Raw genomic sequence first — 114,776 nt, forward strand, 5'->3', positions numbered from 1 at the left:
GCCGACAGCCGGACGGCCTGCCGCAGCGACTGGCGCCAGAAGCCCTCCCGGGACCAGTTGGGCGTGAAGCCCTCGCTGGGTCGCTGAGGTGACGCGGTCCAGGAAGTGGTGAACATGACGCATCCTCCAGACGAGAACACAAACGGAACCAGAGCCCCTTTTAACTAATGGAACCGTAGCACCGTTTGGGGAAAGTTGAGTATGCGTACTCAGGCGGCGAGCCGAACCCCCGGCCGACGATGGAAGGCATGCTGTGGTCCGACCCCGAGAACGAGCCCCCCAAGGAACTGCGCGACACGCAGGAGATGTTGCGGCGGCTGGGCGTTCTCATGGCGCTGGCCGTGGTGCTCGCGATGGTCGTGCTCGGGCTCCTCGGGCGGGGATGAGCCCGGCCGGACGCGCCGATACGCTGACCGCATGACTGATCAGCCCCGCCGCCGACTCGTCCTCGCCTCCGCCTCCCCCGCCCGGCTCGGGCTGCTGCGGCAGGCGGGCCTGGACCCCGAGGTCGTCGTGAGCGGCGTCGACGAGGACGCCGTCCACGCACCCACCCCCGCCGAGCTGGCCCTGGCCCTGGCCGAGGCGAAGGCCTCCGTCGTGGCGGCGAAGCCGGAGGTCAAGGGCTCGATCGTGATCGGCTGCGACTCGGTCCTCGACCTCGACGGCCAGGCTCTCGGCAAGCCGGCCGACGCCGAGGAGGCCACGGCCCGCTGGAAGTCGATGCGCGGGCGCGCGGGCACCCTGCAGACCGGCCACTGCGTCTACGACACGCTCAGCGGCCGGTACGCCTCCGCCACCGCCTCCACGATCGTCCGCTTCGGCGAGCCGACCGACGAGGAGATCGCCGCGTACGTCGCCTCCGGCGAACCCCTCTATGTCGCCGGGGCGTTCACCCTGGACGGCCGCTCGGCCCCGTTCATCGACGGGATCGACGGCGACCACGGCAATGTGATCGGCATCAGCCTGCCGCTGGTGCGCCGGCTGCTGCGCCAACTGGGCATCGGCATCACCCAGTTGTGGGCGCCGGCGGAGGACTGACCGGAGCGCCGCCGACCGGGGAGCCGTCGCCGTCGCCCTCGTCCGGAGCGGCGTCCACCGGCTCCGCGGGCGCGGCCGGGGCGTCGTAGGTCATCAGCAGCAGCACGATCAGGCCGAGCACGACGACCATGAACACGAACGCCGTCCAGCCCACCAGGCCCCAGACGAACGCGGCCAGCAGCCCGTGCACCACGGCCGCGCTGATCAGCAGGATGCGGCCGAGCCCGGCCGGGGCCCGGTTGCGCACGGCCACGAGCAGGGCGACCAGGCCGCACAGCGCGAAGTAGGCACCGAAGACCACGCCGCCGATCTTCGAGGACATCGACATCATGTCCGGGTCCAGGCCCGCCAGGGACATGTCCTGACGGTCGACGACGATCCCGAGGAACCAGTTCAGCGCCGCGACGCCGAACGCCTCGACCAAGAGCACGACCGCCACGACCCACGCCACCGGCCTGCGCACCACCGGCCCCCACCCACTTCCGAGTGCAACAAGAGTTACCCCAAGTACCTTCGAGACATCGCGAACGCTACTAACGGGTAAACCCCGGGACAAGGGTTCGGGGGATGGCAAAGATGCATTGGGCCATTCGTAGGGATTCCACAAAGAAACCGAGTGGCCCGCAGCACGTGATGACAGAGACCTTGACCACAGGGGAGAGCTAGGGTTTTCCGGGAGAGACCTGCGTACCGTGGCGCGACAAGGGATTTCGCAGGTTGGGCGAGCCTGGCATCACGCTCCGTGTGGGCAAGCTCACCACTGGGGACGGGTCGAAGTGTCGTGTCGGCAGTCCCTAAACTCGGCTTGTTTCAAGGAGGGAGCCTCAATCGTGCGCAAGGTGCTCATCGCCAACCGTGGCGAAATCGCTGTCCGCGTGGCCCGGGCCTGCCGGGACGCCGGGATCGCGAGCGTGGCCGTCTACGCGGATCCGGACCGCGACGCTCTGCATGTCCGCGCCGCGGATGAGGCGTTCGCCCTGGGCGGTGACACCCCGGCCACCAGCTATCTGGACATCGACAAGGTACTGAAGGCCGCACGCGAGTCAGGCGCGGACGCGATCCACCCCGGCTACGGCTTCCTGTCGGAGAACGCCGACTTCGCCCAGGCCGTCCTCGATGCCGGTCTGATCTGGATCGGCCCCCCGCCGCAGGCCATTCGCGACCTCGGCGACAAGGTCGCCGCCCGTCACATCGCCCAGCGCGCGGGCGCCCCGCTGGTCGCGGGCACCCCCGACCCGGTCTCCGGCGCCGACGAGGTCGTCGCCTTCGCCGAGCAGCACGGCCTGCCCATCGCCATCAAGGCCGCCTTCGGCGGTGGCGGACGCGGCCTGAAGGTCGCCCGCACCCTCGAAGAGGTCCCGGAGCTGTACGACTCCGCCGTCCGCGAGGCGGTGGCCGCGTTCGGCCGCGGCGAGTGCTTCGTCGAGCGCTACCTCGACAAGCCCCGCCACGTCGAGACCCAGTGCCTGGCCGACCAGCACGGCAATGTGGTCGTGGTCTCCACCCGTGACTGCTCCCTGCAGCGCCGCCACCAGAAACTGGTCGAGGAGGCCCCCGCGCCCTTCCTGTCCGAGGCGCAGATCGCCGAGCTGTACAGCGCCTCCAAGGCCATCCTCAAGGAGGCCGGCTACGTCGGCGCGGGCACCGTGGAGTTCCTGGTCGGCCTCGACGGCACGATCTCCTTCCTGGAGGTCAACACCCGGCTGCAGGTGGAGCACCCGGTCACCGAGGAGGTCACCGGCATCGACCTGGTCCGCGAGATGTTCCGCATCGCCGACGGCGAGGAACTCGGCTACGACGACCCGGCGTTGCGCGGCCATTCCTTCGAGTTCCGCATCAACGGCGAGGACCCCGGCCGCAACTTCCTCCCGGCCCCGGGCACGGTGACCACGTTCACCCCGCCCACCGGCCCCGGTGTCCGCCTGGACGCCGGCGTGGAGTCCGGATCGGTGATCGGCCCGGCCTGGGACTCGCTGCTGGCCAAGCTGATCGTCACCGGCGCCACCCGCGAGCAGGCGCTCCAGCGCGCCGCCCGTGCGCTGGCCGAGTTCCAGGTCGAGGGCATGGCCACCGCCATCCCCTTCCACCGCGCGGTCGTCGTGGACCCGGCGTTCGCGCCGGAACTGACCGGCTCCATCGACCCCTTCACGGTCCACACCCGTTGGATCGAGACGGAGTTCGTCAACGACATCAAGCCCTTCGCCGCCCCGGCCGACACCGAGGCGGACGAGGACAGCGGCCGCGAGACGGTCGTGGTCGAGGTCGGCGGCAAGCGCCTGGAGGTCTCCCTCCCGGCCTCCCTCGGCATGACGCTTGCCCGCACCGGCCTGGCCGCCGGTGCCAAGCCCAAGCGCCGCGCGGCCAAGAAGTCCGGCCCCGCGGCCTCCGGCGACACCCTCGCCTCCCCCATGCAGGGCACCATCGTCAAGGTCGCCGTCGAGGAAGGCCAGGAGGTCAAGGAAGGCGACCTGATCGTCGTCCTCGAGGCCATGAAGATGGAACAGCCGCTGAACGCCCACAAGTCCGGCACCATCAAGGGCCTGTCCGCCGAGATCGGCGCCTCCCTCACCTCCGGCGCGGCCATCTGCGAGATCAAGGACTGAGCCGTACGACGTCCTGAGGCGCCCGGCGGACTGAGCGATCAGCCCACCGGGCGTTTCCTTTGGCATGCTGAACCCACGGAACAAGTGAAGGAAGGGCAGGTGAGCCCCATGGCCCGGCCGCCGGCAGGCATGCGCGCGGATGCCCGCCGCAACCACGAGCGGCTGCTCACCGAGGCCCGCTCCGCCTTCGCCGAGCACGGCACGGACGCGTCCCTGGAGGACGTGGCCCGTCGGGCGGGCGTGGGCATCGGCACCCTCTACCGTCACTTCCCCAACCGCGACGCCCTGTTGAGCGCCGTCTTCGAGGACGCGGTCGGCGACCTGCTGACCCGCTCCCGTGAACTCCTCAACGCCCCGGAACCGTGCGCGGCCCTCGTGACCTGGCTACGCGAGATGGTCACCCACGCCGGCGAGTACCGGGGCCTGGCCCACGCCCTGATGTCCGCCACCGACAACAACTCCTCGGCGCTGGCGCGGTGCAGCGGCCCGATCCGCGAGGCGGGCGGCGCGCTGCTGGAACGGGCGCAGAAGGCGGGCTCGGTCCGCCCGGACGTGGCAATCGGCGACCTCCTCCAACTGACGCATGCCATTGCACTGGCGGCGGAGGAGACACCGGGGGATCCGGGGTTGGCGGACAGGCTGCTGCACTTGACACTCCGAGGGCTGCGGGCAACCCAGGGGCGCGGGGAACTGCGCGAGCAACCCCACACACACCTGCACCCGCCCGATAACCCAGACCCCTACGGCGAATAGGCGAACCGCGCCGAACCTACCGTCGCCGCAGATCCGCAACCCGGGCCCGCTCCCGCTCGGCCCCTTGCTCACCGAGCACCGACGCGGCGGCCGGCCGCAACCCCGCCCCACCCCCCGGCGTCTGCCCGCGCCGCGGCCCGGGCAGAGCCCGCTGACGTCGGGCCGGGACCTCGTCACCCCCCGACGCCCCGGTCGCCCCCGTCGCTCCGGCCACGGCGATCTGCACCCCCTGATCGGCAAGGGCCTGCAACTCGGTGTGGGCGCGGTCGTCGTGGGCGGGCGGTTCATCGGTGACCAGCCGTGTGATGACGTCCGTGGGCACCGTCTGGAACATGGTGTCCGTGCCGAGCTTCGTGTGGTCGGCGAGGACGACGACCTCCGAGGCCGCCTGCACCAGCGCCCGGTCGACGGACGCGGAGAGCATGTTGGACGTGGACAGGCCGCGCTCGGCGGTGAGCCCGCTACCGGACAGGAAGGCCCGGGACACCCGCAGTCCCTGCAGGGACTGCTCGGCGCCGCTGCCCACCAGGGCGTAGTTCGACCCGCGGAGCGTCCCGCCGGTCATCACGACCTCGACCCGGTTGGCATGGGCCAACGCCTGTGCGACCAGGAGGGAGTTGGTGACGACGGTCAGCCCGGGCACCCGGGCGAGCCGGCGGGCCAGCTCCTGCGTGGTGGTTCCCGCCCCGACGACGATCGCCTCGCCCTCCTCCACGAAGTTCGCGGCGAGGTCGGCGATGGCCGTCTTCTCGGCGGTCGCGAGATGTGATTTCTGCGGAAAGCCGGACTCCCGCGTGAACCCGCCCGGCAATACCGCACCGCCATGCCGGCGGTCGAGGAGTCCTTCTGCCTCCAGTGCGCGCACGTCCCGCCGTACGGTCACTTCGGAGGTCTGGACGACGCGGGCGAGCTCACGGAGCGATACGGCCCCGTTCGCTCGCACCATTTCGAGGATCAATTGACGACGTTCTGCAGCGAACACGAAACTGACAGTAACCCCAACGACCGTCTGGTTTCAGCAGTTTGCGCCGAATAACAGAAGTTGTTCGCACGCCAGGGCAAGAAGTGGTATAGAGCCTAGGCCCGCCGCCTATGCCGCACGCATGCTCGACAACTCCCCGTGACCAGCGAGGAGTCGTATCCGGCCGTCAGAGTTCGCCGCCGGACTTCCGGGTGTGCAGCTGCCGTGCCACCTCGGCGATCGAGCCCGAAAGGGAGGGGTACACGGTGAAGGCGTTCGCGATCTGTTCGACCGTCAGATTGTTGTCGACCGCGATCGAGATCGGGTGGATCAGTTCCGAGGCGCGCGGCGAGACGACCACGCCGCCGACCACGATGCCCGTACCCGGCCGACAGAAGATCTTGACGAAGCCGTCCCGGATGCCCTGCATCTTCGCGCGCGGGTTGCGCAGCAGCGGCAGCTTGACGACCCGGGCGTCGATCTTGCCCCCGTCCACGTCCGCCTGGGTGTAGCCGACGGTGGCGATCTCGGGGTCGGTGAACACATTCGACGAAACGGTCTTCAGGTTCAGCGGGGCCACCGCGTCGCCCAGGAAGTGGTACATGGCGATACGTCCCTGCATGGCGGCCACGGACGCGAGCGCGAAGACGCCGGTCACGTCACCGGCGGCGTACACGCCCGGCGCGGTCGTCCTGGAGACCTTGTCGGTCCAGATGTGCCCGGACTCGCGGAGCTTGACGCCGGCCTCCTCCAGGCCCATGCCCTCGGAGTTCGGGATGGCGCCGACGGCCATGAGGCAGTGGCTGCCGCTGATGACACGCCCGTCGGCGAGGGTGACCTCGACCCGGTCGCCGACGCGCTTGGCGGCGGCGGCGCGCGAGCGGGCCATGACGTTCATGCCGCGCCGCCGGAAGACGTCCTCCAGGACGGCAGCGGCGTCCGGGTCCTCACCGGGCAGCACGCGGTCCCGCGACGAGACGAGGGTGACCCGCGACCCGAGCGCCTGGTAGGCGCCGGCGAACTCGGCACCGGTGACACCGGAGCCGACCACGATGAGTTCCTCGGGCAGCTCGGTGAGGTCGTAGACCTGGGTCCAGTTCAGGATGCGCTCGCCGTCGGGCTGGGCGTCGGGCAGCTCACGGGGATGCCCGCCGGTGGCGATCAGCACCGCATCCGCGACCAGCGTCTCCTCGGTCCCGTCCGCGGCCCGCACCACGACCTTGCGGGACCCGTCGAGGCCCTGCATGCCCTCCAGCCGGCCACGCCCGCGCATCACGCGCGCACCGGCACGCGTGACGGAGGCGGTGATGTCGTGGGACTGCGCGAGCGCGAGCCGCTTGACACGCCGGTTGACCTTGCCCAGATCGACGCCCACGACGCGCGCGGGCGTGTCGATGTGCGGGGTGTCGTCGGCGACGATGATCCCCAGCTCCTCGTAGGAGGAGTCGAAGGTGGTCATCACCTCGGCCGTGGCGATGAGGGTCTTCGACGGCACGCAGTCGGTGAGCACCGACGCCCCGCCGAGGCCGTCGCAGTCGACGACGGTCACCTCCGCGCCGAGTTGCGCGGCGACCAGCGCCGCTTCGTATCCGCCGGGTCCGCCACCGATGATCACGATCCGAGTCACGTACTCCATTGTCCCGCACGCCGCACCATGCGACCGCCTGGGGGCCCGCCCGAGACACCACCGTTACGACAGGGGCACAGGATGCGCCTGCCGTACCCTCTCCCCATGTCGCTCTACGCCGCGTACGCCGGCAATCTCGACGCGCGGCTGATGACCCGCCGCGCCCCGCACTCGCCGCTGCGCGCCACCGGCTGGCTGAACGGATGGCGGCTGACGTTCGGGGGCGAGCAGCTCGGCTGGGACGGCGCGCTGGCGACGCTCGTCGAGGAGCCGGAGGAGCAGGTCTTCGTCGCCCTCTACGACATCGCGCCCATGGACGAGGACTCCATGGACCGCTGGGAGGGCGTGGGCCTGGGCATCTACCGCCGGCTCCGCATCCGCGTGCACACGCTGGAGGGCGAGGAGCCGGCGTGGACGTACGTCCTGAACGCCTACGAGGGCGGCCTGCCGGCGGCCCGCTACCTGGGCGAGATCGCGGACGCGGCGGAGTCCGCCGGGGCGCCACACGATTACGTGATGGAGCTGCGGAAGCGGCCGTGCTGAGGGACGGCGACTTCTAGACTTGGGGGATCGACGCACAACGGGAGATCGCATGGCCCCCACCACGTATGACGTCTACTACACGGTGCAGGCCGCCGAGGCCCGCGACCGGCTCGACGACAAGCAGCGCACCGCGTTCGACAAAGGCATCGCCCTGCTGGCACGCGACCCGTTCCTCTCGGTGTCCCGGCCCATAAGCTCCACCGGCGACGATCGTACGATCCGGCTCACGCAGAACGTCCTCGTGGAGTACACGGTCAGCCGGGGCCGTCTGCTGATCTTCATCGTCGAGGTCTTCAACGACAAGGACATCCTCGTCACGGACGAGTGAGCAGCCCGTCCGCACGGGGCCGCTTCGTTGGAAACGACAAGACAACGATCGCCATCCCGTGAGCTCCGTCATCTACGCGCGTAGGCCCAAACCGGCTACCCTCAGTCGCGTGAACGCATCTCTTCTTCCGGACGACATCCAGGGCGACCCCCACGCCGCCGCCGACGCCGCCGCCGCGCGCCTGCGCGAACTCACGGGCGCCGAGACCCACGACGTCGCCCTCGTGATGGGCTCCGGCTGGGCTCCGGCCGTGGACGCCCTCGGCACCCCCGAGGCCGAGTTCCAGGTCACCGAGCTGCCCGGGTTCCCCCCGCCGGCGGTGGAAGGGCACGGCGGCAAGATCCGCTCCTACCGGATCGGCAACAGGCGCGCCCTGGTCTTCCTCGGCCGCACCCACTACTACGAGGGCCGTGGCGTCGCCGCCGTGGCGCACGGTGTGCGCACCGCCGTGGCGGCGGGCTGCAAGACCGTCGTGCTCACCAACGGCTGCGGCGGTCTGCGCGAGGGCATGCGCCCCGGCCAGCCGGTCCTGATCAGCGACCACATCAACCTCACGGCGACGTCCCCGATCGTCGGCGCGAACTTCGTCGACCTGACGGACCTGTACTCGCCGCGGCTGCGGGCCCTGTGCAAGGAGATCGACGCCACGCTGGAGGAGGGCGTCTACGCCCAGTTCCCCGGCCCGCACTACGAGACGCCGGCCGAGATCCGCATGGCCCGGGTGATCGGCGCGGACCTGGTGGGCATGTCGACGGTCCTCGAGGCGATCGCCGCGCGCGAGGCCGGCGCGGAGGTGCTGGGCATCTCCCTGGTCACGAACCTGGCGGCGGGCATGACGGGCGAGCCGCTGAACCACGAGGAGGTTCTGCAGGCGGGGCGCGACAGCGCGACGCGGATGGGTTCACTGCTGGCACAGGTGCTGGGTCGGCTGTAGGCCGTTTCCCGCCCCCGCGGCCCCTACCCGTTCCCCTCCCCAGGGAGCTGATCTTTCAGCCCGTCCGGCGTTCGAGGACAAGGCCCGTTCAGGGCCGAAGCGGGGGTCTGGGGGCGGCAGCCCCCAAGGGACGGGAATGGGTAGGGGCGGCGGGGGCGATAACCCTTCCCCCCTCCCACCAACACGAACGAGAGGCTGACCCGACGTGCACGACGACCTCATCGCCCGGGCCCAGGCATGGCTCGCCGAGGACCCCGACCCGGACACCCGCGACGAGCTCGCCAAGCTCATCGACGCCGCGGACGTCGAAGAGCTCGCCGCACGCTTCAGCGGCACCCTCCAGTTCGGCACCGCCGGCCTGCGAGGCGAACTCGGCGCCGGCCCGATGCGCATGAACCGCACGGTCGTCATCCGCGCCGCGGCCGGCCTCGCCGCCTACCTCAAGAAGCAGGGGCACGACAACGGCCTGGTCGTCGTCGGCTACGACGCCCGCCACAAGTCGGAGGACTTCGCCCGCGACACCGCCGCCGTCATGACCGGCGCCGGCCTGCGCGCCGCCGTACTCCCGCGCCCCCTGCCCACCCCGGTCCTGGCGTACGCCATAAGGCACCTCGGCGCGGTGGCCGGCGTAGAGGTCACCGCCAGCCACAACCCGCCCCGCGACAACGGCTACAAGGTGTACCTGGGCGACGGCTCCCAGATCGTCCCGCCCGCCGACACCGACATCGCGCGGGAGATCGCCGCGGTCCCGTCCCTCACGGTCGTCCCCCGCCCCACCGAGGGCTGGGAGACCCTGGACGACAGCGTCCTGGAGGCCTACCTCGCCCGCACGGACGCGGTCCTCGCCCCCGACTCGCCCCGCACCGCCCGCACGGTCTACACGGCGATGCACGGCGTGGGCAAGGACGTCCTCCTCGCCGCCTTCGCCCGCGCGGGCTTCCCGGCTCCCGCCCTGGTCACCGAGCAGGCCGACCCCGACCCGGAGTTCCCCACCGTCGCCTTCCCCAACCCGGAAGAGCCCGGCGCGATGGACCTGGCCTTCGCCAAGGCCCGCGAGACCGACCCCGACCTGGTGATCGCCAACGACCCCGACGCCGACCGCTGCGCCGTGGCCGTCAAGGACGACGGCGCATGGCGGATGCTGCGCGGCGACGAGGTGGGCGCGCTGCTCGCCGCGCACCTGGTCGACCGCGGAGCACAGGGCACGTTCGCCGAGTCGATCGTCTCCTCCTCCCTCCTCGGCCGGATCGCCGAGAAGGCGAACCTGCCGTACGAGGAGACCCTCACCGGCTTCAAGTGGATCGCCCGCGTCGAGGGCCTGCGCTACGGCTACGAGGAGGCCCTCGGCTACTGCGTCGACCCCGAGGGCGTGCGCGACAAGGACGGCATCACGGCGGCGCTGCTGATCACGGAACTGGCCTCCGTCCTCAAGGCCGAGGGCCGCACGCTCCTCGACCTCCTCGACGACCTCGCCGTGGAGCACGGCCTGCACGCCACGGACCAGCTCTCGGTCCGCGTCCAGGACCTGTCGGTCATCGCCGACGCCATGCGCCGGCTGCGCGAGCAGCCGCCGACCGAGCTCGCCGGCCTGGCCATCACCCGCGCCGAGGACCTCACCCGGGGCACGGCCACCCTCCCGCCCACGGACGGCCTGCGCTACACCCTGGACGGCGCCCGTGTGATCGTCCGCCCCAGCGGCACGGAGCCCAAGCTGAAGTGCTACCTGGAGGTCGTCGTCCCGGTCGCGACGCACGCCGCCCTGCCGGCCGCCCGCGCCCAGGCCGCCGACCTGCTGGCGACGATCAAGCGGGACCTGTCGACGGCGGCGGGCATCTGAGCCGTACGACGACTCCTTGGTCGTTCGGAAAGGGGTGCCCCCGTCCGGGGGCACCCCTTCCGGCGTTTCGGCGCGGCGCTCGACGTGCGGGCCGCTCAGCCCATCGCCAGCAGGATCGCCAGCAGCACGGCGCCCGCGACGATCGGCCCCGCCACCTCGTAGGCCCAGCGCACGGTCACCTCGCCCTGCGCGGACTCCGCCTGTTCCCGGTGCTCCAGCAGTTCCCGCAGATCGTCCATGACCTTGTCGGTCTCGGCCCGCACCGGCCCGTCCGCGTCGACGTCCCCGCGCGGGGCGCCGAACCCGAGCCCGCCGAACGCCGGCCCGCCGACCCCGCGACGCTCACCTCCCGCGGCGGCCCGGGCCGTGCGCCGCGCGGCCTTCTTGCGGGCCCGCAGCGAGACCGGGACGGCCCAGAGCTGGAACTTGGTGCCGGACTTGGTGAGGACCTCGTTGGAGTAGCTGGACCGCAGTGCGGCGATCTGCCCCCAGGGCAGCACGATCACGCGGAGCGGGTTGCGGATGCGGAGCCGCTCTTCGTTGGCGTACACCGCCGGGCGCACGGTGAAGGCGGACACCAGCGGCACGATGAGGATCATCGCCGCGAGGGCGAGCCACTGGGTGCGGCCCTCGCCGCGTACGAGTGCGTCGATGCCCAGCCAGAGCACGATGCCGAGCAGTGCGACGCCGCCGACGATGCCCATGGGTGAGCGGTAGACCCGGTCCTTCGTCGCGGGGTCGGGGGTCGGGGGCTGATGCGGCGTCGTCATGAGCCCGATTCTGCCGTATGCCTGCGGCGCTTGGCCGGGCGCCTGATCGCCGTGGGGCACTTGTTCGTGGGCGAGCGCGGGCCGTCTGTGGCTGGTCGCGCAGTTCCCCGCGCCCTGGCGGCATACGGCCACCCGGCGTTTCACAGATCCGTCGCTCCGGGGTGTACAGCCGCTACGCGCGTAGATATGCTCGTCTGGTGACCATGCCCACCAATGCATCTGCCGCAGCTCACGCACTCCCGGACGTCACCGCGTCCGACAGCACGCTGCGCCGTTTCCTCCACGGGCTGCCCGGCGTCGACGCGGTCGGTCTGGAGGCGCGCGCCGCGTCCCTCGGCACCCGTTCCATCAAGACGACCGCCAAGGCGTACGCCATCGACCTCGCCATCTCGATGGTCGACCTGACGACGCTGGAAGGCGCGGACACCCCGGGCAAGGTCCGGGCGCTCGGCGCCAAGGCGGTCCACCCCGACCCCACCGACCGTACGACTCCGGCGACCGCGGCCGTCTGTGTCTACCCCGACATGGTGGCCACCGCCAAGGAGGCCGTCGCCGGGTCGACCGTGAAGGTCGCCTCGGTCGCCACCGCCTTCCCCGCGGGCCGCGCGCCCCTGGGGGTGAAGCTGGCGGACGTCCGCGAGGCCGTCGCCGCCGGTGCCGACGAGATCGACATGGTCATCGACCGGGGCGCGTTCCTGGCCGGGAACTACATGAAGGTGTACGACGAGATCGTCGCCGTGAAGGAGGCCTGCGGGGCGGCCCGCCTCAAGGTCATCTTCGAGACCGGCGAGCTGTCGACGTACGACAACATCCGGCGGGCGAGCTGGCTCGGCATGCTGGGCGGCGCCGACTTCATCAAGACGTCCACCGGCAAGGTCGCCGTGAACGCCACCCCGGCGAACACCCTTCTTATGCTGGAAGCGGTGCGGGACTTCCGTACCCAGACCGGCATCCAGGTCGGTGTGAAGCCGGCCGGCGGGATCCGTACCTCCAAGGACGCGATCAAGTTCCTCGTTCTGGTCAACGAGACTGCCGGCGAGGACTGGCTCGACAACCACTGGTTCCGCTTCGGCGCCTCCTCGCTCCTGAACGATCTGCTGATGCAGCGTCAGAAGCTGGCCACCGGCCGCTACTCCGGCCCCGACTACGTGACGGTGGACTGATCACGATGACAGCCTTTGAATACGCCCCCGCTCCCGAGTCCCGGTCGATCGTCGACATCGCCCCGTCCTACGGCCTGTTCGTCGACGGCGAGTTCACCGAGGCCGCCGACGGCAAGGTCTTCAAGACGGTCAGCCCCAGCACGGAAGAGGTCCTCTCCGAGGTCGCCCAGGCCGGCGAGGCCGACGTGGACCGCGCGGTGAAGGCCGCCCGCAAGGCCTTCGAGAAGTGGTCGGCACTGCCCGGCTCCGAGCGCGCGAAGTACCTGTTCCGCATCGCCCGGATCATCCAGGAGCGGGCCCGTGAGCTCGCGGTCCTGGAGACCCTGGACAACGGCAAGCCGATCAAGGAGACCCGCGACGCCGACCTGCCCCTGGTCGCCGCGCACTTCTTCTACTACGCGGGCTGGGCCGACAAGCTCGACCACGCCGGTTTCGGGCCGGACCCGAGGCCGCTGGGCGTCGCGGGCCAGGTCATCCCCTGGAACTTCCCGCTGCTGATGCTGGCGTGGAAGATCGCGCCCGCGCTCGCCACCGGCAACACCGTCGTCCTGAAGCCCGCCGAGACGACCCCGCTCTCCGCGCTCTTCTTCGCGGACATCTGCCGCCAGGCCGGCCTGCCCAAGGGCGTCGTCAACATCCTTCCCGGCTACGGCGACGCGGGCGCCGCGGTCGTCGCGCACCCGGACGTGAACAAGGTCGCCTTCACCGGCTCCACGGCCGTCGGCAAGGAGATCGCGCGCACCGTCGCCGGCACCCGCAAGAAGCTCACCCTGGAGCTCGGCGGCAAGGGAGCCAACATCGTCTTCGACGACGCCCCGATCGACCAGGCCGTCGAGGGCATCGTGAACGGCATCTTCTTCAACCAGGGCCAGGTCTGCTGCGCGGGCAGCCGCCTCCTCGTCCAGGAGTCGATCCAGGAAGAGCTGCTGGAGTCCCTCAAGCGCAGGCTCTCCACCCTCCGCCTCGGCGACCCGCTGGACAAGAACACCGACATCGGCGCGATCAACTCCGAGGAGCAGCTCTCCCGCATCACCTCGCTCGTCGAGCAGGGCGAGGCGGAGGGCGCCGAGCGCTGGTCGCCGGCCTGCGAGATCCCGACCGCCGGCTACTGGTTCGCCCCGACGCTCTTCACCAACGTCACCCAGGCGCACCGGATCGCCCGCGACGAGATCTTCGGCCCGGTGCTGTCGGTGCTGACCTTCCGTACGCCGGACGAGGCCGTCGCCAAGGCGAACAACACGCCGTACGGCCTGTCGGCGGGCATCTGGACGGAGAAGGGCTCGCGGATCCTGGCCGTCGCCAACAAGCTGCGGGCCGGCGTCGTCTGGTCCAACACGTTCAACAAGTTCGACCCGACCTCGCCGTTCGGCGGTTACAAGGAGTCGGGCTTCGGCCGCGAGGGCGGCCGCCACGGCCTGGAGGCGTACCTCGATGTCTGATGCGACCCGACTCTCCGTCTTCAAGACCTACAAGCTGTACGTGGGCGGGAAGTTCCCGCGTTCCGAAAGCGGCCGGGTGTACGAGGTGACCGACTCAAAGGGCAAGTGGCTGGCCAACGTGCCCCTCTCCTCCCGCAAGGACGCCCGTGACGCGGTGGTGGCCGCGCGCAAGGCGTTCGGCGCGTGGTCCGGCGCGACGGCGTACAACCGCGGTCAGATCCTCTACCGCATCGCCGAGATGCTTCAGGGCCGCCGCGAGCAGTACGTCCGCGAGGTCGCCGACGCCGAGGGCCTGTCGAAGTCGAAGGCCGCGGCGCAGGTGGACGCGGCGATCGACCGCTGGGTCTGGTACGCGGGCTGGACGGACAAGATCGCCCAGGTCGTGGGCGGCGGCAACCCGGTGGCGGGCCCGTACTTCAACCTCTCGTCCCCCGAACCGACGGGCGTGGTGGCCGTCCTGGCCCCGCGGGAGTCGTCGTTCCTGGGCCTGGTGTCGGTGGTGGCCCCCGTGATCGCGACCGGCAACACGGCGATCGTGGTGGCCTCCGAGAAGTCCCCGCTCCCGGCGCTGTCGCTGGGCGAGGTGCTCGCCACCTCCGACCTGCCCGGCGGTGTGGTCAACGTCCTCTCCGGCCGTACGGCGGAGATCGCGACGCCGCTGGCCGCGCACCAGGACGTCAACGCGATCGACCTCGCGGGCGCCGACGACGTACTGGCGAAGGAGCTGGAGATCGCCGCGGCGGACAACCTCAAGCGCGTCCTGCGTCCACAGCCTGTGGACGACTGGGCCGCCACCCCCGGCACCGACCGTATGACGGCGTTCCTGGAGACGAAGACGGTCTGGCACCCGACGGGGTCGCTGGGCGCGTCGGGCTCCTCGTACTAGCCCACCCCCGGTACCGAAGCCCCGGCCCTCCTCCGTCCGGGAGGGCCGGGGCTTCGCCGTGCGCGCGGTCGTTCCGGGTCAGATCCCGAGACGCTGCCCGATGCCGTCGAGCACGCAGTCGAGACCGAAGGTGAACTCCCAGGCCCGGTCGTCCTTGCGGGTCGCGGTGCCGGCGTACCGCTCGAAGACCGGGTAGCGGCCGGTGCTCATCAGGTAGCGCATCTGCGGGGCGAGCGCCTGGCGTGTCTCGTCGCCGCCGGTCCAGCCGTTGCGTTCCTGGTAGTCCCGTAGGGCGATCTCGGTCTGGGCCGAGCCGTGCACGAAGGAGGTGACGGCCCGCAGGGCGGCCATCACCGAGTCGGCATCCAGATCGTGGGCGTCGAGCGCGGACAGCCCCCGCTCGGCCACGGCCAGCCGGGACGGGGTGAGCAGGACGACCGTGGTGGGCATGGCCGCCATCCACGGGTGGGCGAGCATCAGCTCCCGCGTCTGCAGGGCGTAGGAGCGCAGTACCTCCCGCCAGTCCTCGGGGTCCTCCGGTACGGCCAGGTCCCGGGAGACCCGGTCGATCATGAGCGCCCAGAGGTCGTCCTTGCCGGAGACGTGCCGGTAGGCGGCCATGGGGGTGACGCCGAGCTTCGTGGCGAGGCGGCGCATGGTGACGGCGGCGCCGCCCTCCTCGTCGGCGAGCTCGACCGCGGCGGCGGCGATCCGCTCCAGGGTCAGGGAGGCGCGCGGGACGGGGGCGGGCCGGTCCATGCGCTCCCAGAGCGAGGGCGCCTCCGCCTCGCTCTCCTCGCCCTCCCCCTGCTTCGCGACCGCCATTGGCCCGCTCCTCCCGGTCGATGTCGTGTACAGCGTATCGCCAGTAGACGGCGTACACACTGATGTGTACGTTGTACGCACGGAATACGCCGTACACATCTCGTACTCCAGGGGAGACCCATGCCTGCCACCGCCGAACCGCTGCGCGTCGCCGTCCTCGTCGGCTCGACCCGGGAGGGACGCTTCGCACCCGTCGTGACGAAGTGGCTGACCGGGCATCTCGACCAGCGGGACGACCTGCGCGGCGATGTCGTCGACCTCGCCGAGACACCACTGCCGACGGTGTTCCCGGCCTTCGGTCAGCAGCCGCCGCCCGGCACCGAGGAACAACTGGCCCTCGTCTCGCCACGGCTCGCGGCGGCCGACGCCTTCGTCCTCGTCACGCCCGAGTACAACCACAGCTTCCCGGCGTCCCTGAAGAACGCGATCGACTGGCACAACGAGCAGTGGCACGGCAAGCCCGTCGCCTTCGTCTCGTACGGCGGCCTGTCCGGCGGTCTGCGCGCCGTGGAGCAGCTCCGGGTCGTCATGGCCGAGCTGAACGCCACGACCATCCGCAACACCGTCAGCTTCCACGACGTCTGGAGCCGCTTCGACCAGGACGGCAACTGCACGGACCCCGCCGCCGACACGGCCGCGAAGGCCCTGCTCGACCAGCTCGCCTGGTGGGGCCACGCGCTGCGGGACGCCAAGTCCGTCCGCCGCTACGTCGCCTGACCGCCGGCCTCGGACGAGGGGGAACCATGGACACACCCGGCACGGGCACACGGGAACCGCGCCCGCGGACCCGGCCGACCGCCCCGCCCTCCCGGGTGGTCATCCTCGGCCTGCTGCTCGGCATCGTGCTCGCCACGCTCGACGGCACCGTCGTCGGCACGGCACTGCCGACCATCGTCGGCGACCTGGGCGGCCTCGACCACCTGTCCTGGGTGCTCACCGCCTATCTGCTCACCACGGCCGTCTCCACCCCGATCTGGGGCAAGCTCGGCGACCTGTACGGCCACAAGGGCAGCTATCTCACCTCCATCACCGTCTTCCTGGCCGGCTCGGTGCTGTGCGGACTCGCCCAGGACATGGGGCAGTTGATCGCCTTCCGGGCGCTGCAGGGGATCGGCGCGGGCGGTCTGTTCGTGGGCGCGCTCTCGCTCATCGGCACCCTGCTCGCCCCCGCCGAGGCCGGCCGCGCCCAGTCGCTGATCGGGGTGCTGCTGCCGGCCGCGCTGATCGGCGGCCCGCTGGCCGGCGGCTTCCTCACGGACCAGCTGGACTGGCGCTGGGTGTTCTACGTCAACGTCCCCGTCGGCGCCGTGGCCCTCGCCCTCGTCGGATTCGGGGTGCGGCTGCGCACGCCACGTGTCCGGGCCCGGATCGACCTGGCCGGAGCCGGGCTGCTGACCGGTGCGATCCTCGCGCTGACGCTGCTCGCGAGCTGGGCCGGCACGACGTACGCCTGGTCGTCGCCGCAGATCCTCGGGCTCGCTCTGGGCTCCGCGGTCGCGCTGGCCGCCTTCGTGCGGGTCGAGCGGCGCGCTGCGGAGCCGGTGATCCCGCCCCGGCTGTTCCGCGACCGCAACTTCACGGTGGCGCAGGTCCTCAGCTTCGTGACGGGCGCGGCCATGCTGGCGGCGGCGAGCTATCTGCCGCAGTACATGCAGTTCGTACGGGGCATGTCGTCCACCGGGAGCGGTCTGCTGCTGCTCCCGCTGATGCTGGGGATGATGGGCGCCCAGCTCGTCATCGGCCGGCGGGTCGGCGACGGCGGGCGCTACCGCGGCTATCCCCTCGCGGGCGGCGCGCTGGCCGTGGCGGGGGCGCTGACCCTGCTGACGCTCGGCACGGGCACCTCGGCACCGGTGGCCTCCGGTCTGACGTTGCTGCTCGGCGTGGGCATCGGCTGTCTGACGCAGCCGGCGATGCTCATCACGATGAACAGCGCCGAGCCGCGCGACATGGGCGCGGCGAGCGGCACCCAGACGCTGCTGCGCACCATCGGCGGCTCGCTCGGTGTCGCCGTCCTCGGGTCCGTCTACACCCACCGTCTCGCGGCCACCGTCACGGACCGGCTCGGAGCCGACGGCACCCGGCTGACGGAGGGCGAGCTCACCCCCGGGCTGCTGCGGGACCTGCCGGAACCGGTCCGGGACGCCTTCCGGACGGGGGTCGTGGACGGCCTGCACGGTGTGGCGCTCGGCACGGCCGCCCTCTGCGCCGTGGCGTTCGCGGTGTCCTGGCTGGTCCGGGAGGTCCCGCTGCGCGGCCGCTGAGCCGCCTCGGCGGGCGTTTTGGGTGTGACGCGCGCATCAAAGGCGACCCGCGGGGTCGTTCAGTGGCCCGGCGATGCCTCACACTGGTGTCCCGTGAGTTCCCAACCGCCCATACCGACGCGAGTCGTGCTGCTCTGCGGCCCCTCCGGCTCCGGCAAGTCCCTGCTCGCCGCCCGCTCCGGTCTTCCGGTCCTGCGGCTCGACGACTTCTACAAGGAGGGCGACGACCCGACGCTGCCCCAGGTCCCCGGGAGCTCCGACATCGACTGGGACCACCCCGACTCGTGGGACGCCGACACGGCCGTCGCGGCGATCGCCGAGCTGTGCCGCACGGGCCGTACGAACGTGCCGCTGTACGACATCTCGCTGAGCGCCCGCACCGGCGAGGAGACCGTCGAGATCGGCCGTACGCCGCTGTTCATCGCGGAGGGCATCTTCGCGGCCGAGATCGTGAACCGCTGCCGTGAACTGGGTGTACTGGCCGACGCGCTCTGCCTGAACCGGGGCCCGGTGAAGACCTTCCGGCGACGCTTCCTGCGCGATCTGAAGGAGGGCCGCAAGTCGGTCCCCTTCCTGCTGCGCCGCGGCTGGCGCCTGATGCGCCTGGAACGCTCGATCATCGCCCACCAGACGTCCCTCGGCGCCCACGCCTGCGACCGCGACGAGGCCCTGGGCCGCCTCACGGCAGCCGCGGCGGGCCGCTGCCCGGCGGCGAACGCGGCGCCGACGGCCCCCTAGCCGCAAGCTCCGGAACACACGAAGAACGGGACTGGACGGACCCCCCGGCCCTCCAGCCCCGCTCTCGTCGTGCCCCACCCGATTCCCCCGTGGTGGAGCACTCCCCGTATCCCCCGTGTTCCCCCGGCGGGTCCCCCGTTGGCCCCCCGACCCCCGTGGGTCCCCCCACTTGTTACCGCTCCCCTTCGGTCCCCCCGGACCTTCAGGCGACAAGCTCCCCGAAGGCGTCCTCCTCGTCACGGCCGAAGCTGAGGACCTCGTCCTCGCGCAGCCGGCGGAGCGACCGCCAGATGCTGGACTTCACCGTGCCGACACTGATGTCGAGGATGTCCGCGATCTCCGGGTCGGTGCGGCCCTCGTAGTAGCGCAGGACCAGCATCGTCCGCTGGAGTTCGGGCAGCCGGGCCAGCGCCTGCCACAGGACCGCGCGCAGCTCGGTGCCGCGCATCGCGTCCGTGTCGCCGGGCGTCTCCGGCAGCTCCTCGGTCGGATACTCGTTCAGCTTGCGGCGGCGCCACGCGCTGATGTGCAGGTTGGTCATCGTCCGCCGCAGATAACCCCCGACGGCGGCCTTGTCACTGATCCGGTCCCACGCCCTGTACGTCGAGAACAGCGCGCTCTGCAGCAGGTCCTCGGCCTCGAAGCGGTCACCGGTCAGGTGGTAGGCGGTCGCGTACAGGGAGGAGCGACGCTCCTGGACGTAGGCGGTGAACTCCGCCTCCGACAGCGAGCGACGCCGCTCCCCCGAGTCCTCCCCGTACGCGGCTCCCCCGACCGCAGCCATAGCGGCTACCGCCGCGGGCTCCCCCGTGAAACCGTCAACCACCGTCATGTACGCGGTGTGCTGACGCCCGGCGCCGCGAGCGCACCCCCGCCCGCTCACGGCACCGGACTTCTCCGAACCCCGGCCCCCGTTCACGTCGTGCAGACGCGTGATCACTGCGCTGGTGCTGGTGCCGTGCAGCGTGTTCATCTCGCGCCCCCCGTCGTGGACTTACCGGTGTTCTGCTCGTCCGACCTTGCTGTCGGCTTGCTGTCTTGCCTGTGCCGAAAAGCTTGCCCCGGCACCTTCATGGCCGTGTCCGCCGACTGTCACAGACCTGTCACAGGGGCCTGTGTCACAGGCCCGCCCCGGCACCCGGACAGCGCGCGCACAGCGGGCAGCGCTACGCGCACGTATCCCTACAGCTCGTACAGGAGTCGAAACACCGCCCCCGCATGGGCCAGAATGAGGCCCGTGCCTTCCCTGTTGCTGATCGAGGACGACGACGCCATCCGCACGGCCCTGGAGCTCTCACTGACGCGCCAGGGACACCGTGTGGCCACCGCTGCCACCGGCGAGGACGGGCTGAAACTGCTGCGTGAGCAGCGGCCGGACCTGATCGTGCTGGACGTGATGCTGCCCGGCATCGACGGCTTCGAGGTGTGCCGCCGCATCCGGCGCACCGACCAGCTGCCGATCATCCTGCTGACCGCGCGCAGCGACGACATCGACGTCGTGGTCGGCCTGGAGTCCGGCGCGGACGACTACGTCGTCAAACCCGTCCAGGGCCGGGTCCTCGACGCCCGGATCCGGGCCGTGCTGCGGCGCGGGGAGCGGGAGTCGAACGACGCCGCGGCCTTCGGCAGCCTCGTCATCGACCGCGCGGCGATGACCGTGACCAAGAACGGCGAGGACCTCCAGCTCACCCCGACCGAGCTGCGGCTGCTGCTCGAACTGAGCCGCCGCCCCGGCCAGGCCCTGTCCCGCCAGCAGCTCCTGCGCCTGGTCTGGGAACACGACTACCTCGGCGACTCCCGCCTCGTGGACGCCTGTGTCCAGCGACTGCGCGCCAAGGTCGAGGACGTCCCCTCCTCCCCCACCCTGATCCGTACCGTCCGTGGTGTCGGCTACCGCCTGGACGCGCCTCAGTGACGGACGTGCAAGGGGGTTTCCGCGGCTGGGTCGCGGCTCGCAAGGGAGTGTGGTCGAGGCTGCGTTTCACCAGCCTGCGCCTTCGACTCGTCGTGGTCTTCGGTCTCGTGGCGCTCACGGCCGCCGTGTCGGCCTCCGGCATCGCCTACTGGCTCAACCGCGAGGCGGTGCTCAGGCGCACCCAGGACGCGGTGCTGCGCGACTTCGAGCGGGAGATGCAGACCCGTGCCGGCCTGCTCCCCCAGGAGCCGACCCAGGACGAACTGCAGCACACCGCGGGTCTGATGGCCAACAGCAGCCAGCGCTTCTCCGTGCTGCTGGTCGCCCAGGACGCCGACGGCGGTCCCGCCTACGGCAGTTCCGGCGGTCTGGATGGCTTCACGCTGGCGGACGTACCGAAGTCCCTGCGCACGGCGGTCAATGAGAAGCAGCAGGACGACTCCGGCAACGAGCCCGAGTACCACCTGTACTGGCAGCGCATCGTGGAGGACGACACCCCGTATCTGATAGCCGGCACGAAGGTGGGCGGCGGCGGTCCGACCGGCTACATGCTCAAGTCCCTGGAGCAGGAGGCCAAGGACCTCAACTCCCTCGCCTGGTCCCTCGGCATCGCCACGGGCCTCGCCCTGATCGGCTCCGCGCTGCTCGCGCAGGCCGCCGCGACGACCGTACTGAAGCCGGTGCAGCGCCTGGGCGTCGCCGCCCGCCGCCTCGGCGAGGGCAAGCTGGACACCCGCCTGCGGGTATCCGGCACGGATGAGCTGGCCGACCTGTCCCGCACGTTCAACAACGCCGCCGCCGCGCTGGAGAAGCGGGTCGCCGACATGGCCGGCCGCGACGAGGCCTCCCGCCGCTTCGTGGCCGACATGTCCCACGAACTGCGCACCCCGCTCACCGCGATCACCGCCGTCACCGAAGTCCTCGAAGAGGAACTCGAGGCGGAGTCCGGCTCGATGGACCCCATGATCGAGCCCGCCGTACGCCTGGTCGTGAGCGAGACCCGTCGACTGAACGACCTGGTCGAGAACCTCATGGAGGTCACCCGCTTCGACGCGGGCACGGCACGCCTGGTCCTCGACGACGTCGACCTCGCCGACCAGATCACCGCCTGCATCGACGCCCGCGCCTGGCTGGACGCCGTCGACCTGGACGCCGAGCGCGGCATCACCGCCCGCCTGGACCCCCGCCGCCTGGACGTCATCCTGGCCAACCTGATCGGCAACGCCCTCAAGCACGGCGGCTCCCCGGTCCGCGTCGCGGTCCGTGAGGCGGACGACGAGATCGTCATCGCCGTACGCGACCACGGCCCGGGCATCCCCGAGGACGTCCTCCCGCACGTCTTCGACCGCTTCTACAAGGCCAGCGCCTCCCGTCCCCGCTCCGAGGGCAGCGGCCTGGGCCTGTCCATCGCCCTGGAGAACGCCCACATCCACGGCGGCGAGATCACCGCCGCCAACTCCCCCGAGGGCGGCGCCGTCTTCACCCTGCGCCTGCCCCGGGACGCCTCCGACCTGGCCCGCGCGGCGGACGAGGCCAACGACAAGACGGAGAAGGGAGAGGCCGGATGAACACCCGCCGTGTCCTGGCCCTCTCCGCCCTGTCCGCCGCCCTCCTCTCCGGCTGCGGCATACGCCCCACCGAAGTCCCCACCGACTTCGGCCCCGCCCCCTCCCGGGTCCGCTGCTCCCTGTCCGAACCGAACGTCTCGACCCAGGCCGCGAGGGGCCTCCCGGTCCAGGTGTTCCTCCTGTGCGGCTCCCAACTGGTCGCGGTGGACAGGACCGTACGCGTACCGGACGGCACCGCGGACTCGGCACGACGCGTCCTGGTCGCCCAGGGCCTCCTGGACGAGCTGGAGGCGCCCCCGTCGACCGCCGAGAAGGAGGCCGGCTACACCACGGACGTCCGAGGCGCCATGAGCGTGATGGGCCCCCGCCGGAACGACCCCGACGAAACCCTCCGCCTGAGCACACCCCCCACCGACCTCACGTCCTTCGCCCTGGCCCAGATCGTCTGCACCTTCTCCGACTCCTCGGCCACGGAGGGCGACGGCTCGGTCATCCTGGGCGGCCCCACACCGGCCCCGCCACGCCGCTACGACTGCACGGACGAGGTCCGCACCCGACCGGGCAGCAACGAGCCCCCGTCGACGGAGATCACGGACGGCTGACCCCCACGGCCCGGCGGCCGCGTACGGCGGAAAGGGGCCGCGTCGGGGGGTGTCCGCCCGCAGCGGCGGGCGTCAAGAGACGCCACCTCCCTGCCCAACGGCAACCGCCCGACCGAGGACGGACACCCCCGGCGCGGCCCCGACCCACCCCTCAACCGTTGGCGCTACGCGCACCCCCACCGATCCCGCACAGGCCGCCGCAGGCATCCCGCCCCAACCGCCGGAGGCATGTGGCAGACACCTCACCCCACTCCCGCCCACCCCGGAACCGATCCCACCGGGCCACGCGTCTAGGGGGGCGTGCAGCGTCAAGGCTCCATCGGCGGCGGCAGCGCCGCAATCCGCATCCGTGCGACAGGAGGCGTCCTCCTGCTCGCACACCTCGCATTCGTCGCCTGGCTCACGCTGCGCCCCCTGGACGTCCCCTGGGTGACCCCGGCCAACCTGCAACCGTTCGCCGGCATCAGAGCCGACCTCGCCCTCGGCTGGCAGGAGGCGGCCCGCCGCATCACGGAGGGCCTCGCGCTCCTCGCCCCCCTCGGCGTACTGATCCCGATGACCCACGGCAGACTCACCGTCTCCCCCCTCGGCTCCCTGGTCCGCGCGGTCGCCGCCGGCGCCCTGATCTCCCTCGCGATAGAGCTGCTGCAGACCGGCGTCCCCGGTCAGATCGTCGACGTCGACTCCGTGCTCCTGAACACGCTCGGCGTGGCCCTGGCCCACGCGACGATCGTCCCGGCGGCCCGTCGGCACCTGCGCCGCAGGTCCGAGCGCACCCGGCGCCCCGCCTCCCCCCAGGAGCCGGCTCAGGGTCGGACCCCGACGATTCCCAGGGTCGGGATAGCTCCGTAGAGGGACGCTATGCCCGGTTCGTCCGCGTAGCGTGGATGTCAGATGAGGCACCCACTCGAAAGGCCCCACAAGGGAGGCCTTCGACCGACGCCCGCGAAGGAGCCGCACCATGACCGCGCTCGCCCGACCCACCAACGGCCGCATGATCGGCGGAGTGTGCGCCGCGCTGGCACGGCGCTTCGGCACCTCCGCGACGACCATGCGCGTGATCTTCCTGCTCTCCTGCCTGCTCCCGGGCCCGCAGTTCCTGCTCTACATAGCCCTGTGGATCCTGCTCCCCTCGGAGGACAAGGCGAACAGGACACGCACGGCCTGGTAACCGCCCTCCACCCCACCCCACCCCACCCCCACCACACCTCTGAGTCACCACCTCCACAAAAGCCGCTGGGACGCACCCCCTGAACCAAGGAGTGCGCCCCAGCGGCGCGTCGCATACGACCCGGACTCAGCCGAGCGGAACCCCGTTCACGGGCAGCCCCTGGGTGGGCAGCCCCTGCACCGGCAGCCCCTGGGCCGGCAGCCCCTCAGCAACCCCCTGCACCGGCAGCCCACCGAGCAGCCCGGCGACCACGCCGGTCGGCCCACCGGCCACCGCCTGCTCGGCAGCCGGCTGCGCGGCCGACAGTCCGGTGGCGAGCGCCTCCTGGCCCGTGGCCAGCCCGGCACCGGCGCCCGGCGCCGCCTGCGAGAGGTTCTCCGCGGGGAGCGTCCGGTTGACGGTGTCCAGCGCCGTACCGGCGGCGGCGTCCGGCGCGACCGGCGCGGCGTTCGCGGCACCCGCGCCCGCGGCGGCGAAAGCGGCACCGAGAGCGGCGACACCGAAAGTCTTGGCAGCAGACTGCTTCATGAAATGCGTCCTCGAAATTGGGTTACGGGGATGTAAGCGGTCCTCGACCGTAAACACGCCCCCCACTCGGCCGCAAACATCGAAATGCGGACGGATTGTGAATAGAGCCCGCACCCCGTGTGCCCAAGGGGTCCGGACCTACCCCTCTCCCTCCTCAGAATCGCTGGTAGAGGCGGTCTGCCGGAACAGCCACTCGGACTTGAGTTCGGCATATCCGGGCTTGATGACGTCATTGATCATCGCGAGCCGTTCATCGAAAGGAATGAACGATGATTTCATCGCATTGACGGAGAACCACTGCATGTCGTCGAGCGTGTAACCGAACGCGTCGACAAGATGCTCGAATTCCTGGCTCATACTCGTGTGGGACATCAGCCGGTTGTCGGTGTTCACGGTCGCCCGGAAGTGCAGCCGGCGCAGCAGCCCGATGGGGTGGGCGGCGTAGGAGTCGGCGGCGCCCGTCTGGAGGTTGGAGCTGGGGCACAGCTCCAGCGGGATGCGCTTGTCCCGCACATAGGACGCGAGCCGCCCGAGCTTCACGGAGCCGTCGGCGTGCACCTGGATGTCGTCGATGATGCGCACCCCGTGCCCGAGCCGGTCGGCGCCGCACCACTGCAGGGCCTGCCAGATGGACGGCAGTCCGAAGGCCTCGCCCGCGTGGATGGTGAAGTGGTTGTTCTCCCGCTTGAGGTACTCGAAGGCGTCGAGATGCCGGGTCGGCGGATGCCCGGCCTCGGCGCCCGCGATGTCGAAGCCGACGACGCCCAGATCGCGGTAGCGGTTGGCGAGTTCGGCGATCTCCAGCGCGCGGGCGGCGTGCCGCATGGCGGTGAGCAGGGCGCCGACGCGGATGCGGTGACCGTTCTCCCGCGCGAGCGCCTCCCCCTCGCGGAAGCCCTCGTTGACGGCCTCGACGACCTCTTCGAGGCTGAGCCCGCCTTCGAGGTGCTGTTCGGGCGCGTAGCGCACCTCGGCGTAGACGACACCGTCCTCGGCGAGGTCCTCGGCGCACTCGCGGGCGACCCGTACGAGGGCGTCGCGGGTCTGCATCACGCCGACGGTGTGGGAGAAGGTCTCCAGGTACCGCTCCAGGGATCCGGAGTCGGCGGCGTCGCGGAACCAGGCGCCGAGCTTGTCGGGGTCGGTCTCGGGGAGCTGGGAGTACCCGCTGTCGCGGGCGAGCTCGACGATCGTGCCGGGGCGCAGCCCGCCGTCGAGGTGATCGTGCAGCAGAACCTTCGGGGCCCGGCGGATCTGGTCCGAGCTCGGGGTGTTCGCCTTCTGGGCAGTCTCGCTCGTCATTTCCGCACTGTACTGCCTACGCGCGTAGATCGCCCGTTGAACACCCCATTTCCCCGCTTGTACGAATCCGTCGATACGTAACGGTGACCCCAAGGACGGGTCGCGTACACCCGCCCTTCTGACACTGTTCTGTCATGGCACAGCAAGCGACGCCGGTGCGCAGGGTCCGGCTGGGCAGGGCGATCGGGCCGGAGCCGACGGCGGTGAGCGGCGTGGTGCTTCTGCTTCCCGGAGGCGACGAGGTCTCGCATCGCAAGCCGGCGACGCTGTTGGCGACGTCGTATGTGCGGACGCTGGGCCGCCGGCTGACGCGGGCGGGCCGTGGGGAGGGCCTGGCCACCCATGTCGTCCACTACCGCTATCGCGGCTGGAACGGCAGTGCGGCGAATCTGGCGAGCGACGCGTTGTGGGCCGCCGACGAGGTCGTACGACGTTATGGGGACGTTCCCGTGTGCCTGGTCGGGTTCGACATGGGCGGGCGGGCGGCCCTGCGCGCGGGAGGTCATGAGGCCGTCAACTCCGTGCTGGCGATCGCCCCTTGGCTGCCGGAGGACGATGTGGCGGCCGCGCCCGAACCGGTGAAGCAGCTCGGGGGCCGGCGCGTGATGGTCGTGCACGGCACGAACGACGAGCGGACCGATCCCGAGCTGTCGTTCCGGCTCGCGGAGCGGGCGAAGAAGGCGAACCGGGATGTGTGCCGGTTCGAAGTGCACTCCGACCGGCACGGGTTGCATCAGCATCGGGATGAAGTCCTCGCGCTGGCCGAGGACTTCGTCATGGGGGTGCTGTTCGGGCGGGCGTTCTCCCGGCCGGTGGCGGACGCGTTCGCGGCTCCGCCGCCGCTGGGGTTGCGGATGCCGTTGGCGGCGGGGTTCGGGAAGTCGCTGCGGAGGTAGTCACGCGGGAAAGGCCCACGCCCGGGGGCGCGGGCCTCACTCGCCTCGTGGCCTACTCGTTCAGCGACAGGCCGAGCAGGACGGTGTCGTTCGGGATGTCGTGGGTCTGGTTCCGGTCGAAGGGCAGGTCCCACTCCCGTTCCTCGGTCTTCAGGTGCAGGGAACCGCGGTTGTTCGCGGTGTGCACCTGCCGCAGCTCGAACCGGTCGTCCAGGTTGTTCGCGGTCCGGCCCGAACCGGCCCAGCAGACGCTGTTGTCGGCGTCCGGGTCGCCGCCCGTGTCGTAGTCGAGGACGAGGGAGCCGTCGGGTGCCTCGGCGCAGACCAGGTACCGGTCGGGCGCCTGCTGCTGGACGGTCGCCCCGGCCGGTGCGGCGGTCGCGCCGAGGGCGCCGACCGTGGCCACGGCGAGCAGGGCGGCGGACGTCTTGCGGCGGATGGCGAATGCCATGTGGGTGCTTCTCCCCAAGTCGGGTGCATCCGTACGGCTTCGAGTCTCACCGGATCCGGATTGCGTGGGGAAGGGCGTTTTGATCGAACCCCGCGGCGCATTGATAGCCTCGCGCCTATGGGCGCATCGGGACGTGGCGCGAACTATCCGAGCATCCAGCAGTTACAGCTGTTCCTGATCCTGGCCGAGGAGCTGCACTTCGGCCGCGCGGCCAAGCGGGCCTTCATGGCACAGCCGACGTTCTCCCGCCACATCACCGCCCTGGAGGAACGGCTCGGGGTCGGCCTGATCAACCGCACGACGCGCAGGGTGGCGCTGAGCGCGGCGGGGGAAGCCCTGGTGGCGCGGGCGCGCAGTGTGGTGGACGCGGCCGAGGAACTGCGCCGCGAGGCCGGGACACGGGCGAACGCGGCCGCGGGCCGGATCGTGATCGGGTCGCTGGAGGCGATCACCTCGATGGACCCGATACCGGCCGTCCTGGACGAACTGCGCGGGACACGGCCGGAGTTGGACGTGGAGGTCCTGCGCCTCGGCTTCGACGCCGCGACGGCCATCCTGCGCGGCGAGGTCGACGCGGCGTTCGTGTTCCTGCCGGTCCCCGCCGGCATCCGGACCCTCCCGCTGGCCAAGGGCCCGCGCTGCGCGGTGATGGCCGACGGCAACCCCCTTGCCGGACGCGGGCCGCTGACCCTCGCGGACCTCGCCGACGAGCCCCGGATCGGCTGGTCGGAGCAGGTCCCGGAGGTCTTCCGGCGGTTCTGGTCCGCGGACCCGCAGCCGGACGGCGGCACGGTCCGCTACAGCCCGCACGCGATCGTCGACTACGAGAGCGCCCTGCCGCTGATCGCCATGGGCGAAGGCATCCAGCTCCCCCCGGACACCACCCGCCGGCTCTACCCCCGCCCCGGGGTCTCGTACGTCGACGTCACCGGCCTCGAACCGTGGACGGCCGCCCTGGCCTGGTTGCCGTCCCGCCGCGACGAGCCGTGCGTGGCCGCACTGCGGCGGGCGGCGCACGAGGTGCTGCGACGCCAGGGCTCCCGCGGTCCGGGCGGGTTCCAGCCGTACTGATCACAAGCGTTGCTGATGCCTGCCGTCGGATTCCCGCCTGCCCGGTGGGGGCTCCGGCACGCACGCTCTCCGCGTCACCGATGCCGCCCACGGGCCCCGTCGCCCTCGCGCGAGGCAACGCCACCGGCACCGCGGGCACGCCGTTGCGCCGGGCAGCGGGAATCCGGCGACCGGCCCCTACCCCGGCAGCAGGTTGCCCCTCCTCGACAGCAGGAACTTCTTGAACGCCGCCACCGGAGGTGTGTCCGGGCGGGCCGCCAGCCAGGCCACGCCGATCTCGCGGGCCGCCCTCGGGGCGGTGACCGTCAGTTCCACCACCCCGGGGCGGGGTACGGCGGGCGGTGGCAGGAGGGCGACCCCGAGGCCCGCCGCCACGAGCCCTCGCAGCGTCTCCGCCTCCTCCCCCTCGAAGGCGATCCGCGGCTTGAAGCCCGCCTCCTTGCACAGGTCGTCGGTGATGCGGCGCATGCCGTAGCCGGGCTCCAGGGTCACGAAGGTCTCGTCGGCCGCCTCCGCCAGGCGGATGCGCCTGCGCGAGGCCAGGCGATGGTCGGCGGGGACGACGAGGCGGAGCTTCTGTTCGTCCAGGCGGCGGGCGACGAGGTCGGGGGCGTCCGGGACCGGGGAGGTCAGGCACAGGTCGAGCTCGCCGGCGCGCAGCCGCTCGATCATCGCCTCGCCGTAGTTCTGGACGAGGCTGAAGCGGACGCGGGGGTGGTCGGCGCGGAAGTCGTGCAGGAGGCCGGGGACGGTCTCGGCGCCCATGGTGTGCAGAAACCCGAAGGCGACCTTGCCGGTGGCCGGATCGGCGTCGGCACGGACCTCCTCGGCGGCGCGCCCGATCTCGGCGAGGGCGCGTTCGACGGAGCCGAGGAAGGTGCGGCCGGCCGGGGTCAGGGAGACCGTACGGCCGTGGCGGGCGAACAGGTCGACGCCCAGGTCCTGTTCGAGGCGGACCATGGCGCGGGAGAGCGTGGACTGCGGGACCCGCATCTCCTGCGCGGCGCGCGTGACGTGCTCGGTGCGGGCGACGCCGGCGAAGTACGCGAGGCGAGGCGCCAGCAACATCACCATGTCTTCTGTGTCACTGGATGGTGACAGGCGACCCTGTGACCTCTGCTGATGCTCCATGGGAACGATTATGACGATTCCATGCATTGGACGGATGAACGGGGCCGTACGTAGCTTCGAAGCATGTCTCCCGCCAGTACCGGGGCGTCCACCACCGTGGACGCCACCCCCGCAGTCCCCGTCGTCGACTCCCGCATGGCCCCGGGCGGCCCCGGCTACCGCCGGATGAGCTTCGCCCTCTTCCTCGCCGGTGTCGCGACCTTCGCGCTCCTGTACTCCACCCAGGCCCTGCTGCCGCTGATCTCGGGTGAGTTCGGCGTGGCGGCGAGCGAGGCCAGCTGGACGGTGGCGGCGGCGACCGGCGGTCTCGCCCTGTTCGTGCTGCCGATGAGCGCGCTGTCGGAGCGGTTCGGACGCCGTACGGTCATGACGGCGTCGCTGGCGGTCGCGGTGACGGTCGGACTCCTGGTCCCCTTCGCGCCGAACCTGACCGCGCTGGTCGTGCTGCGCGCGGTCCAGGGCGCGGCGCTGGCCGGACTCCCGGCGTCGGCGACGGCGTATCTGGCCGAGGAGGTCCGCCCGAAGGCACTGATCACGGCGATCGGCCTGTTCGTCGCGGGCAACAGCGTCGGCGGCATGAGCGGCCGGGTCATCACCGGCTGGGTCGCACAGGAGTGGGGCTGGCGGGTCGCCGTCGGTGTGATCGGCGGGATCGCGGTGGCGTGCGCGGTCGCCTTCCGGCTGCTGCTCCCGGCGCCGCGCCACTTCAGGCCGGGCTCCCTGCGCCCGCGTGTCCTGGCCCGCACGGTCCGCGACCACCTGTCCAACCCGCTGCTGTGCCGCCTGTACGCGATCGGCGCGCTGTTCATGACGGTCTTCGGCGGCGTCTACACGGTGATCGGCTACCGCCTGACTCAGGCCCCGTTCTCCCTCCCCCAGGGCATCATCGGCTCGATCTTCCTGGTCTACCTGGTCGGCACGGTGTCGGCGTCCACGGCGGGGCGCCTGGTGGGGCGTCTGGGCCGCCGGGGCGCGCTGTACGCGGCCGGCGCGACGACCGCGACGGGCCTGCTGGTGTCCCTGTCCGGGTCCCTCCCGCTGGTCCTGCTCGGCCTGGTCCTGATCACCGGCGGCTTCTTCGCGGGCCACGCGGTGGCGTCCTCGGCGGTCAGCAAGACGGCCGCCCACGGCCGCGCCCAGGCCGCCGCGCTGTACCAGTCCGCCTACTACGTCGGCTCCAGCGCGGGCAGCACGCTCGGCGCGGTCGCCTTCCACACGGGCGGCTGGACCGGCACGGTCGGCGTCGGACTGCTGGCGGTCCTCGGCGTCGTGACGATCACGGTCTTCGGCACCCGGGCGGCCCGCCTCGGGCGCGAGCGACTGACGACGGCGGCCTGAGCCGACACCGGCTTCCGTCCCGTTCCCTCTGGTCGGGGCCGGTTGTCAGTGGCCGCGGACAACCTCCGCGATCACTGACAACCGGACCGAGCAGGGGGATTCTCCGATGCACTGCCGCATCGAACGGGCCGCCTTCGCCGAGGCGGCCGGCTGGGCGGGACGGGCACTGCCCGCACGTACGCCGGTGCCGGTGCTGGGCGGACTGCTGCCGGCGGCGGGGGCGGGCGCCTCACTGTCTCGGGTTCGACTTCGAGGCGGCGGCGCGCATCGAGGTGGACGCCGCGACCGGGGCGGTCGGCCGGTGCGGCGCCGGTAGCTGCTGATGTCCGTGCGGCAACTGGTCTGAGACCGCTTCGACCTGCGCTTTTGTGCGCTCCGCAGGCCATTGTCAGTGGCCTGCGGTAGCTTCCGAGGTGTTGGGCGCGACGAGGCGCACCACGGGACTGGGCCACAGGGGTGGGTGGACGATGAGCGACGGCACGGCGACTACGACAACGGACCTCGACGTCAGGCTGGAGAAGCACCGCGTCGAACTGACCGGGTACTGCTACCGCATGCTCGGCTCGTCCTTCGAGGCCGAGGACGCGGTGCAGGACACGATGGTGCGGGCCTGGCGGAGTTACGACAAGTTCGAGGGGCGCTCCAGTCTCCGGTCGTGGCTGTACCGCATCGCGACGAACGTGTGCCTGGACATGCTGACGGCGGGCAACAAGCGGGCCAGGCCCATGGACCTGACGGAGTCGACGCCGCTGGCCCGCGCGGCGCTCTCGCCCCGTCCGGACAACACCTGGCTGGAGCCGATGCCGGACAACCGGGTGCTGCCCAGCACGGAGGACCCGGCGGAGGCCGCGGTCGCCAAGGAGTCGGTGCGGCTGGCTTTCATGGCCACCCTCCAGCAACTGCCGCCCAAGCAGCGGGCGGTGCTGATCCTGCGCGAGGTGCTGGCCTGGAAGGCGAGCGAGGTCGCCGAGCTGCTGGGCACCACGGTCGCGTCGGTGAACAGCGCGCTCCAGCGGGCCCGGGCGACCCTCGCCGAGCAGCGGCAGCCGGGCGCCGAGGCAGCCATATCCGACCCGCTGGACGAGGATCAGCAAAAGCTTCTGGACCGGTATGTCGCGGCTTTCGAGGGCTATGACATGACGGCGCTGACGGCCCTGCTGCACGAGGACGCCATCATGACGATGCCGCCGTTCGACCTGTGGCTGACCGGCGTCAAGGACATCACCGGCTTCATGACGACGCTCGGCGCCCCCTGCGCGGGCTCGCATCTGGTGCCGGTCCAGGTCAACGGGCTGCCGGGCTTCGCCCAGTACAAGCCGGATCCGGAGGCGGGCGGCTTCACTCCGTGGGCCGTGCAGGTGCTGGAGATCTCAGAGGGCCGGATCACCGGGTTCCACTGCTTCCTCGACACCAAGCGCTGGTTCCCGCTGTTCGGGCTCCCCCTCCACCTCGAAGCGGAGGCCGACCAGGTCGAGGAGGGCGTGTAGCGCGGGGTCCGGGTCGCGCAGCCGAATCCGCCCTCCGACGCGCCGGGCGGTGAGCTGGAGCCGCGCCAGGAGGTCCACGGTGCCGAGTCCCGGCGGTCCGAGCCCGCCGACATCGCACACCACGACTCTCGCCCGGGTGGTCTCCAGCCGCGCCCGCACGGCATCGCACAGCCCTGCCACCTCGTCCCGGGTGACGGGGCCGGCAAGCACGAGTACAGCGGGTGTCATGGCGTCCACGATCGGTAGACCGGGCGGGGGCGGATAACTCATCGCGGCCCGGTACCCGTACGTCGTCGCGCTGTCCGCTGTCCGCCAACCGGGATCACATTGACCCGCTCCCCTCCTCCCCCGGAGGGTTGGCTGTATGCCCCATGTATCAGCGCGCCCCCGAATACCCTGCGGCCTCCTCCCCGCCAAGGGGGTCCCGTGCAGGGGGTGTTGACGGGATTCGCGGTGATCGCGGTCGTCATCGGCGTGGGCTATGCGATCGGCCGCCGCGGCTACCTCGGCGACCACGGCCGCGAAGTCCTCACCAAGCTGGCCTTCCACGTGGCCTCCCCCGCCCTGCTCTTCACCACGCTCGCCCAGACCGACCTCTCGGTGATCTTCTCCAGCCGCCTCCTGGTCACGGCCCTGAGCACGGCCGCGGCGGCCGGAGTCTTCGTCGCGGTCGGTGTCGTACGGCACTGGGGGGTGGGCCGTACGACGATCGGCGCCCTGTGCTCCAGCTACGTCAACTCCGGAAACCTCGGCATCCCGATCGCCGTGTACGTCCTGGGCGACGCCTCGCTCGTGGCGCCGGTGCTGCTGTTCCAGTTGGTCGGGGTCACCCCGATCGCCCTGACGATCCTCGACCTGTCCGGCGGCGGGGCGGAGAAGGGCCCGCTGTGGCGCCGTCTGCTGACCCCGTTGCGCAACCCGATCGCGGTCGGCTCCCTGGCGGGCGTGGCGGTGTCGGCGGCCGGGGTGCGGGTGCCGTCCCCCGTCCTGGACCCCCTCACCCTGATCGGCGGCATGTCGGTCCCCGCGGTTCTGCTGGCCTTCGGCATCTCCCTGTGCGGCAGCACGATGCCCGGTCGCGGCCCGGACCGGGGCCCGGTGCTGCTCTCGGTCGCGCTGAAGTCGGTGGGGCAGCCGGCGGCGGCCTGGGCGCTGGCGGCGGGGGTGTTCGGGCTGCGGGGCGCTCCGCTGCTGGACGTGGTGGTGACGTCGGCGTTGCCCGCCGCGCAGAACCTCTACACGTATGCGTCGAGTTACCGGGTGGGTGAGCGGTTGGCGCGGGACTCGATTCTGGTGTCGACGGTGATCTCGGTGCCGGTGTTGGTGGTCGTGGCGGCGTTGCTGGGGTGAGGGGTGTCACCCACCGAACCCGCTGGTGTCGAGCGCGATGTGGAACGGCCGAGGCAAGATCATCGGCTCGCCGGGCCGACCCACACACAGGACGCGATAGACGCCGTCCTTCGGCTCGCCGTACAGCGTGATCGAGGGTCCGCTCGGTGCCAGGGGGTCGATGAGGAGGTAGAGCGGGACACCGACCTCGGCATAACCCGCCCTCTTCGTCGTCCGGTCATTGTCCGAGGTCGCCTTCGAGGTGACCTCCACGACAAGTTCGGACGCCGCACAGGGGACGAAGTGGTCGTCTCTCGTACGCAGCGCCTCCTCGGGCACCACCGCGAGGTCGGGGACGTAGAGCCCGAGTTGTGACGGCAGAGCCGTCGCCAGCCTCTGGTAGATGCCCCAGTCCTCCGGGATCACCTCGTAGAGGCGCCGGTGCAGGCGCTCGGCGATGCTGTGGTGAGCGCGCGCGGAATAGGGCGTGACAGTGACCAGGCCCCCGATGATCTCCACCTTGCAGCCCCTGGGGACGTCCGTCTGCTTCCAGACCCAGACGAGCTCGTCCCACGCGCTGTCAGTCACGATGTAGTCGCCGTCGATCACATCCATGAGGCCAGCCAACACGCCGAACGGGACCGGTGCAGGTCCACCGATCCCGTTCACCCAAACGAGGAAACCCCAGGTCAGGCAATCCGCTCCAGCACCACCGGCGAAGCCGTGAAGTCCGTCCCCGCCGCCGCGATGTCGTAAGAACCCGCCACCGACTGCAGCGCGTACTCGAAGCGCTCCGGGGTGTCGGTGTGCAGGGTCAGCAGGGGCTGGCCCGCCGTCACCGTGTCGCCCGGCTTGGCGTGCAGCTCGACGCCCGCGCCCGCCTGCACCGGGTCTTCCTTACGCGCACGCCCCGCGCCCAGGCGCCAGGCCGCGACGCCGATGTCGTAGGCGTCGAGGCGGGTCAGGACACCGGACGACGGGGCCGTGACCACATGCTGCTCGCGCGCCACCGGCAGTGCCGCATCCGGGTCGCCGCCCTGGGCCGCGATCATGCGCCGCCAGACGTCCATCGCCGAGCCGTCGGCCAGGGCCTTCGCCGGGTCGGCGGCACGCACCCCCGCCGCCTCCAGCATTTCGCGGGCCAGGGCGATCGTCAGTTCCACCACGTCCGCCGGGCCGCCGCCGGCCAGGACCTCCACCGACTCGCGGACCTCCAGCGCGTTGCCGGCGGTAAGGCCGAGCGGGGTGGACATGTCCGTCAGGAGCGCGACCGTCTTCACGCCGTGGTCGTTGCCCAGGCCCACCATCGTGGACGCCAGCTCGCGCGCGTCCTCGATGGTCTTCATGAAGGCGCCGGTGCCGACCTTCACGTCCAGGACCAGCGAGCCGGTTCCCTCCGCGATCTTCTTCGACATGATCGAGGACGCGATCAGGGGGATCGCCTCGACCGTGCCCGTCACATCCCGCAGCGCGTACAGCTTCTTGTCCGCCGGTGCCAGGCCGTCGCCCGCCGCGCAGATCACCGCGCCGGTGCCGTCCAGCACGGACAGCATCTCCTCGTTCGACAGCAGCGCGCGCCAGCCGGGGATCGACTCCAGCTTGTCCAGGGTGCCGCCGGTGTGGCCGAGGCCGCGGCCCGAGAGCTGAGGGACGGCGGCCCCGCAGGCCGCCACCAGGGGCGCGAGCGGGAGGGTGATCTTGTCGCCGACGCCGCCCGTGGAGTGCTTGTCGGCCGTCGGGCGGGACAGGGACGAGAAGTCCATGCGCTCGCCGCTCGCGATCATCGCGGCCGTCCAGCGGGCGATCTCCCGGCGGTTCATGCCGTTGAGCAGGATCGCCATGGCGAGCGCGGACATCTGCTCGTCGGCGACCTCCCCGCGGGTGTACGCGTCGATGACCCAGTCGATCTGCTCGTCGCTGAGTTCACCGCGGTCCCGCTTGGTGCGGATGACGGAGATGGCGTCCATGGCCATGGCTTGGCTTCCTTCCGAGGGTTCCAGAAGTCGTACGGCCCCTCCGAGCCGGTCGCGTGAGCAACTCGGAGGGGCCGGTACGGGAGTTACTTGCTGAGGTGGTCCGGGCCGAACGCCTGGGGCAGCATCTGAGACAGCGGCAGGATCCCCGCCGGGGTCTGAAGCAGCAGGTCCGGGCCGCCGAACTCGTGGAGCAGCTGGCGGCAGCGCCCACACGGGACCAGGGGTTCGCCGTCGCGGTCCACGCACGCGAAGTGGGTCAGCCGGCCGCCCCCCGTGTTCTGCAGCTCCGATACCAGTCCGCACTCGGCGCACAGGGAGAGGCCGTAGGAGGCGTTCTCGACGTTGCAGCCGGTGATCGTGCGGCCGTCGTCCACCAGGGCCGCGACGCCGACCGGGTAGCCGGAGTACGGGGCGTACGCGCGGGACATGGCGTCCCGCGCCGCCGCGCGCAGCCGGTCCCAGTCGATGTCGTGGGCGGCGGCCGGGGTCACTTGCCCTGACCCTTCCGGTACGGCAGGCCGTTCGCCTTCGGCATCCGCAGGCGCTGCGCGGACAGTGTGAGGACGATGAGGGTGATGACGTACGGCGTGGCGGAGACGACCTGGTTGGGCACCTCGTTGGTGGTGGCGTACCAGGCGAACACCAGGGCGCCGACCACCGCGGTGATCATCGCCGGGGCGTACTTCTTGCGGATCACGAGCCAGATCGCGCCGATGATCAGCAGGAGCGCGCCGAGCAGCAGCAGCGCGTGGACGTTCGTGGAGCCGCCGCGCAGGTTGAGGCTGTCGGTGTAGCCGAAGAGCCCGGCGCCCAGGGCGAGGCCGCCCGGCATCCAGTTGCCGAAGATCATCGCGGCGAGGCCGATGTAGCCGCGGCCGCTGACCTGGCCCTCCAGATAGAAGGGGTTGGCGACGATGGACAGGAAGACGCCGCCGAGGCCGGCCAGGCCGCCGGAGATGATCACGGCGAGGTACTTGTACTTGTAGACGTTCACGCCGAGGGACTCGGCCGCCACCGGGTTCTCACCGCAGGAGCGCAGGCGCAGACCGAAGGCGGTGCGCCACAGGATCCACCAGGTGCCCGGGATCAGGGCGATCGCGATCAGGGTCAGCCAGGAGACGTCGGTGACCAGACCGCCGAGCAGGCCGGCGATGTCCGAGATGAAGAACCAGCCCTGGTTGTTCAGGTCCCGCAGCCCGTCGGACAGGCCGGGGACCGTGAAGTGGCCGAGGGAGTCGACGGCCGGGGACTGCTTGGCGGAGCCGCCCGCGTGGCCCTCGAAGGCGAGGGGCGCGAGGTAGCGGGTGATGCCGAGGGCGAGGATGTTGATCGCCACACCGGAGACGATGTGGTTGACCCTGAAGGTGATGGTGGCGATGGCGTGCAGGATGCCGCCGATGCAGCCGCCGATGATGCCGACGACGACACCGGTCCACGGTCCCCACTGGAAGCCGGCCCAGGCACCGAACCAGGTGCCGAGGATCATCATGCCCTCGAGGCCGATGTTGATGACGCCCGCCCGCTCGGCCCACAGACCGCCCAGACCGGCGAGGCCGATCGGCACGGCGAGCTGGAGCGCGGTGGACATCTGGCTGACGTTGGTGATGCCGTCGGCGCCGGTGATGATGCGGACGATCGAGGTCAGCGCCAGGGCTCCGGCGATGACCAGCAGCAGGACGGGCCACGAGAGGCGGCGGCCGGTCGGTGCCGCGGGCTGCAGCGTGGGCTGGTTGACGTCGGTCGCCGAGGTCGGGGCGGTCATCGGCCAGCCACCTCCTTCGTGGTGTTGTTGTCGCCGCCGAGGACGTGACCGGCGGCCAGTTCGGCGCCGACCTGGCGCTGCTGGCGACGCAGGCCCCACTCGCGGACGGCCTCGTACGAGACGACGACCGAGAGCACGATCAGGCCCTGCATGATGACCGCGATCTCCTTGTCGTATCCGTGGAAGTCCAGCTCGGGCGAGGCCTTGTCGAGCCAGGCCCACAGCAGGGCGGCGAACGCGATGCCGACGGGGCTGTTGCGGCCGAGCAGGGCGATGCCGATGCCGAGGAAGCCGATGCCGGTGGGGAAGTTCAGGCTGTAGGTGTGGGTGTCGCCGAGCAGGATCGGCAGACCGGCCAGGCCCGCGATGCCGCCGGAGAGCAGCATGGCGGTCAGGACCATGCGCCCCGGATCCACGCCGCTGGCCGCGGCGGCGGTCTGCGAGGCGCCGGACGCGCGCAGGTCGAAGCCGAAGCGGGTGCGGTTGAGGACGACCCAGTAGCCGATGCCGAGCAGCACGGCGAGGAAGACCAGGCCGTAGATCTCACCGGCGTCGCCCATGTCGATGCCGGGGACCCAGCCGGACTCGTGCATCTCGCCGGTGGTGTTGTTGTTGCCGACCTTGACGCCGAAGACGTTCGGCAGCCACAGGTAGGCGATCACGGAGGTGGCGATCGCGTTCAGCATGATCGTCGCGACGACCTCGCTGACGCCGCGGGTGACCTTGAGGACACCGGCGATGCCGGACCAGAAGGCGCCGGTGAAGACGGCGGTCAAGAGCAGCAGCGGGATCTGGATCGCGGCCGGCAGGTTCATGTGGGCGCCGACGATGGCGGCCATCATGGCGGCGAGCTGGTACTGGCCGTCCACGCCGATGTTGAACAGGTTCATCCGGAAGCCGATGGCCACCGCCAGGGCCGCGATGTAGTACATCGACGCCTGGTTGATGACCAGCACCTGGATGTCCGAGAAGCCGATCTGCTCGAACATCAGGGTGTACGGCTCGACCGGGCTCTTGCCCGAGGCGACCAGCACGATCGCGGTGAGCACAAAGGCCACGGCGAGCGCGATGACCGGTCCGGCCACCGCGAGGAGCACGCGCTCCTTGTCGAACTTCTTCATCAGCGGGCCTCGTCTTCGCCGGGCTCAGAGGTTTCTTCGTGCTCCAGGTGGCCGGAGGCGGCACCCGTCATCGCCGAGCCGAGCTCCTCCGGTGTGACGGTGGCCGGGTCGGCGTCCGCGACCAGCTTGCCGTTGTAGATCACGCGGAGGGTGTCGGACAGGCCGATCAGCTCGTCCAGGTCGGCGGAGATCAGCAGCACGGCCAGGCCCTCGCGGCGGGCCTCGCGGATGTGGTCCCAGATCGCGGCCTGCGCGCCGACGTCCACACCGCGGGTGGGGTGGGCGGCGATCAGGAAGCGTGGCGTGTGGCTCATCTCGCGGCCGACGATCAGCTTCTGCTGGTTGCCGCCGGACAGGGAGGCGGCGGTGACGTCGATGCCGGGCGTGCGGACGTCGTACGCCTCGACGATGCGGCGGGTGTCGTCCCGCGCGGCCTTCGGGTCCAGCCAGATGCCCTTGGCCAGGGGCTCCTCGGTGACATGGCCGAGGATGCGGTTCTCCCAGAGGGGGGCCTCCAGGAGCAGGCCGTGGCGGTGGCGGTCCTCGGGGATGTAGCCGATGCCCTGCTCGCGGCGCTTGCGGGTGGTCCAGCCGGTGATCTCCTGGTCGATCATGGTGATCGTGCCGGAGTCGGCGTGCCTGAGGCCGATGAGCGCGTCGACCAGCTCGGTCTGGCCGTTGCCCTCGACGCCGGCGATGCCCAGGACCTCGCCCGCGTGGATGGTGAAGGTGATGTCGTCCAGGAGGGCCTTGCCGCCCAGCGCCTCCAGGCGCAGCTTGTCGACGGTGATGACCGGTCGGTCGGTGACCGTGGACTCGGCGGTCTCCGGCGTGGGCAGCTCGCTGCCGACCATCATCTCGGCGAGCTGCTTCGCGGTGGTCTCGGCGGGGACCGCGGTTCCGACCGTGGTGCCGCGGCGGATGACGGTGATCTCGTCGGCGACGGAGAGCACCTCGCCCAGCTTGTGGGAGATGAAGATGACCGACAGGCCCTCGGCCTTGAGCTCGCGCAGGTTGTCGAAGAGGGCGTCGACCTCCTGCGGGACGAGCACGGCGGTCGGCTCGTCGAGGATCAGCGTGGTGGCGCCGCGGTAGAGGACCTTGAGGATCTCCACGCGCTGGCGGGCGGCGACGCCGAGCTCCTCGACCAGCCGGTCGGGCTGCACGCCGAGGCCGTAGCGGTCGGAGATCTCCTTGATCTTCCGGCGGGCCTTGGCGCCGATGCCGTAGAGCTGCTCGCTGCCGAGCACCACGTTCTCGAGGACGGTGAGGTTGTCCGCGAGCATGAAGTGCTGGTGGACCATGCCGATGCCGCGGGCGATGGCGTCGGCCGGCGACGAGAAGGAGACCTGCTCGCCGTCGATCGCGATGGTGCCCTCGTCCGGCTTCTGCATGCCGTAGAGGATCTTCATCAGCGTCGACTTGCCGGCGCCGTTCTCGCCGACGAGGGCGTGGACGGTGCCCTTGCGGACGGTGAGGTGGATGTCGTGGTTGGCCACGACGCCCGGGAAACGCTTGGTGATTCCGGCGAGCTCGACGGCGGTCACCTGACCGTTGACCGCCGCGCCGGCCGGAGGGCTGCTGGACGCGTTTATGGCGCACTCTCCTGGGGACGGGGGTCGTCTACGCGCGTAGCGCCCCTATGGCCTGAAAGGGGCCGACGCACCGCTGACAACGGGGTACGGGGAAAGCCCTCGAAAAGCCTCCCCGTACCCCGTTGAGCGGACGTAACCCCGGGGTTACCGCTGCTCAGGGTGTGGCAGTGCTCAGCTGGTCGCGACCTTGATCTCGCCGCTGATGATCTTCTCCTTGGCCGTCTTGATGGCTTCCTGGACCTCGGCGTTGTCCGCGAACTTCGGGTTGGAGTTCGACAGGCTCACCTCGCCGGTCTTCAGATCGCCACGAACGATACCGGTCTCGGGCTTGCCGTCCTCGACCGACTTCGCCAGGTTGTACACCGCCTTGGCGACGTCCTTCATCGCCGAGGTCAGGATGGAGTCCTTGTACTTGGCCAGGGCTTCCTGGTTGTACTGGTCGGAGTCGACTCCGATGGCCCACACCTTGTTGGCGGCGGCGGCCTCGATGACGCCCTGGCCGGACAGACCGGCGGCGGCGTAGACGACGTCGGCCTTCTTCTCGATCTGGCCCTCGGCGGCCGACTTGCCCTTGTCCGGGCTGGAGAAGCCACCCTCCTCCGCGGTCTGCGTGAGGTACTGGGTGAGGACCTTGGCCTTGGGGTTGGTGTCCTTGACGCCCTGCTCGAAGCCGGCCTGGAACTTGTGGATCAGCGGAATGTCCACACCGCCCACGAAGCCGACCGTGTTCGTCTTGGTGCTCTTGGCGGCGGCGACGCCGGCCAGGTACGAGGCCTCCTCCTCGGAGAAGACCAGGTCGGCGACGTTCTTCGACTCGACGGTGGAGTCGTCGACGATGCCGAAGGTGGTGTCGGGGAACTTCTGAGCGGCGCCCTTCACGGCGGCGGCGTACGCGTAGCCGACGCCGATCACCGGGTTGTAGCCCTGCTTGGCCAGCGAGGCCAGGCGCTGCTCCTTGTCGGCGTCCGTCTCGCCCTCGGTGGGCTCGACGTCGGCGGTCTTGTACCCGAACTCCTTCTTCGCCTGCTCCAGGCCCGCGAACGCGGCGTCGTTGAAGGACTGGTCACCCTTTCCGCCGACGTCGTACGCGATGGCGAGCCCCTTGTCGCCCCCCTTCGAGTCCGACGAGGCCTCGGTCGAGGTGCCGCCGCAGGCGGAGAGGGCGAGGGCCAGAGAGGCGGTCGCTGCGCCTGCGACCGTGATCCGGGAAATCCGGCGCATGTGTGAGTACTCCTGTCGTACTGGCGTGGCCGGAGAAGTGCGGGTGCGCTCCCGCGCCCGCCGCGGCGGCGGCTGATGTCACAGCCGGTGCCTGCCCTCGGTGTGCCGGACGAAGGTCCTCGTAGCGGAGCTACCAGGACCTTTGGCCGGTGCAGCGAGAGTGCGTGCCGGGCGGCGTGGGGACGTGCCTGCACTTCTCCGGGTTCGCCCAGCGCCGGACGGTACAGCCCGGTACGGCTTGCAGCTACGGCGCTGGCTTTCGTCGCAGAGTAACGCGCGTAGACCTGCCGGGAAAACCCTTCTGTCCACCTTGTTATGCGCCCGTGGCCAACAGCACGCGCGGCCTTGACCAAGGGCCCGCCGACGGCTACGGGACGGCGAAGCGGGCGGGCACCCCCCGGATGCCCGCCCGCTTCAGAGATGTACGACCGCGACTACTCGGTCTTGACCTTGATGGAGCCGTCGATGATGCCTTCCTTGGCCTTCGCCACGGCGTCCGAGAGACCCGCGATCTTCGCGAACTCCGGGTTGGACTCGGACAGGCCGACGCCGTTGACCTTCAGGTCGAAGGTCTGGGTGCCGGTCAGCGGCTTGCCGTCCTCCACGGACTTGGCCAGCGTGTAGACCGCGCCGCCGACGTCCTTGAGGGCGGAGGTGAGGATGTAGTTCTTGTACGCCGACAGGGCGGCCTGCTCGTACTGGTCGGAGTCGACGCCGATCGCCCAGACCTTGGCCTTGGCGGCCGCCTCGATCACGCCCTGGCCGGACAGACCGGCCGCCTGGTAGAGGACGTCGGCCTTCTTCTCGATCTGGCCCTCGGCGGCGGCCTTGCCCTTGTCGGGGCTGGAGAAGCCGCCCTCCTCCGCGGTCTGGGTCAGGTACTGCGAGACGACCTTGACCTTGCCGCCGCTGGTGTCCTGGACGCCCTGCTTGTAGCCGGCCTCGAACTTGTGGATCAGCGGGATGTCCACACCGCCCACGAAGCCGACCGTGTTGGTCTTGGTGGCCTTGGCCGCCGCGACACCGGCGAGGTACGAGGCCTGCTCCTCGGCGAAGACGAGGGAGGCGACGTTGTCGCCCTCGACGACCGAGTCGACGATGCCGAAGGTGGTCTTCGGGTACTTCTTGGCCACGGCCTCCATCGCGGGACCGTAGGCGAAGCCGACGCCGATCACCGGGTTGTAGCCCTGCTTGGCCAGCGACGCCAGCCGCTGCTCCTTGTCGGCGTCCGTCTCGCCCTCGGTGGGCTCGATGTCGGCCGTCTTGTAGTTGAACTCCTTCTGGGCCTTCTGCAGACCGGCGTACGCGGCGTCGTTGAAGGACTGGTCGCCCTTGCCGCCGATGTCGTACGCGATGGCGAGACCCTTGGTGTCGCCGCCGCCGTCGCTGCCGCCGCCGTTTTCGCTGCTGGTGCCACCGCACGCCGTGGCAGCGAGCGCGATCGACGCGACCCCCACCGCGACACGGGTCAGTTTGGATGTCCGACGCATCGTGAAGTCCCCATTCTCCAAGCCCCGCAGTGGGTGCTGAGTTCGGCGCACATTAACGCGCGTAGACACTCCTGGGAACGGGGTTTCCCCCTGCTGTTATCCATTCGTGCCGATGGCCGGTTACGGCCTTGTGAACCACCGGATCGAAACCGCGCAGATGACACCCAGGGCCGCCCGACATGGGCCCAGACTCCCTCCGCTGCTCGCCTACCGCAACCGGAACGCCGCAGGGGCGCGGGGCCGTATCGATATGCGGCTCCGCCACGTGGGCGCGACCAGCCACAACGGACCGCCGGCCGCGAGACCACCCGCACCCCTAACGGCGATGGCGCTCCGGCTGGTCTCTAGTCCGCGGCGTCGATCAGCGCGGCCGCCGTGAACATCTCCACGCCCACCGTGATGGCGGACTCGTCGACATCGAAGTCGCCCTGGTGCAGGTCACGCACGATCCGGTCGTCCGGCGCACGCACCCCGAGCCGGGCCATGGCGCCGGGCACATGCTCCAGGTACCAGGAGAAGTCCTCGCCGCCGAGGCTCTGCTCGGTGCCCTCGACGGAGTCGGCGCCGCAGCGGGCGGCCATGGCCTCGCGCAGCAGTTCGGTCGCGGCCGGGTCGTTGACGACGGGCGGGACGCCCCGGACGTAGTTGATCTCCGACTTGGCGCGGTGCAGGTTGGCGATCTCGTCGATCGCGGCGACGACGAGGTCCGGCGCCTGCCGCCAGGTGTCGAGGTCGAGGCAGCGCACGGTCCCGGACAGCTCGGCGTGCTGCGGGATGACGTTGGGCGCGTGGCCGGAGTCGATGCGGCCCCAGGTCACCGCGAGCCCGCTGCGGGCGTCGGCACGCCGGGCGACCAGCGCGGGCACATCGGTGACGACGCGGGCGGCGGCGGTGACGAGGTCGGTCGTGAGGTGGGGGCGTGCGGTGTGCCCACCCGGCCCGTCGAGGGAGATTTCGAGCCGGTCGCAGGCGGAGGTGATGGCGCCCTCCCGCAGGCCGATCTTCCCGGCGTCCACCCTGGGGTCGCAGTGCACGGCGAGGATCCGCCCCACGCCCTCCAGCACCCCGCACTCGACGACGTCGGCGGCGCCTCCGGGGAGCACCTCCTCGGCGGGCTGGAAGACCAGCCGGACGGGTCGGGGCAGCTGCCCGCGCCGGTGCAGCTCGGCCAGGACGAGGCCGGCCCCCAGCACCACGGTCGTATGCACATCGTGACCGCACGCGTGCGCCCGGTCGGGCACGGTCGAGCGGTACGGGCACTCACTCTTCGTGTCCGGGATGGGCAGGGCGTCGATGTCGGCGCGCAGGGCGAGCATGGGGCGCCCGCCGTCCCACTCCCCGATGTCGCAGATGAGCCCGGTTCCGAGGGCGAGCACGCGGGGCCTCAGGCCGGCCTTCTCCAGCCGGGCCTTGATCGCGGCGGTCGTGCGGAACTCCTGGTTGCCGAGCTCGGGGTGCATGTGCAAGTCGCGCCGGAACTCCACGAGTTCGGCACGGAGCGCCTCCGGCAGGGTGCCGGGAAGGACCGCTTCCCCGGGTTGATCGGCTTCGGACTCTGGGGACATCAGTTGGTTCACCCTCTGAAGGGTAGGACGCCGAGGTGGCCAACTGACCCTCGATCAACAAAAGTTCAACCCGTTTGGGGAAGAAAATCTGGCCGCCCGACGCATAGGTATCGTTTTGGGTGGGTAAACTCGCCCGCCCTTCCGCCGAGTCGATCATGAAATCGACGGAGACGGAGAGTGACGATGCCGGCCACCCACACTCCACGGATACCACGCCGCGCACAGAACCGTCGGTTGTGTTCACCTGTCGGGATCCCTGCCCGACGGCCCCATAAGAACCGGGAGCCCGCTCGGAGCGTCTTCGACGGCGTGATCGATACGCAGATCAGCATCCGGCCGGCCCGCACCGAGGAGGCCCACGCCCTGGCCGCGCTCCACACCCGTACCCGTACGGCGTACTACACGGCGGGCGGGTTGCCCGCGCAGGAGCTGGCCGGTGCGGAACGCATCAGCGGCTACTGGCAGCGCGCGGTCGACGAAGGCCGTGCGCAGGTGGCCGCCGCGTCCGGGGGCCGCGTCGTCGGCTTCCTCATGGCAGGGTCGCCGAAGTTCGACGACATCGCCGCCGCGTCGGTGCGTGAGCTCCAGCAGATCGGCGTCGACCCGACGGGCTGGGGGCGCGGCGTCGGCGGTCTGCTGCACGCGGCGTTCGTGCGGCGGCTGCGGGCGGACGGGCTCACCGAGGGCGTGGTGGAGTGCTGGGAGGCCAACGCGCGGGCGCAGGCGTTCTACGCCCGGCAGGGCTGGCGGCCGGACGGCTCCCGTCGTCCCGGACCGCTCGGCCGGGACTACGTTCGACTGCGGTTGACCATCCCCTGTTGATCAACCGGAGGTTGGGGAGCCGGGATCCGAACCCGCTCCGACGTGTGGGGAGGGGCGTTGCGCATCGAGTGGGTCTAGGCGCTGCCGGTGGTGGCACTGCTCCTGATCGCCTGCGACTACGGGGGCGTGGCGCGGCTGATGTGGGACATGCAGCCGGCGGCCAGGCGGAACATGTGGCCCGGTCCGGCGGGGCTCCGCGTGATCGCCGGCGCGCTGGCGGTCGTGGCGATCGCGACGCGTCTCATTCAGCCGGCCGACGGCTGAGGGCCGCCAACTGCATGCTGTGGTCGGGAACTCCCGGCGCCGCCCGGGTGAACTCCCGGACGCCCGTCCACCGGCCGCACTAGGGTGCGCCCCGTGACCGCGGACTTCCTGGAGGCCACCCGGGCCTCGTACGACGCCATCGCCCCCGCCTACACCGACCGCTTCTCCGACTGGCCCGCCGACAGCCCCACCCTGGACCGCTCGCTGGTCACCGCCTTCGCCGAGCTGGCCCGCGAGCACGCCCCGGCCCCCGTCGCCGACCTCGGCAGCGGACCCGGCTCCGTGACCGCGCACCTCCACGCCCTCGACGTCCCGGTCTTCGGCGTCGACATCTCTCCGCGCATGGTGGCCCTGGCCCGCCGCGCCCATCCCCAACTCCGGTTCCACGTGGGCTCGATGACGGCGCTGGACCTGCCGGACGAGACACTCGGCGGAATCCTCGCCCTGTACTCGGTCATCCATGTCCCCGACGATCACCTGCCCAGGGCGTTCGCCGAGTTCCACCGCGTGCTGCGGCCCGGCGGCCATGTCCTGCTCGCCTTCCAGTCGGGCGACACCGATGACCGTACGCACCTCTCGGAGCGCTTCGGCGAGGAGATCTCGCTCGACTGCTACTGGCGCACCCCCGACACCATGGCTGACGCCCTGACCAAGGCCGGCATCCGGCCCCAGGCCCGTGTCCTGCGCGAACCGCTGGGCGAGGAGAAGCGGCCGCGGGCGTTCCTGCTGGCGCGGAGAGCGGCGTAGGGGCGCGCGAGTCGGCGTGATCCGGGCGAGGGTCCTGATCCGGGCAGCTCCATGTGCGCCCCTAATCGGGTGCTTGTCCGCACATCGGCGCTACTCGCAGGTGGACCGACGGCATACCTACGCCGAACACACACCCACCTAAGGAGACGCTGATGCGTGCACCAACCGTGCTGGCCGCGGTCGCTCTTGCCGGGACCGTTCTGCTCGGCGGCGCGGGCCAGGCCCTCGCTGACGACGACGAGATGAGCAACTTCGGAAGTGGATTCGGGAACAGCTCCCCCGCCACGCCCGAGTTCGGCCAGGGCATGTCCGGCTTCGGCCAGGACGCGACCGGCTCCGACCAGGAAGCCTCCGGCTTCGACCAGGGCCAGTCCGTTCTCGGTCTGCGCTGACGGCTGGGCCGTGCCATCAATGCCCGCCCCGCGCCGCGTTGCCCGTGGTGCGGGGCAGGGGCCTCCCGATACCGCGCATCGCGGGCCGGCGGCCCTACACCGCCGTGACCGCCGACAGCCGATGCACGTCCCGCGCGGTCCCGGTCACCCCGGACAGGAACCCCTGCGCCCGCGGCGAGGCGTTCTCGGTCAGCCACGCCGGGTCGATGTCACACACCGCCACCCGCACCTGCGTGCCCGACAGCGCCAGCGGCAGGGTGTGCACGACGGTCGACGGGAAGCTCAGGATCGTACGGCCGATGGGCCCCCTCCGGGCGATCAGCTCCAGCGGCAGATCGGGCCGCACGACCTCCAACCCCGTCTCCACCGCGAGCCGGTGGAGCTTGTCCGCGCTCTCCCGGCGGTGCGCGAAGTAGCGCGTGGCGCCGTGTGTCCTGGCCAGGGAGCGGACGGCCTCCAGATAGCGGTCGCCGTCCACCACGCCGGTCTCGACCAGGGACGTGCCCACCATGTCCGCGCCCTTGGTGATGCGCGGCGGGCCGAAGCGGTCGCGGGTCCAGGCGAAGGTGTTGGGGGTGACCTTCACACCGTCCGGGGTCTCGTCCATCGGCATCGACGAGAAGATCTCGACCGCCCGGTGCTCACCCGGCGTCAGCCGCTTGCGGGCCGCCGACGACACCGGCGCGAAGACCAGGTCCCGAGGTCCGGGGCGGCCGCCCTTGCGGTGCCAGCGCACCAGGCGCTCACCGCGGGCGAGTTGGGCGACGAACTCCATCGTCGCCGTGCCGTCGTCCACCACGACGAGGTCGCGGGCCTTGGTGATGGTGAGCAGCAGTTGGACGTAGCGCGAGAACGGGTCGCCGAGGACCACGCGGTCCGCCCGGCGCAGCAGGCCCGCCAGGCCGCCGATGGTGTGGAACGGGGCCGCCGTGCCGCCCCGCGCCTCCTCCCAGCGGACCTCGTGCCCGTCCTCGCGCGCCAGCTCGGCCATCCGGCGCAGCTGGCCGCGGGTCATGGGGTCGATCGGGGACAGGACGACGAGGGTCAGCCCCGCGCCGACGGTGTGCTCGTGGGCGTGCGCCCACTCCAACACGTTCAGGAGCTGTACCGGGCTCTCGACGAAGGCGAGAGTGTGGGGGCCGGTGTTCCCGGCGCGGGGGCTCATCGACGTACGACCGTCCCGTCGTAAGGCGCTCATGCGGCGCTCGTATGCAGAAGTCGCTGGAACCGGCTCCGAGTCCGAGCGCTCGCGTTCGGAGCACTCGGACCCGGATTCAGCGGGAGCTGTCTCAGACCTGGACCGGCTCGCCGGCCGCGGCGGCGATCTCCGCCTCGGCCACCACACCGGCGACGCGGCGCAGCTTCTTCATCGGGGCGAGCTCGGAGTCGTAGACCTTCTTGACGCCGTCACCGAGGGAGGCCTCGATGGTGCGGATGTCGCGCACCAGGCGCTGCAGGCCCTGCGGCTCGACGGAGGCGGCCTGGTCCGAACCCCACATCGCGCGGTCCAGGGTGATGTGACGCTCGACGAAGGTCGCCCCGAGCGCGACCGCGGCGAGGGTGGTCTGCAGGCCCGTCTCGTGGCCGGAGTAGCCGATCGGGACGTTCGGGAACTCCTTCTCCAGCGTGTTGATCACACGCAGGTTCAGCTCCTCGGCCACCGACGGGTAGGTCGAGGTGGCGTGGCACATGAGGATGTTCTCCGAGCCGAGGACCTCGACCGCGTGGCGGATCTGCTTCGGGGTCGACATGCCCGTGGAGAGGATGATCGCCCGACCCGTCGCGCGCAGGGCGCGCAGCAGCTCGTCGTCGGTCAGCGACGCGGACGCCACCTTGTGGGCCGGGACGTCGAACTTCTCCAGGAAGGCGACGGCCTCGGTGTCCCACGGGGAGGCGAACCAGTCGATCCCCTTCTCCTTGCAGTACTCGTCGATCTGGCGGTACTCGTCCTCACCGAACTCCACGCGGTGGCGGTAGTCGATGTAGGTCATCCGGCCCCAGGGGGTGTCGCGCTCGATGTCCCACTGGTCGCGCGGGGTGCAGATCTCCGGCGTGCGCTTCTGGAACTTCACGGCGTCACAGCCGGCCTCGGCGGCCGCGTCGATGAGCTTGAAGGCGTTCTCCAGCTCACCGTTGTGGTTGATGCCGATCTCACCGCAGATGTAGACGGGCTTGCCCGGGCCGACCTCACGCGAACCGAACGAGCGCAGACGGGAGTTGGTGCTCATGGCAGAAGATGTCCTTACTTGGTGAGGGAATCGAGAGAGGGGCCGAGGATCCAGCTGGCGATCTCTCGGATCGCGCCGTCGCCGCCGGGTGTGGCGGTGACAGCGCGTGCGGCGCCGCGCACGACGTCGTGGGCGCTCGCGACCGCCACGGGCCAGCCCACGAGGGCGAAGCACGGGAGGTCGTTGACGTCGTTGCCGACGTAGAGCACGCGCTCAGGCGCGATGCCCTGCTCCTCGCACCACTGCTTGAGTGCGAGGTCCTTCCGGTCGATGCCGTGCAGCACGGGAATCTGCAGCTTCCGTGCGCGGGCGGCAACGACCGGGTTCTGCTCCGTGGACAGGATCAGCATCTTCAGGCCGCTCTTGCGCAGGGCGGCGATGCCGAGGCCGTCTCCGCGGTGCACGGAGACGAACTCCTTTCCATCGGCATCGATCAGCACCCGGTCATCGGTCTGGGTGCCGTCGAAGTCCAGTACGACCGCGTCGATGTCGTCCGTGGTCGGGAGGGCGCCGGGCCGGTCCGCGTCGAACAGCGGCGCCAGCGCGCGGGCGCGGGCCAGGTCGTGCGGATCGTCGATCTCCAGCACCCGGGCGGGGTCGGTGCGCACCAGCTCGGTGCGGCCGAAGAAGCGGTGCTTGTGCTCGCGGAAGCCGCCGGCGTGCATCGCGTAGGCGGCGCCGGTCTCCAGGAAGTCCTGGGGGCGGTCCTGGCGGCGCGGGCGGAAGGACTTGTCGTGGTTGACGCCGAAGCCACCGCCGGCGGCGACGCGCTCGGTCTCGGCGGCGGCCGGCTCCTCGTCGCCGTGCCGCCACACGAAGCCGTGGAAGGGGGCGACGGTCAGGGAGGTGTCGGCGCCGTTGGCGACGATGGCCTTGACGACCGCGTCGATGTCCTCGCGGACGATGAACGGGCTGGTGCACTGCACCAGCAGGACGACGTCCACCGGGGCCCCGTGCAGCGCCTCGTGGGCGTCCATCGCGTGCAGCACGGCCGCCTCGGAGGTGGCGGTGTCGCCGGCGATGGCGGCGGGGCGCAGCACGACCTCGGCGCCGGCCTGCCGGGCGGCGGCCGCGATGCCCTGGTCGTCGGTGGAGACGACGACGTCGGTGACGAGTCTCGAAGCCCGGCACTCGCGCACGGCGCGTGCCACCAGCGGTACGCCGCCGACGGGCATGAGGTTCTTCGCGGGCACGCCCTTGGAGCCGCCGCGCGCGGGGATCACGGCGAGCACGCGTCGCACGCCCTGACCTGCTTCCGAGTTGGACATGGGGTCTGCTCCTTGATGTGGGATCTGGCGGCTCACAGCTCCCCCATCCGCCGGATGACGGGTGCCACCCGCTGCACGCCGTGCCGGTAGGCGCCGCGTGCCGCCCGGCGCACTATCTGGCGGACCGGGCCGGGCTCCCTGTCGTGGGCGGGGGCGCCGGGCAGCGGGCTGCCGTCGACGCCGAGGTGGTGGCGGGCGAGGATGCCGGGGAGATAGCCGGGCGCGGTGGCCGGCGTGTAGTACGGCGTCAGGGCGGGCAGTCCGCCGGGCCGCTCCAGCAGCTTGGCGATGCGTTCGCGGGCCGCGTCGAAGGCGGTGGCGTAGGTTCCGTCGGCGCAGACGCCCTGCCGGGACACCCACTCCTCGTCGGGCGCCGGCCGGTGTCCCTCGTCGAGCTGGTCCCAGGAGGCGAGGCAGCCGGAGCCCACGAAGTGGTGGTTGCCGAGCACCTCGCGCACGCCGAGGTCGGTGAGGACGACGGTGGGGATACGGCGGTGCAGCGACTCCAGCGCCGCCGTGGAGCTGATCGTGACCAGCAGGTCGGTGCGGTCGAGGACCTCGCCCATGTTGCCGTACACCAGCTTGAAGTTGGCCGGCGGCGCCAGCCGCTGGACCAGCTTCTGGTACGGCAGCTCCTCGATGTGGGTGGTGTGTTCGCCCGGCTTGGAGCGCAGCTTGAGCAGCACCTCGCGCTCGGGGTGCCTGCGGGCGTGCTGGATGAGGCGGTCCAGCAGGTAGGTGCGGTCCTTGCGGCTGTCCGGCACGGAGGGCTGGGCGGCGAAGACGACCGTGTACGGGTCGTGCTCGCCGGCGTAGGGCTCGCCGCCGAGGAACGGCAGCGCTACCTCGGTCACCGACGAGGCGTCGGCGCCGACCCCCTCGTACACCGCGCGGAACCGCTCGGCGTCCTGGCGGGAGTTGGCGAGGACGAGGTCCGCGCCGTGCCGCAGCAGCAGGCCGTCGGCGAGCTTCTCGTAGACGACGCCGACATAGCCGGTGACGACCACGGGCCGCTCGGCGCTCCCCTCCCAGACCCGCTTCAGGCCGTGCAGCATGGCCTGCACACCCCCGCCGACGAGGGCGAGGACCAGGACGTCGTACGACTCCCGCGCCATGGTGCGCAGGAACTCGACGGCGGACACCTCACGGAGGGAGTCGGCGGGCACGCCGACTTCCTGGAGCTGACGGGCGGTGGGGGTGGCCCGGCCGCGCAGGAGATAGCCGTCCAGACGGATGTCCGAATCCTCCTGGGCGATACGGTTCGCGGTGAGCGCGCCCCATTTCCACCGGGTATCGGAATCCGCGAGTACGGCCACTCGCCGGGTCTTCGTCACACTTGCTGGCACGTCGATGACGCTAGGAAGCGAATCCAAGGTTCTACCCAACCCGAATGCAACAAACGGTTAACAGCACATCGACTAACGACGAAGCGAGGCCCGAAGTCGTTGAAAAAAAGCCTGGTTCACTGCATCGCCACGCGTCGTTCACCTGACATCAAGCTCTGAGTAAAGACGGATGCCGGACCGCCGCCTAACGTCCCTCACGTGGTCAAGCTCTCCGTCATCGTGCCGTTCTACAACGTGCAGCAATACGCGCCAGACACCCTCAAGAGCCTGCGTGCGAACACACGTGAGGACTTCGAGTTCATCCTCGTCGACGACTGCTCGACGGACGGGACACCGGACATCCTGGCGCGCGCGGAGCGTGAGCTGCCGGGCGCGGTGGTCGTCGGACACGAACAGAACGGAGGGCTGGCCACCGCACGGAACACCGGGATCGACAAGGCGCGCGGCGAGTATCTGACGTTCCTGGACGGCGACGACTGGCTCGCTCCCGGCTATTTCCCCCAACTCCTTTCGGCCATCGAGGAGTTGGGGTGCGACTTCGTGCGCACCGACCATGTGCAGTCCACGGGGCGGGCCCGCAGCGTCCACCGGGTGCCGCACGGCCGGCGCCGGACGGTGCTGAACCCGCGCGAGGCGATCCTGCCCGCCGACCGCTCGACGTCCGTGGACTACGCGTACGCGTGGGCGGGCATCTACCACCGCCGCCTGGTCGACCGCGGGATCCTGCACTTCACCGACGGCCTGCGCACCGCCGAGGACCGGCCGTGGATCTGGAAGCTGCACCGGGAGTCGGAATCCTTCGCCGTAGTGGGACTGCTCGGTGTCTACTACCGGCGTGGAGTGGCATCCTCACTCACCCAGATCGGTGATGTGCGACAACTCGATTTCATTCGCGCGTTCGATCAGGTAATCCAGGAAACGGCGCGTGACCCGGAGGCCGATAAACTGCTTCCGAAAGCCGTGCGCACCTATTGTGCGATCATGGCCCATCATCTCGGACAAATCGAGAGGTTCGAACCCGCCGTGGCTCGAAAACTGCGCTCGATGAGCGCCGCCGCCCTGAAACGAATGCCGCAGGACGTGCTCGCGGAGGTCATGGACTCGATGGACGCGCAGCGCGCGGCCCGGCTGCGGCGGGTGCGGCGCCGGTCGATGGGCGCACGGACGGTGGCCGTCTGATGCCTCGCACCACCCAGATCTTCTGCGCCTCGACCCTGTACGGCGCCGCGACGCTCGCCGCCGCCCTGGACGCCGGGCTGTTCGAACCGGCCGACCGCAGGCTGCTGCTGGTCACCAACAACGCGGTGAACCCGGAGATCGCCCCGTCCGTCGACACGATGCCGGGCTTCGACGGGCTGCGCGGGCGGTTCGACGAGGTGCTGTCCTGGAACGAGACCATCGCCCCGTTCCACCCGAGCGGCTGGTCGCCGCGCGCCGACGACATCCCCATGTGGGAGCGGTACGTACGGCTGCTGTGGCGTCTGGGCGACGACGAGATCCAGTTGGCGGTCGAGTCCGTGCAGGTCAACCCGGCGCTGGCGCTGTGCCAGCTGTTCACCGGCGCTCCCGTCGACGTCTACGCGGACGGCCTCATAAGCTATGGCCCCACGCGCGACAAGATCGACCCGCTGGTCGGCACCCGGATCGGCCGGCTGCTGCACCTCGATCTCGTCCCGGGCCTCACCCCGCTGCTGCTCACCGAGTTCGGCGTGCCGTCCGAACTGGTGCCGTCCGAGGTGTTCCTGAAGGTGCTCGGCGAACTGGCCGAGGCCGAGGCCGCGCTGCCCGCGGCCTCCGGCGGCGACCAGCCGGCGCTGCTGCTCGGCCAGTACCTCAGTGCGCTCGGCATCCTCACCGATGCCGAGGAGGAGGACCTGCATCTGCGGATGGTGCGCGGCGCCGTCGCGCTCGGCCATCGCAACCTCGTGTTCAAGCCGCACCCCGTCGCACCGGCCCGCTGGTCGAAGCTCCTGGAGGACGAGGCGGCGAAGCTGGGCGCCGGACTCACCGTGCTGGACCGGCCCGTGCTCGCCGAGGTCGCCTTCCAGCGGCTGCGTCCGGCACTGGTCGTCGGCTGCTTCTCGACCGGGCTGCTGACCGCCGCCGGCCTGTACGGCCTGCCGGTCGCACGGGTCGGCACCGACACCCTGCTGGCCCGGCTCACGCCGTACCAGAACAGCAACCGGGTGCCGCTGACCATCGTCGACGCACTGCTGCCGGACCTCGCGGACGCCTCCGCGGTCAGCGGCTGGACGATGCCCGCGCGGGAACGGGTGGACGAACTGGCCGCGCTGCTGGGGGCGGTCGGCTTCGCGATGCAGCCGAAGATCTACCCGGGGCTGCGCGGCGCCGCCGAGTCCTACCTCGGCAGGCATCTGAACCCGCACACCTGGCGCTACTTCAAGCGCAAGCGCCTGACGTCGCTGGCGCTGCCCGGGGCCGTGCCGGCCCAGCTCTCCTTCATCCCGCGGAACGCGACCGTGCGCCGACTGGCGCGCCGGGCGCGGGCGTTGAAGCAGGTGGCCGGCCGAAAGTAACCAAGAAGGGGTGGTCGTTCATCCGTGTGACATCTTTGCGCTCCCTGAGCGTCAGCCGTCACTCATCTTTCACCCGTCCGAGGGACGTAGGTTCGGTCGTCAACCACTCCCGCGAGAAGGGCCCCTGGATGAGCGCGGCTGACCAGGCCACGGCACCGCATATACGGCTGCCTCTGTCCGACCGGCCTCCTGTCCGGCCCCGGGCGGCGAGCCGGCTGCGCGCCCTGGACGGGCTGCGGCTGGTGGCCGCGCTGATGGTGTGCATGTACCACTTCACCGGCAAGAACGGCGAGGTCGCCACCTCCTGGGACCAGTCCCCCGGCGTGATGTTCCCGACGCTGTCGCAGTTCTCCACCTACGGCAGCCTGGGTGTGCAGTTCTTCTTCGTCATCAGCGGGTTCGTGATCTGCATGAGCAGCTGGGGCCGCAGCCTCGGCGACTTCTTCCGCTCCCGGATCTCCCGCCTGTTCCCCGCGTACTGGGTGGCCATCGTCATGGTCACCGGCGCCGCGGTGCTCCTGCCGGTCGTCGTCCACCCGGTGCGGCCGGACGAGTTGCTGGTCAACCTCACGATGATGCAGCAGCCGCTGGGCGTGCCGCGGGTCCTCGGGGTGTGCTGGACGCTGTGGGTGGAGCTGAAGTTCTACGTGCTGTTCGCCCTGTTCGTGATCTGGAAGGGCGTCACCTACAAGCGGGTGGTCACCTTCTGCATCCTGTGGACGCTGGCCGGCGCGTTCGCCCGGGTCGCCGACAACCCGCTCACCGACGAGCTGGTGATGCGCGACCACGCCCCGTTCTTCATCGGCGGCCTCGCGCTGTACCTGATCCACCGCTTCGGCAGCGACCTGCTGCTGTGGGGCATCGTCGGCATGTCGTTCCTGCTGGGCCAGCGCTACTCGGTGATGGCCCTGTGGCACCCGGGCGCGCAGGGCGAGTTCCACCGCAACCCGTACGTCATACAGGGCATCGTCTTCCTCGCCTTCGCCGCGGTCGCGGTGGTGGCGCTGGGCTGGACGCGCTGGGCCAACTGGAACTGGCTGACGGTCGCCGGGGCGCTGACGTACCCCTTCTATCTGATCCACGAGCACCTGGGCTGGTTCTTCATCCGGGTGCTGCACCGGGGCCTGGGGCTCGGCTCCTACGTGACGCTGGCGCTGTCCGTACTGAGCCTGCTCGGACTGGCCTGGCTGATGCACCGGTTCGTGGAGAGGCCGTTCGGGCCGAAGCTGAAGCAGGCTTTGCCTGCCGTGCGGTTCTGACCCTCGCGGAAAGGCGGTTGGGGTGCCCCGTGACCCGGGGCACCCCAACCGCCTTTCCGCGAGGGCGTGTTGCTTCCGCTTACTTCCGCGTCGTCTGCCGCAGCTGCCGTACGGCCTTGCGGACCGCCGGGTGCCTGCGCAGTGCCTCGGCGCGCACCGGGCTGCCGCCGGGCAGGCGCAGACTGGTGAGGCGGCGGCGCTTGAAGTAGTGCTGGTACCGGTCCAGGTTGGCGCCGAGCCAGGCGGTCACCTCGTCGCGCATCGCGTGATGCTTGCGGGACTGCATGCAGTAGCCGACGCTGCGCACCAGCGGGGCCAGCTCCGCGGCCATCCCGGCGAGTTCGAGCGGGGAGCCCAGCTCGGCGTTCTCGGCGTCGGGCAGGGCCGCGTCGATGATGGTCAGCGGGATGCGGTTGCTGTTCTCGTACGGGGTGATGCGTTCGAGGAGCAGGTCCGTGCCGACGCGGGCGACCGGGATGCCGTAGAAGGCGGCGGCGGTCATCAGCGCGGTCGAGAAGCAGCCGACGACGAGCTTCGGCTTCAGGTAGGCGAAGACGGTCTCGGCGAGGACGGGCTCGTTGAGAACCGTGAGGGTGACGCCGAGTTCGTCGGCGACCGCCTCCAGGGACTCGTTGAAGACGGCGGGCGCGCTGGGGTGCGGCTTGAACAGCACGTCCTGGTGACCGGCCCGGGCGGCGGCGCGCAGGAAGCGGATGTGCAGCCGCTCCTCCTCGTCCTGGGTGATCAGGTCGATGGCCGAGAGGTACTGGCCGAGGAGTACGGCGGTGGGCGGGTTGTCGGCCGGGAGGCGCTCGGCGAGGATGCCGGCGCCGGACTCGCCGATCTGCGCGAGGACGTCGACGATGGCGTCGTTCGCGACGGCCTCGGGTTCGACGCCGTACTCGGACAGCAGCATGGGCTTGAGGCCCGGCACCAGGTCCAGGTGCAGGACGCGCTTGATGCGGCTGCTCATGCCGTGCGGGATGCGGTTGCGGGTGGGGCCGTAGCTCATCAGGCCGTCCGCGTACACATGGATCGGGCTGTCGGCGAAGATGTCGGCGACCGCGCGGGAGGGGTTGGCCTGGATGGACTCGCAGGCGATCTCGACGGGCTCGTCGCCCAGGTTCCAGGCGAGGCGTACGGCCTTCTCCCACAGCAGGGTGTCCTGGCCGCGCGGGGACCAGCCGGCCGGGTGGTGGGGGGAGATGAACTCGTTCCAGGAGCGCACCTCGTCGAACTCGGGGCGCAGCTTCTCGAAGCCGGCCATCTTGTCCAGCGGGGTGCCGACCTCGGGGATGGCGGCGGTGTTGCTGACGACCAGGATGCGGCGGACGCCCTCGCGCGGGCCGAACTGGCCGGCCCGGATGGCGGCGGTGACGGTCGCGGCCGCGTACTGCGTGGCCGAGAAGAAGATCTGGATCATGCCGCCACTCCCTTCATGCCGCCCCTTATCCGGCGCAGCATGTACACGCGCTCCTCGCCCATCCCGACGAGGGCCTCTTCCAGCTCGTCCTCCGACATCCTGCCCAGCGCATCGGCGGCCATCTGCTTCAGCCTGGCGGCGATGCTGCGCTCGAACCGGCCGCGGCTGAGCAGCTGGTGGGCGATGACGACGCAGTAGTTGCGCAGCGCCTTCTTGCGCAGCCCGGCCACATCGGGGTCGTCGGCGAGCTCGGCGAGGACGAGGTCGAAGGAGCGGAAGAAGTCGAGCTGGCGCACGTCGCCGATCTGGGTCAGCGAGCTGGCCACGCCCCGGCGGTAGAAGACGCCGCGCAGGCTGGCGACGGCGTAGGAGTCGGCCCTGCGGTGCAGGTCCCAGATCCAGGGGCGGTCCTCGGCGGTCTTCAGTCCGTCGTGGAAGCGCAGCATGCCCTTGTCGAGGAGGCGGCGGTGGTAGACGCCGGCCCAGGCGTAGGGATAGTCGACCATGGTCGTGTCGTCGACCGGGAGGATCGAGGTGCGCGGGTCGAGGGGGGTGTGCCGCCGTCCCTCGGGTGCCCGGTGCACGGTCCGCTCGATGCCGGTCACCTGTACGTGGTCGGTCCGTACGAAGTCGACGTCGAACCGCTCGATGGCGTCCACCAGATCCGCGAGATAGCCCGGGGCCAGCCAGTCGTCACCGTCGAGGAAGGTGAGGTAGCGGCCCTCGGATGCGTCGATCCCGGTGTTGCGCGCGGTGGCCAGTCCGCCGTTGTGCTCGTGCCGAATCACCCGGCTGTTCCCGAGTCTCTTCGTCAGCGTCAGCAGCGCTTCGTATGTCTTGTCCTTGGTGGACCGGTCCTCGACGAAGATGAACTCGAAGTCGTCCCGCTCGTTGTTGACCAGGCTGGTCACCGTCTCGGGTACGTACGACTCGATGTTGTAGCACGGGACGATCACGGACAGGGTGGGGGGGCGGTTGGTCACGCGTACACCTGGGCTCTCTCCGGGGCGGATCCCTGCGACCGTAGGAGATGTTCGACGCGGCACATCAACTCCCTGCCAACTACCAGGTGAACGAAAAGTAACGGTCACCTGATCCCGTACCGCGCCCCGATCCCGTCGATCACCACCGCCAGCCCTTCCTCGAAGTGCGCCTCGTAGTCGGCGAAGATCTCCGCTCCGGCCTGGGCCGACAGGGGGAAGTCGGCCATCAGGCGGGCGCGTTCGGCCACGTCGTAGCCCTCCCGGCGCTCCCCGGCCATGGGCTCCACGCCCTGCTCCTCCGTGACGAAGCCGAGCGTGTAGAAGTACGTCGTCGAGGTCGCGCGGACCGCCTGGGCGAGGGTGAGGCCCGCGGCCGTGAAGAGGCGCAGGGTGTCCTCCATCTGCTCGGCGTGCACGATGCCGGTGAAGCGTGAGCCGCTGAACACCTTGGCCCCGTCGCGGTGGCCGAGCAGCGCCGTGCGCAGTCCGCGGTTGGACTTCAGCAGCCGCTCCCGCCAGGTGTCGTCGGGGTCGAGGGGCGTCCCGGCGATCATCCGGCGGTACATCTCGGTCGCCATCTCGTCCAGCAGCGCCTGCTTGTCCTTGAAGTGCCAGTACAGGGCGGGCGCCTTGACGTCGAGCCGTCTGGCGATGGCGCGCAGGGTCAGTCCGTCCAGGCCGACCTCGTTCAGGAGCTCGAGGGCGGTGTCCGCGACGCGGGTGCGGTCGAGGGGGGCTCGTCGTTCCGAAGTCACGCTTGACAGCTTAACGACGTTAAGGGCACGCTCACACCCAGGCAGCACTTAACAACGTTAAGGGGGATGGGCGTGAACCGCGATGCTCTGCTCGTGGACGTACTGATCGTGGGGGCGGGCCCGACCGGTCTCGCGCTGGGGATCGACCTCGCCCGGCGCGGGGTGGACGCACTGGTGGTGGAGCGGGCCGAGGCGCTGTTCCCCGGGTCGCGCGGCAAGGGGATCCAGCCGCGCACGATGGAGGTCTTCGACGACCTGGGCGTGCTCGACGCGATCCGCGCGGCCGGCGGCGGCTATCCGGTCGGGATGATCTGGCGGGACGGAAAGCGGATGGGCGAGCACCGGATGTTCGACCCGGCCGAGGTGACCGAGGACTCGCCGTATGCCGAGCCGTGGATGGTGCCGCAGTGGCGGACGCAGGAGGTGCTGTACGCGCGGCTGGCGGAGCTGGGCGGGAAGGTCGCCTTCGGCCGGGAGGCCACCGGGATCACACCGGACGAGGACGGGGTGACCGTGGGCTTCGCGGACGGCGGCGCCATCCGCGCGCGGTACGTCGTCGCCGCCGACGGCGGCCGCTCGGCCGTGCGCCGGGCGCTCGGCGTCGGCATGACCGGCGAGACCGTCGACCCGAGCCCGACGCTGGTGGCGGACGTCAGGATCACCGGCCTCGACCGGGACCACTGGCACCTCTTCCCGCCGTGTGGGGAAGGTGAGGGCTTCCTCGCCGTCTGCCCGCTCGCGGGGACGGAGGACTTCCAGGTCACGGCCCAGCTCACGGAGGGGACGTCGGTGGACGTCTCTCTGGAGGGCGTGCGCGAGGTCGTCGGCGCGCGATCCCATCTGGCGCCGGAGGACGTCACCGAGGTGCGGTGGGCCTCGAACTTCATGCCCCGGACAGCCCTCGCGGACCGGTTCCGGGTCGGACGCGTGTTCCTCGCGGGGGACGCCGCGCACGTCCACTCCCCGGCCGGCGGGCAAGGGCTCAACACCAGCGTGCAGGACGCCTACAACCTGGGGTGGAAGCTGGACGCGGTGCTGCGGGACGGGGCGGCCGAGGCTCTGCTGGACACGTACGAGGAGGAGCGGCGGCCTGTCGCGGCGGGCGTGCTGGGGCTGTCGACGAGCGTGCACCGCGGGGAGGTGCGGCGTGGGGTGGCTACGCGTCAACTGGGGCTGGGATACCGGGAGTCGAGCCTGACGGTGGAGGCGCGGGCGGTCCCGGGGGCGGTGCGGGCCGGGGATCGGGCGCCGGACGGGGTGGTGGATGGCGTACGGCTGTTTGACGCGTTCCGGGGGCCGCACTGGACGTTGGTCGCGGTGGGCGTGGTGGCGCCTGGGGTGCCGGGGGCGGTGCGGGTGCTGCGAGGGGGCGCGCAGGGGGCGTACGGCCGCGGGTTGTTCCTGGTGCGGCCGGACGGGTATGTGGGGTGGGCCGGGGACCAGGAGACCGGGCTGCTGGACTACCTGGTCCGGTTCGGGCTTCGCTAGTCGTCGCCGTCGAGGAGGGTGTCGACGGGGAGGTCGAGGGTGACACCGACGGATTCGGGGATGGGGACTGTCTGGCCTCGCTTGTAGCGGAGGGGGTCGGGGTACTTGCCGTCGATGGGGTTCTGGTAAAGGAGGACTTCGTCGTGCGCGCGGTCGACCACGACATAGACAGGGATGCCTGCCTTGGCGTAGGTCCCGAGCTTGATGACCGTGTCATTCGACCAGTTGGTGGAGGTCACCTCCAGGACCAGCCGGAAGACATGCGGCGCATAGCAGTTCTTCTCGACAAGCGAATCCCGGAAGTCAGTGTCGACGACGGACACGTCCGGCACCGCGTAGTCATCCGGTCCGGTCGGCAGCCAGAGTCCGATCCCGGGAACCGCCCGGAGCCCAGCCTCCCGGGCTCCGGCCTCCCTGAACGCGTAGCTGACCTCGACGCACGTCACTTGATGCGGTCCATCCGGCGGCGGTGTCACAACGATGCTCCCGTTGAGGATCTCTACCCGGTGCCCGGGCAGCTCCTCCCAGAGCCGGTCGGCGGCATCGGCAAGCGACGACTCGTGCAGCATCACAGCCACGGCACCCTCCTTTCGGGAAAACCCTCCACGAGATTAACCGGGGACGGACGGTTTCCGCCCCCGATCACTCATTCGAGGGAATCGCCCAGCTCAGAACACATCCGACGGCACATAAGTCCCCCAAACCTCCCGCAGCGCCCCGCACACCTCCCCCACCGTCGCCCGCCCCCGCAACGCCTCCTTCATCGGATACAGCACGTTCTCCTCCCCCTCGGCCGCCTTCCTCAGCGCGGCCAGCGCCGCGTCCACCGCCCCCTGGTCCCGCTCCGCCCGCAGCCGCGCAAGCCGTTCCGCCTGCCGGGCCTCGATCGCCGGGTCCACCCGCAGCGGCTGATACGGCTCCTCCTCGTCCATCTGGAACCGGTTGACGCCGACCACGACCCGCTCGCCGGAGTCCGTCTCCTGGGCGATCCGGTACGCGCTGTGCTCGATCTCGTTCTTCTGGAAGCCGTGCTCGATGGCCGCGACCGCGCCGCCCAGGTCCTCGACCCGCCGCATCAGGTCGACCGCCGCCGCCTCGACGTCATCCGTCATCCTCTCGATGACGTACGAGCCCGCGAAGGGGTCGACCGTCGCCGTCACGTCCGTCTCGTACGCCAGCACCTGCTGGGTGCGCAACGCCAACCGCGCGCTCTTGTCCGTCGGCAGCGCGATCGCCTCGTCGAAGGCGTTGGTGTGCAGGGACTGGGTGCCGCCGAGCACCGCCGCCAAGCCCTGCACCGCGACCCGGACGAGGTTCACCTCCGGCTGCTGGGCCGTGAGCTGCACACCGGCCGTCTGGGTGTGGAAGCGCAGCATCAGGGACTTGGGGTTCCTCGCGCCGAACTCGTCCCGCATCACCCGCGCCCAGATCCTGCGCGCCGCGCGGAACTTGGCGACCTCTTCGAGGAGGGTCGTACGGGCCACGAAGAAGAAGGACAGGCGGGGGGCGAAGTCGTCGACGTCCATCCCCGCGGCCACCGCCGTACGGACGTACTCGATGCCGTCCGCGAGGGTGAAGGCGATCTCCTGCGCGGGGGACGCGCCCGCCTCGGCCATGTGGTAGCCGGAGATCGAGATGGTGTTCCACTTCGGGATCTCGGCCCGGCAGTACCTGAAGATGTCCGCGATCAGACGCAGGGAGGGCTTGGGCGGGAAGATGTACGTCCCGCGCGCGATGTACTCCTTGAGCACGTCGTTCTGGATCGTGCCGGTGAGCCGGTCGGCGGCGACGCCCTGTTCCTCCGCCACCAACTGGTAGAGCAGCAGGAGCAGGGCCGCGGGGGCGTTGATCGTCATCGACGTCGACACCTTGTCCAGCGGGATCCCGCCGAACAGCACCCGCATGTCGTCGACCGAGTCGATGGCCACGCCCACCTTGCCGACCTCGCCGTGCGCGATCGGGGCGTCGGAGTCGTGGCCCATCTGGGTGGGCAGGTCGAAGGCGACGGAGAGGCCCGTCGTGCCGTGGGCGATCAGGTCGCGATAGCGGGCGTTGGACTCCGTCGCCGTGCCGAAGCCCGCGTACTGGCGCATGGTCCACGGGCGGCCCGTGTACATCGTGGGATACACGCCGCGGGTGAAGGGGTACGAGCCCGGCTCGCCCAGCTTCTCGGCCGGGTCCCAGCCGGTCAGCGCGTCCGGCCCGTAGACCGGTTCGATGGGCAGTCCGGACTCCGACTCGCGCGCCATGGTGGATACCTCCCGCGTTGCCGTGGTCACCCCTGTGTCCCACGATGCCGCGTAGTTCGCGACCGGTCACGCGCGGGGAACATCTCAGGTGACATCGGTGCGGTCGGGGTGGCCGCGATGAGACGACCGGGGGCGGGGATGCGTATCAGGGGCATGAGGAGAACGGCTGCGGTATGCGCCTCGGGCGCCGTGCTCGCGGTGCTGTGCGGCTGCACGGTGCAGGCCTCGGACGGCGAGCGGCACTCGCCGATCCGCATAGAGCTGCCGGACGGCACGCCCTCCCCGAAGTCCGCGCCGCCCGACGACAAGCCGAGCGCGACGCCCCCGCCCGCGGCGCCCGCCGTGCTGTGGCGGCGCGGCGACACGGGCCGGGACATACGGGAGCTGCAGGCCCGGCTGCGGCAGATCGCCTGGCTCTTCGACGGGCCGACCGGGACCTACGACGACCTCACCGAGCAGGCGGTCCGGGGTTTCCAGGGCAAGCGGGGGTTGCCGAAGACGGGCAGGACCGACGAGGTCACCTGGCAGCGGCTGCTGAAGATGACGCGCGAGCCCGGCAAGTGGGACCTGTACCTGATGGGCGGGCAGCCCGCCGACGCCCCGGACGCGCGGTGCCTCAGCGGCCGGGTGCTGTGCATCAGCAAGTCGAGCCGGACCCTGCGCTGGATGATCGACGGGCGGACGGTCGTGACGGTGCCGGTGCGGTTCGGGTCGGAGTACACACCGACCCGGGAAGGTGTGTTCAGTGTCTACTGGAAGTCACGGCACCATGTGTCGACGCTCTATGACTCGCCGATGCCGTACGCGATGTTCTTCAGCGGTGGCCAGGCGGTGCACTACTCGTCCGACTTCGCGGCCACGGGCTACGCGGGCGCCTCGCACGGATGCGTCAACGTGGCCGACGAGCGGGCGATCTCGGAGATGTTCGCCCAGGTGCGGACCGGCGACAAGGTCGTCGTCCACTGGTGAGGGCGGGAAGCGGAGATGAGGCGCGGGCGGGACCGGGGGAACGTGTCCCGCCCGCGCCGATGCACGAGCCGCAGGTACGGGGGGAACCCCGGCTCTGTGCGACGGCCGATGACCAGTCGGCTCACTCTCATCAGCGCCGCCGCGGCCGAAAACGTCACTCTCACGGCGAAGTATTTTCCCGGATCTATAAAACCGCAGGTCAGCGGCTTGTGATGGGGGTGCGCACAGGGAGCAGGGCGGTCACGGCCGAGTGGAGCCGCGCGGCGCTCTGCGTGCGGTGGCCGTCGCGGCCGTGGCGACCGCGCGGGTCACCCTCGCCCTCGTCGTCCCTCCGCCTGTCCTTGCCGCTGTCCTTGTCCTGGTCGTCGTCGCCCTGGTCGCGGCCCTTGTCCTGGCCCGCGTTCTCCTCGCCGTCCCGCTGGGACCGGGTGCTCTCGCCGGCGCCGGACAGGACGTTCTTGCAGTACTTCCACACGCGTGCGGAGCTGCCCGCCGCGTTCTCCAGGGTGCGGCGGTGGTCGCCGGTCAGCGGCCTGCCGTCGCGGACGTCGCGGCAGTAGGAGGTGACGTTCTTCCACCAGCCGCCGGGCTTCTCCCGGTCCCCGGAGGCGGAGTCGCGGTCCGTGGCCGAGCCGCCGGTCGCCGCCGGGTCCTCGGGGGCGCCGGGGCCGGCGGAGGCCCCCGAGCCGCCGTCGGGGGTGGGCTCGTCCTGCCCGCCGGTCTCGGGGGACGGCGAGATGAGCGGGCGCTCCGTCGGTGCCGGTGCCGAGACGGTGGCGGCCGGGCGGGCCGGTTCGTCGCGGTCGAACGGCGTCGGCAGGACTCCGGTTCCGGCCGCGACCGCGACACCGCCGACCATGCCGACGGCCAGCGCGGCGGCGAGACCGAGCCGCACGGGACGGGCCCAGCGGGGGCGGCGGACGGCGCGGGACGGGCGGCCGAGGCGGACGAGGCCGGCGTCGGCGGGGCCCGAGTCGGGCGGCCCGGGGCGGTCGCCGACGGTGGCGGAAGCGTCCTCCCGGTCCGCCTCCCGGCCCTTGCGGGCGGTGCGGAACGCGGCCAGCGCGGCGGCCTCTCCGGGGAGTTCCTCGCTGGTCGGCGGGGGTTCGGCGGTCAGCGCCTCAAGCGTCTTGGCCAGCCGTTCGGCCTGATCGCGATCGGCCGCGTCGACAGCTTCCAGTGACTCTCCGCTCAGCAAACGCTCCGCCGTTTCGCGGTCCAGCCACCTGTACAGCTCGTCGGCCATCACACATCCTTCTGCGTCCGCGAACGCATATGCGTCACACTCGCGGACGTCACCGCACGGCCGCGCGGTTCTCGCTGGGGAGGCAGGGCGTCGAGCACCCCGGCCGATTCCGGATCGTCACCGAGCAGCTCGGCGAGCCGCTTCAGGCCCCGGTGCGCGGCCGTCCGTACCGCACCCGGCCTTTTGCCGAGCGTCTCCGCGGCCGTCTTGGCGTCGAGCCCCACGACCACGCGCAGCACGACCGCCTCGGCCTGGTCCTGCGGCAGCCGCGCGATGAGGGAGAGGGTGCCGTCGGTGGCGAGCGCCTCGATGGCCTCGCCGGCGGTGTCGGACTCGGCGGCCTTCCCGGTCAGCTCCGTCTCGTCGCCGCCGATCGCGGGACGGCGGCCGCGCATGCGTATGTGGTCCAGCGCGCGGTTGCGGGCTATCCGCGCCGCCCAACCGCGGAAGCGGTCCGCGTCCCCGCTGAACCGCTCCAGGTCGCGCGCTATCTGCAGCCACGCCTCCGAGGCGACGTCCTCGGCGTCCGGGTCGCCGACCAGCGTCCGCACGTACCCGAGCAACCGCGGGTGTACGGAGCGGTACACAGTCCGGAACGCGGTCTCGTCCCCGTCCTGTGCCGCAAGCACCGCGGCGGTCAGCTCCGCGTCATCCCCGAGCACTGGATCCCTCAATTGATGGTTGCGGTGCCGAGACCGCAGGTCGTTGCGGTGGTCCTACACCCTCCGCGTCCGGCGCGAAAGGCACGTTACGGCCTGAAACCGCTGCTCGTCCATGTCCGTACAACATGCAACTACCCGGGAACCCGTGAAGTGTCCGCCCAGGTGTGACAGAAAACGCAGTCATGGCGCTGTAGAGAGTACGGGCCGCCGCGCGGCCCGTGCCGCGCGACGGCCGGGGCCTCTCCTGTGGGGGGTGGCGGCCCCGGCCGTTGCCTCGGCGCAGGGTTCGCAGCCCGACGGGTGGGTTCACCGGGGTGTGCGAGGGGTGGTCATTCCCCCGCGGACTCACTTCTTCTCAGTTCTTCTTGCCGCTCTCGGGCGCGTTGTCGGCCTGGTCGCCCTGGTCGCCGCCCGCGCCGTTGTCGGCGCCGCTCTCCGCATTGTCGGCGCCGCTCTCCGCGTTGCCCGCGCCGCTCTCCGCGTTGCCCGCGCCGCTCTCCGCGTTGTCCGCACCGCTCTGCGCGTTGTCGGCGCCGCTGTCCGCGTTGTCGGCGCCGTTCGTCGCGCCCGCGGCGCCGCCGCCCGGCGTGGCGGCCTGGCTCGGCCTGCTCGTCGCCGCCCGCGCGAGTTGCTCGGCGCAGTACGCGGCCACCTTGTCCTCGCCGCCCGCCGCCGTGACGAGCCGCTGCCAGGCCGTGGCGTCCAGGGCCTTGCCCTGGCCCTTGACCTGGTCGTAGGCGCGGCACCTGGCCTCGGTGTCCTGGGCGGTGTCCGGATGGCCGGGCTTCTCGGCGGCGGACCCGGCCGAGGACGGCTCGGCGGTCGGCCGGTCGAGGGCGCTGTTGGACGGGGTGGGCCCGCCCTTGTCGTCGGATTCGTCCGAGGAGCCGGACGAGCCGATCGCGGCGAACGCGGCCCCGCCCAGCGTGAGGCTCGCGAGGAACAGGGAAAGCGTGGTCCGCACCGACAGCGCCAGCCGCCGCTCGCGGGGCCGCCAGTCGTCCCGGTGCCGGGTGCGTGCCGCCCGGTGGGCGCCCGAGTCCCGGGCCGCCCGGAACGCGGCCACGGCGCGCTGCTCGCCCTCGCTGTCGACACGGTGCCCGCGCAGGACGGCGGCGGAGAGCAGCGCCTCCAGTTCGGCGTCGTCCAGTGCGAGGGCGGGTCCGGACGCCATGCCGTCAGGGTGCACATGCCGACGGCCGGTGGACCCACCGCCGTTCTGCTGTTCACCCATGTCCGTTTTCCGTTCCTGTCCGACCTGATCTGTATGCGTCTTGCGTGCGGTACGTCATGCACATGCCGTACGCGATCCACGTGACCTTCATGACCGCTGAGACCGGCATGCTCGTAGAGCCTGTACGTCCTTCACGTCCCGTACGACTCACCGCGCACCCGGTTTCGCCTCACCGAGGCGCCGATGTGTCGCCCCGGTCGCCGCCGTCACGCTCACTGTTCATTTCGATTCCCCCAGCGTCCGGGGGCCGTCATCCGTCACACCTTCGACGCCGAGCTGCTTGGCCAGGCGCTTCAGCCCCCGGTACGCGGCCGTGCGCACCGCGCCCGGGCGCTTGCCCAGGACGCGGGCCGCGGACCGTGCGTCGAGGCCGACGACCACCCGCAGCAGCACCGCCTCGGCCTGGTCCCGCGGCAGCCCGCGGACCAGGTCCAGGGCGACCTCGGTGGAGATCGACTCCAGCGCCTGGTCGTACGTGCTGTGCGGACCGGGCAGGTCCAGCAGTACGTCCTGCTCCAGCGACGCCGCCCGGGGCCGTACCTTCTGCCGGCGCAGATGGTCCAGCGCCCGGTGCCGGGCGATGGTGGCGCTCCAGCCCCGGAACCCGGCCCCGTCGCCCTTGAACCGGCCGAGGTCCCGGGCGATCTCCAGCCAGGCGTCGGAGGCCACGTCCTCCGCGTCCTCCCCGACCAGCCCGCGCAGGTACCCGAGCAGGCCGGGCTGCACCAGCCGGTACGCGACCGCGAACGCGGCCTCGTCACCTTCCTGAGCCCGCGCGACGGCCGCGCCCAATTCCCCGTCGTGCGCGTGCACGCGGCGGGGTTTCCCTCCCTGGCCCAAGAACTGTCCTCGTCCGTACCGGTTCGTAGCGAATCCGCGCCCTGCGATGCGGCCACCGTTGCCCACGTTCCTCCACGGTCAACAGCGCCGATCCCCACGGAAGTGTCACAGGGGGACCGTCACCCCACCCCTTCCGGCAGCACGACGGCTTCCCCGTAGGGCCCCGAGGTCCGCTCGGTCACGTCCTGGCCGTAGCGGATGACCCCGCTCCCGTACGGGATGCGGAAGACACACCGGAACGCGTGCGAAGTGATCTGATACGTCGAGGGGTCGAGGACGACCGACTCCTCGGCGCGCTCCACGGTGATCCCGCTCTCCGGCGCCGTGACGCCGGCCGCGCGCAACTGCTCCAGGGTCGGGGCGAGTTCACGTAGTGCCTTGCGTACGACGGCCTGGTCGCGTACGGCGGTCAGCGCGCCGGGCGTCGTACGGACGCGCAGTTCGACCCGCCGGTCCGACACGGTGAGGGAGACCGCGTCGCCGTAGTCGCCGAACGCGTCCAGCGCGGCGACCGGGTCCTCGACCTTGTCCGCGATCTCCGGGTCGGAGAGGGGCCCGTGCCGCCAGGCGGCGTCGCCCTCCTTGACGTACCCGGTGCCGTCGACGACGTAGATCTCCTCGGACCTGGTCACGCCCTTGCTGGTGCGGATGCTGCCGGTGGAGTGCAGTGCCCACGGGTCGCCGGTGGTCCGGCGCACCTGCGCCGAGTAGCCGGCGCCGCTCTTCTGTCCGCGCAGGACCAGTTCCTCGCTCCCGCGCACGGTGAACCGCCAGCCCTCTTCCGCGGCCATCGCCTCCTTGGCCAGGGCGAGGAACTCGGCGGGGGTCTCGGGAGCGGGCGCCGGCTCGGCGGGGTCTCGGGAGCGGGCGCCGGCTCGGCGGGGGTCTCGGGAGCGGGCGCCGGCTCGGCGGCCGCGGTGGACCGGTGGCTCTGGCCGGAGGGCGGCGCGTGGTCCGTCGAGCATCCGGCGAGTACAGCGGAGACGAGGAGCGCGGTCGTCGCGGCGAGGCGCCTGCTCATGCCACGACTCTCCGCGCCCGCCCGTGCAGGGTCAGATAGAAGGTCTGCAGCGACTCGGTGGGGCCGCCGGTGTCGAACCGGTTGTGGACCTTGCCCAGTGGGTTCCAGACCCGTCCGTCCGGCATGCGCACCCCGACCGGCTGGCCGAAGTACGCGCGCTGGTCGGCGTCGAAGTCCTCCCACACCGCCCCCGCGCGGCGCACGAGCACCTCACCGACGTACGCCCCGAGACCGAACAGCGTCTCCCGCGCCCGCTCCCGGTCGGCGCCGCCCTTGCGCAGTCCGTCGATCAGGAAGTCGACGAGGCGCAGGCTGGCCACGGAGTAGTCCAGCGGCAACCGGTTGCGCGCGGTGACTCGGGTGACGAAGCCCGCCGCCTGCGAGCGCATCTCCCGTGCGCGCGGTGCGCGTTCGTCCACTGTGCTCATGGGGCTCCACCCCTCAGGTCGGTCGGCGGCAGGACTCCTACCGGTCCTCCCGCTGACCCAGCGGACGTGACCTCGTGAGCATCACGGGTAACGAGCGTGTTCATTCGCACACAGCGAAGTCACCGAACTCGTACAACTTTTCGGCGCCTGATGCGTCCGCGTGGGCACCGCATCCGCCGTATCTCAGGGAACGGCGGGCCCGCCCAGGTAGCGGCCGTCGCGATCGTAGGGCCAGGCGTTGGCGACACAACCGTCGAGGCCCTTGATCTGCTGCATCATCGCGGGAGCCGGCCGTCCCGGGCCCGGGCAGCCCTCGTGGCCGTGGCCGATGCGGTGGCCGACCTCGTGGTTGACGATCAGCGCGCGGTACTCCCCGATGGGCCCGTCGAACTCCGGCGACCCCAGCACCCACCGCTTGAGGTTGACCACCACGTCCGTGCCCACGCTGCAGTTGACCTCACCGCGCGTCAGCAGTCCCGCGGCCCCGCAGATGCGGTCCACCGTACCGGGGGTGGCGATCTTCACGACGAAGTCGTACGACCCGGAGCCGACGAGCTGGAAGGAGTTCACCCCGTCGTGGGTCCAGCCACGCCGGTCGGCGAGCACCGCGGAGATCTCGGCGGCGGCCGCGCTCGCGGAGACGTCGATGCCGCCCTCGACCATCACCTTGTAGCGCCGGACGCGACTGCCGGTGCCGACGACCGACCCGTCGGCCTGTGCGGTGGTGAAGGTGCCGGGACCGGTGGCCGGGATGTCGATGGTGCCGGTCGTGGCCGACGGGGAGTCGGAGGGGGCCGGGGAAGGAGGGGGCGAGGACGAGGACGAGGACGAGGCGCTGGGGCTCTCGGAGGGGTCGGCGCTCGGCTCCGGGGCGGGCGGGACGTCGGCCTCGGCGGTGGGCGCCTCCAGCATGTCCCCCGCGTCGTCGGCCACCGCCCGGTCGTCGGCACGGCCGCCCTGCCAGTACGCGACGGCGGCCCCGGACGCGAGCATCACGGCGGTCAGGGCGACCCCGGCCAGGCCGGTCCGCGCGAGGCCGCGGCGGCCACGGAACCGGCTCCGGCCTTCGACGCCCCTCGACCGAGGCCGCTCCGGAGGTATCGGCTGCTTGACGTGCTGCCCCATTGGCGGAATGTCCCCCGTATCAGCGGTCATGTGTGTCAGCGGTTGCAGGCCCCCTCAACCAGGCAAGACGGCTAACAGGCGGGGTTCGTTCAGGTCAATTCGCCGGACAAGGCGCTGAGTTCGTTCCAATCCATGGCGAAGTGCCGCCAACTCCGCATAGCCGCACGCCTCGCACAACCATTGCGGCTCGCTGGAAGTCGGAGAGTCACAGGGATGGCATACGATGCGCACACCATCCCCCATAAAGTTCTCATAAGAGGTCCGTTCGCGGCATATCCGCCGCAGTCGCTCTGCTCGCGATCGGCGCGGTGGGGTGCTCGACGGTCTCGGACGCGGTCGACAGCACCAAGGAGGGCGCCAAGAAGGTGGCCCGCCAGCGCTCGGTGTTCACGCTGCACGTCGGGGACTGCTACAACCCGAACTCCAAGGGCGAGGGCGAGGAGACCCTCGTCGAGATCGTGCCCTGCGAGGAGGCCCACACCGGTCAGGTCGCGGCCGAATTCCAGATCTTCGACGTGAAGACCTTCCCCGGTGACGAGGAGGTCTCGGCGATCGCCGACGAACGCTGCCCGGTCGAGGTCGCGAAGTTCGCCCCGGACACCTGGGCGCTGCCCAAGGGGGTCTCCCTCTTCTACTACCACCCGACCGCGCGGAGCTGGGCGACCGGCGACCGCGCCGTGAGCTGCACCTACACCAAGGAATCGGGCAAGTTCAGCGGCTCGCTGAACACCGCGAAGACGCTGAAGCCCGAGCAGATCTCGTTCCTGAAGGGTTCGAACGGCGTCTACGACGCCCTCTGGGAGAACCAGCCCGAGAAGGACGACGCCGAGCAGGACCTGCCCGGCTACAAGGCGCAGGCCAAGGCCGTCGCGGCCGCCCTCGACACCCACCTCAAGAGCCTGAAGGGCATCGACGGCACGGAGGTCGGCAAGCTCCGCGAGCAGCTCACGAAGACGGCCGGGCACTGGAAGAAGGCCGCGAACGCCGCCGACGTCGACACGTTCTACATCGCCTACGACTCGGCCTTCACCGGCATCGACCCGAACAAGACGGTCGCCGCCCGCAAGGAGCTGGGCCTGGCCACCACCGTCCCGGCCGACGAGGCCGAGGTCTGGGCGCCCTGACGCCGCCGCGGGCCGCGCCCACCGAAGGCGCGGCCCCGCCCCCTCACAGGCGAGCGCCGCCCATCACGGCGCCGCCTCCCCGCGCAGAACGGCCCGAGCGGCCGCCGCACCCCGTACGACAGCCTGACCGGGCCCGGACCCGCTGCCTCGCCGGCCCGCGCACGGCGGCGGTCCCGGCACAGGCGCGCGCGTCGGCGACCGGCCGGAAGAGCAGCGCCTGCGGCACGGCGGCGGGGCAGCCGCAGTCGCCGGGGCGGCCACGGCGACAGACGGGCCTAGACGACTCGGCGTGCCTGGGCGAGTTGATCGGAGTCGACGGAGGGGGTGTGCGCCGGAGGGAGGGAACCCGCCCGCCGGAACGGACGCCGCACGGCAACTTCCTTACATGCACGGTCACTTCGAGTGACTGCGATGCGGTTGCGATCTTTCATTCACACGCGGGGCAGATGGCGGCCCACCAGGGCCAGCAGTCGCTCCCCGTCCTGTGGAGAGCGCAGCCCGCGCTTGGGCAGCACCTCCACGAGCAGGATGTTCGGGTCGCGGCTGAGCAGCACCACGTGGTCGCGGGTCTCGTGGTAGCCGCGGAAGACCGACCAGCGCTGTACGAGCGTCACGTGCTCGGTCTCGGTCGCGATCCCCGCCTCGCCCACGGACGTGCGGTACTCGCCCTGCCAGGCGACCGTGCGCAGCGCGTGATGGGCCTGGAGGTGCGGGATCGACCAGATCCAGGCGGCGCAGAAGACGGCGGCCACGAAAGAGAACGCGGAGCTTTCCGGTGAGGTCACCACCAGCACGGCGCCGGTCCCGAACAGCCCGGTCAAGCCCCACCGGACCAAGTGGAGGCGCCGACGGCGCTCACGCAGCCGGACGCCCGCCAGGATGTCGGCGCGCGTCGGCCGGTGGACCAGCTCGGCCGTGTCCTGTCTTCCGTCCCGCCCCATGTCCACGTCCATAACCATGAAGCGGGATCGTACTGCCGTCGTGCAGCGGGCGTTCATGGGGACCTTCATGCCGGCCGGAACCCATACTCGTCCGGTTCGGTCACTTACGACTGCTTCGCGCACCAGATCGAATCCGGTCTGCCTGCCGTGTTAGGTTGCGGCGCCTTTGGGAGGGCCGTTCCGCGTCGACCCCTGTGCGTCCGCGTTGAACGGCCTCCTCTGCCATGCCTTTCGCATGCCTACTGGAGGTGCTCCGTGGCCCCACGCCACCAGCCGAACCGAAGAAGACGACCACTCGTACGCGGCGGGCTCGCCACCGCCGTGGCCCTCGCCGCCGTCGGCGGAACCATGCCCTTTCTCCTGTCGGACGCCCACGCCGAGACGTCCTCGCTGACCATCCCCGCTCCGAACCGCTTCAAGCCGGTCGCCAACCCCGTGTACGGCGCGGGACCCGGCGGCGTCGTGGAGCGCACGGAGGTCAAGGACCAGAGCGCGCTCGGCTACTACCGCTGGGCCCCGGACGGCGGTACGCCGGTCGACCTTCCCGCCTCGTCACCGTACGACGACGTCAACTCGATCGACGGAGGGGGAGGCAGCCACGTCTCCGTCACCAGCGGGGACGTCGTGGCGATCTACGACTCCCCGAACCGGGTGCGGGTGATGGACATGAAGTCCGCCACCACCACCCAGTACACGCTCCCCACCGGCCACTTCTACCGTGGCGTCTTCGGCTCCGCCGTGCTCACCGCCACCCGGGACGCGAACGGCGACAAGAACGTCCTGCACGTGCTGCGCATGGCGGACGGACAACTCACCGACACCCTCGTCACCGGGCTGAACGGCTGGGTCGCCGAGGACGGCATGACGCTCGGCGGCGACGACCGTTCGGTGGCGATCTGGTACGCGCACCCCGACGGCACCCGCGGCATCGGCCTGCTGGACCTGGCGACGGCCGCGGTCACCCCGGTGCTCTCGGGCGCCACCGGCGCGAACGCGCAGGTCGTGTTCTCGGACGCGTACGTCGCCTGGTACTCGCCCGAGGGCGGCAACACCACGGCCCGCGTCCTCCCCCGCGCCACCCCGCAGGCGGCCGACACCAAGGTCGAGCTCGGCTCGGGCGACGCCGAGGGCACCCCGCGCCTCGGGCTCGTCGGCGACTGGCTGCTGACCACGCGCCAGTTCCAGCAGGCCGCAGGCGACTTCCTGGCCCGCGAGGGAGCCCCGCTCACCGCGCTGCCGATCGCCGGCGGCGAGCCGAAGACCCTGCTGGCGCACGCCGGTTGGCGTATGGCGCAGGTCCCGGGCGGCGGTGTGGCCGTCACCGGCGGCGCCTCCGCCGGGGACTGGGCGGTGCGCCGGGTCTCCGTCGGCGACGACGGGGCGCCCGTGCTGCGTACGGTGCGCGAGGTGGCGCCCAAGGAGGGCAAGCTCAGGAAGCTGTCGCTCACGGCCGGGCACCTGGTCACCGCCGAGTCCGACACCACGTACCTGCCGGCGCTGTTCCAGCGGCAGCTCACCCTCGGCGCCGCCCCGTCGGCGGGCGAGCGGTCGCTGCTCGTACGGCCGGACGCACAGACCACCGGCGAGGCGGCACAGCGTGTCTACGACTCCCGGCAGCCGGTCGGCACCGGGGACGGCCATACCGTCGTCGCCACGACCGACGCGGACGGCGCCCAGGTGCTCGTCGTGCTGGCGGCGGACGGCACGAAGACCGTCGTACCCGCCGTGGACCCGCAGACCGGCGAGACGATGCCGACGGGCTCGGCCCACTACTCGGCCGTGCGCTCGGCTTCCGGCCGCTATGTGGTGTTCGGTGACAGCGGACGCGGGCTGGAGGACCGGCAGTACGTCGTCGACCTGGACGCGTCCGGCGGGCCGAAGGTGGTCCGGGTCCGCCAGGGCCAGGGCGGGCTCGCGGTCTGGGGCACCAAGCTGTGGATGCCGAGCGACTCGGACGACGGCACCCTCCAGGCCGTCGACCTCAAGTCCGGCGAGACGACGGTCACGGACCCGATCACCGACAACGGCTGCCAGCCGCAGCAGTTGCAGACGGCCGGACCCTGGGTGTACTGGGACTGCTACCCCTCGGGATCGGTCAGCTCCGGCCACGGCGTCTACAACACGCAGACCCGGCAGTCGTCGTGGGCCCCGCGCGGCGCCCTCGGCGATGGCTATGTGGTGGCGTACGACGGGAGCCGCGGCCGGCTCGGCCTGACCCCGATCGGGGACGCCACGCGCACCATCGAGGCCTTCACCTCCCAGTACGAGTACCCGATCGTGGAGGCCGACCGCTTCGGCGGCGCGGTCGCGTACGCGAAGGAGAGGAGCGCCCGGATCACCGTGGTCGACTCGGGCGTCGCCACCTCCCAGGTGGCCGAGATCGAGTCGCGGGTCGAACAGTCCGTGAACCTCACGTCCACCGCGGACGCCGTGTGGGACGCGGACTGGCTGCTGTCCAAGCCCGTCATCGACGCCCAGGTGACGGTCCGGAACAAGACCGGCCGCGTGATGTTCACGGGTGCGGCCAAGGAGTACGCCGCCGCCGTGTCGTTCTCGTGGGACGGCCGGACCGGCGACGGCCGGTACGTCAAGGACGGCACCTACACCTGGGAGCTCACCGGCGCCCCGGCGGACGGCAGCGGCGGCGCGCTGAAGGTCACGGGCACGGTCGGGATCAGCGGCGGCCAGGTCGCGCGTACCGCGCGCTGAACAGCGCTACCGGCGCCGGTCATGCCCCCGGTGAGGGGAACGCTGGGGGCATGAGCCGACGGACACGCGCTTCAAGGCTGCGACCGCACGACTGCGACGCAGCAGACCGCGGCCAGCAGCAGCGCGAAGGCGGCCGGGCGCCAGCCCGCCTCCGCCGCCGAGCCGGGGAGGCTCCGGTCGGTCGGGGCGACGACGCCATCGGGGTCGAAGACCATGTCGAGGTGGTCGCCGGGCCTGGTGGAGAGCGTGCAGGTGCGCCACGCCTCGGCCGCGACAGGGGTGCCGTCGGCGAGTTCCACGGTGCATGAGTTCTGCACGTAGTCCCGGCCCTCGTAGCGATGCGTGTCCACCTCGGTCACCACCACGCTGCGCGTCACGCCCCGCTCGGCCAGCACGGCCTCCTCGGTGATCTGGGGTACCCACCAGGCCAGCAGGGCACCGAAGACGGCCACGACGGCCACGAGGACCCGTCCGGCGTTGGTGAAGAAGAGGTAGGCCGCCGCGGCGAGCGCGACGGCGATGCCGGCCACCAGCGCCGGGAGGCGGTGGCCGGTGAGAACCCCGGCGACGCCGCTGCCCGCGATCAGGGCCGCGCCTCCGAGTCCCAGTGCGATCCCCTCCACGATCAGGCGCCTCGGGGGCGGCCCGGTGAAGTTGGCGGGCCCCCACATCAGTGCACGGTAACTGGTGTCCGGCACGGCTCCCGGACGGTCATCGCCGTACTCGGGTCCGGAGTGTGCGTCGGTCATGGTGTCCGTTCCTGTGTGCTGGTGCCGTCGACCTGCCCGGTCGGCGGCCGCAGAAGAGTCGCACCGGGGGCGGACGGTGTCCACCCGCCCCCGGTGCGATGGTTGTCACGGTGCGGTCGGCATTACCAGCCGCTCGCCCCGTAGACGGTGGTGTAGCTGCTGCCGAAGCCTCCGTCGACGCCGGTCACCAGGGCGACTCCGCCTCCGAGGGTCCACACGATGTCGCCGTTGCTGTTGCGCACGAAGGCGCCCTCCATGGTCATGTCGTCCGGCAGGGACAACTCGTCCTCGGAATTCACCGCCACCCCGGCCAGCCCATGGACGCCCAGGAGCGGCCCGTAAGCCACGTCGCCACCCACGCCGGTTCCGGCGATCTGGTTGAAGCTGTCCGCGTTGCTGTAGACGACGTCCAGTGATCCGGACGCACCCCAGCCGACCGCCGGACCGTGGCTCTCGGTGAACCCGATGTCGTAGTCGCCGTTGGACGTCTGGACAACCATGAAGCAGCCCTGCTCGGCGTAGCCCACGCCGAAGCCTCCGCCGAGACCGCCACAGAGCCCGGCGGTCCCACCGTCCCCACCGACCTGGGTGAAGCCGGTGAGCAGGGTGTGGGTGATCCCGCCGAGGAGGCGCTCCCAGGCCGGGATCGGCTTCGGAGCCGGTTCGGGGGTGTCCGCGAAGCCGGTGTCGCCGGTCGACTCCTGCGCGTACGACGTCTGGAAGTGGTAGTCGTCGCCGGGCATCGACGTGTCCGCTTCCTCTTCCAGCGGAAATTCGCTGAAGTTCCGCTCGCAGTGCGGGCCGGGCTCACTGCACAGCATGTGGCCGTCCAGCTCGAACCGGTTGACCGGGTTGCCGCCCGTGAAGGCGTAGCGGTTGCCGGTGAAGGGGTCGACACCGAGCCGCATGTCGGCGAGGGCACCGTTGTACATGTCCCTCGTCGTGAAGCGGTTCAAGCCCGGGGCGTAGTCCCGGAAGCCCATGTCATAGGTGCCGGACGAGACGTCGAACCGCTTGGCGTTGAAGCGGTACGGGTTGTACGGCTCCTGCGCCGGGTCGGCCACGTTCGGCTGGTCGGCGCCGCTGTACTCGGCCTCGTCGTCGGAACCGTAGGCGGTGTAGCCGTAGGTCGCCTTGGTGTCACCGGCCTGCGTCGTGACGGACTCGACGTCACCACGCGTGTTGTACCCGTACACGCCCAGTTCCTCGGTGCTCCCGGACCGCTTGATCTGGGAGAGCCGCCAGCCCCACGGGGAGTACTGGTAGGACGCGGTGACCGAACCCGCGACCTCCTCGCTCAGCACTTCCTCAGTCAGGCCGAGGTAGTTGAACTCGGTGGTCTTGCCGGCCGCGGTCTTGCTGGCGGTGCGGTCGAGCGGGTCGAAGGTGTACGTCGTCACCTGCTGGGTGCCGTCGGAGACGAGTTTGGAGTGCTTCACCACGTGGTCGAAGCCGTCGTAGGTGTTGCGCTCCACGACCTTCCCACCACCCGTGACCGACTCCAGCCGACCGAACGGGTCGTAGGTGTAGCTCGCGCCCACCCCGTTGATCGTCCCCGACAGCAGCCGGTTGCGGTCATAGGTGAAGGTCGACGCGACGCCCTTGACCGTCTGGCTGATCACATTGGCGTTGGCGTCGTAGACGTACGACTCCGTCGCCGTGCTCGCGCCGGACTTGGTCACCTCGGCGATCCGGTCGGCCGGGTCGTAGGCGTAGTCGGCCGTGACGTCGATGTAGGTCGACGTGGTGTCCGCATCCTTCTTCGTGCCGACATCCCGCAGCTTGTTGCCGTTGGGGTCGTAGGTGACGGTGTGCTGGGAGACCAGCGTGCCGTTCGCCTTCTTCTCGATCTGGGTGTTCGCCAGACCGTCCAGGTAGTAGGTGTGGTCGACGGTGTTGCCGTTGGCCTTGGTCTCCTTCCGCGGCAGACCGCGGTCGGTGTACGTGTACGACGTCACCTTCGGCGCGGTGTCGGTGGCGGACTTGCCCACCGATACCGTCTTCACCAGTTCGCGCAGGTCGTAGGTGTACTTGGTGTACTGGTCGGGATGCGAGACCGTGTCCGGCTGGCCGTTCGCATCGTATGTGTACGTGGTGGCCTGCTGCGCCGCGCCGCCCGCCGACTCGGTCACCTTCCAGACCTGGTTGAGGCCCGTGTAGGTGATCGCGTACGCGTCGATCGTGGCGTTCGACGAGGTGTCGTCGATCTTGGTGAGATTGCCGTTCACGTCGTAGCCGTACGCGAACGTCTTCTGCTCGTCGTCGGTATCGGCCGTGTTGTCGCGCACCAGTTTCACGCCGTCCGCCACGACCTTGCCGCTGCTGTTCTGGAACAGCTCCAGCTTGGCCGCGTTGGCCTGGGTGAAGGCGTACGAGCCGAGCGAGACCCAGGTGCCGGCGCCGGTGGTCTGGTCGATCGTCTTGTCGGTCGTGCCTCCGTCGTGCGTGACGGTGTACTTGGCCGTGGTCGTCGCGCCCGTTGCCTGCGGGTACTTCACGTACGCGGTGTACGTGCCGTCCGTGGGGATGTTGAGCGTCCAGGTGAAGGCGTCCGTGCCGGTCCCCGCCGCGTGGGTGAGGTGGTCGTAGCCCTGCTGGCCGGCGATGTCACCGGCGGTCCAGGTTCCGGTTTTCGACGTGTTCTGGGTGTCGGAGTTGTCAAGCAGGACCACGTCCTTGCCGACCGGCACACCGTCGTCCGCGCGGGTCCTCAGCTTGCCGTCCGGGTAGTAGGACCAGGTCATCGTGCGGTTGGAGGAACCGCCCGCCGACGTCAGCGTCCGGGCCGTCTGCTTGCCCAGGTCGTTGTAGTCGTATGTGGTGACGATGTCCCACGGGTCCGTGGAGGACTTCACCCAGCCGTTGTCGAAGTAGGTGTAGCCGGTGGTGTTGCGGACCGTCTGCCCCTCGGAGGGCGGCAAGGAGGTCGACTTCACCCGGCCCACCTCGTCGTAGCTGGTCTGGGTGTAGACGTTCGGGTCGTTGTAGCGGGAGTCCGCCGGGTCGTACGGCTGGTACTGCTTGACCGGGCGGTTCAGCGCGTCGAACTCGGTGCGCTGGGTGAACGCCTCCGTCGTACCGGCCGCCACAGCCCTCGGCGTGATCACCTTGGTGGTGTTGCCGACCTGGTCGTACTCGTACTTCGTAGTGCGGTACGTGATGGTCGTGGTGCCGTCGTGCGGGACCTTGACCTCGGTCTGTTTGCCGCGCTCGTCGTAGGAGATGAGGGTGGTGTTGTTCTCGGCGTCGGTCGAGGAGACGACCAGTCCGTCCTTGTCGTAGCCCTTCCTCGTCGTCTTGCCGCCCGCGTCCGTGACGACCGTGACCCGGTGGTTCAGGTCGTAGTCGGTCTTGGTCGTGTAGTCGGTCGTGTCGGTCGTCGCGTTCTTCTTGGGGTCGATGACCGTGACGAGGTTGCCGACGTTGTCGTACTCGTAGGAGAGCTTGTCGCCGGCGGCGTTCACCACCTGCGTGAGCTGATTGATGGCGTCGTAGGTGTTCCGCGTGACGTAGTCCGTGGTGTCGGACGTGGTCAGCGTGCCCTTGGGCTCCGTGGTGCTCTTGAGGTTGCCGACCTTGTCGTAGGTGTAGGCCGTTCTGCGCTCGTCGGACGTGGTGGTGTCCTTGGGCTGGGTGGCCGAGCTGACCTGGTCCGCGTTGTCGTACACCGCCGTGGACACCGAGCCGTTGGGCGCCGTCGACTTGGTGATGTTGTCGTTGGCGTCGTACTCCGGTGCAGGCGTGGTGATCAGGTCACCGCTCGCCTGGTCCTTGGGCACGGTCTTGACCAGCGGACGCCCGAACGTGTCGTACGTCTGCGTGGTCGTCTTGTCCAGCGCGTCGGTGGCCTCGGTGACCTGGCCGCGCTCGTCGTAGACGAAGAGCGTCGAGTTGGTCTTCGCGTCGGTGATCGTCGTTGGGTAACCGGTCGGGCCGAAGCCGCCGTACGTCGTCGGATTGCCGTTGGCGTCGGTGGCCTTGGTCAGTTGCCCGTAGGAGTTGTACTCGTACGACGTGGTGTAGTCGCCCGCCGTCGCGGTGGCGACGCCCTTGGGGTCGGTGACCGTGGTCAGGTTGCCGAAGGTGTCGTAGCCGAACTGCCAGGCGCGGCCCTCGGGTGAGGTCTTGCGGAACAGGTCGGCCGAGTAGCCGTCGGCGCGGGTCTGGTACTCGTACTTCGCGGCGTTGGCCGGCCACTTGGCGGAGTCCGTGACGCAGGTGGTCGTCTGGTCCGGGACGCCGGTCTTGTTGTTCTCCGCGTCGCGCTGCCAGAGCGGGTAGCCGGTCTTCTGGTCGTAGCAGTACGCGGTCTTGGCGCCGTTGTCCTCCTCCAGGTAGGTGACGTTGTTGTCGGCGTCCCAGCTCATCTTGGTGGTCTGGGACTTGGCGTTGGTGGTCTGCACCGGGCGGGCGAAGTCGTCGGTGACGTACTTCGTCTGGTGCGTCTCGGCGTCGGTGACGGTGGTGTCGGTGAACTTGGTGTTCGTGGTGTTCGCCGCGTACGCGAAGCCGGTGTCACCGCCGAGCCGGTCGGTGATGGTCTTGGTCCACCAGTGGTACTTCGGGTCGTCACCGGTCTGCGGGGCGTAGTACGCCAGCGACGTGCCGTTGCCGCGCGGGTCGGTGGCGGTGACCAGCTTGACGTTCTTGTTGCCCTGGTCTGCGTCGTAGGTGAACTTGAAGTCCTTGGGCTGGGAGGATCCCTCGCCGTCGGTCATCCAGCCCAGCAGGCCCTTGGTCGTGTAGTAGAAGGAGAGTTTACGGCCCGAGATGTCCGTGATGGACTTGACGTGGTCGTAGATCTTGGGCTCGTTGAGGTTGGTGCCGGTGGCCTTGGCGCCGGTGGCGGTGATGTACGTGTAGGTGGCATCACCCGATTCGACGCCGCCCTTGTTCTCGTACTTCCGCCAGTAGTCGATCTTCAGTGACTGCCGGCCGGCCGGGTCGGTGATGTAGGTGAGGAACTTCGTCGGCTTGTTGCGGGACTTGCGCTCCTCGTAGGTGTACGTCTGCGTGTTGCCGTTCTTGTCCACGGCCGAGGTCAGATAGCCGTCGCAGCCGAAGAAGAACCGTGTGCCGTCCGGGCGCAGCAGTGTCCAGGCGTCCGGGACGGGGTCCTTGGCCGGGGTGCAGTCCAGGCCCGCTTTCATGGTGATGCGGTAGTGGACGCCCGCCGGGGCCTTCCAGGTGCCGTCGGCCTGCTTGGTGAAGACGTGCGTGGTGCCGTCCCCGTCCGGCAGGCGGATCTCGGTGGCGTTCTGGTTGGGGTTGGGGTGGAAGTCCAGCGGCGCACCGAGCCGGACCGGGCCCGCCAGTTGTGCCGACCAGCCCGCGCCGGTCACCGTGTCGCTGGTGTCCAGCGAGTTGTAGGCGAACCTGGCGAACGTCGTCAGGCCCCGGCCGGGGTTGCTGAACGCGTTGTAGGACCACACGCTGTTGCCGGAGGCCAGGTTGTTCATCACCGTGGAGCCGGCGCCGGTGTTCTTGCCGGTGTAGGAGTAGAACTTCTCCAAACCCAGGGTGTTGGAGGTGGGGTCCTCCACCGCCACGTTCTGCTTCAAGGCCGGGATGCCGCCGGTGCCGGCGGACAGCCAGGTGCCGTCGGAGACCTTGCGGACGTCCCAGCCCAGCACGTACTCGGTGCGCTTGTTGCCCGCATCGGAGTTGACCGGCGTGTTCACCGTCGCCTGGATCGTCGCCGACTGACCGGGGTTCAGGGCAGGGATGGCGGTGGCGGCCTGGTTGCCGCCGGTGGTCACGTCCGTGCCGTCGGGCAGCTTCCAGGTGTACGACAGCTCCCGCTCACCCGCCGCCCACGCACTGGAGGTGGTGTTGGTGACGGTGAAGTCCACCGTGTAGGTGGAGTTCGGGGTCATCCGGGACGGGGTCTGCGGCGCGTAGTAGGTGTCCTCGGTCGTGGAGTCGACGTAGATCACCCGCAGCAGCGGGCCGATCTGCCAGTCGTCCGCCTCCGAGGCCAGGAACAGGGTGCGTTCCTGCGGCCCGGTCGAGGACTCGTCCGCCAGCTTGACCAGCGCACCGTGGTTGGCGGACGGGGCGTCCACCCAGCCCTGGGTCAGGCCGGTGGCGTCCCACCAGTGCCGGCCCACATCGTTGCTCCACTGCGGGGTGTAGTCCGACACCACGGAGGAGCGGTCGCCGCCCGCGCTGGTCCACGCCGTCGTCGAGGTGGCGTTGTTCCACGTCGCCGTCGTCTCGTCGAAGCCGCGGGTCAGGCCGTGCAGGTTGTAGCGGGCGCCGTTGGAGCCGGTGGTGGTCTGCGCCGCCCACATGAACAGCCGTGACTCCAGCACCGTGGCCGTGGCCGGGATGTCGCCTGTGTCGAACTTCATCGCCGCACGGGTGGTGCCGTAGGTGGCGGAGTTGTTGCCCACGCTCAGCCAGTTCTGGCCCACGTCCCAGGAGTTGATGGTGTCCTGGTTGGTGGTCGGCTGCGCGGACGACAGGGTCGTGTCCGTCACGCCGGAGGTGCCCTGGATGAGCTTCATCGTGCGGCCGGCCTTCGGTACGCCCACCACCCGGGTCGGGGAGCCGAGCAGCTCACCGTTCTTCGTCTTCACCGCCAGCTGGTAGTAGTACGAGCGGCCGATCTCCGCCGAAGACGAGTCCGGCGTCGGGGTCGCGGTCGTATCCGTGTAGCTGGTGACCGACTTGTCGACCGGCGCGATCAGGGTGGCCGCGGACGGCGTGAACGCCTGCTGCGTGGAGCGGTGCAGCTGGTACTCCACGATGTCCAGACCGGCATCGCCGGAGTCGTTGTCGTAGGCCTTCCACGACAGTTCCGGGCCGGTGGAGTGGATCACCTGCGGGGAGTCGAGCGTGGTGCCGACCTTGCCGTAGGTGACCGTCAGCCGGGGGATCGTCGAGGTCTCGCCGCCGTAGGCGCCGTCCCCGGCCTCATAGAGCGGACCGCCCAGCGCCCCGGTGGACGACTCGTTGCTCGCCTTGAGCACGAACCCGTGGTTGGCCTCCGTCCCGTTCACCCACTTCTGCACGGTGTCGGTGACCGGGAACTTGTCCCACGTGTTGTACTCGCCCTTGGACCGCGTCAGCTGCGCCGGGTTCACCCAGCGCACCGCGTCCGCGATCACCGCCGTCGACGTGGACACCGGACCGTCCCCCAGGACCACCTTGCCGGCCGTGCCCTTGGCGAAGCTGATCTGCGAGCCGCTGTTCAGCGACGTCCACACGCCGCCCGAACCCGCCGACTGGTCCACCGTGTAGGTCGTGGCGCCGTCCTTGGACGTCACCGTGTACGGGGCGTTGGTGGCCCGGTCCGAGGCGGCCACATGATGCACGTCGACCCGGTAGGTGGCGCTCTCCGGCAGCTGGGGCTGCCAGGTGTAGGCGTCCCCGGCCACCGCATCCTTGTTGTAGCGGTAGTCCTGGTTGACGGCGTACTGCGTCAGCGACGAAGAGGAGGCCGGCCAGGTGCCGGACGCCGCCGTGGTACCCGCATCCCCCTCGTCCACCTGCACACTCGTGCCGGACAGCTCACCCACCAGCGAACTGGTGCTGTCCCAGGTCGCCGTGGACTCGTCCCACGCCCCCGTCGCCCGGTGCGCCTTGATCAGGACACTGGTGCCGGCGGTGGTGTGCGACTGGTCGTAGTACATCTCCAGCCGCGCCGTATCGATCTTCGTGCCCGCCGGGATCTCGTCCAGCGGGAACTTGATCAGCGACCGGGCGGTGCCCGTGTCCGTGCGGCCCGCCGACAGCTTCCAGGAGGAGCCGAAGTTGGACGTCGGCTGGTCCGACAGGACCATGGCATCCTGTGCGGCGTCCCCGACCGGCGCGATCGTGATCGTCGGGTCGATCACCACCGGGTACTGCCGGTCCTTCGACGCCAGCCACTTCTCATCCGGCGCGACGGTCAGCTTCCAGCCGTCCCCGTCCCGCGTGAGCTTCTGGGTGACCTTCCGGCTGTAGGTCTGCCCGAAGACGGAAGCATCCGCCCTGGCCGCGTCCGTCATGTACGGCGCCGGGATGATCAGTTCGGGCGTGTCCGGCAGCTCGCCGAACAGCGCGATCGAACCGTCCTTACGCGCCTTCGGCTCCAGCCCGTCGGTGTCCAGCGTGAAGGTGAACGTCACCGGACCGTCCGGGCGCTTGGCCAGGGTGATGTTCTCCTTCACCCGGCCCGGACCGACCACATACTCCAGGTCCGCGCCGTGCACCACGTCCTCGTAGGTGACCGTGGAGCCCTTCACCTTCGCAGTGAGGTCCTTGCCCGCCATGCCGTCCAGGCCCAGAGTGACCGAACGGCCGCTCGGCGAGGCGAACCGCACCAGCCGGCCGGCATCCCCACCGAACCAGGACCGCCCGTTGTTCGTGGTGTTGGCGAACGCATAACCCTTCGCCTTCGTGTCACGCACCGTGGTGTCGACCGGCTTCCAGGCCGCCTTCTTGCCCTCACCCGAGCGGTACGAGGTCGGCACCGCCGACAGCTCCGCCTGCACCCGGCCGTCCGACAGCTCCCAGAACCGGGCGTTGGCCGTGCGCCGGCCCGTCAGCTCCCTGACCCGCTTCGCCTCCGGATCGGCCTTGCCCTTCGGCAGCTTCTGCCGGTCCGCCACATCCAATTCGTCATGCGACGGAGGCTTCTCGTTTACCTTGCCGTCTTCGCTATCATCGGCGAACCAGCTTTTGACGGTGTCGGCTATTCCCTTGCCTTCACCGTCGTCAGCGGGCGCCGCATAAGCGACCTGAGGCAGCGCGGTACTTGTCACCGCGGCCACCACAAGGCACGCCATAAGCCTGCCCAGTCTGGGTCTCACGCCAAACCTCTCCTCGAATATCAGGGCCCGAACATTGCCGCCGAAAAACCCCTCCACCTGCATGGACGGCAGGCCATAGGCAGCGGCGCCGAATTCTCATTCCTTCCGATGACCCCATGTCAAGCGACCGGACAATGCGGATACCTGAGGTCAAAAAGGTCGTCGAGTGTCCGATATTTCCGCCCACTGGAAATCGACCGACGGAATCGTGTATAAGCGCCCGACGGCAGCTTTCTGAATTTCAAGAGGAGTACGCCCGTGAGCGTCGAAACCCGGGAACGCGAAGCACCGGAAACAGAAACCGAAAACTCGAAGAACCCGAAGAAGTCATCCGGCGACCGCGCCGGCCTGCTCGCCGCCGGTGCCGTACTGGCCGCCTGCGGCGGTTTCGTCCTCTACGGCGTGCTCGACCCGGGCGAGGACGACGAGAAACCGGCAGACCGCACCCCCACCGCCGCGGTGACCTACGAAGTGACCGGCGAGGGCACCGCCGACATCACCTACCAGGCCCGCAGCGCCTCAGGAGAAGCCGTCATCGTCAAGGCGGCCACCCTGCCCTGGCGCAAGACCGTCGACGTCCCCCTCGGCCAGGACCCGACCGTCAGCATCGTCCTCGGCGAGAAGGGCGGCCAGGCCCGCTGCACCCTCGCCCTCCGCGGCAAGCACGTCCAGAGCGCCACCGCCACCGGCACCTTCGGCCGCGCCACCTGCACCGGCGCGCTGCCCGGACAGGCGGACGCGACCCAGGGCTGATCCCCCCTCCGCCCACCCAGGGCTGACACCCCCTATGCCCCATATCAGCATCTTTGTCGCATCACTTGACACCGATCCGGCCACGTAACTACAACCCCGGCTCGGTTGCACATGACCCCTCCCAGGCCGTGCGGCATGCGTCCGCGCGGTCCTTCCGTCGTGCCGTCGCGCGCCCGCCCGCCCGCTTCGCCACCGCGCCCGCATCCGTGGACCGTCCCCGACACGCCCCATTCGTAAGGAGCCCAGCGTGCAGGTCTTCCCCCGGCAGGCTCTGATCAGCGCCGCCGTCGTCAGCGTTCTGGCGGTGACAGCCGCCTGCGGCGGACAGGACGACCAGCAGGCGGCGGCAGCCGACTCGGTCGAGGCGTCGCGGACGCCGGGCGACAGCCCCGCCGACGCCTCCGGCTCCGCGTCCCCGAGCGCCTCCGTCTCCGCCAGTCCGTCCACCTCCGACGACGCCTCCGCCTCGGCGTCCCCCTCCGCCTCCGCGTCCGACGCCGCCACGCGGGAAGCCGGCGCGGCGGCGAGCGGCACCGGCGCGGGCACAGGCACCGGCTCGGCGACCGGCGGCCAGCAGGACCCGGCGCCCGCCGCACCCGCCGCCCCCGACTTCCCGGTACCGGTCGAGGCCGGCGACGCCACCCAGCTGATCACCGTCAAGGCCAGCGGCTCCTACGCCACCGTCACCGCCTGGGCCAAGGGTTCCTCCGGCTGGAAGGCCCAGTTCAGCACCAGCGCGGGCCGGGTCGGCTCCAACGGCGTGACCGACGGGGCGACCCGGCGGCAGAGCACCTACACCACCCCGAGCGGCACGTACACGATCACCGAGGGCTTCGGCCACCTCGCCGGCGGCACCGCCATGCCGTACCACGTGGTCACCGACGACGACTGGTGGGTGCAGGACCCCGAGTCGAAGTTCTACAACTCCATGCACGGCGAGGAGGGCGCGGACTTCCCGCTCACCGAGTCCGGCGACCGCGGCAGCGAGCACCTCATCAACTACCCGACCCAGTACGCCAAGGCCCTCGTCATCAACTTCAACCGGTGGCCCGCCACACCCGGCCGCGGCGCCGGCATCTTCCTGCACGTCAACGGCAGCGGCGCGACGGCGGGATGTGTGTCGGTACCCCGGGCCACCATGGACCGCATCATGGGCTGGATCACGCCGTCCGCCCATCCCCGGATCGCCATCGGCTGAATCCAAAAGTGATCTGCGTCACTCCCCTATCTGGTGCAGTGACGTTTGCGCAGTGCAAAACGCTGGGTGGAGCGGGCCATCTCTGTGGCTGATGCGCCTCGCGTGACTTTCTTTCTGGTCTTCCTTCGGCCCTCCAGGGCCTTCTTTTGGGGTGGGATTCGTCTTGAGTCGTCGTACTCGACGTGCGCGTCGTACGTCGCACGCGTACAGACCGCTGAGCCTGAAGCGCAGAGCCTGGCTGACGCTCGGCGCCGTCGTGCTGGGGGGTGGCGGCGTGGCCACGTACGCGCTGGCCGACCCGTCCGACGACACCGGCGCGACGGGCCGGGCCAAGCGCCCGACGAAGGTCTACGACCTCGCGCTGAAGGGCAGCGGCAGCAAGGAGCGGGAGCTGCCGCGCACCGGCACCAACCAGTTCTCGCTGCTGGGCGTCTCCTGGACCGGGCCCACGAAGCAGATCGACGGCACCGCCCAGGTGCGTACCCGCAGCCTGGAGACCGGTGAGTGGAGTGCCTGGCAGGACCTGGAGCTGGGCGCGGATCCGCCGGAGGGCGTCGAGCCGGGCATGCGTGGCGCCTCGGAGCCGCTGTGGGTCGGTCCGTCCGACGGTGTCGAGGTCCAGGTCGTGCGCGAGGACGGTACGGCCAGCGCCGGGCTGCCCACGGGGCTCGAGGTCAACCTGGTCGACCCGGGTGTGGTGACCTCCGCCGAGACCAAGTCCACCGGCACCGAGTTCGAGCCGGCCGCGTTCGCCGCCGAGACCGACCCGGCCGCCACGCCCACTGACGCGGTCACCCCCACGGACACCCCGACCGAGTCGCCCGCGCCGGATCCGACCACGCCGGACCCGACGGCCACGGACCCGACCACGACACCGTCGGACACCGCGGCGCCCACCGACACCGCGACCCCGACGGACCCGGCCACCGCGTCCCCGACGCCGACCGAGACCGTGCCGACCGCCCCGCCGTCCACCGTGACCCGGCCGCCCATCGCCACCCGGGCGCAGTGGGGTGCCGACGAGTCGAAGGTGGACGACCCGCCCTCCTACATCGACAAGGTGCAGGCGGTGTTCGTGCACCACACCGTCGGCTCCAACAGCTACAGCTGCGCCCAGTCGGCGTCGCTGGTGCGCGGCATCATGGCGTACCACACCGACGTCAACGGCTGGAACGACCTCGGCTACAACTTCCTGGTCGACAAGTGCGGCCAGGTCTTCGAGGGCCGCGCGGGCGGCGCCGACCTGCCCGTGCAGGGCGCGCACACCTACGGCTTCAACAGCTACTCCACCGGCATCGCCATCCTCGGCGACTTCCAGGGCGACCCGGACAAGGGCATCCCGCCGGGCCGGCCGACCCGGGCCACGCTGGAGTCGGTGGCCCGCGTCGCCGCCTGGAAGCTGGGCCAGTACGGCGTCAGCCCGACCGGCAAGGTCACGCTGACCGCCGGCGGCAACACCGGAGTGTGGGACGAGGGCGAGCAGGCCACCCTCAACACCATCTCCGGCCACCGCGACGGCTACGCCACCGAGTGCCCGGGTGACGCGATGTACGCCAAGCTCGGCGAGATCCGCCGCTACGCCGCGAGCGCCGGCGCCAACTCCGCCATCCCGACCGCCGACTTCAACCGCGACGGCGTCAACGACCTGGTCGCGGGCACGCGCCGGGCGCTGAGCAGCGGCGGCACGGTGACCGTCGTACCGGGCAACACGGAGGGGCCGGACGCCACGCTCAAGCGCTCCCTCACGCAGAACAGCCCCGGCGTGCCCGGCGGCCACGAGTCCTACGACTACTTCGGCGAGGCGACCGCCTGGGGCGACATCAACGGCGACGGCTACGCCGACCTGGCCATCGGCGCGCCCGGCGAGAACTGGGGCAGCACGAAGGACCGCGGCTCGGTCACCGTCCTGTACGGTCCCGGCCTGAACTCCGGGTTCAACTACACCACCACCGGCGTGACCCAGACCGGCGCCAAGCTGGGCTCGGCCGTCACGGTCGGCGACTTCAACGCCGACGGCAAGGCCGACGTCTTCTCCGCCGGCTCCGGCAACAGCGGCAGCTGGAACGCCCGCCTGACCGGCGGCACCACCCAGTACGGCACGCTCACCAGCGCCTCCGGGTCCCTCGCGTACCTCGACGCCGCCACCGGCGACTTCAACCGCGACGGCTACGCGGACGTGGCCCTCAACTACCGCGACCAGTCCGGCATCGGCCGCGTCACCTGGTTCAAGGGCTCCGCCTCCGGCCTGGTCAAGGTCAGCGTCCTGTCCGTCAAGGGCGGCCGCTCCATCGCCGCGGGCGACGTCAACGGCAACGGCTACGACGACATCGCCATCGGCCAGCCGTACACCGCGGAGTCCGACGCCGCCAGCGGCGGCCAGGTCACCGTGGTTCCGGGCACCTCGACCGGCTTCACCACCACCGGCATGCGCACGCTCCACCAGGGCAGCAGCGGCGTTCCCGGCGCCGGCGAGTCCGGTGACGGCATGGGTGCCTCCGTCTCGGTCGGCGACTACGACGACGACGGCTACGCGGACGTCCTGGCCGGCCTGCCGGGCGAGGACCTCACCCGCAGCGACACCGCCCGGACCAACGCGGGCATGGCCGTGCTGCTCAGGGGCACCTCGTCCGGCCTGACCGGCTCCGGCGGCAAGGGGTTCACACAGGACAGCAGCGGCATCACCGGTGTGACCGAGTCGTACGACATGCTCGGTTCCGCCGTCGTCCTGCAGGACCTCTCCGGCTGGGGCCGCGCCGACCTGGCCATCGGTGTGAAGGGCGAGAACGGTTACGACGGCGTCATCCTGCAGCTCGACAGCGGCAGCGCCGGCATCAGCAACAGCGGCGGCGTCTACTACACCAAGAGCTCCCTCGGGACCCCGACGGACGCTCGCCTCGGCGAGGCCCTGACGCCGTAGCGGTCGACACCACCTGACTCGGCCGGGACCCCTCCCATTCACGGGGTCCCGGCCGAGTCATGCCATACGGCGTCGCTTCACCACCGCGACCGCCCGCTCGTCGCGTCCCGGCACAGCAACCGCAGCGACCCGTCGCCCGCGAAACACCGCCGGGCCTCGTCGATCGGATCCCACAGCCGCCCGTCGGGCGTGCGGATCCAGTGGTCGCCGCCCGACGTCCACCACTCGGCGCCGGTCTGACGGGCGATCACCTCACCGGCGTACGCGCCGAAACCACGCAGCGTGTTCTCCACGGCTGCGTACGGCGTCCGCTCGCGCCGCAGACTCTCGATCATCCGGTCGACCCGCCACAGGCTCTGCTCCGAGTAGTCGAGCCGCAGCCGCGCTCCCTCGCGCATCGTCGCCACCGCGTCCGCCGCCCACCGCACCGGCTTGGTCGCGGCTGCGGGCCTGGTCTCCGCTTGAGTCGTCACATCTCTGAAAAGCGTGTTCGACCAGCGAATCGTCACCCGGATCCGGCGGCTTTCCCGGACCGGTGCAGGACCGTCCCACCGCGCCCCCACGACGGACACAGGACTCCCTCAGGAACCAGGTTTACCCGGGAGTGACGCTTTGCCGCCGCCATGCGCTCCAGTCACTGATGACTATGTACTTCCATCTGCGCGCGGTGCCGCCCTCGGCCCTGCGCAACAGCCCGACCTGGTTCCAGCGCCTGTTCGAGGACGACTGGGACACCGTCCGGGAGCGGATCGGCCGGCATCGCGAGGAGGTGCTCGACCAGCGGTACGGCGACGTCGAGATCCTCTACGGCGGCATCCCCCCGAACCACGCACCCGAAGGCCCCCGCACCCAAGTGGTCCTCGGCGGCCGCCCGGCCTTCCACACCGACCCCGCCCGGCCGCCGTTCATGCTGCTCACCGCGTCCCAGGTGGCCGGGGTCGCGGAGTTCCTCAAGGGCGCCGCCTTCGACGAGCTGTGGCGGCACGCGCGCGGGCAGCTGCTGCGGCCGTACCACCAGCCGGCGGCGGAACCCGAGGTGCGCGGCCTGTTCGCGGCGACGCACCGCGATCTGACCGCGTTCTACTCGCAGACGGCCCAGTACGGGGACGCGGTGGTGAAGTGGCTGATGGCCTGACGGTACCGACGCGGTCCGGGCGTCGGTCCGGGCGTCAGCCCCTCCCCCGGGCCCGCCGGGACACCACCGCGCGCAGCACCCGCCGCCCCTCGGTCGAGACCTCCAGCGCCCGGCGCAGTCCGCCCGCGCCATGCCCGGCGAGCAGTTCGAGGACGCTGACCTGGCGGCGCAGTTCGGCGGCGACGAGCGGTGACATGCCCTCCGCGCGGCCCACGGCGGGCGCACCGACCGCCCGGACGGAGTCGAGCGCCTCGGTGGGGGCGTCGGCCGAGGCCGTGTCGTCCTCGGCGGGGTCGAGCAGCCGGTGGATCTGGAGCGAGGCGACCGAGCAGGCGTCGGCCCAGACCCGCGCCTCGCCGGCGGACCGTACGACGGGGGCGGCGGCCAGCATCCGCCGGGCGAGCAGCGCGGCCTCGTCCTCGACGTCCTCGTCGTCCATGACCTCGGCTATGCCCAGCTTGCCGCGCACCTGCTCCAGCAGCTCGCCCCAGGCGGCGGGGTCCCCGTCGGTCGCGAGGTTCGCCCACAGTGGGCGCAGCACCTCGTCGTCCCCGCCCAGCAGCGGTACGCAGCGATCCAAACAAGCCAACCCGCTGGCGGCCAGTCCGCGTTCGTCGGCCTGAGCGATCAGTTCCACCAGGCTCATCCAAGCCTCCCTAAGCGGGTCTTCTATGAGGGTCGGGGCCCCCGCACAGGCCCCTGGCTGGCCTTCCTTAACGGAGCCCGCACCTCCCCTTACTGCGTGCGACGACCCGGGAGTGTCACAGCGGCACCACCCCGAGCCGGTCGAGCAGCCGGAAGAAGAGGTTTTCGGCCAAAGGGTCCGCTTCAGCGGTGAGTACGTCGACGACCGACTCCGCGTTCACCTCGTGCCCCGCTTCGGCGGCCCAGGCGACGGCCCGCTCGGCGGCGTCGGGAGGTTCGAGGAAGTAGTCCTCCAGGGTGAGACCCTCGTCCGAGGCGCCGAGATACCCGGCCATGGCGGCCCGCGCCAGACAGGTCGTCCACGCCCCGCTCTCCGGCGCCGCCGCCTCCACCACCACCGACGCGCTGTCCATGACGTACCCGAAGAGCGCGGGCGCGCCCGTCTCCTGGGCCAGGGTGTTCATGCTGCCGACGTCGCCGCCGCCGTTCGGGTACTCCCACACCTGCCATCCGTCGGGCGCCTCCGTCCTGAGCGTCATCCCCTCGGCGCCGGCCAGCGCGTCCAGCTCCGCCAGCGGCCGCGTCCCGCGGCCCACGACGAAGAACCCCCAGTAGCCCATCCCGGTTTCCCCCTGGCTGATCGGTTCGGCTCGGCCGAATACACCACATTCGTACGGGGGTTCGCAGCCGTTCGGGTCAATCCACAGCTCAGTCCAGCCGGTCCGCGAGCGCCCTGAACCGGGCCCAGGTCAGTTGCGGCTGATCCGCGTCCCACAGCTTCTGCGCCGTCGCCCGCAGCGGCATCCGGATCCCGGCCGCGACCTGCGCCTGCGTCTGGGAGTCGGCCAGATCGCACCACACGGCGAAGGAGCCGCCCAGGATCTGGCCGTCGTACTCGGCCGGCACGGCCACGGTTCCCCTGAGGACCCGCGGTGTCCACTGCTCGTAAATCCGCTCGCCGGTCGGATAGACGAAGGTCTGCGGCTCGCCCAGCACGTAGTAGAGGAACTCGTCGTTGTAGTTGACGACCTTCCGCCCGGCGCTCAGATACTCCACCGGCACCCGGGCGCCGATCTCCTTGCCGGTCCAGTAGGCCACCTGGATGTCCTTGTCCGGCTGGACGGAGGTGTTCCGGAAGAACCCGTCGTTCCAGGCCCGCGGGGTGCGGTCATGGGCGCGGACGGTCTCGGCGCGGTCGTTGAGCCACCCGGTGGCGAGGTCGGCGACGGTGGCGCCGGAGCCGTGGGCCTCGCGGGCGGCGGTGGCGAGCTGCGGGTAGGACGCCTCGGGGTCGGAGACGACCAGGGCCTGGTACTCGTCGCCGCCGAGGTGCCACTGACCGCCGGGGAACAGGCCGGCGTACTCGTTCAGCAGGTCGTCGACGATCTCGGCGGACTCGGGCTTGGAGATGTCGATGGCGCCCCGGGTCGCGGCACCGTTCACGTTGCGCAGTTGCAGATCGGGGTGCGCGGCGATGACGGCCCCCAGATGCCCGGGCGAGTCGATCTCGGGCACCACGGTGATGTGCCGGCTCTCGGCCAGCTGGACGATCTTCCTGACCTGCGCCTTGGTGAGGTGCTGCCGCGACACCACCTCGGGGTGCGAGTCGGACTCGATCCGGAAGCCCTGGTCGTCGGAGAAGTGCAGCCCGAGCTGGTTGAACTTCAGGTCCGCCAGCTCCCGCACCCGGTCCTCGATCCAGTCGGCGGTGAAGTGCTTGCGGGCTATGTCCAGCATGAACCCGCGCACCGGCTTGGCGGGCGCGTCGCGTACGACGCCCTCCGGTGCCGTACCCCCACCCGCGACCTCCTGCTTGAGCGTCCGGGTCCCGTAGAAGACCCCCGACTCACCCGGCCCGCTGATCGCCACCCGCCCACCGCGCACGGTCATGGTGTACGACTCGGGATTCGCGCCTTCGTCCTCGCTCAGCGCCAGCCGCACGTCCCCGGCCCGCGCGTCGTCCTTGCGCCCGGCATACGTCAGCCCGAGCTCACCGGCTATGAGCCGTCCCTCGTCGGCCAGCTCGGCGTCACTGACCACGACCCGCTCCCCGCGCGCGGGACGCCAGCCGGGACCGCGGGCGGCGGTGTGGGACTGCACCGCCGGAATGGTCTGCGGAGCCTTCGAGAGCGGGTACGACCGTGTGGGTGACGGAGTCGGGCTGGTCCGCCGCCCGACGGGGGAGTCGGCCTGCGAGGTGCCCGGGGCGGAGCCCTGCTGCTCCGGCCCGGCCGGCCCTCCGTCGTCACGGGTGGCCAGGAGCCCGAGGCTCACCCCGGCCGCCACCGTCACGACGACCACCGCGACCATCAGCACCCACGTCTGCTTGAGCGCCCTTTTCGCCGGTGCCCGGCGCCTGTGCTTGTGCTGGCTCACATCGCCAACCTAGGGCCTGTGCACTCGTCCCGCCGTCCAGCCGTCGTTCTGAAACTCTCCCGTTCGACTGAAATTCGGGCATCCTTCGGACATCTCACGTCCACACTCGGTAACGTGGCGCCACTCCTCCCCCAGAATCCCCTGCCGAAACCCACGTGACGCCCACACATCTTCCTGGCCGAGTCGCCATACCGTCCTTGCCCACCGTCCTGGACGCCTTCAACGCCGCGCCCGCCAAGGACGCCCGGCGGCTCCTCCTGGGCTGCCTGCGCAGCCCCCGCTGGGCCGAACGCCTGACCGACCACCGCCCCTACCCCGACGTCGACGCCCTGCTGGCGGCCTCGGACGAGGCGGCGTACGACCTGACGCCGGGGGATCTGGCCCAGGCGCTGGCGGAAGAAACGTTGCCGGTGCTGCCGGAGGGCATATACGGGGCCGCCCATACCGCACTGGATGCCGCCCATGCCGCATACGAGGCCAAGTTCGGCCATGTGTTCGTGATCTGCCTGGACGACCTGCCGCCGGACGAGGCACTGGACCGGGTCCTGGCCGGCATCCGATCACGATTGGCGAACGATCCGGAGGAGGAGCGGGTCGTCGCAGCAGAGGAACTCCGCCGCCTGGCAAGAGGACGGTTGGTCAGCACCCTCAGGGGCGCGAGGAACTGCGCGACCAGCCACAACGGCGCCGCACCCGGCAAATAACAGCCCACACCACCCCATTAGCCGCCAATACCCCATCCGCGTGCCACTTCGATCACATACCCAGCCCCCCGCTCAGCGCCGCAGGCGACCGTGGATACGATGCTGAGGGCCGGTGGACCGTACCCGGCCGGGCCCGACCGACAGCACAAGCCGGCGCGGCCCCAATCCCCGCTCCCGGAGGAACTTCCGTGCCGGCTGGAACGCTGTACCGCGGCCGGGAAGGAATGTGGTCCTGGGTGGCTCACCGAGTCACCGGCGTCCTCATTTTCTTCTTCCTGTTCGTTCACGTGCTGGACACCGCTCTCGTCCGTGTCTCCCCCGAGGACTACGACAAGGTCGTAGCCACGTACAAGACGCCCATCGTCGCGCTGCTGGAGTACGGCCTCGTCGCCGCCATCCTCTTCCACGCGCTCAACGGCCTGCGCGTCATCGCCGTCGACTTCTGGTCGAAGGGCCCGCGCTACCAGAAGCAGATGCTCTGGTCCGTCGTCGGCCTGTGGGTCGTGCTGATGCTCGGGGCGATCTACCCCGTGCTCGGCCACGCCGCTCGTGAAGTGTTCGGGAGCTGACGCGCATGTCCACCACTGAGAAGACCGCCACCGGTATCGGCCCGGTCGAGGGCGAGTCCCTCTACAACGTCGACAACCCGGCCCCGTACATCGAGGCGCCGCGCAAGCGCACCAAGAAGACCCCCCGGTCCACCCGGGGCAACTTCGAGATGGCTGCCTGGCTGTTCATGCGCCTGTCCGGCATCGTCCTCGTCGTCCTGGTCATCGGCCACCTGCTGATCCAGCTCGTGCTGGACGGCGGCGTCTCCAAGATCGGCTTCGCCTTCGTGGCCGGCCGCTGGGCGTCCCCGTTCTGGCAGGTCTGGGACCTGCTGATGCTGTGGCTCGCGATGCTGCACGGCGCCAACGGCCTGCGCACGGTCATCAACGACTACGCGGAGCGCGCGAACACCCGGCTGTGGCTCAAGGGCCTGCTCTACACCGCCACGGTGTTCACCATCCTGCTGGGCACGCTGGTGATCTTCACCTTCGACCCGAACATCCGCTAGGCACGGGGCTGAGGTAACCGATCATGAAGATCCACAAGTACGACACCGTCATCGTCGGCGCCGGTGGCGCGGGCATGCGCGCGGCCATCGAGTCCACGAAGCGCAGCCGCACCGCCGTGCTGACCAAGCTCTACCCCACCCGCTCCCACACGGGCGCCGCGCAGGGCGGTATGGCCGCCGCGCTCGCCAACGTGGAGGAGGACAACTGGGAGTGGCACACCTTCGACACGGTCAAGGGCGGTGACTACCTGGTCGACCAGGACGCCGCCGAGATCCTGGCGAAGGAGGCCATCGACTCCGTCCTCGACCTGGAGAAGATGGGCCTGCCGTTCAACCGCACCCCGAACGGCACGATCGACCAGCGCCGCTTCGGCGGTCACAGCCGCAACCACGGTGAGGCCCCGGTCCGCCGGTCCTGCTACGCCGCGGACCGCACCGGCCACATGATCCTCCAGACGCTGTACCAGAACTGCGTCAAGGAGGGCGTGGAGTTCTTCAACGAGTTCTACGTCCTGGACCAGCTGATCACCGAGGTCGACGGCGTCAAGCGGTCGGCCGGCGTCGTGGCGTACGAACTCGCCACCGGCGAGATCCACGTCTTCCAGGCGAAGGCCGTGATCTACGCCTCCGGCGGCTGCGGCAAGTTCTTCAAGGTGACGTCGAACGCGCACACGCTGACCGGTGACGGCCAGGCCGCCGTGTACCGCCGGGGTCTGCCGCTGGAGGACATGGAGTTCTTCCAGTTCCACCCGACCGGCATCTGGCGCATGGGCATCCTGCTGACGGAGGGCGCCCGCGGTGAGGGCGGCATCCTGCGCAACAAGGACGGCGAGCGCTTCATGGAGAAGTACGCGCCGGTCATGAAGGACCTCGCGTCCCGTGACGTCGTCTCCCGCTCCATCTACACGGAGATCCGCGAGGGCCGCGGCTGCGGTCCCGAGGGCGACCACGTCTACCTGGACCTGACGCACCTCCCGCCGGAGCAGCTCGACGCCAAGCTGCCGGACATCACGGAGTTCGCTCGGACGTACCTGGGCATCGAGCCGTACACGGACCCGATCCCGATCCAGCCGACCGCGCACTACGCCATGGGCGGCATCCCGACGAACGTCGAGGGTGAGGTCCTGGCGGACAACACCACGGTCGTCCCGGGCCTGTACGCGGCCGGCGAGGTCGCCTGTGTGTCGGTCCACGGCGCCAACCGCCTCGGCACCAACAGCCTCCTCGACATCAACGTCTTCGGGCGTCGCGCCGGCATCGCGGCCGCGGAGTACAGCCAGCGGGCGGACTACGTCGAGCTGCCGGAGAACCCGGCGCAGCTCGTGGTCGACCAGGTCGAGCACCTGCGCACCTCGACGGGCACCGAGCGCGTGGCGACCCTGCGCAAGGAGCTCCAGGAGACCATGGACGCCAACGTCATGGTGTTCCGCACCGAGCAGACGATCAAGACGGCGGTCGAGAAGATCGCGGAGCTGCGCGAGCGCTACAAGAACGTCTCGATCCAGGACAAGGGCAAGCGGTTCAACACCGACCTGCTGGAGGCCATCGAGCTGGGCAACCTGCTCGACCTGGCCGAGGTCATGGCCGTGTCCGCACTGGCCCGCAAGGAGTCCCGCGGCGGTCACTACCGCGAGGACTACCCGAACCGCGACGACGTCAACTTCATGCGCCACACCATGGCGTACCGCGAGGTGGGCGACGACGGCACCGAGTCCGTCCGTCTCGACTACAAGCCGGTCGTCCAGACCCGCTACCAGCCGATGGAGCGTAAGTACTGATGGCAACCCCCGTTATGGACAAGGTGGAGGCCGAGTCCGCCGCGTCCCCGTACATCACGGTCACCTTCCGGGTCCGCCGCTTCAACCCGGAGGTCTCGGCCGAGGCGACGTGGGAAGACTTCCAGCTGGAGATCGACCCCAAGGAGCGCGTCCTCGACGGCCTCCACAAGATCAAGTGGGACCTGGACGGCACGCTGACCTTCCGCCGCTCCTGCGCCCACGGCATCTGCGGCTCGGACGCGATGCGGATCAACGGCAAGAACCGCCTCGCGTGCAAGACGCTGATCAAGGACATCAACCCCGAGAAGCCGATCACGGTCGAGCCCATAAAGGGCCTGACGGTCCTGAAGGACCTCGTGGTCGACATGGAGCCGTTCTTCCAGGCGTACCGAGACGTCATGCCCTTCCTCATCACGAAGGACACGAACGAGCCGACGCGTGAGCGCTTCCAGACCGCCGAGGACCGCGAGCGCTTCGACGACACCACGAAGTGCATCCTCTGCGCCGCCTGCACCTCCTCGTGCCCGGTGTTCTGGAACGACGGCCAGTACTTCGGCCCGGCCGCCATCGTCAACGCGCACCGCTTCATCTTCGACTCGCGTGACGAGGCTGGCGAGCAGCGCCTGGAGATCCTCAACGACAAGGACGGCGTGTGGCGCTGCCGCACGACCTTCAACTGCACGGACGCCTGCCCGCGCGGTATCGAGGTCACCAAGGCGATCGCCGAGGTCAAGAAGGCACTGATCACGCGCCGCTTCTGAGGTCGCGTCAGACACATCGGCCGGTACGGCTTTCCGTACGGCCGTGAGGGCCCCGTCTCCCGGTCCGGTACCGGGGGGCGGGGCCCTCGGCCTTCTCAACGGCTGTGGCGTGAAAGGCAGTTGAGGACGTTGAGGTAGTTGAGGTAGTTGAGACTTCAAGACAGACTGCTTTTATGGCACTCCTGAGAAAGGCGGCCGCCGCCCTGTGCGCCACGGCTGCCGCACTGCTCGCGATACCCCCCACTGCCTCCGCCGCCCCCGTCTCTCGTCCGACGCTCGCCCACGAGAACTTCGACCGCCTGCCCCTCGGCCCGGTCACGGCGGGCCGGAGCTGGACGACCGACGCGGAGAACGGCACCCTGACCGTCGCCCCCAGCTCCACCGGCCGCGGCCGTGAACTGCGCCTCCACACCGAGGGCAACGGCCGGGCCTTCCTCGTCTTCCCCGACCTGACCGCCCCCGGCAACAGCTATTGGGCCCGCCTGCGGCTGCGCGTGGACGCCTTCCCCACCGCCCCCGACTGGGCGCACTGGACCATCGCCGAGGCGTCCGGGGCGGATTCCCCGACGCTGGTCCGGCCACTGGGCGGCCAGTACGCCCCCACCGACGACGGCAACTTCTGGGGTGTCGGCTCCGACCTCGGCCCCACCGGCGACTGGACGTCCTGGAAGACCTCCGCCCCCGCCACGGCCGACGCCTGGCAGTGCGTGGAGTTCCACCTGGACGCCACCGACAACCGCGTCACGGTCTACTTCGACGGCGTCGAGCAGCCCGACCTGACCGTCTCCACGGACCAGCACGGCGGCACGTCGGACCCCTTCACCTTCCCGGCCTTCGACAAGCTGAAGCTGGGCTGGCAGCTGTACCAGGCCGACCCGACGCCGTCGTCGTACGACATCCGGATGGACGACATCGCGCTGAGCACGCGAAGGGCGCCCTGCTCATAGCTGGCTCAGGATCGTCGGATCCGTGATCCTCGTGTCGTCGGCCAGCATCATCGCCTTGCTCAGGATCACCGCCAGCATCCGGTCGCCCTCGTAGGGCAGGTAACCGGCCTGCGGGGCGGCCGCGCCGGACTTGGGGACGATGCACAGGTACTGGTCGTTCGGAGTCCTGAGGATGTTGCCCGAGCCGAGGTGGATCTTGTACGTGTGGCGTTCGCCCTTCACATGCAGGAAGCGGCCCTCGATCGTGCAGCGGTCGGCGATCGCCAGCCGCGGTATCAGGCGTTGCAGGAGGGCCCGTCGGGTCTCGGCGCCGGCACCGAGTTCACCGAAGCCGTAGGACGCCCAGTACTCCCGGAAGCGGCCGCCGGGTCCGCCGTCCTGCCAGGTCGGGTCATTGCCGACGCTGCCCACGCCGACGAACAGGTCGACGTCGCGCAGGACTTCGGACAGGACCAGGGGCGGGACGTCCGTCAGGGGCAGCGGCTCCACCGGGTCGGCGCCGCCGCGCAGCCACATGCGGTACTCGCCGCCGCGGCAGTGCGCCGAGTTCTGCGGGGCGTCGATCGGGTAGAAGCGGACCTGGTCGGTGCGCAGGCGCAGGAAGCTGCCGGAGTGACCTCCTGGAACACGCGGCGCCGGATCAGCTCGCGCACGGTGAGCCGCTCCTCGGCGATCTCCAGCCCCCAGCCGTCGCTGCGGCGCCCGCTTGTCGTCTCGTCGACGAACCTCACGATTCCCATGCCGACGACAGTACGAGCCGCCACTGACAATCACCGATTCCGGCCGATCATCGCCTTACCCTGACGGTATGTCAGATGACGAGTCGTACGAACTGCTCGGGTTCGACAACGTGCTGCTGCCGGTCGGCGACCTCGGCGAGGCCGTCCGGTTCTACGAGCGGGCCGGGTTCGCGGTCGGGTTCCGGCTCGACGAGGCCGGGATCGCGCTGCTGAAGGTCGGAGGTGAGACGCCTGGCCTCCTGCTGCGACAGGAGGACGTGTTGGGGCACCGGCCGCCGCCGTGGCCCTCGCCCCGGGTGTGGCTGGAGGTGCCGGACGCGCGGGCGGCGGCGCGGACGCTGGGCGGCGCGGGTATCGCGCCGCTCGACGACCCCTCCTCCGTGGCCACCGGGTGGACGGTCGAGATCGCCGACCCCTGGGGAAACGTCATCGGGTTCACGGACTACTCCAAACGGCCGGAACTCGGGCGCAGACCATGAGGGGTGCCGCGGCCGGGGCGTGACGAAGGCCTCACCGCCACCGAGTTGAACATGTTCAAAGCAAGGGTCTACAGTCTCCCCTGTCAGCGTTTTGAACGCGTTCAAGAAGGGGGAGGCCATGGACCGCACGGTCATCGCCTACGTCATCTACCTGGTCGTCAGCATCGCCCTGACCGTCTGGGTGGCCCGCACGCTCAGCCGCAACGGGCGCATCTTCCTCGCCGACGTGCTGCGGGGCAACGAGAAGCTCGCCGACGCCGTGAACCATCTGCTGGTGGTCGGCTTCTACCTCGTCAACCTCGGCTTCGTCGCGCTGTATCTGAGCGACGACGACACCGTCGTCGACACGCGCGGCGTCTTCGAGGCCCTGTCGACCAAGCTCGGCGTGGTGCTGCTGGTGCTCGGCGTGATGCACCTGGGCAACGTCTACGTGCTCAACAAGATCCGGCGACGCGGGGTGATGGAGCACGAGCAGGTGCCGCCGGTCGCGCCGCAGGACTGGGTCGCCCCGTCGGCCAGGGCCTGAGCGGGGCCCGGCATGGCAGTCGAGACGACAGCGGGCCGAGCGGCCGGGGCCGCGGTCCGCGGGCTCACCGTCCTCTACGACGCCCAGTGCTCCCTGTGCACCTTTGTGCGCGACTGGCTGGTACGACAGCCGCAGTTGGTGCCGCTGGAGATGGTGCCGGCCGGGTCCGACGAGGCCCGGCGGCGCTACCCCGGCCTGGACCACGGCGCCACCCTCGACGAGATCACGGTCGTCGGTGACGCCGGACAGGTCTACCGGGGCGGCGCCGCCTGGATCGTCACGCTGTGGGCGCTGCGCGAGCACCGGGGACTCGCGCATCGCCTCAGCACCCCGTCCGGGGCGCGGGTGGCCAAGGGGGCCGTGCTCGCCGCCGCCAAGTGGCGCGGCGGGCAGTGGGACGGGCGGGCCCACCGGCGCGGGGACGGGTGGTCGTACGACCCGAGCCGTGGCTGGACGTACAACCCGCCGGGGTGCGAGGGCGGCACCTGCGCCCCCGCGCGGTGAGGGCGACGACAAAAGGGCCCAACCCGACCTGAACAGCCCGCATTCGAGCCCCGCTTCTGGCATGCACCCTTCCAAAACCGCGTCCGGGTTGGCACGCTGCCTCAGGTTCTCCACTCCGCACTCGCACCGACTGTCGCTCGCGGGCGGTCATCCGGCCGCCCGGTCCCCCCATCGCAGAAGGAGTACGCGTGAGAGGCATACCCGGCGTCACCCGCATACCCCGCTCCCTCCTCGGCGCCCTGGTCGGCGTCACCGCGCTGCTCACCGCGGGCGCCCTCGCCACACCCGCGGGCGCCGCGCCGAGGCCCGACATCTCCGCCGGCGTCAGCCCGGTCTCGGCCGACGCCCAGCAGCAGGCCCGTGACTTCTGGACAGCAGAGCGGATGCGCGAGGCGACCCCGCTCGACCTCGTGACCGCCAACGGGCATTTCGACGGCGGCTCGGCGCCCCTCAAGGGGAAGGCGACCACGGTCGCGCCGACCGCGGCGGTCGGCAAGGCGGCGTCCGACATCGGCCTGATGGCCTTCCCGAACAGCGGCGCCCAGTGGACCGGCGGCGGCGCCGTCGTCTCCACGGCGGGCCGCGTCTTCTTCACCTACCAGGGCCGTACGGCGTCCTGCTCCGGCAACGCCGTCACCAGCGACAACAAGAGCACCGTGATCACGGCGGGCCACTGTGTGAAGCTGGAGGGCGCCTGGCACACCAACTGGGTCTTCGTGCCCGGCTACCACGACGGACAGGCCCCCTACGGCCGCTGGACCGCGTCGAAGACCCTGTCCACACCGCAGTGGACGGCGAGCGAGGACATTAACTACGACGTCGGCGCCGCCGTCGTCGCCCCGCTGGACGGCAAGCTCCTGACGGACGTCGTCGGCGGGCAGGGACTGGCCTTCAACACCGGCTACAACCTGCGCATGTACTCGTTCGGCTTCCCGGCCGCCGCCCCGTACGACGGCGAGAAGTTCATCTACTGCAGCGGCACCACCAACCGGGACTTCCTGCTGTCCGACGACCACGGGATGAACTGCAACATGACCGGCGGCTCCAGCGGCGGCCCCTGGTTCACACAGTTCGACGAGGCCACGGGCAAGGGCCTGCTGTCCTCGGTGAACAGCTTCAAGTACAACTTCCTGCCGAACCGGATGTACGGCCCGTACTTCGGTGCCGACGCCCAGAACCTGTACCAGACGGCACAGGGCTCCTGACGGTCGGCCGAAACGGCACTCGTTAGGCTCTCGTTCCGTGTCCTCGAAGAACGACCGCCCTGAACAGGGCGACGCGCCCAGCAAGTCCGAGCAGACCCGTGCCCTGATCCTGGAGACGGCCATGCGGCTGTTCCAGGAGCGGGGCTACGACAAGACGACGATGCGGGCGATCGCCCAGGAGGCCGGGGTCTCGGTCGGCAACGCGTACTACTACTTCGCGGGCAAGGAACATCTGATCCAGGGCTTCTACGACCGGATCGCCGCCGAGCACCGGGCGGCGATCCGGGACGTCCTGGCCACCGAGACCGAGCTGGAGGCGCGCCTCGCGGGCGTGCTGAAGGTGTGGCTGGACATCGCCACGCCGTACCACGAGTTCGCGGTGCAGTTCTTCAAGAACGCCGCCGACCCCGACAGCCCGCTCAGCCCGTTCTCCGCCGAGTCGGAGCACGCGCGCGTGGAGGCCATCGGCATCCACCGGGAGGTGCTGGCGGGCGCGACGAAGACCAAGGTGCCCGAGGAGCTGCGGGACGTCCTGCCGGAGTTGATGTGGCTCTCCCAGATGGGGCTCGTCCTGTACTGGGTCTTCGACCGGACCGAGGGCCGCGAGCGCAGCTACCGGCTCGCCGAGCGCGGCGCCCGGCTGACCGCGCGGGGCGTGTCGCTGGCCCGGTTCCGGGTGCTGCGGCCGCTGGTGCACGAGGTGCACGAGCTGTTCACGGACTTCCTGCCGGGGATGACGAACGCGATTCCGGATCCGGCGAAGAAGACGGACCGGAAGACGGACAGCAAGACCGGCAAGAAGGCGGACCGGAAGGCGGGCTGGACGACCGGCGGCCGACGGGCGCCCGCCGAGGACGAGCGCCCCTGAATCCGCCTGCTGGACTGGTCAGTTGACCGCGTCGACCTCCCCGTCGACCAGTTCGACGTCGCACACGAGCGGCCCGTCCGTCACGACCACCTGCCCGGCCCTGGACCCGTACGACTCGGCGCTCGTCGCCAGCAGATACGTCCCCGGCGCCGGCACCGACACGATGTAGGAGCCGTCGGCCAGGGACGTCACCCCGTCCAGCCGGCGCCCGCCCTTCGTCAGCAGCGTCACCGCGGCGCCCTCGACCGGCTCGCCGTCGGCGGTGCGGACGAATCCGTGGACCACCGAGGAGCGGCCCGCCCCGACCGGCTCCGCCTCCTCGGCCACCGGCTCCTCCTCCTTCGGCTCGACCGCGAGATGCGGCAGCCGCTTCTCCAGCCAGTCCGGCAGCCACCAGTTGGACCTGCCGAGCATGTGCATCGCGGCCGGCACCAGTGCCGTACGCAGGATGAAGGCGTCCAGGGCGACGGCGGCCGCGAGACCGATGCCCGCCATGGCGCCCTCCATGTCGCCGCTCAGCACGAACGCGCTGAACACACAGATCATGATCAGGGCGGCCGAGTTGATGACCCGGCTGGTCTCCGCGAGGCCGACGCGGACCGCGCGCGCGTTGTCCTTGGTGTGCACCCACTCCTCGTGCATCCGGCTGACCAGGAACACCTGGTAGTCCATGGACAGGCCGAACAGCAGGGACAGCATGATGACCGGCAGGAAGGACGTGATCGGGCCCTCCTTGCCGACGCCGATCAGCTCGGTGCCCCAGCCCCACTGGAAGATCGCCACCAGGACGCCGAAGGACGCGGCGGCCGCGATCAGGTTCATCAAGGCGGCCGTCAGCGGGACGACCAGCGAGCGGAAGGCCACCAGCAGAAGCAGGAAGCCGAGCGCGATGATCGTCGCGATGAAGTACGGCAGGCGCTCGCCGGTCACCGAGGCGAAGTCCTTGAAGACCGCGGTGACGCCGCCGACATGGGCCTCGGCCCCGGACTGCGGGATCACGTCGTCGCGCAGCCGGTCGATCAGCTGGTCCGTCTGCTCGGACTGGGGCGAGGTGTCCGGTACGACCTGGATGACCGTGACGCCGTTGGCGGGCGGCAGGTCGGCCACCTGGGCGACCCCCTCGGTCGAGCGGATGCCGTCCACCAGCCCGGCGGGGGCGTCGCCCTCGACGACCACCTGGAGCGGGCCGTTGAATCCGGGGCCGAAGCCCTCGGCGAGCAGGTCGTAGGCCTGGCGGGTGGTGGTCGACTCCTGGTGGTTGCCCTGGTCGGTGGCGCCGAGGCGCAGCGACAGCACGGGGATCGCGAGGGCCGCCATGACGACGACGGCCAGCGCCACGACCGGGCGCGGCCGCCTTTGGACGTACGACGACCAGCGCGCCGCGAGTCCGCTCGCCTCCGCCGGTTCCGGTCCCGTCACGGCGAGCCGGCGCCGCTGCCGGCGGCTGAGCACCCGCATGCCGAGCAGGCCGAGGAGGGCCGGCAGCAGGGTGATCGCGGCGAGCACGCTCAGGACGACGGTGAGCGAGGTCGCGACGACCACGCCGTCCAGGAACCGCATGTTCATCACCAGCATCCCGGCGAGCGCGATGCACACCGTGCCGCCCGCGAACAGCACCGCGCGGCCGGAGGTGTTGAGCGCGGTCACGGCCGCCTCCTCCGGCTTCATGCCGCGCAGGATGCCGCGCCGGTGCCGGGTGACGATGAACAGGGCGTAGTCGATGCCGACGCCGAGGCCGATCAGCGAGCCGAGCAGCGGGGCCACTTCGGGCACGTCCGTGACATGGCTCATCAGCATCGTCGCGATCATGCCGGTGCCGACGCCCGCGACGGCCACGACGATCGGCAGCAGCATCGCGAAGAGCGAACCGAACGCGAGGAACAGCACGACCGCCGCGGCGAGGATGCCGACCGCCTCCGCGGTGCCCTGCGGCGGCTCCTGGGTGCGGGCGATGGCCTGGCCGCCCAACTCGACCTGGAGCCCGTCGGTCCCGGCGGCCTGTGCCGTGTCGACGACGTCCTCGATCAGCTCCTTGGGGACGGCGTTCGCCTGCTCGGTGAAGGTGACCTGGGCGTAGGCGATCCGCCCGTCCCGGCTGATCTGCGCCGTTCCCTGTGCCGCGTACGGGTCGGTGACCTCGCCGACCCCCTTCATCCGCCCGATCTCCTCGAGCGCGGGCTCGATCCTGGACCGTACGGACTCGTCCCGTACGGACCCCTCGTCCACCTTCCACACCACCGTGTCGGTGTCGCCCGCGCGCTCCGGGAAGGCCTTCTCCATCAGGTCGTACGCCGTCGTGGAGTCCGTGTTCGGAAGGGAGAAGACGTTCGCGTAGTTCGTGCCCGCGCTCGAACTCGCCGCGCCCAGGCCGAAAAGCGCCCCCAACCACAGCAACAGGACCACCAGCCGGTGCCGATAGCACCACCGTGCCAATGCCGCCACGCTTCAACGCTCCTTAGTCGGTCGGTTGGTCCCCCAGGTCCTGGGCAACAGGATTGGCGCCGGCACGCAGGTGCGGGGATGCGTACGCCATGACTCTCAAGGAACTCCAAAGCGCCGACTCGCCCCGTTGTCAGTGGGCCCGCCGATACTGGGGGCATGACGACGGGTTCTGGCACCGTGCTGGTCGTGGAGGACGAGGAGAGCATCGCCGACGTCCTCGCCATCGCCCTGCGCTTCCACCGGTTCGAGGTGATGACGGCGGGCACCGTCCGCGAGGCGCTGTCCCTGGCCGAGCGCACCCGCCCGGACGCGGCGCTGCTGGATGTGATGCTCCCGGACGGCGACGGCCGCGCCCTCGGACGTGAACTGCGCGAGCGCCGCCCGGACCTGGCGCTCGTCTTCCTCACCGCACGCGACTCGCCCGCCGAGATCGTCGGCGCCCTCGGCTTCGGCGACGACTACATCACCAAGCCGTTCGACGTCGACGTGGTCATCGCCCGGCTCACGGCCGTCCTGCGCCGCACCCGGCCGGCCGACGTCCTGCCGCAGCGGCCACCGCTCAGATACGGCGACCTGGAGCTGGACGAGGCGACGTACTCGGTGCGCCGCGCGGGCCGCACCGTGGAGCTCACCCCCACCGAGTACGCGTTGCTGCGCTTCCTGGTGCGCAACGGCGGCCGGATCGTGCCCAAGGACCAGCTCCTGCGCCACGTCTGGCAGTACGAGCACACCCCGCCCGACTCGACCGTCGTGGAGACCTACATCAGCTATCTGCGGCGCAAGCTGGACGCCCTGGGACCGCCGGTGATCACCACACGGCGGGGCGTCGGATACGGGCTGGCATGAGGCTCCCCTGCGTCCCGCGCGCCGGTCGCCGGCGCGGCATCCACTCGCTGCGCGGCAAGCTGACGCTGGCCAACGTGGCGCTGCTGGCCGTCGGCATCGCCGTCGCCACCGCGGTCAGTCTGATGACGGCGCGGTTCTATCTGCTCGACAAGGTCGACACCGAGCTGAAGAGCGCGCGCACCACGCTCGGCAACGCCGGGTTCACCCTGCGCCAGATCGAGTCCCTGAGCGAACTGGGCGTCGCCCTGGACACGTTCAACGACAGCGGGGCCCGCGACACGGATCCGCTGCCGGGCCCGTCCATGGTGTACGTCGCGGTCGGCTCCACCGGACGGCCGGTGGCCCTCGGCCCGTTGGAGCCGACCGCACGCCAGCGCGCCCTGGCCGCCGCCGCGAAGGACCCGGCCGCGCTCGCCGCCGCCGAGGAGCCGCGGGACGTACAGGTCGAGGGCGAGCGCTACCGGATGGTCGGGGCGCAGCTGTCGGACGGCACCGTCGTGCTGATAGCCGTCCCGACCGAGGGCCTGCACGAGGGCATGGGCAAGGCCCTCAAGATGGACCTGGCCGTCGGGACCCTGCTGCTGGCGCTGCTCGCCTGTCTGACCATGATCAGCGTACTGCGCTGGATGCGGCCGCTGGAGGACATGGTGGAGACCTCGTCGGCGATCGCCGAGGGCGATCTGACCCGGCGCGTGCCCTCCAGCCGCGAAGCCACCCTGGAGGTCGAGCAGCTCAGGGTCGCCCTCAACTCCATGCTCCACCAAGTGGAGTCGGCGCACCGCACGCGCGAGCGCAGCACGGCCCAGCTGCGCCGCTTCGTCGGCGACGCCTCGCACGAGCTGCGCACCCCGCTGTCGGCGATACGCGGCTACCTCCAGCTCTACGACAAGGGGATGCTGACGGAACCGGCCGAGCGCAAGCGCGCCTGGGACCGGATGAACGGCGAGGTCGACCGCATGGGACGCCTCGTCGACGAGCTGCTCACCCTCGCCCGGCTCGACCAGCGGCCCGAACTGCGGTTCCGCAACGTCGATCTGAGCCGCCTGGTGCGCGACGCCGCCGAGGATCTGCGGGTGCAGCAGCCCGAGCGGCCCATCACGGTCGGCGCCGACGGCACCCTGCTCGTGCGCGCCGACGAGGCGGGGCTGCGCCAGGTGCTGGGCAACCTGCTGAGCAACGTCCGCACCCACACGCCCGCCGATGTGCCGGTGCGGCTGGGGGTGGAGCGGGCCGACGGCGTCGTACGGCTGTGTGTCGCGGACAAGGGGCCCGGGCTGAGCGAGGAGGACGCGGCCCGCGTCTTCGACCGGTTCTTCCGGGCCGGCGGGGGTGCGGGCAGCGGGCTGGGCATGGCGATCGTGCAGGGCGTGGTGGAGGCGCACGGCGGGGAGGTGGCGGTGCGGACGGCGCCGGGTGAGGGCTTGAGGGTAACGGTGAGTCTGCCGACCCAGGGGCGCGAGGAACTGCGCGAACGGCCACACTAGACCCGCAGCCGCGCTCCCGGCGAGACCCCACCACCCCGGAGCGTCACGGCACTCCAAGCGGAGCGACGAGCGCCCAGACGGTCTTTCCATGGCGCCCCCGGCTCCACACCCCCCACGCCGCCGCCAGGTTCTCCACCAGACGCAGTCCGCGCCCGGCCTCCTCCCACGCCCCCACCACCCGTAATCGCGGCTCCAGCTGTCCCTCGTCGGACACCTCGATCAGACAGGAGCCGTCGGCGAGCGCGGTGACGGCCACCTCGAACTCGCGCTCCATCAGCGGTCCGTGGCGTACGACATTGGTGGCCGGCTCGGAGACGAGCAGCACCGCGTCGTCGAGCGCCGGATCACGTGGCCCGTGCCCCAGTCGGCCAGGTGTTCCCGGACCCGGCACCGGGCGAGCCCGACGGACGCCGGGTGCCGGGGCAGCCGAGAGGCGTTGCGTCTCAGCACGTCTGCTCCTCACCCCGCGCACACCTCGGTCACATGGTGCAGCGCGGCGCGGTCCCCCCGCATCACCAGGGGGACCGTCAAGGCCGCGAGATCGCGTCAGATGCGGGTGAGGCGCCAGAGGCGGAAGACGCCGGTGCCGTCGGAGAGGTACTGGCCGCCGCCGACCGCCTCGCTGGTGACGACGTACTCCTTGGCCTGCCACAGCGGGATCACCGGGACGTCGCGGGCGACGGCCTCCTGCAGCGAGCGGAAGTCCTTCGTGGCCTCCCCGCGGTCGGCGTACTGCTGGCTGGACGTGATCAGCCGGTCCACCGACTTGTCACTGTATCCGGTGTTCATGGTGGCGCCCGTCCCGACCAGCGGACCGCCGTAGGTGTCCGGGTCGGGGAAGTCGGCGACCCAGCCGACCGCGTAGGCGTCGAGCTTGCCGCCGGCCCAGCGCTTCTGGAAGTCGGTCCACTCATAGCCCTTGACGGCCACCTTGAACAGGCCGCCCGCCTCCAGCTGCCGCTTGAGCTCCGCGGCCTCCTCGGCGGCCGCGGCGCCGCGGCCGGTGCCGTAGCCGTAGGTGAAGCGGACGGGCAGGCTCACGCCGGCCTCGCTGAGCAGGGCGCGCACCTTGGCGGTGCTCAGCTTGGGGTAGGCGTCGAAGAACGACGTGGTGTGGCCGGTGATGCCCGTCGGGATCAGCGAGTACAGCGGGTCGACGGTCCCCTTGTAGACGGTGGCCGCCAGCTTCTCGCGGTCGATCAGCCAGGCCATGGCCTGCCGGACCCGCACGTCGTGCAGGGGCGAGTCGGCGCGGGTGTCGAAGTAGAGGTTGCGGATCTCGGAGCTGTCGGCCTCGGAGACGCGCTGGCCCGGGTCGGCGGCGTTCAGACCGGCGAGCACCTCGGGCGGCAGCGTCCGCGTGGCGACGTCGATCCGCTTGGCCTTCCAGGCGTCGTCGAGGGCGTCCGCGTCGCCGTAGTACCGCAGTTCGACGGGACGGCCGGTGCCGACGGCGCCCTTGTAGCTCCGGTTGGGCGCGAGGACCGCCTTCTCGTCCTTCGTGTACGAGGTCAGGGTGTAGGGGCCGGTGCCGTCGACAGCGTTGTCGGAGCGCAGGGCGTCGGCCGGATACTTCTCCCGGTCCACGATCGCGCCCGCCCCGGTGGCGACCTTGAGCGGGAACGTGGCGTCGGGCGACGACAGATGGAAGGTGACGGTACGGCCGCTCGCGCTCACCGAGCGGAGGGTGTCCAGCAGCGAGGACGGACCGACGTCCGACTTGATCCGCTTGACCCGGTCGAAGGAGAACTTCACGTCCTGGGCGGTCATGGACCGCCCGCTCGGGAAGGTGAGGCCCTCGCGCAGCTCGCAGCGGTACGTGCGCAGACCAGTGCCGTCGAAGCCACAGCTCTGGGCCGCGTCGGGCACGGGCGTGACACCGCCCGGCTCGAAGGCCATCAGTGACTGGAAGACGTTGTTGAACAACGCCCAGGAACCGGCGTCATAGGCGCCGGCCGGATCCAGCGACGTGACCGCGTCCGTCGTACCGACCGTGATGGTGCTGCCGTCGTCCTGCTGCGACGGCAACAGCTGCCAGCCGCCCACTCCCACGGCCGCCAGCACCAGCAGCGTCGCGAGAATCCGCATGCGAACCGAACGCATGGGTGTGCCCGCCCTCTCCCCAGGCCCGCGAAGGGCCCCCGCATGAGCAATGGATTTCCGCCACTCCCCTAAGTGGCTGGCACACCTAATCACACGGATTTCAGCAGGGGGAAGGGGAATCTGACGACATGGGAAAGAACTTACCTACGACGGATTCCGGCAGGATTCACAGCCCGTTCACAGGCAGGGCGTGGCGGGGCGCCGCGGGGGCCTGCCGAGAGGTCCGCGCCGAAGGCCGGTGCGAGCCCTCAGGCCTGACGGGACGCCAGCTCGACCACCGTGATGTCCGACTCCGCGCCCACGCGCGTGGGCGGGCCCCAGGCGCCCGCGCCCCGGGTGACGTAGAGCTGGGTGTCGCCGTACCGCTCCAGACCGGCCACCGTGGGGTTCGCCAGCTCGGCGAGGAGGTTGCCGGGCCAGAGCTGGCCGCCGTGGGTGTGGCCGGAGAGCTGGAGGTCGACGCCGTGGTCGACGGCGTCGTGGATCTGGACCGGCTGGTGGGCGAGCAGCACGCTCGCGCGCGTTCTGTCCCGGTCGCCGAGGGCCTTGGCGAAGTCGGGGCCCTGGCCCTCGCTCTCGCCCGCGACGTCGTTGACCCCGGCCAGGTCGAAGTGCGGCAGTTCGGTGCGGGCGTTCTCCAGCGGGCGCAGACCCAGCCGGCGCACCTCCTCGATCCACTGCTCGGCGCCGGAGAAGTACTCGTGGTTGCCGGTGACGAAGAACGCGCCGTGCCGCGCCTCGAGCCCGGCGAGCGGGGCCGCCGCCGGGCCGAGGTCCTTCACGCTGCCGTCCACCAGGTCGCCGACGACCGCGATGAGGTCGGGCTGGGTGCCGTTGATGGTGTCGACGACCCGCTGCGCGAAGCCGCGGCCCAGGACCGGGCCCAGATGGATGTCGCTGACGACCGCGATCCGGTAACCGTGCGCCGCGCGCGGCAGCTTGGCCAGCGGGACGGTGACCCGCTTCACCTTGGGGCCGCGCAGCACGCCGTAGGTGCCGTAGCCGACGGTGCCGACGGCGGCCGCGGCGGCGGCACCGGCGACGACCCGGGAGACGAAGAGGCGGCGGGAGGGATGGGCGAGGGGGCGGTCGGGAGCCGTGGCGTCCGGGGCCGCCGGGGTCATCGTCGACGTCGGGGCCGCGCCGGACGCGGACGACTGTGACTGCGACTGGCCCTCGGCCGACTCGGTGACCGACGATGTGGTCGCCGTCACTCCCGCCGGCACCAGCTCCGGCTCCGGTACGCCCTCCTGGACGCGCGCCCGCCGTTCGAGCCACCGGCGCAGCAGGGGCCGTACGAGCTCACCCGCCAGCAAGGCCAGCAGCAGGTACAGCGACAGGGCCAGCCACAGGAAGCCCGGCCAGGCCAGGACCTGCTGGAGCCAGAAGGGTGCACCCGTGCGCTCGGCCACCAGGGCGCCGACCATCAGCGCCCAGCCGCCGGCGATCACCACCACGCCGGCGCGGCGCACGAACCCGGGGGCACGCGTCGTGTCGCGGAACAGCCGACGCCACACCCACCAGTTGCCCGTCACCAGGACGGACACCACGAGCAGCGCCACAAGCACGAAGACGATGACCACGCCGACGTTCCCTTTCCCTTGCGTGACGAGTGAACGTCCCGGGTCCTGGCCGAGTTCCTATGACGTCCGGCGCAGTGCGCGTACTCCACGCAACCCAATGACGCCGACGACCGTCCCCAATACGAAGGAGACGACGGCGAGCAGCAGGTGCACCCAGAAGTACGCCGTGGGGTGGCCGTCGTCGAACGCGAGCCCGCTGCTGTCCTTGATCAGGTTTTTGACGAAAGTGACCCAGATGACCCAGCTCCACACCCCGAAGGCGAGCAGGAACCAGGAGACCGGGCGGCTGAGCTTCATGGACTCAGTATCGCCGTCGCGTGTCCGGTCCTCCCGGTGGGGTGGGGACAGAAGCGGGACTTCCATGGCAACGGCATGTACGTTCTCCGTCGTGCCCGCACCCAAGAAGACCACCAGGCGAGCCCTGCTGGTCACTTCCGCCGTCGTGTCGTCCCTCGCGCTGACCGCGCCCGTCTCCTACGCGGCCCCCAAGCCGTCACCGAGCACGAGCCCGTCGGCCACTCCTCCGGCGAACATGTCGACCGTGGGCGGCGAGCGGCTGGGGCAGCCCGGCACTCAGGTGAATCTCGCCGGCGGCGTCCCCGTGCTGCCCAAGGAACTGACCGCGCGCTCCTGGGTGGTGGCCGACGCCGAGTCCGGCGAGGTGCTGGCCGCGCACAACGCGCACTGGCGGCTGCCGCCCGCGAGCACCATGAAGATGCTGTTCGCCGACACGGTGCTGCCGAAGTTCCCGAAGACCATGAAGCACAAGGTCGTGCCGTCCGACCTGGCGGACGTCGGGTCGGGCTCCAGCCTGGTCGGGATAAAGGAGGGCGAGACGTACACCGTCCACGACCTGTGGCTCGGGGTCTTCCTGCGCTCCGGCAACGACGCCGTGCACGTGCTGTCGAAGATGAACGAGGGCATCGACAACACCGTCAAGGAGATGAACGAGCACGCCGAGGAGCTCCAGGCCCTCGACACGTACGCGGTGTCGCCCGACGGCTACGACGCTCCGCGCCAGGTGTCGTCGGCGTACGACCTGACGCTGATCGCCCGTTCCGGGCTGCAGAAGAAGGACTTCCGCGAGTACTGCTCGACCGTCACCGCCAAGTTCCCGGGCGCGACGGCGAAGAACAAGAAGGGCAAGTCGGTCCGCGGGTCCTTCGAGATCCAGAACACCAACCGGCTGCTGACCGGCGACAGCGACGTCCCCGTCTACCAGGGCATCGCCGGCGTCAAGAACGGCAACACCACCAACGCCGGCGCCACCTTCACGGGCGTCGCCGAGCGCAACGGCAAAGTGCTGCTCGTGACGGTCATGAACCCGGAGAAGAGCGAGCACAACGAGGTCTACAAGGAGACCGCGCGGCTCTTCGACTGGGGCTTCCAGGCGGCCGGCAAGGTGCGGCCGGTCGGTGAGCTGGTGCCGCCGAAGAGCGCGGCGCAGGCCAGCGCCCAGCCGGGTGCGAACCCCTCCGGGGAGGCCGGGGGCACCGGGGACTCCGAGGAGTCCTCGAAGTCGGCGGTGGGCGCCTCGGCCGCGAGCGGTTCGAGCGGCATCGGGGTGGCGCTCGGGATCACGGGCGGGCTGCTGGTGCTGCTGGCGGCGGGCGCGTTCCTGATCAACCGCCGCTGGCCGCTGCCCGACCTGGTGCGGCGTCGGAGTCGCTCCTGACGGCGGGTTCACGGGGCGCGGCGGGCGCGTCCTCCGATTCGTCCACGGAGTCCTCGGGCTCGCCGGCGGAGTCCTCGGACTCGTCCACGGAGTCCTCGGACTCGTCGGCGGCCTCGATCTCGTCCTTGCTCTGCGTCGCCGTCCAGGCGGCGCAGAACACCACCAGCTTCGAGGTGAAGTTGATCCACAGCAGCAGGGCGACCGGCACGCCGAACGCGCCGTACATGCTCCTTGTGGCCACGCCCTGCATATAGCCGCTGAGCAGCAGTTTCAGCAGCTCGAACCCGATCGCGCCGATCAGCGCGGCCACCATCAGCCGACGGCGTGGCGGCTCGACGCCGGGCAGCAGGGTCAGGACGTACAGCAGAAGCAGGAAGTCGGCGAGTACGGCCACGAGGAACGCGGCGATCTGCAACAGGATCCCGCCCCAGCCGCCCTCGTCGATGCCCATCTGCCGGGTGATCCAGCCGATCAGGGCGGAGGCGACCGTGGAGGCGGCGATCGTCACGAGCAGGGCACCGCCCAGGCCGACCAGGACACCGGCGTCCTTGGCCTTGCGCAGGACGGCGTTCTCCTCGGGGTCGGGCAGCTCCCACACGGCGCGCAGGCACTCGCGCATGGAGCCGACCCATCCGATTCCGGTGACCAGCAACAGGGCGCCGGCGATGAGGCCGACAGTGCCGGCGTTCTCCACCAGGGCGCCGATGTCGAGCTGGTCGGCGATGCCGGGGACCTGGTCGGAGAGCTTGTCCTCCAGCTTGTTCTGCTGCTCCTGGCTGAGCGTCGCGGCGGCGATCGCCGCAGCCACCGTGAGCAGCGGGAACAGCGCGATGAAGCTGGTGAACGTCATCGCCGCGGCCAGCCGTGTCCACTTCACGCGGTCCATGCGCTCGTACGACCGCCACGCGTGCGTGGTCATCAGCCGGGTCACCGCGGACCCGACGACGGGGAGTTTTTTCAGCCAGTCCATGATCCGACTCTGCCCTCCGCGGGGGAGACCGATGTCCGGGTGCCCCAAAACCGCGGGACCGTAGCAGGCGCCCTACCGCTTCCGGCCCACTAATCACCCATTCCGGGTAGAGACGGAATGTTTCAGAACTGATCACCCGTATATGGACGCTACGGTCGCCGACATGCCTGCCGACACCGTCGCCGTCTCGGGGTGGGGCCGCACCGCCCCCACCAACGCCCTCGTGATCCGCCCCAGGACGTACGAGGAAGCCGTGACGGCCGTCCGGGGCTGCGGGGTCCGCGGGGGCATTCCGAGGGGCCTGGGGCGGGCGTACGGGGACGCGGCGCAGAACGCCGGGGGCACGGTGCTGGACATGACCGGCCTGGACCGGATTCACGCGATCGACGCCGACAGCGGCATCGTGCTGTGCGACGCGGGCGTCTCCCTGCACCGGCTGATCGAGGTGCTGCTCCCGCTCGGCTGGTTCGTGCCGGTGACGCCCGGCACCCGCCATGTGACGGTCGGCGGCGCGATCGGCGCGGACATCCACGGCAGGAACCACCACGTCGCGGGGTCCTTCTCCCGCCACGTGCTGTCGCTGGAGCTCCTCACCGCCGACGGCGAGATCCACACCGTCGGCCGCGACACACCCCTGTTCGACGCGACCACCGGCGGCATGGGACTGACCGGCGTGATCCTCACCGCGACGATCCAGCTCCAGCCGGTGGAGACCTCGCTGGTGACGGTCGACACCGAGCGCGCGCGAGACCTCGACGACGCGATGGCCCGCCTGGCCGCCGCCGACGACCACTACCGCTACTCGGTGGCCTGGATCGACCTGCTGGCGCGCGGCGCGGCGACCGGGCGCGCGGTCCTCACCCGCGGCGACCACGCGCCCCTGGAGGCGCTGCGCAAGGGCACGCGCGCGCGTAGGGAGCCGCTCGCCTTCCGCCCCGCCCGTCTGCCCGCCCCGCCCGCCTTCCTCCCGGACGGGCTGCTCAGCCACCGCGGCGTGAGCTGGTTCAACGAGTTCTGGTACCGCAAGGCGCCACGCGCGCGTACCGGCGAACTCCAGAAGCTCGCCACCTTCTTCCACCCCCTGGACGGCGTGCCCCACTGGAACCGGATCTACGGCCGGGGCGGCCTCGTGCAGTACCAGTTCGCCGTCGGCCACGGCCAGGAGGAAACCCTGCGCCGGGTCGTGCGGCGCGTCTCCGAGCACCGCTGCCCGTCCTTCCTGGCCGTCCTCAAGCGCTTCGGCGA

Annotated in this window: 103 protein-coding genes and 2 pseudogenes (2 of these 105 running past the window's edge); 54 read left to right on the forward strand and 51 right to left on the reverse strand. The window is 70.7% G+C overall.

Going from position 1 to position 114,776, the window contains the following annotated elements; genetic code table 11:
• On the reverse strand, positions 1-116 hold the beginning of the coding sequence (locus IM697_RS39175; RefSeq protein ID WP_194041505.1) for an SGNH/GDSL hydrolase family protein. The gene continues 1,015 nt to the left of window position 1, outside the view; only the first 116 of its 1,131 coding nucleotides appear in the window; the start codon lies at positions 114-116; its stop codon lies off the left edge, out of view.
• A gap of 132 nt (positions 117-248) precedes the next feature.
• Between IM697_RS39175 and mmpB the strand changes: the two genes are divergently transcribed.
• On the forward strand, positions 249-386 hold the full coding sequence (mmpB, locus tag IM697_RS39180) for a morphogenic membrane protein MmpB (protein ID WP_194041507.1): 138 nt from the start codon (positions 249-251) through the stop codon (positions 384-386).
• Positions 387-417: 31 nt separating this feature from the next.
• Positions 418-1,038: a Maf family protein gene (locus tag IM697_RS39185; protein WP_194041509.1), complete on the forward strand. Its 621-nt coding sequence runs from the start codon at positions 418-420 to the stop codon at positions 1,036-1,038.
• Here the strand turns inward: IM697_RS39185 and IM697_RS39190 are convergent.
• Entirely contained in the window at positions 1,007-1,504 is a 498-nt protein-coding gene (locus tag IM697_RS39190) for a hypothetical protein (RefSeq protein WP_194041511.1), read from the reverse strand. The genes IM697_RS39185 and IM697_RS39190 overlap by 32 nt on opposite strands.
• Positions 1,505-1,868: 364 nt before the next feature.
• On the opposite strand from IM697_RS39190, the gene IM697_RS39195 reads away from it, so the two are divergent.
• Positions 1,869-3,641: an acetyl/propionyl/methylcrotonyl-CoA carboxylase subunit alpha gene (locus IM697_RS39195; RefSeq protein ID WP_194041513.1), complete on the forward strand. Its 1,773-nt coding sequence runs from the start codon at positions 1,869-1,871 to the stop codon at positions 3,639-3,641.
• Positions 3,642-3,770: 129 nt separating this feature from the next.
• Positions 3,771-4,394, forward strand: a complete 624-nt coding sequence (locus IM697_RS39200) for a TetR/AcrR family transcriptional regulator (RefSeq protein ID WP_194050058.1) — start codon at positions 3,771-3,773, stop codon at positions 4,392-4,394.
• 16 nt (positions 4,395-4,410) lie between these two features.
• Here IM697_RS39200 and IM697_RS39205 read toward each other — a convergent pair whose 3' ends face one another.
• Both IM697_RS39205 and IM697_RS39210 read right to left on the reverse strand, forming a co-directional pair.
• Positions 4,411-5,340 carry a DeoR/GlpR family DNA-binding transcription regulator gene (locus IM697_RS39205; RefSeq protein WP_265582690.1) on the reverse strand — a complete coding sequence of 310 codons (930 nt, stop codon included), beginning with the start codon at positions 5,338-5,340 and terminating at the stop codon, positions 4,411-4,413.
• Positions 5,341-5,542: 202 nt separating this feature from the next.
• Positions 5,543-6,991 (reverse strand): NAD(P)H-quinone dehydrogenase, encoded by a 1,449-nt coding sequence (locus IM697_RS39210; protein ID WP_194041517.1) that lies wholly within the window; start codon positions 6,989-6,991, stop codon positions 5,543-5,545.
• 96 nt (positions 6,992-7,087) lie between these two features.
• Between IM697_RS39210 and IM697_RS39215 the strand changes: the two genes are divergently transcribed.
• The 4 genes from IM697_RS39215 (at position 7,088) to IM697_RS39230 (ending at position 10,624) form a co-directional block, all read left to right on the forward strand.
• The gene (locus IM697_RS39215; RefSeq protein ID WP_194041519.1) at positions 7,088-7,525 is read left to right on the forward strand and encodes a gamma-glutamylcyclotransferase family protein; all 438 of its coding nucleotides are present in this window, start codon (positions 7,088-7,090) and stop codon (positions 7,523-7,525) included.
• Positions 7,526-7,574: 49 nt separating this feature from the next.
• A complete protein-coding gene (locus tag IM697_RS39220; RefSeq protein ID WP_194041521.1) occupies positions 7,575-7,853 on the forward strand; it encodes a type II toxin-antitoxin system RelE family toxin in 279 nt (92 codons plus the stop codon).
• A 109-nt stretch (positions 7,854-7,962) separates the two neighbouring features.
• Entirely contained in the window at positions 7,963-8,787 is an 825-nt protein-coding gene (locus IM697_RS39225; protein WP_194041523.1) for a purine-nucleoside phosphorylase, read from the forward strand.
• Positions 8,788-8,992: 205 nt separating this feature from the next.
• Positions 8,993-10,624, forward strand: a complete 1,632-nt coding sequence (locus tag IM697_RS39230) for a phospho-sugar mutase (RefSeq protein ID WP_194041525.1) — start codon at positions 8,993-8,995, stop codon at positions 10,622-10,624.
• A gap of 95 nt (positions 10,625-10,719) precedes the next feature.
• Here the strand turns inward: IM697_RS39230 and IM697_RS39235 are convergent, their stop codons facing one another.
• Positions 10,720-11,394: a PH domain-containing protein gene (locus tag IM697_RS39235; RefSeq protein ID WP_194041527.1), complete on the reverse strand. Its 675-nt coding sequence runs from the start codon at positions 11,392-11,394 to the stop codon at positions 10,720-10,722.
• Between the two features lie 197 nt (positions 11,395-11,591).
• Here IM697_RS39235 and deoC point away from each other — a divergent pair, with 197 nt between their 5' ends.
• Genes deoC through IM697_RS39250 form a run of 3 tightly spaced genes read left to right on the forward strand, consistent with a single transcriptional unit; the run spans position 11,592 to position 14,882 of the window.
• A complete protein-coding gene (gene deoC, locus IM697_RS39240) occupies positions 11,592-12,557 on the forward strand; it encodes a deoxyribose-phosphate aldolase (protein WP_407699574.1) in 966 nt (321 codons plus the stop codon).
• Between the two features lie 5 nt (positions 12,558-12,562).
• Positions 12,563-13,996 (forward strand): aldehyde dehydrogenase family protein, encoded by a 1,434-nt coding sequence (locus tag IM697_RS39245; protein ID WP_194041530.1) that lies wholly within the window; start codon positions 12,563-12,565, stop codon positions 13,994-13,996.
• Positions 13,989-14,882: an aldehyde dehydrogenase family protein gene (locus IM697_RS39250; RefSeq protein ID WP_194041532.1), complete on the forward strand. Its 894-nt coding sequence runs from the start codon at positions 13,989-13,991 to the stop codon at positions 14,880-14,882. The genes IM697_RS39245 and IM697_RS39250 overlap by 8 nt, the downstream gene beginning before the upstream one ends.
• 78 nt (positions 14,883-14,960) lie before the next feature.
• On the opposite strand, the gene IM697_RS39255 is transcribed toward IM697_RS39250, so the two are convergent.
• The gene (locus tag IM697_RS39255) at positions 14,961-15,707 is read right to left on the reverse strand and encodes a TetR/AcrR family transcriptional regulator (RefSeq protein ID WP_194041534.1); all 747 of its coding nucleotides are present in this window, start codon (positions 15,705-15,707) and stop codon (positions 14,961-14,963) included.
• A 120-nt stretch (positions 15,708-15,827) separates the two neighbouring features.
• Between IM697_RS39255 and IM697_RS39260 the strand changes: the two genes are divergently transcribed.
• From IM697_RS39260 to IM697_RS39270, 3 genes are read left to right on the forward strand one after another with little or no spacing between them, the layout of a single operon-like run.
• Positions 15,828-16,424, forward strand: a complete 597-nt coding sequence (locus tag IM697_RS39260; protein WP_194041536.1) for an NADPH-dependent FMN reductase — start codon at positions 15,828-15,830, stop codon at positions 16,422-16,424.
• A gap of 26 nt (positions 16,425-16,450) precedes the next feature.
• Positions 16,451-17,971, forward strand: a complete 1,521-nt coding sequence (locus IM697_RS39265; protein WP_194041538.1) for a DHA2 family efflux MFS transporter permease subunit — start codon at positions 16,451-16,453, stop codon at positions 17,969-17,971.
• A 24-nt stretch (positions 17,972-17,995) separates the two neighbouring features.
• Positions 17,996-18,709, forward strand: a complete 714-nt coding sequence (locus tag IM697_RS39270) for a uridine kinase family protein (RefSeq protein WP_194041540.1) — start codon at positions 17,996-17,998, stop codon at positions 18,707-18,709.
• A gap of 202 nt (positions 18,710-18,911) precedes the next feature.
• On the opposite strand, the gene IM697_RS39275 is transcribed toward IM697_RS39270, so the two are convergent.
• Complete coding sequence (locus IM697_RS39275) at positions 18,912-19,682, reverse strand: SigE family RNA polymerase sigma factor (protein ID WP_194041542.1); 771 nt, start codon at positions 19,680-19,682, stop codon at positions 18,912-18,914.
• Between the two features lie 264 nt (positions 19,683-19,946).
• Between IM697_RS39275 and afsQ1 the strand changes: the two genes are divergently transcribed.
• From afsQ1 to IM697_RS39300, 5 genes are all read left to right on the forward strand, one after another.
• A complete protein-coding gene (afsQ1, locus tag IM697_RS39280; protein ID WP_041819431.1) occupies positions 19,947-20,624 on the forward strand; it encodes a two-component system response regulator AfsQ1 in 678 nt (225 codons plus the stop codon).
• Complete coding sequence (locus tag IM697_RS39285) at positions 20,621-22,192, forward strand: sensor histidine kinase (protein ID WP_194041544.1); 1,572 nt, start codon at positions 20,621-20,623, stop codon at positions 22,190-22,192. Before afsQ1 ends, IM697_RS39285 begins: the two co-directional genes overlap by 4 nt.
• Entirely contained in the window at positions 22,189-22,794 is a 606-nt protein-coding gene (locus tag IM697_RS39290; RefSeq protein ID WP_194041546.1) for a hypothetical protein, read from the forward strand. Before IM697_RS39285 ends, IM697_RS39290 begins: the two co-directional genes overlap by 4 nt.
• 300 nt (positions 22,795-23,094) lie before the next feature.
• Positions 23,095-23,646, forward strand: a complete 552-nt coding sequence (locus tag IM697_RS39295) for a VanZ family protein (protein WP_194041548.1) — start codon at positions 23,095-23,097, stop codon at positions 23,644-23,646.
• Positions 23,647-23,755: 109 nt separating this feature from the next.
• A complete protein-coding gene (locus IM697_RS39300) occupies positions 23,756-23,965 on the forward strand; it encodes a PspC domain-containing protein (RefSeq protein ID WP_194041550.1) in 210 nt (69 codons plus the stop codon).
• A gap of 126 nt (positions 23,966-24,091) precedes the next feature.
• Here IM697_RS39300 and IM697_RS39305 read toward each other — a convergent pair whose 3' ends face one another.
• Positions 24,092-24,493, reverse strand: a complete 402-nt coding sequence (locus tag IM697_RS39305; protein ID WP_194041552.1) for an ATP-binding protein — start codon at positions 24,491-24,493, stop codon at positions 24,092-24,094.
• 138 nt (positions 24,494-24,631) lie between these two features.
• Positions 24,632-25,795: an adenosine deaminase gene (locus IM697_RS39310; protein ID WP_194041554.1), complete on the reverse strand. Its 1,164-nt coding sequence runs from the start codon at positions 25,793-25,795 to the stop codon at positions 24,632-24,634.
• 134 nt (positions 25,796-25,929) lie between these two features.
• Here IM697_RS39310 and IM697_RS39315 point away from each other — a divergent pair, with 134 nt between their 5' ends.
• On the forward strand, positions 25,930-26,691 hold the full coding sequence (locus tag IM697_RS39315; RefSeq protein WP_194041556.1) for an alpha/beta fold hydrolase: 762 nt from the start codon (positions 25,930-25,932) through the stop codon (positions 26,689-26,691).
• Between the two features lie 52 nt (positions 26,692-26,743).
• On the opposite strand, the gene IM697_RS39320 is transcribed toward IM697_RS39315, so the two are convergent.
• A complete protein-coding gene (locus IM697_RS39320) occupies positions 26,744-27,142 on the reverse strand; it encodes a hypothetical protein (protein WP_194041558.1) in 399 nt (132 codons plus the stop codon).
• 117 nt (positions 27,143-27,259) lie between these two features.
• Here IM697_RS39320 and IM697_RS39325 point away from each other — a divergent pair, with 117 nt between their 5' ends.
• A complete protein-coding gene (locus tag IM697_RS39325; RefSeq protein WP_194041560.1) occupies positions 27,260-28,213 on the forward strand; it encodes a LysR family transcriptional regulator in 954 nt (317 codons plus the stop codon).
• Positions 28,214-28,390: 177 nt separating this feature from the next.
• Here IM697_RS39325 and IM697_RS39330 read toward each other — a convergent pair whose 3' ends face one another.
• The gene (locus tag IM697_RS39330; protein WP_194041562.1) at positions 28,391-29,344 is read right to left on the reverse strand and encodes a LysR family transcriptional regulator; all 954 of its coding nucleotides are present in this window, start codon (positions 29,342-29,344) and stop codon (positions 28,391-28,393) included.
• Positions 29,345-29,407: 63 nt separating this feature from the next.
• Between IM697_RS39330 and IM697_RS39335 the strand changes: the two genes are divergently transcribed.
• Positions 29,408-30,682, forward strand: coding sequence for an MFS transporter (locus tag IM697_RS39335; protein WP_194041564.1), 1,275 nt, complete (start codon positions 29,408-29,410; stop codon positions 30,680-30,682).
• Positions 30,683-31,149: 467 nt separating this feature from the next.
• Entirely contained in the window at positions 31,150-32,169 is a 1,020-nt protein-coding gene (locus IM697_RS39340; RefSeq protein ID WP_194041565.1) for a sigma-70 family RNA polymerase sigma factor, read from the forward strand.
• On the opposite strand, the gene IM697_RS39345 is transcribed toward IM697_RS39340, so the two are convergent.
• Positions 32,053-32,439, reverse strand: a complete 387-nt coding sequence (locus tag IM697_RS39345; protein WP_194041567.1) for an STAS domain-containing protein — start codon at positions 32,437-32,439, stop codon at positions 32,053-32,055. The two genes, IM697_RS39340 and IM697_RS39345, sit on opposite strands and share 117 nt — an antisense overlap.
• Positions 32,440-32,595: 156 nt before the next feature.
• Here IM697_RS39345 and IM697_RS39350 point away from each other — a divergent pair, with 156 nt between their 5' ends.
• Positions 32,596-33,519 carry an AEC family transporter gene (locus IM697_RS39350; protein ID WP_194041569.1) on the forward strand — a complete coding sequence of 308 codons (924 nt, stop codon included), beginning with the start codon at positions 32,596-32,598 and terminating at the stop codon, positions 33,517-33,519.
• 6 nt (positions 33,520-33,525) lie between these two features.
• On the opposite strand, the gene IM697_RS39355 is transcribed toward IM697_RS39350, so the two are convergent.
• The 9 genes from IM697_RS39355 to IM697_RS39395 all read right to left on the reverse strand — a co-directional run bounded on the left by IM697_RS39355 (position 33,526) and on the right by IM697_RS39395 (position 44,228).
• Entirely contained in the window at positions 33,526-34,113 is a 588-nt protein-coding gene (locus IM697_RS39355; RefSeq protein ID WP_194041571.1) for a Uma2 family endonuclease, read from the reverse strand.
• A gap of 74 nt (positions 34,114-34,187) precedes the next feature.
• A complete protein-coding gene (locus IM697_RS39360; RefSeq protein WP_194041573.1) occupies positions 34,188-35,471 on the reverse strand; it encodes a thymidine phosphorylase in 1,284 nt (427 codons plus the stop codon).
• 86 nt (positions 35,472-35,557) lie between these two features.
• Positions 35,558-35,902 (reverse strand): cytidine deaminase, encoded by a 345-nt coding sequence (locus tag IM697_RS39365; protein ID WP_265582757.1) that lies wholly within the window; start codon positions 35,900-35,902, stop codon positions 35,558-35,560.
• Between the two features lie 59 nt (positions 35,903-35,961).
• Entirely contained in the window at positions 35,962-37,236 is a 1,275-nt protein-coding gene (locus IM697_RS39370) for an ABC transporter permease (protein ID WP_194041577.1), read from the reverse strand.
• On the reverse strand, positions 37,233-38,357 hold the full coding sequence (locus tag IM697_RS39375; protein WP_194041579.1) for an ABC transporter permease: 1,125 nt from the start codon (positions 38,355-38,357) through the stop codon (positions 37,233-37,235). The genes IM697_RS39370 and IM697_RS39375 overlap by 4 nt, the downstream gene beginning before the upstream one ends.
• Positions 38,357-39,904 carry an ABC transporter ATP-binding protein gene (locus tag IM697_RS39380; RefSeq protein WP_194041581.1) on the reverse strand — a complete coding sequence of 516 codons (1,548 nt, stop codon included), beginning with the start codon at positions 39,902-39,904 and terminating at the stop codon, positions 38,357-38,359. Before IM697_RS39380 ends, IM697_RS39375 begins: the two co-directional genes overlap by 1 nt.
• 219 nt (positions 39,905-40,123) lie before the next feature.
• Positions 40,124-41,173: a BMP family lipoprotein gene (locus tag IM697_RS39385; protein WP_194041583.1), complete on the reverse strand. Its 1,050-nt coding sequence runs from the start codon at positions 41,171-41,173 to the stop codon at positions 40,124-40,126.
• A gap of 434 nt (positions 41,174-41,607) precedes the next feature.
• Positions 41,608-42,663, reverse strand: coding sequence for a BMP family lipoprotein (locus IM697_RS39390; RefSeq protein ID WP_194041585.1), 1,056 nt, complete (start codon positions 42,661-42,663; stop codon positions 41,608-41,610).
• A gap of 344 nt (positions 42,664-43,007) precedes the next feature.
• Positions 43,008-44,228: a M20 family metallopeptidase gene (locus tag IM697_RS39395; RefSeq protein ID WP_194041587.1), complete on the reverse strand. Its 1,221-nt coding sequence runs from the start codon at positions 44,226-44,228 to the stop codon at positions 43,008-43,010.
• A gap of 309 nt (positions 44,229-44,537) precedes the next feature.
• On the opposite strand from IM697_RS39395, the gene IM697_RS39400 reads away from it, so the two are divergent.
• The 4 genes from IM697_RS39400 to IM697_RS39415 all read left to right on the forward strand — a co-directional run bounded on the left by IM697_RS39400 (position 44,538) and on the right by IM697_RS39415 (position 46,453).
• Positions 44,538-45,050, forward strand: coding sequence for a GNAT family N-acetyltransferase (locus IM697_RS39400; RefSeq protein ID WP_228044344.1), 513 nt, complete (start codon positions 44,538-44,540; stop codon positions 45,048-45,050).
• A gap of 87 nt (positions 45,051-45,137) precedes the next feature.
• On the forward strand, positions 45,138-45,314 hold the full coding sequence (locus tag IM697_RS39405) for a hypothetical protein (protein ID WP_194041590.1): 177 nt from the start codon (positions 45,138-45,140) through the stop codon (positions 45,312-45,314).
• A gap of 84 nt (positions 45,315-45,398) precedes the next feature.
• Complete coding sequence (locus IM697_RS39410; RefSeq protein WP_194041592.1) at positions 45,399-46,061, forward strand: class I SAM-dependent methyltransferase; 663 nt, start codon at positions 45,399-45,401, stop codon at positions 46,059-46,061.
• 152 nt (positions 46,062-46,213) lie between these two features.
• Entirely contained in the window at positions 46,214-46,453 is a 240-nt protein-coding gene (locus IM697_RS39415) for a hypothetical protein (protein WP_194041594.1), read from the forward strand.
• A gap of 94 nt (positions 46,454-46,547) precedes the next feature.
• Here the strand turns inward: IM697_RS39415 and IM697_RS39420 are convergent, their stop codons facing one another.
• The 4 genes from IM697_RS39420 to IM697_RS39435 form a co-directional block, all read right to left on the reverse strand.
• Positions 46,548-47,618, reverse strand: coding sequence for a hypothetical protein (locus IM697_RS39420; protein WP_194050060.1), 1,071 nt, complete (start codon positions 47,616-47,618; stop codon positions 46,548-46,550).
• A gap of 124 nt (positions 47,619-47,742) precedes the next feature.
• Entirely contained in the window at positions 47,743-48,681 is a 939-nt protein-coding gene (locus tag IM697_RS39425; protein WP_194041596.1) for an N-acetylneuraminate synthase family protein, read from the reverse strand.
• Between the two features lie 14 nt (positions 48,682-48,695).
• Positions 48,696-49,949: an N-acylneuraminate cytidylyltransferase gene (locus IM697_RS39430; protein ID WP_194041598.1), complete on the reverse strand. Its 1,254-nt coding sequence runs from the start codon at positions 49,947-49,949 to the stop codon at positions 48,696-48,698.
• Positions 49,950-49,981: 32 nt separating this feature from the next.
• On the reverse strand, positions 49,982-51,295 hold the full coding sequence (locus IM697_RS39435; RefSeq protein ID WP_194041600.1) for a DUF6716 putative glycosyltransferase: 1,314 nt from the start codon (positions 51,293-51,295) through the stop codon (positions 49,982-49,984).
• Positions 51,296-51,493: 198 nt separating this feature from the next.
• Between IM697_RS39435 and IM697_RS39440 the strand changes: the two genes are divergently transcribed.
• The 3 genes from IM697_RS39440 to IM697_RS39450 all read left to right on the forward strand — a co-directional run bounded on the left by IM697_RS39440 (position 51,494) and on the right by IM697_RS39450 (position 55,091).
• Positions 51,494-52,474 carry a glycosyltransferase family 2 protein gene (locus IM697_RS39440; protein ID WP_194041602.1) on the forward strand — a complete coding sequence of 327 codons (981 nt, stop codon included), beginning with the start codon at positions 51,494-51,496 and terminating at the stop codon, positions 52,472-52,474.
• Positions 52,474-53,832 carry a polysialyltransferase family glycosyltransferase gene (locus IM697_RS39445; RefSeq protein WP_194041604.1) on the forward strand — a complete coding sequence of 453 codons (1,359 nt, stop codon included), beginning with the start codon at positions 52,474-52,476 and terminating at the stop codon, positions 53,830-53,832. The genes IM697_RS39440 and IM697_RS39445 overlap by 1 nt, the downstream gene beginning before the upstream one ends.
• A 128-nt stretch (positions 53,833-53,960) precedes the next feature.
• Entirely contained in the window at positions 53,961-55,091 is a 1,131-nt protein-coding gene (locus IM697_RS39450) for an acyltransferase family protein (protein ID WP_194041606.1), read from the forward strand.
• A 79-nt stretch (positions 55,092-55,170) separates the two neighbouring features.
• On the opposite strand, the gene IM697_RS39455 is transcribed toward IM697_RS39450, so the two are convergent.
• The 3 genes from IM697_RS39455 to IM697_RS39465 all read right to left on the reverse strand — a co-directional run bounded on the left by IM697_RS39455 (position 55,171) and on the right by IM697_RS39465 (position 58,252).
• A complete protein-coding gene (locus IM697_RS39455) occupies positions 55,171-56,514 on the reverse strand; it encodes an alpha-2,8-polysialyltransferase family protein (RefSeq protein ID WP_194041608.1) in 1,344 nt (447 codons plus the stop codon).
• On the reverse strand, positions 56,511-57,497 hold the full coding sequence (locus tag IM697_RS39460) for a glycosyltransferase family 2 protein (protein WP_194041610.1): 987 nt from the start codon (positions 57,495-57,497) through the stop codon (positions 56,511-56,513). Before IM697_RS39460 ends, IM697_RS39455 begins: the two co-directional genes overlap by 4 nt.
• Positions 57,498-57,601: 104 nt before the next feature.
• Positions 57,602-58,252 carry a TetR/AcrR family transcriptional regulator gene (locus IM697_RS39465; RefSeq protein WP_194041612.1) on the reverse strand — a complete coding sequence of 217 codons (651 nt, stop codon included), beginning with the start codon at positions 58,250-58,252 and terminating at the stop codon, positions 57,602-57,604.
• Positions 58,253-58,339: 87 nt separating this feature from the next.
• Between IM697_RS39465 and IM697_RS39470 the strand changes: the two genes are divergently transcribed.
• A complete protein-coding gene (locus IM697_RS39470) occupies positions 58,340-59,740 on the forward strand; it encodes an FAD-dependent oxidoreductase (RefSeq protein WP_194050061.1) in 1,401 nt (466 codons plus the stop codon).
• On the opposite strand, the gene IM697_RS39475 is transcribed toward IM697_RS39470, so the two are convergent.
• Both IM697_RS39475 and IM697_RS39480 read right to left on the reverse strand, forming a co-directional pair.
• Positions 59,737-60,309 (reverse strand): Uma2 family endonuclease, encoded by a 573-nt coding sequence (locus IM697_RS39475; protein WP_322734585.1) that lies wholly within the window; start codon positions 60,307-60,309, stop codon positions 59,737-59,739. The two genes, IM697_RS39470 and IM697_RS39475, sit on opposite strands and share 4 nt — an antisense overlap.
• 99 nt (positions 60,310-60,408) lie before the next feature.
• Complete coding sequence (locus IM697_RS39480; protein ID WP_194041616.1) at positions 60,409-61,989, reverse strand: acyl-CoA mutase large subunit family protein; 1,581 nt, start codon at positions 61,987-61,989, stop codon at positions 60,409-60,411.
• Positions 61,990-62,142: 153 nt separating this feature from the next.
• Here IM697_RS39480 and IM697_RS39485 point away from each other — a divergent pair, with 153 nt between their 5' ends.
• Positions 62,143-62,958, forward strand: a complete 816-nt coding sequence (locus IM697_RS39485) for a L,D-transpeptidase family protein (RefSeq protein WP_228044345.1) — start codon at positions 62,143-62,145, stop codon at positions 62,956-62,958.
• Positions 62,959-63,157: 199 nt separating this feature from the next.
• Here the strand turns inward: IM697_RS39485 and IM697_RS39490 are convergent, their stop codons facing one another.
• The 7 genes from IM697_RS39490 to IM697_RS39520 all read right to left on the reverse strand — a co-directional run bounded on the left by IM697_RS39490 (position 63,158) and on the right by IM697_RS39520 (position 69,514).
• On the reverse strand, positions 63,158-64,204 hold the full coding sequence (locus IM697_RS39490) for a hypothetical protein (RefSeq protein ID WP_194041618.1): 1,047 nt from the start codon (positions 64,202-64,204) through the stop codon (positions 63,158-63,160).
• Complete coding sequence (locus IM697_RS39495; protein ID WP_194041620.1) at positions 64,204-64,866, reverse strand: RNA polymerase sigma factor; 663 nt, start codon at positions 64,864-64,866, stop codon at positions 64,204-64,206. Before IM697_RS39495 ends, IM697_RS39490 begins: the two co-directional genes overlap by 1 nt.
• A 355-nt stretch (positions 64,867-65,221) precedes the next feature.
• The gene (locus tag IM697_RS39500; protein ID WP_194041622.1) at positions 65,222-66,040 is read right to left on the reverse strand and encodes a hypothetical protein; all 819 of its coding nucleotides are present in this window, start codon (positions 66,038-66,040) and stop codon (positions 65,222-65,224) included.
• 279 nt (positions 66,041-66,319) lie between these two features.
• Entirely contained in the window at positions 66,320-66,940 is a 621-nt protein-coding gene (locus IM697_RS39505) for an RNA polymerase sigma factor (protein WP_194041623.1), read from the reverse strand.
• A gap of 119 nt (positions 66,941-67,059) precedes the next feature.
• A complete protein-coding gene (locus IM697_RS39510; RefSeq protein WP_194041625.1) occupies positions 67,060-67,905 on the reverse strand; it encodes a hypothetical protein in 846 nt (281 codons plus the stop codon).
• A 52-nt stretch (positions 67,906-67,957) separates the two neighbouring features.
• The gene (locus tag IM697_RS39515) at positions 67,958-68,389 is read right to left on the reverse strand and encodes a hypothetical protein (protein ID WP_228044346.1); all 432 of its coding nucleotides are present in this window, start codon (positions 68,387-68,389) and stop codon (positions 67,958-67,960) included.
• 183 nt (positions 68,390-68,572) lie between these two features.
• Positions 68,573-69,514 (reverse strand): DUF3152 domain-containing protein, encoded by a 942-nt coding sequence (locus IM697_RS39520; RefSeq protein ID WP_228044347.1) that lies wholly within the window; start codon positions 69,512-69,514, stop codon positions 68,573-68,575.
• Between the two features lie 308 nt (positions 69,515-69,822).
• On the opposite strand from IM697_RS39520, the gene IM697_RS39525 reads away from it, so the two are divergent.
• Positions 69,823-70,638 (forward strand): septum formation family protein, encoded by an 816-nt coding sequence (locus tag IM697_RS39525; RefSeq protein ID WP_194041628.1) that lies wholly within the window; start codon positions 69,823-69,825, stop codon positions 70,636-70,638.
• Positions 70,639-71,069: 431 nt separating this feature from the next.
• Here the strand turns inward: IM697_RS39525 and IM697_RS39530 are convergent, their stop codons facing one another.
• Positions 71,070-71,597 (reverse strand): YcxB family protein, encoded by a 528-nt coding sequence (locus IM697_RS39530; protein WP_228044348.1) that lies wholly within the window; start codon positions 71,595-71,597, stop codon positions 71,070-71,072.
• 237 nt (positions 71,598-71,834) lie between these two features.
• Here IM697_RS39530 and IM697_RS39535 point away from each other — a divergent pair, with 237 nt between their 5' ends.
• On the forward strand, positions 71,835-74,288 hold the full coding sequence (locus tag IM697_RS39535; protein WP_194041630.1) for a FlgD immunoglobulin-like domain containing protein: 2,454 nt from the start codon (positions 71,835-71,837) through the stop codon (positions 74,286-74,288).
• A gap of 71 nt (positions 74,289-74,359) precedes the next feature.
• Here the strand turns inward: IM697_RS39535 and IM697_RS39540 are convergent, their stop codons facing one another.
• Together IM697_RS39540 and IM697_RS39545 are read right to left on the reverse strand one after the other, a co-directional pair.
• On the reverse strand, positions 74,360-75,037 hold the full coding sequence (locus IM697_RS39540) for a hypothetical protein (RefSeq protein ID WP_194041632.1): 678 nt from the start codon (positions 75,035-75,037) through the stop codon (positions 74,360-74,362).
• Between the two features lie 122 nt (positions 75,038-75,159).
• Complete coding sequence (locus tag IM697_RS39545) at positions 75,160-83,811, reverse strand: golvesin C-terminal-like domain-containing protein (protein ID WP_194050066.1); 8,652 nt, start codon at positions 83,809-83,811, stop codon at positions 75,160-75,162.
• A 282-nt stretch (positions 83,812-84,093) separates the two neighbouring features.
• On the opposite strand from IM697_RS39545, the gene IM697_RS39550 reads away from it, so the two are divergent.
• From IM697_RS39550 to IM697_RS39560, 3 genes are all read left to right on the forward strand, one after another.
• Positions 84,094-84,588, forward strand: a complete 495-nt coding sequence (locus IM697_RS39550; RefSeq protein ID WP_228044349.1) for a hypothetical protein — start codon at positions 84,094-84,096, stop codon at positions 84,586-84,588.
• Positions 84,589-84,835: 247 nt separating this feature from the next.
• Positions 84,836-85,786, forward strand: coding sequence for a L,D-transpeptidase family protein (locus tag IM697_RS39555; protein WP_194041634.1), 951 nt, complete (start codon positions 84,836-84,838; stop codon positions 85,784-85,786).
• Positions 85,787-85,949: 163 nt separating this feature from the next.
• The gene (locus IM697_RS39560; RefSeq protein ID WP_228044350.1) at positions 85,950-88,703 is read left to right on the forward strand and encodes an FG-GAP-like repeat-containing protein; all 2,754 of its coding nucleotides are present in this window, start codon (positions 85,950-85,952) and stop codon (positions 88,701-88,703) included.
• Positions 88,704-88,780: 77 nt separating this feature from the next.
• Here IM697_RS39560 and IM697_RS39565 read toward each other — a convergent pair whose 3' ends face one another.
• Complete coding sequence (locus IM697_RS39565) at positions 88,781-89,176, reverse strand: hypothetical protein (RefSeq protein WP_194041636.1); 396 nt, start codon at positions 89,174-89,176, stop codon at positions 88,781-88,783.
• Positions 89,177-89,343: 167 nt separating this feature from the next.
• Between IM697_RS39565 and IM697_RS39570 the strand changes: the two genes are divergently transcribed.
• Complete coding sequence (locus IM697_RS39570) at positions 89,344-89,838, forward strand: DUF1877 family protein (RefSeq protein ID WP_194041638.1); 495 nt, start codon at positions 89,344-89,346, stop codon at positions 89,836-89,838.
• 34 nt (positions 89,839-89,872) lie between these two features.
• Here the strand turns inward: IM697_RS39570 and IM697_RS39575 are convergent, their stop codons facing one another.
• The 3 genes from IM697_RS39575 to IM697_RS39585 all read right to left on the reverse strand — a co-directional run bounded on the left by IM697_RS39575 (position 89,873) and on the right by IM697_RS39585 (position 92,793).
• On the reverse strand, positions 89,873-90,484 hold the full coding sequence (locus IM697_RS39575; protein WP_194041640.1) for a hypothetical protein: 612 nt from the start codon (positions 90,482-90,484) through the stop codon (positions 89,873-89,875).
• A gap of 115 nt (positions 90,485-90,599) precedes the next feature.
• Positions 90,600-91,103: a hypothetical protein gene (locus tag IM697_RS39580; RefSeq protein ID WP_194041642.1), complete on the reverse strand. Its 504-nt coding sequence runs from the start codon at positions 91,101-91,103 to the stop codon at positions 90,600-90,602.
• Between the two features lie 88 nt (positions 91,104-91,191).
• The gene (locus IM697_RS39585) at positions 91,192-92,793 is read right to left on the reverse strand and encodes a beta-N-acetylhexosaminidase (protein ID WP_194050069.1); all 1,602 of its coding nucleotides are present in this window, start codon (positions 92,791-92,793) and stop codon (positions 91,192-91,194) included.
• Positions 92,794-93,014: 221 nt separating this feature from the next.
• Here IM697_RS39585 and IM697_RS39590 point away from each other — a divergent pair, with 221 nt between their 5' ends.
• The 6 genes from IM697_RS39590 to IM697_RS39615 all read left to right on the forward strand — a co-directional run bounded on the left by IM697_RS39590 (position 93,015) and on the right by IM697_RS39615 (position 98,106).
• Positions 93,015-93,563, forward strand: coding sequence for a 2-oxo-4-hydroxy-4-carboxy-5-ureidoimidazoline decarboxylase (locus IM697_RS39590; RefSeq protein WP_194041644.1), 549 nt, complete (start codon positions 93,015-93,017; stop codon positions 93,561-93,563).
• Between the two features lie 224 nt (positions 93,564-93,787).
• Complete coding sequence (gene sdhC, locus IM697_RS39595; RefSeq protein ID WP_265582758.1) at positions 93,788-94,132, forward strand: succinate dehydrogenase, cytochrome b556 subunit; 345 nt, start codon at positions 93,788-93,790, stop codon at positions 94,130-94,132.
• Positions 94,133-94,137: 5 nt separating this feature from the next.
• Positions 94,138-94,620 (forward strand): succinate dehydrogenase hydrophobic membrane anchor subunit, encoded by a 483-nt coding sequence (locus IM697_RS39600; protein WP_126394429.1) that lies wholly within the window; start codon positions 94,138-94,140, stop codon positions 94,618-94,620.
• A gap of 23 nt (positions 94,621-94,643) precedes the next feature.
• Positions 94,644-96,398, forward strand: coding sequence for a succinate dehydrogenase flavoprotein subunit (gene sdhA / locus IM697_RS39605; protein ID WP_194041646.1), 1,755 nt, complete (start codon positions 94,644-94,646; stop codon positions 96,396-96,398).
• A complete protein-coding gene (locus tag IM697_RS39610; RefSeq protein ID WP_190072415.1) occupies positions 96,398-97,159 on the forward strand; it encodes a succinate dehydrogenase iron-sulfur subunit in 762 nt (253 codons plus the stop codon). The genes sdhA and IM697_RS39610 overlap by 1 nt, the downstream gene beginning before the upstream one ends.
• A 173-nt stretch (positions 97,160-97,332) precedes the next feature.
• Positions 97,333-98,106 (forward strand): LamG domain-containing protein, encoded by a 774-nt coding sequence (locus IM697_RS39615; protein ID WP_194041648.1) that lies wholly within the window; start codon positions 97,333-97,335, stop codon positions 98,104-98,106.
• Here IM697_RS39615 and IM697_RS39620 read toward each other — a convergent pair.
• Positions 98,101-98,718, reverse strand: a pseudogene (locus tag IM697_RS39620) (DUF7737 domain-containing protein); the annotation flags it as partial. The gene IM697_RS39615 and the pseudogene IM697_RS39620 sit on opposite strands and share 6 nt — an antisense overlap.
• 196 nt (positions 98,719-98,914) lie before the next feature.
• Here IM697_RS39620 and IM697_RS39625 point away from each other — a divergent pair.
• From IM697_RS39625 to IM697_RS39645, 5 genes are all read left to right on the forward strand, one after another.
• A complete protein-coding gene (locus IM697_RS39625; protein WP_194041650.1) occupies positions 98,915-99,325 on the forward strand; it encodes a VOC family protein in 411 nt (136 codons plus the stop codon).
• Positions 99,326-99,443: 118 nt separating this feature from the next.
• Entirely contained in the window at positions 99,444-99,851 is a 408-nt protein-coding gene (locus IM697_RS39630) for a hypothetical protein (protein WP_194041652.1), read from the forward strand.
• Between the two features lie 12 nt (positions 99,852-99,863).
• Positions 99,864-100,355: a thiol-disulfide oxidoreductase DCC family protein gene (locus tag IM697_RS39635; RefSeq protein WP_194041654.1), complete on the forward strand. Its 492-nt coding sequence runs from the start codon at positions 99,864-99,866 to the stop codon at positions 100,353-100,355.
• Between the two features lie 188 nt (positions 100,356-100,543).
• Entirely contained in the window at positions 100,544-101,560 is a 1,017-nt protein-coding gene (locus IM697_RS39640) for a trypsin-like serine peptidase (RefSeq protein WP_194041656.1), read from the forward strand.
• 37 nt (positions 101,561-101,597) lie between these two features.
• Positions 101,598-102,428 (forward strand): TetR/AcrR family transcriptional regulator, encoded by an 831-nt coding sequence (locus IM697_RS39645; protein ID WP_228044351.1) that lies wholly within the window; start codon positions 101,598-101,600, stop codon positions 102,426-102,428.
• Positions 102,429-102,446: 18 nt separating this feature from the next.
• Here the strand turns inward: IM697_RS39645 and IM697_RS39650 are convergent, their stop codons facing one another.
• On the reverse strand, positions 102,447-104,861 hold the full coding sequence (locus IM697_RS39650; RefSeq protein ID WP_194050070.1) for an MMPL family transporter: 2,415 nt from the start codon (positions 104,859-104,861) through the stop codon (positions 102,447-102,449).
• A 165-nt stretch (positions 104,862-105,026) separates the two neighbouring features.
• On the opposite strand from IM697_RS39650, the gene IM697_RS39655 reads away from it, so the two are divergent.
• Together IM697_RS39655 and IM697_RS39660 are read left to right on the forward strand one after the other, a co-directional pair.
• On the forward strand, positions 105,027-105,716 hold the full coding sequence (locus tag IM697_RS39655; protein WP_194041658.1) for a response regulator transcription factor: 690 nt from the start codon (positions 105,027-105,029) through the stop codon (positions 105,714-105,716).
• Positions 105,713-107,200 carry a sensor histidine kinase gene (locus IM697_RS39660; RefSeq protein ID WP_194041660.1) on the forward strand — a complete coding sequence of 496 codons (1,488 nt, stop codon included), beginning with the start codon at positions 105,713-105,715 and terminating at the stop codon, positions 107,198-107,200. The genes IM697_RS39655 and IM697_RS39660 overlap by 4 nt, the downstream gene beginning before the upstream one ends.
• Before the next feature lie 43 nt (positions 107,201-107,243).
• Here the strand turns inward: IM697_RS39660 and IM697_RS39665 are convergent.
• From IM697_RS39665 to IM697_RS39680, 4 genes and pseudogenes are all read right to left on the reverse strand, one after another.
• Positions 107,244-107,650: pseudogene (locus IM697_RS39665) on the reverse strand (ATP-binding protein).
• A 96-nt stretch (positions 107,651-107,746) separates the two neighbouring features.
• Positions 107,747-109,303, reverse strand: a complete 1,557-nt coding sequence (locus tag IM697_RS39670; RefSeq protein ID WP_194041662.1) for an ABC transporter substrate-binding protein — start codon at positions 109,301-109,303, stop codon at positions 107,747-107,749.
• Between the two features lie 248 nt (positions 109,304-109,551).
• Entirely contained in the window at positions 109,552-110,886 is a 1,335-nt protein-coding gene (locus IM697_RS39675) for a metallophosphoesterase (protein ID WP_194041664.1), read from the reverse strand.
• Positions 110,887-110,943: 57 nt separating this feature from the next.
• Positions 110,944-111,183: an SCO4848 family membrane protein gene (locus tag IM697_RS39680; RefSeq protein ID WP_062702372.1), complete on the reverse strand. Its 240-nt coding sequence runs from the start codon at positions 111,181-111,183 to the stop codon at positions 110,944-110,946.
• Between the two features lie 91 nt (positions 111,184-111,274).
• Between IM697_RS39680 and IM697_RS39685 the strand changes: the two genes are divergently transcribed.
• Entirely contained in the window at positions 111,275-112,561 is a 1,287-nt protein-coding gene (locus IM697_RS39685; protein ID WP_407699576.1) for a D-alanyl-D-alanine carboxypeptidase family protein, read from the forward strand.
• On the opposite strand, the gene IM697_RS39690 is transcribed toward IM697_RS39685, so the two are convergent.
• The gene (locus IM697_RS39690) at positions 112,509-113,531 is read right to left on the reverse strand and encodes a YihY/virulence factor BrkB family protein (RefSeq protein ID WP_194041668.1); all 1,023 of its coding nucleotides are present in this window, start codon (positions 113,529-113,531) and stop codon (positions 112,509-112,511) included. The two genes, IM697_RS39685 and IM697_RS39690, sit on opposite strands and share 53 nt — an antisense overlap.
• Positions 113,532-113,694: 163 nt before the next feature.
• Between IM697_RS39690 and IM697_RS39695 the strand changes: the two genes are divergently transcribed.
• Positions 113,695-114,776, forward strand: the 5' portion of a protein-coding gene (locus tag IM697_RS39695; protein WP_194041670.1) for a decaprenylphosphoryl-beta-D-ribose oxidase. It continues 274 nt past the right edge of the window; only the first 1,082 of its 1,356 coding nucleotides appear in the window; it begins with the start codon at positions 113,695-113,697; the stop codon falls past the right edge of the window.

Origin of the sequence: Streptomyces ferrugineus (assembly GCF_015160855.1) — a bacterium.
GTDB classification, from domain to species: domain Bacteria; phylum Actinomycetota; class Actinomycetes; order Streptomycetales; family Streptomycetaceae; genus Streptomyces; species Streptomyces ferrugineus.

Coding starts and splice junctions, on each gene's coding strand:
- IM697_RS39485 (WP_228044345.1), top strand. CDS start 62,143: ATGAGGAGAACGGCTGCGGTATGCGCCTCGGGCGCCGTGCTCGCGGTG.
- IM697_RS39630 (WP_194041652.1), top strand. CDS start 99,444: ATGGACCGCACGGTCATCGCCTACGTCATCTACCTGGTCGTCAGCATC.
- IM697_RS39610 (WP_190072415.1), top strand. CDS start 96,398: ATGGCAACCCCCGTTATGGACAAGGTGGAGGCCGAGTCCGCCGCGTCC.
- IM697_RS39235 (WP_194041527.1), bottom strand. CDS start 11,394: ATGACGACGCCGCATCAGCCCCCGACCCCCGACCCCGCGACGAAGGAC.
- IM697_RS39390 (WP_194041585.1), bottom strand. CDS start 42,663: ATGCGTCGGACATCCAAACTGACCCGTGTCGCGGTGGGGGTCGCGTCG.
- IM697_RS39530 (WP_228044348.1), bottom strand. CDS start 71,597: ATGGTTATGGACGTGGACATGGGGCGGGACGGAAGACAGGACACGGCC.
- IM697_RS39585 (WP_194050069.1), bottom strand. CDS start 92,793: ATGGTCGCGGTGGTCGTCGTGACGGTGGCGGCCGGGGTGAGCCTCGGG.
- IM697_RS39660 (WP_194041660.1), top strand. CDS start 105,713: ATGAGGCTCCCCTGCGTCCCGCGCGCCGGTCGCCGGCGCGGCATCCAC.
- IM697_RS39545 (WP_194050066.1), bottom strand. CDS start 83,811: ATGGCGTGCCTTGTGGTGGCCGCGGTGACAAGTACCGCGCTGCCTCAG.
- IM697_RS39360 (WP_194041573.1), bottom strand. CDS start 35,471: ATGGCCATGGACGCCATCTCCGTCATCCGCACCAAGCGGGACCGCGGT.
- IM697_RS39250 (WP_194041532.1), top strand. CDS start 13,989: ATGTCTGATGCGACCCGACTCTCCGTCTTCAAGACCTACAAGCTGTAC.
- IM697_RS39520 (WP_228044347.1), bottom strand. CDS start 69,514: ATGGGGCAGCACGTCAAGCAGCCGATACCTCCGGAGCGGCCTCGGTCG.
- mmpB (WP_194041507.1), top strand. CDS start 249: ATGCTGTGGTCCGACCCCGAGAACGAGCCCCCCAAGGAACTGCGCGAC.
- IM697_RS39425 (WP_194041596.1), bottom strand. CDS start 48,681: ATGAGCACCAACTCCCGTCTGCGCTCGTTCGGTTCGCGTGAGGTCGGC.
- IM697_RS39600 (WP_126394429.1), top strand. CDS start 94,138: ATGTCCACCACTGAGAAGACCGCCACCGGTATCGGCCCGGTCGAGGGC.
- IM697_RS39340 (WP_194041565.1), top strand. CDS start 31,150: ATGAGCGACGGCACGGCGACTACGACAACGGACCTCGACGTCAGGCTG.
- IM697_RS39215 (WP_194041519.1), top strand. CDS start 7,088: ATGTCGCTCTACGCCGCGTACGCCGGCAATCTCGACGCGCGGCTGATG.
- IM697_RS39450 (WP_194041606.1), top strand. CDS start 53,961: ATGAGCGCGGCTGACCAGGCCACGGCACCGCATATACGGCTGCCTCTG.
- IM697_RS39615 (WP_194041648.1), top strand. CDS start 97,333: ATGGCACTCCTGAGAAAGGCGGCCGCCGCCCTGTGCGCCACGGCTGCC.
- IM697_RS39370 (WP_194041577.1), bottom strand. CDS start 37,236: ATGACCGCCCCGACCTCGGCGACCGACGTCAACCAGCCCACGCTGCAG.
- IM697_RS39500 (WP_194041622.1), bottom strand. CDS start 66,040: ATGGCGTCCGGACCCGCCCTCGCACTGGACGACGCCGAACTGGAGGCG.
- IM697_RS39335 (WP_194041564.1), top strand. CDS start 29,408: ATGTCTCCCGCCAGTACCGGGGCGTCCACCACCGTGGACGCCACCCCC.
- IM697_RS39670 (WP_194041662.1), bottom strand. CDS start 109,303: ATGCGTTCGGTTCGCATGCGGATTCTCGCGACGCTGCTGGTGCTGGCG.
- sdhC (WP_265582758.1), top strand. CDS start 93,788: ATGTGGTCCTGGGTGGCTCACCGAGTCACCGGCGTCCTCATTTTCTTC.
- IM697_RS39385 (WP_194041583.1), bottom strand. CDS start 41,173: ATGCGCCGGATTTCCCGGATCACGGTCGCAGGCGCAGCGACCGCCTCT.
- IM697_RS39260 (WP_194041536.1), top strand. CDS start 15,828: ATGCCTGCCACCGCCGAACCGCTGCGCGTCGCCGTCCTCGTCGGCTCG.
- IM697_RS39185 (WP_194041509.1), top strand. CDS start 418: ATGACTGATCAGCCCCGCCGCCGACTCGTCCTCGCCTCCGCCTCCCCC.
- IM697_RS39355 (WP_194041571.1), bottom strand. CDS start 34,113: ATGGATGTGATCGACGGCGACTACATCGTGACTGACAGCGCGTGGGAC.
- IM697_RS39690 (WP_194041668.1), bottom strand. CDS start 113,531: ATGGACTGGCTGAAAAAACTCCCCGTCGTCGGGTCCGCGGTGACCCGG.
- IM697_RS39680 (WP_062702372.1), bottom strand. CDS start 111,183: ATGAAGCTCAGCCGCCCGGTCTCCTGGTTCCTGCTCGCCTTCGGGGTG.
- IM697_RS39540 (WP_194041632.1), bottom strand. CDS start 75,037: ATGACCGACGCACACTCCGGACCCGAGTACGGCGATGACCGTCCGGGA.
- IM697_RS39205 (WP_265582690.1), bottom strand. CDS start 5,340: ATGGTGCGAGCGAACGGGGCCGTATCGCTCCGTGAGCTCGCCCGCGTC.
- IM697_RS39220 (WP_194041521.1), top strand. CDS start 7,575: ATGGCCCCCACCACGTATGACGTCTACTACACGGTGCAGGCCGCCGAG.
- IM697_RS39415 (WP_194041594.1), top strand. CDS start 46,214: ATGCGTGCACCAACCGTGCTGGCCGCGGTCGCTCTTGCCGGGACCGTT.
- IM697_RS39255 (WP_194041534.1), bottom strand. CDS start 15,707: ATGGCGGTCGCGAAGCAGGGGGAGGGCGAGGAGAGCGAGGCGGAGGCG.
- IM697_RS39345 (WP_194041567.1), bottom strand. CDS start 32,439: ATGAGTTATCCGCCCCCGCCCGGTCTACCGATCGTGGACGCCATGACA.
- IM697_RS39275 (WP_194041542.1), bottom strand. CDS start 19,682: ATGAACACGCTGCACGGCACCAGCACCAGCGCAGTGATCACGCGTCTG.
- IM697_RS39200 (WP_194050058.1), top strand. CDS start 3,771: ATGCGCGCGGATGCCCGCCGCAACCACGAGCGGCTGCTCACCGAGGCC.
- IM697_RS39625 (WP_194041650.1), top strand. CDS start 98,915: ATGTCAGATGACGAGTCGTACGAACTGCTCGGGTTCGACAACGTGCTG.
- IM697_RS39480 (WP_194041616.1), bottom strand. CDS start 61,989: ATGGCGCGCGAGTCGGAGTCCGGACTGCCCATCGAACCGGTCTACGGG.
- IM697_RS39475 (WP_322734585.1), bottom strand. CDS start 60,309: ATGCTGCACGAGTCGTCGCTTGCCGATGCCGCCGACCGGCTCTGGGAG.
- IM697_RS39575 (WP_194041640.1), bottom strand. CDS start 90,484: ATGAGCCTGGTGGAACTGATCGCTCAGGCCGACGAACGCGGACTGGCC.
- IM697_RS39420 (WP_194050060.1), bottom strand. CDS start 47,618: ATGAGCCCCCGCGCCGGGAACACCGGCCCCCACACTCTCGCCTTCGTC.
- IM697_RS39515 (WP_228044346.1), bottom strand. CDS start 68,389: ATGAGCACAGTGGACGAACGCGCACCGCGCGCACGGGAGATGCGCTCG.
- IM697_RS39365 (WP_265582757.1), bottom strand. CDS start 35,902: ATGTCCCGCGCGTACGCCCCGTACTCCGGCTACCCGGTCGGCGTCGCG.
- IM697_RS39430 (WP_194041598.1), bottom strand. CDS start 49,949: ATGTCCAACTCGGAAGCAGGTCAGGGCGTGCGACGCGTGCTCGCCGTG.
- IM697_RS39310 (WP_194041554.1), bottom strand. CDS start 25,795: ATGACGAGCGAGACTGCCCAGAAGGCGAACACCCCGAGCTCGGACCAG.
- IM697_RS39325 (WP_194041560.1), top strand. CDS start 27,260: ATGGGCGCATCGGGACGTGGCGCGAACTATCCGAGCATCCAGCAGTTA.
- IM697_RS39445 (WP_194041604.1), top strand. CDS start 52,474: ATGCCTCGCACCACCCAGATCTTCTGCGCCTCGACCCTGTACGGCGCC.
- sdhA (WP_194041646.1), top strand. CDS start 94,644: ATGAAGATCCACAAGTACGACACCGTCATCGTCGGCGCCGGTGGCGCG.
- IM697_RS39580 (WP_194041642.1), bottom strand. CDS start 91,103: ATGGGCTACTGGGGGTTCTTCGTCGTGGGCCGCGGGACGCGGCCGCTG.
- IM697_RS39300 (WP_194041550.1), top strand. CDS start 23,756: ATGACCGCGCTCGCCCGACCCACCAACGGCCGCATGATCGGCGGAGTG.
- IM697_RS39375 (WP_194041579.1), bottom strand. CDS start 38,357: ATGAAGAAGTTCGACAAGGAGCGCGTGCTCCTCGCGGTGGCCGGACCG.
- IM697_RS39210 (WP_194041517.1), bottom strand. CDS start 6,991: ATGGAGTACGTGACTCGGATCGTGATCATCGGTGGCGGACCCGGCGGA.
- IM697_RS39265 (WP_194041538.1), top strand. CDS start 16,451: ATGGACACACCCGGCACGGGCACACGGGAACCGCGCCCGCGGACCCGG.
- IM697_RS39315 (WP_194041556.1), top strand. CDS start 25,930: ATGGCACAGCAAGCGACGCCGGTGCGCAGGGTCCGGCTGGGCAGGGCG.
- IM697_RS39320 (WP_194041558.1), bottom strand. CDS start 27,142: ATGGCATTCGCCATCCGCCGCAAGACGTCCGCCGCCCTGCTCGCCGTG.
- IM697_RS39395 (WP_194041587.1), bottom strand. CDS start 44,228: ATGTCCCCAGAGTCCGAAGCCGATCAACCCGGGGAAGCGGTCCTTCCC.
- IM697_RS39455 (WP_194041608.1), bottom strand. CDS start 56,514: ATGATCCAGATCTTCTTCTCGGCCACGCAGTACGCGGCCGCGACCGTC.
- IM697_RS39305 (WP_194041552.1), bottom strand. CDS start 24,493: ATGAAGCAGTCTGCTGCCAAGACTTTCGGTGTCGCCGCTCTCGGTGCC.
- IM697_RS39635 (WP_194041654.1), top strand. CDS start 99,864: ATGGCAGTCGAGACGACAGCGGGCCGAGCGGCCGGGGCCGCGGTCCGC.
- IM697_RS39510 (WP_194041625.1), bottom strand. CDS start 67,905: ATGCTCGACGGACCACGCGCCGCCCTCCGGCCAGAGCCACCGGTCCAC.
- IM697_RS39655 (WP_194041658.1), top strand. CDS start 105,027: ATGACGACGGGTTCTGGCACCGTGCTGGTCGTGGAGGACGAGGAGAGC.
- IM697_RS39290 (WP_194041546.1), top strand. CDS start 22,189: ATGAACACCCGCCGTGTCCTGGCCCTCTCCGCCCTGTCCGCCGCCCTC.
- IM697_RS39245 (WP_194041530.1), top strand. CDS start 12,563: ATGACAGCCTTTGAATACGCCCCCGCTCCCGAGTCCCGGTCGATCGTC.
- IM697_RS39570 (WP_194041638.1), top strand. CDS start 89,344: ATGACTATGTACTTCCATCTGCGCGCGGTGCCGCCCTCGGCCCTGCGC.
- IM697_RS39330 (WP_194041562.1), bottom strand. CDS start 29,344: ATGGAGCATCAGCAGAGGTCACAGGGTCGCCTGTCACCATCCAGTGAC.
- IM697_RS39490 (WP_194041618.1), bottom strand. CDS start 64,204: ATGGCCGACGAGCTGTACAGGTGGCTGGACCGCGAAACGGCGGAGCGT.